The sequence below is a fragment of the Bifidobacterium oedipodis genome, assembly GCF_012932425.1.
In the GTDB taxonomy this organism is placed as follows: domain Bacteria; phylum Actinomycetota; class Actinomycetes; order Actinomycetales; family Bifidobacteriaceae; genus Bifidobacterium; species Bifidobacterium oedipodis.
In genome coordinates, this window is record NZ_JAAIII010000003.1 from 341813 (window position 1) to 430648 (window position 88836).

An 88836-nucleotide genomic window follows, 5' to 3' on the forward strand; every position below is an offset into this window, starting at 1 on the left:
CGTGGTGCCCTGGTTCGGCTCGATGGCGATTGGATTGAGGCTGACAGCCTTGGCGACAGGGGCTTGAGCACCGTCGATATCCTTGCCGTTGTTGTTGGCCTGAGCAGAACCAGCCGGGCAAGCTAGATGCAGCGAGGCACCGGCTGCACCATTGTGCTGATTGGCATCGCGGCGTGCGCAAGCGCCGCCGACAGAAGCATCGTGCCATCCTGCCGGAGCATTGTCCGCGGCGGCAGTTGCGTCCGCAGCAGCACCGGCACTAACGGCACCATCCGCATCCGACTGACCGGGATCATCGAAGCCAGCGTTGACAATAGGCCAATCGCCACCGGTTCCAGCGAATACGCGCAGATCGTCAACCCACAGTTCAAGGCGCTCCATGTCGCTGCCCGCGTTCGCGGCGGCATCAAGCTTCAGTTCGACACGTGCGGCCACAGCATCAGCCGGAGTGACGAAGTTGAACGTTGTTTCACTGCTTGACCACATCGGGAACCGAGCGTTCAGCGCAGCATAGTCAAGCTGATCGCGCTGCAGCTGGTCGGCCGCGAACGCCACATCGTCGGCCGTCCACTGGTCAGCGACGGCTTTGATTTGCTGATACTGATCGGCGAGGAACGGATCTGCATTGATGCGCGCGGCAAGCGAGTCGCTGTCGGCACCGTTGAGGAACAGGTTCGCCTTCGGATCAATGTCGAACACCAGCACCGTCGAGGCCAAAGCATCGCGAATTGCATTGGCTAGACGAGCCGAGGCACCAGCCAAAGCAGATATATCAACCGTATCGGCTTTCTTCACGTCTGCTTGTGCATCTGCAACTTCACTGTTCAGTGCCTCAACAGCGGCGAGCGCAGACTGCAGTTCCTCACAGGCAGCGGGAGCGATATTGCCCAGCTCGCGGCCAGGCACAGCATCCTTCAGCACCTGATGCGCACGGTCGGTAAGTTCGTGCGCTTTGGCGCGCAGCACTGCTGGGGTCATGGCGGCAAGGTTCTGTGTGCCAATCCATGCGGCGGCATCGGCCATGCCGTAGGTGCGTTCCATATCGTAGGGCACTTGCCAGCCGGTGATCATCGTGTTGAATCGGTTGACGAATGCAGCGTTATCAATCTGCGGCAGATAATGCCGGCTATGGCTGAACGGTCGCTGATACTCGCCCGCAAGCACCCGCTTACCGAGCGCAATCATATCGTTCACACCGTCAACGGCACCCTGCGGGTATACCGCTCCTGTTGCCGCGATGGCGGCTTTTGCACGTCGTATGGATGCTTCCAGTGCTTTGCTTCCTAGTGTGGAATTCTGCATCTTCTCGCCTTTCCTGTGTGTGTCCGCCGCCAATCTATGGCAAGCGGAACGTTTGCGTGGGCCGACCGTCGATGTCAGCCCACAATGGTGTCGGTTATATCTGTTGTAGCTGTTGGTTGTAGCCGTTGCGGCTGCTCGTTCAGCAAATCCGTAATCGCCGGAGCCAGCAGCAATAGGCCGCAATCAGCCCAACCTATTCTTCGCTCAAGGTGATCACCGGCTTGTCCAAGGTCGGGTCGCTGATGGTGATGCGTTGGGTGCGTCCATCGGCAAGACGAACTACGGTATCGTTGCCTTCCTGGCTCACTGCGCGCACCATCGGTGTGCCTTCGTGCTGTTCCATCACGGTTACGAAGCGCGCCTCGCGACCTGCTGTTCTGAAGTCGAGCGTGCGGCGGCGGTCATGTTCGGAGCCGATCGGCGTATCCGCACCAATCGATGCCACGAATCGCACGGCATCCACACCGCTCAAATCCACATGTACCACTGCGGGCGAGCTAATATCTTCGGGCGAGGCCGGCACGCTGGTTGCCATGCGCTTGCCTTCGATTTTCACCGGTCCGCCTTCGTAGTCCCGGTTCGCTTCGCGCACAGGGCGCACGTTTTCGAACGAGCAGGGCAGGTCGGCCAGTGCGATACGTTCGCCACTGGCGGTTTCCACACATGCGTCGCCCCAGAACAAGGCGGGAACCGGGTTGAAAGGCTTGGGTTCGATCATGCCGGTCTGCCAGACATAGGGCCCGCTGACGGTTTCCAACATCAGTTCGTTGGCACCGTTCAAGGCCACATCGATGTCATCGCGGCCGAAGATCCATGCGCCGAACTGGCCATCAGCCTGCTGCGTGCCATCGGTGATCACACGATAGTGCAGCTGCTGCTGGGTCTGGTAATACTCCGGATCGCAACCGACCACCACTTCACGTGCGTCGGGTGCCACGGACCAGATATCCATATGCATGATGCCGGGAGTGTTACCGGTGGTGCGCTGGCGTGCGAACCAGCCGAGGTCGTTCAGCGCAGCCATATCCGCGGCGAAGCTGGCTTTTACCGCGCCCACGTTGTGTGCGTCGAATCGGTGGCAGTCGGTGATGAACTGTCCGGAGCTAAGAGGCGAGGGGTCAAGCATCGGCTCATGGCCGAGATAGGTAAGCTCCGGTGAGACGGCGAAATGATCGGAATCCGCCAAGTCGTCGCACAGGTAGGTGGGCTGATGGGCCACAGCGGCACCATCTGCAGCAGCAACATCCGCAACACCATCAACAGGCACCACAGTCAGCGACTGCAACCCATCGGCATGGAACAGGCAGTCATACTGGTGATCGGCATCACCATGCAGATAATCGACCAGCAGCACATAATCGTCGGTCACCACAACGGCGCGACGCTGAGTGATAGGCTCGGTGAAGTCGGAGCGGCGCGCGTATGGTGGCACCGGCTCCCCAGCGGCGGGCAGCGGCACCTTGCGCCCCTCTCGCCAAGCCTGCTCGGCATAATCCACGCCGGGCGTCACCACCCAGCCGCCACCTGTGCGCCAGGAATCCGGGGACTTTCTTCACCGACTCCATTGATTCTCCTCCTTAAGAATCAAGCGCTCCACCTATGAAAGCGCTTCCGGCGGGGCCATCACTGCAACCTCAACCGTTTTGAACTGATGTACATAGAATATGTGAAAGCGATTTCAAAGTCAAGTTCGCGCGTGTTACGAAGTCGCGGATTGTCGCCGAAACGCCCTGAACTATTGAAATTTCAGGGATAATTGCCCTTGAAGCACCTTATCGCAGCCTTGTTTTTGGCGACCTGAAACAGGTATAGAAACCGGTTTCTTGATTCTTGATATCAATGCCTCCCCTATTCAACACTCACGCTTCACTCGCCTTGATTTGCAAGCATTGAGACCTTCCACAAACCCAAACAAAAAAACGGTGCCGTCGGCAGTGGACGAACCACCACCGACGGCACCGCCGGAAGGAAAGGAGGAAAGGCAAGAATAGTAATCGCTACCAGATGCGCATGGCTTTGCCAGCCAGATGCAGCACGGCTTCGACGAAGTAGTAGTCGCCGTACATCATCGGCACTTCGCGATCGTTCTCGTTGTGGTAGCAGCCGGTGCACATCTGCACCAGACCATCGCGCTCCGGCGCCCAATCGCACCATTCGGCTTCGACGGCCTTCAGAATGCGCACCGCCCAATCAAGATACAGGTGGCGTTCCAGCTCAGGCACCTGTTCGGCAATGTCGATCAGGCCGCAGGCCACAATCACGTCGGCCAGAGCATCCCAGTAGACGGGCTCGGCAGGAGCGCGGAAGTCCACCAGCGACTTGGCATCGGTGAGCGCGATATTGGCGATGAAATAATGCGCTACGCGCTTGGCGGTGTCAAGATAGCGCTGCTCCCCCGTGTTGCGCGCGGCAAGCGCGAAGCCAAGAATAGCCCAGCCTTGGCCGCGTGACCACGAGGATCCGGATTCGTATCCCTGACCACCGGGGGTGGCACGCACCTCGCCGGTGATGGGATCGAAGTCCGTGATGTGGTTGCAGGAGCCGTCTGGGCGCACGGCATTGTTCATCAGCGTATCGCAGTGCATTTTGCCGGCTTCGGTGAATCGCACGTCGCCGGTTTCTCTGCCGGCCCAGAACAGGGTCTGCACGTTAATCATCGAGTCGATGATGGACCAGCCTTCACTACCAGGCAGATTCCAGGAGCGAATGTATTTGGCGACCGGATTGAAGCGGCCGAGCAGTAGTTCGGCGGCATGCATGCCGCGCGCCTTGGAGCGTTCGCCGCCGGTGAGCTTGTAATTGGCGACGGCGCTGGGCTGCCACATGAAGCCGACGTCGTGGTGCAGCCCGATGAATTCATCAAACGCGCGGTCGAGCAGAGCTTCGCTGTGTTCGGCAGTGGTTTTGTAAGTCTCGTTGCCGGTGGCGTGGAACATCTGCCACATGATGCCCGGCCAGAAACCATTGGTCCACCAGGCAATGCCGTCGGCATCCTCGGCCTTGCCGGTTTCGTCTTTGAACGTCTGGTACACGCCATCGTTGGCAATGTACGGAATATGCCCGTTCACACGCGTGATTTCGGCCTGAAATTTGGCGTCCAGCTTGGGCAGCAATGACTCAACCCACTGGCGGTCGGAGTCGGACAGTGCTGCGGACACTTCGAATGTCATAATCATCCCTTCGTCGGGAAACGGCTATTGCTGTTCAATTTCTGCGGCCTTCGTATTGAAACCGCTTTCATATCTTGATTATGAACATAAAACCCTACGCTGTCAAACCAACACGCCAAAAACGCAGGATTGCGTAATGCTGCTATGAAATCAACAATGGCAATCTTGAAAGCCTCATATCCATAATCAACCGTCGTTATTCACTACAGCAATGAAAGCAATTTCATATACTGTGCACAGATAGCGATGCCACCAGACCACCATCACGCGGATTCGTTCAGCGTGCCAATTCGCGCAGCCCAATTCTCAACGCACTGCACAAAGCGCTGTGGATCTTCCATATGAAGAAAATGGCCATGCCCGCCATTCCACACGGACAGCGATACATCCAAATCCTGCGGATCAACTTCGCGCTCCATCGCGCCGCGAGCTTCACTGCCATAGATGCCCAGCACCGGCCTAGTCCGCCGCATGGCAACCGTGGGCGTATCCTTGCGCAGACCGAACGCGCCAGGAACCAAATACTCCGATTCGAAATAATCACCAAATGCCGTTGGATTGGTCGCGGCAATATCCTGCCGAATAATGTCGCGCGCAGATTGCGGCAAGTATGGAGAGAATGCCCCCTCAACAAATTGAAGCAGCGTGCCGAAAATTGAAGCAGCGTGCCGAGCGGATCGGATCGCATCGCTTCCAGCTGCGACATCATCTGCGCCACGGCAGCAGGCGAATCATCCCCACCATACGCAGGATCAATCACCACTTCGCCAAGCACCAATTCAGGATGCTGAGCCTGCACCATAGCAGTCAACTGGCCTCCCATGGAGTGACCGATCAGCAATACACGCTCCCCTGCCGGCACAGATTGCCGAATGAAACCAACCAAATCCTCACTGGCAGACGGAATCGTCCAAGATCCTTCATCACGACGGTTGCCGTGGCCTGGCAGTGTATACGGAAGGATTCGCCAACCTTCAGGCCACACGATTCCCTCCCAGGTACGGGGCGAACTGCCCCAGCCATGTACCAACACCACTGTGAGGTTAGGAACTATGCGGTTATCAGAAGCTGTGGGATTATCAGGACAATGCATCGACGGTCATCCTTCGCAACGCCAAGCGAGACACCAAACTTTCGGCAGTGTGTCATCGCTGGATATTTTTGAAACTGATTTCAAAATACTATACCACAGTAATCAACCTCAAATTTATTGACGTTCGGCACTGCCTCGCTGGATTAGTTGGAAACCGATATCAATGCACTGTGTGTCAGTATCGTTGAGCGATGCCGCGCTATCGCCTCGCTCAATGCGCTGAATCAGCAGATTCAGGCAGACGCGGGCCACTTCGTTGGGGTCGATGACCACGCTGGTCAGGCCGGGCGACAGGTAGCGGCCGTCGGCCACGCCGTCGAATCCGGTGATGGCCACGTCATCCGGAATACGCACACCGGCGTCCTGCAGCGCCTTGTATGCGCCGATGGCTACAGGATCGTTCAGGCAGCACACGCCATCGAAATCGCGCCCTTGGGCAAGCAGCCGCGTCATTGCGGCATAACCGGCTTCGCGCGTCCACGCGCAGGGCACAACATAGTGGCGTTCATACGGCAGTCCGGCGTCTCGCAACCCTTGCGCCGCACCACGCACTCGTTGCCGGCAGGAACTTGTCTGCGCTCCAGCGTCGGTTTCAAGGGGCTCATAGTCCCCACCGAGAATGAGCACACGACGGCAGCCTTGATCGGCCAAATGTTTGGCAGCGGCGGCCATACCATCAGCACAAGGTGTGAACGCGCAGTCGCAGCGGCCTTCCAGACCGAACCCGTCAAGCACCACCAGCGGATGTGCACGGCCGAAAGCCATAAGTTCGGCCGATGCGGAGCTGGGCCAGCACACAATGGTGCCATCGCAGATTTGCGTAACCGGGCTTTCCGCCATGGCCCGCTCGAAATCGCTGGAGAATCTGGTCTGCTGCACAATCACCTGGTAGCCGCGCGCCTGCGCTTGATCCGAGACGCAGGCTGCGAGATCCGCGGGGAAGATCAAGTCGAAGTCGGCGATGGTCAATCCGATGATGTGCGTGCGGCCGGAGCTGAGCTGGCGAGCCGCAAGATTCGGCCGATAGCCGAGCTGAGCCGCGGCGTCAAGCACACGCTGCGCTGTGGCCGGCTTGACGATGGGCTTGTTGTTCAGCGCATTCGACGCCGTCATGCGCGATACGCCGGCGAGCGCCGCAACATCATCCAACGTGACCATGGCGTGACCTCTCCTTAGCTCCGGCGGCACCGTGCCGCATCCCTACCATTATCATCATGACGCCAGTATCGCAACGAAACTAGCGGGTGCCGTCGATGGATATGACGGCACCCGCTCGCTGTTGACTTGTTGGCTTGTTGGTATCAGATCATGCCGTCAAGCCCATGGGCCTTGCCGTCACGTGCGAACAGGGGAAGCACATCGAGCGAGGCTTCGACCGTAACGCACTGCCCGCCTGCAAAGGTTTCGCCGGTATGCAGGTTGGTCCATGAGGTTGCGGCATCGCCAGGCAGGTAGACGTCGCGCGAGCGTGCGCCGAGTTCGGTGACGGGTGCCACGAGCAGGTCGGGGCCGAAGAGGTATTCGTCGGCTATGTTCGCGGCGCGCTCGTCGCTCGGGAACTCGTAGAACAGACCGCGCACCAGCGGCTGACCGTCCGTGTGGGCGGCGTCGAACAGTTCGCGGGTGTAGGGGCGCATCGCTTCGCGGATGGCAATGTATTTGCGCATAATCGCTTCGATCTGCTCCCCGTAGCTCCACGGTTCGTTGTCGCCGCCGGTGTGGATGTGGTCGATCGGATTGCCCTTGCGGTCAACGGTGGGTTTGCCCGGCACCTTGTAGCCGCCCAAGCGGTCGCCGTGGTTACGCATCACCGGTGAGAAGGCGGAGAACTGGCACCAGCGTGCGTACAGTTCCTTGAAGTCCTCGGACTGCGGGTCGCCGCCAGCGAAACCGCCCATATCGGTGGTGAACCAAGGGATGCCGGCGAGTCCCATATGCACCGCGCAGGTGATCTGGGCTTTAAGATCGGCGAAGGTGGAGTGCACATCGCCGCTCCACACCAAGGAGCCGTATCGCTGGGAGCCGGCCCATGCGGCGCGCGTGAGGTTCACGATCTCACCTTCGCGCCCAATGGCCAGCTGCCCATCGTAGAAGGTTTTGTTGTACAGCGCCGGATACACGTTACCGACCTTATTCACCGGTCCGATATGGTACAGGTAGTGGTCGTAGTCGTAATCGCCGCCCCATTCGGGTTCGGCCTCGTCCAGCCAGAAAGCATCCACACCGAGATCGGTGTAGTTGTGCTTGACCTTGGACCATACAAAGTCGCGGGTAGCGGGGTTGGTGGCGTCGAGGAACTGATTGTCGCGCGGCCACCACATGCCCACGTCCTTGCCGTTCACCGTTTTGGCCAGCAGGTTGCGGCGGCGCATCTCATCATAGTTCTCCGATTCGAGGTCGATCTGCGGCCAGATGGAGACCATGAGTTTGACGCCCATATCATGCAATTCGTCGCACATGGCCTTCGGGTCCGGCCAGAATTCCTCATCGAAGCGGAAGTCGCCCATCAGCGGCCAGTGGAAGAAGTCGATGACGATCAGATCCAGCGGAATGTTACGGCGCTTGAATTCGCGCGCGGTTTCCAAAAGCTGTTCCTGGTTCCAGTAGCGCAGCTTGCACTGCCAGAATCCCAAGCCCCATTCTGGCATCACCGGAGCATGGCCCGTGGCGTCGGCGTATTGGGCCATAATCTGCGCCGGAGTTGCGCCGGCGGTGACCCAGTAGTCGATCTGGTCGCAGGCGGCAGACTGCCACTGGGTGCTGTTGACGGCGAAGGTGGCGCGACCAACGGACGGGTTGTGCCACAGGAATCCGTAGCCGCGGCTGGATACCGTAAACGGCACGGATACCTGGGAGTTGCGATGCGCCAATTCCAGCGTGGTGCCTTTCAAATCCATAACCGGCTGCTGGTATTCGCCCATGCCGTACAAGTGCTCGTTCGCTTCAGCGTCGAAGGTGACGGTGGCACGCACGCCGCCGCCCGGCAGCGATTCATATTTGCGTGCACGCAGGCGCAGCGCTCCCCCGTCGCCGGACTCGCGCAGTAGTTCTTTGCCGTCCGTGTCGCGGAAGTAGAGGCGGCACCTGTCGCCATAGCCGTTGGCTTCGGCGACGACGACGATGCGACCGTTGGTCAGGGTGGCGGTGGTTGATCCGTTGGGATTATCGACAATGGTGATGCTGACGTCGGCGTTTGTCGTTTCCGAAGTGTTGGCAGGCAGTAGTGCCCAGTCGGCGTCGGCGATGGGTTGCATCAGGCGGGCGCGCACGCGGACGCTGTTGGTACCCCACGCCTCGATGCGCAGGTTTTCGCCGTCCCCGGTCCAGATCAGGGCATTGGGTTCGGCGATGAATGTTGACGTGGTCATCATGCTCCTTTGGATGGCTTGCTACGGCCGTTTAATTAGCGCTGAAACCGGACTGCCCCTGGACGGAAGGAAGCCTGTTTCAGCTGCATTAGTGATTGTAGCGCTAAAATTGTAGCGCTACAATCACCGCGCGTCGTAATAATCATGTCCTTTCTGTCCTAACACCCGATGAAAGTATCAAAAAACAGACGAGCGCGATACGTCTTCCATGTCTCGCCCGACCTACGATAAATATCGATTACGAAAGGACGATGAACATGAACAACGAAGAAATCCTCAACAAGCTGATGTCTATGAACGTGCCCATGAACGACGGCCTCGGCAATCTGGCTCTGTCCGTCGAAGCTAGCAAGCTCGTGAAGCGCATTTTCTCCAAGTAAGACTTGACTAAGCGCGGCCACATATTGAGGCCGGCACCTCACCGACCAAACGCCGCGCGAATTATTACGTTACCAACAGCAAGGCCGTTTGCAATCCCACCGAATAGGCGGAATCGCAAACGGCCTTGTTGCATACCAACGCCAAACAACCAAGCACCAACTGTTCACCAGCGCTTGCCTCTCATCGCTCAAAGGCGCAATACAACCATCAAATACGGCGTTTTGCACTTTTACGAACCTTGAAGGCGTTGTTTTTACATTTTCGTGAACCCTGGAAGCTGCGTTTCCCGCACATTTATGAGCCTTGGCACCTAAAACGAACAAAAACGTGTTCCCTATTGTCCGCAATCTTCTTCTGATGCGGTTCTGACGCCATATGCACTTGGTCGCCAACCGACAACGGCTCAGCGTGGCTCTAAATCTACACGTGGATTGAAAGCATCGCTGACGCCGATCCCAGCGTGGCATTGAATCCATCTGGTGGTGTGGAAGCTTCACTGGGCCGCTCAGCGTGGTCTTAAGTCCACATGTGGATTGGTTGCCACGCTGACAGTGCTCTCAGCGTGGTATCGAATCCACATGTGGATTGAAAGCATCGCTGAGCGCGTCAGCGTGGCTCTGTCGCCACGACATGGAGCGATTGCCACGCCTATGGAGGGCTCAGCGTGGTCTTAAGTCCACACGTGGATTGGAAACCACGCTGAGAGAGCAAAGCCCTGCCTAATCGACCTCAGAAAGAGCAACCAAGGCAACTGGAGTCGTCTACGGCAAACTGAATCTCCTCCAAAATGGCATTCCCATAAAACGCAAAGAGCCGGGGATGGCCCCGGCTTTTGGGAAAGAATCAGATCACTGTGGATCGTTGGCACCTTCGGCTACGGGCTCGAATGGCTCGATCTGAACTGGATGCGCGGCATCAGTGTTGAGGTACACGCTGTATTCCTCGTCGCCGCCGATTGCAGCGAGCGGGCGCATCTTCAGAACAGTCACTGCTTCTTCGAGCGCTGCTCCCCCATCGGGCAGGTTGTCGATGTCCACGGCATGCCCGGGCATGGCCATCAACACGTCACCTTCCAGCACTGCCTTGCGCGCCGGAGCGCCCTGCAGTGTTTCAGTGTGCCAATTCGATGCAATGGAGAACGTCACCACGTCGCCGTCATGCCAATCACGTTCGATAACTGCGTAGCCGTCCTCGCGGTGCGACATCGGCACGGAAGCGTCAGCCACAGTATCGCCACGCAGCAGCAGAGCGAAGCGGGAGGACTCAGAGCAGGCCCCTGACTGCGGGAGCAAACGAACCGTCAACGTAGCGGTCAGGCTTGCGGGATAATCCGTCGTAAGTTCGAGACGCACACCCTGTTCCCGCCAATCCACTGCAGATGCAATAAACGAACCAAGCAACACAGTCGACACGGCTGCTCCGTTATCGGCCGCGGATGCAGCCGCCGGTGAGTCAGCACTGTTCTTTGCCGACGACAATCCATCAGCACTGCCAACACCAGCATTATCAGCACCGGCAACGCCACGGAACCAAATATCCTTCTGCAGGTCAGATGCGCCTTCCACTCCGGTGCCGGTGCAGCACCAGAAGGTGTTCATCGGCGTAGAGAAGATCTTGCGAGCACCCACACCCATCGGCTGATGGTATTGGCTTAAGCCCGTGCGCGGATTGAGGCAGTTGAGAATGGCATTGAACTTCAAACGGGCGACCCAGTCGGCATAACGCTTATCGCCAGTCCAACGCAGCAGCGTGGAGACGACACGCTCGGTGTTGTGACCGTTGCAGCTTTCGCTTTCGCCGAAGGTCAACGCGTCGTGCAGGTCGCCGGCGGTGCCCCAGTGTTCTGCCTTGTCGGATACGCCGTATTCCAGCGTGTAATGCTTGGCCTTGGAACTGTTGGATCCGTTGGCAAAGGTGCGCGTGGCCAGCATGTTCGCGAAGTTCACAGCAGCATCGCGATATTTGACCTCGCCGGTGATCTCATAACGGTGTTCGGCGGCGATGATCTGCGGCAGATGCGTGTTGCCATGTAGATCCTCAAGCACGTCCTCTCCTTGGGAGACCGGGCCAAGGAAGTAGTCACGGTCGAAGATTTTGGCGGTGGCGAGCACCTTGTCGTCGCCGGTCAAGTCGTATAGGTTATAGAGCGCCTCGCCGATGCCGCCGAATTCGTTAATCGGGTTCAGCCGTGTGGGGCGCAGCATGTTGTCGATCTTCCAATGACCGAGCGGCGCAAAACGTCCCGCGATATAGTGCGCCAGATTGACGGCCAGCTTGAGCGCGGTCTCGTTGCCGACGTAACGATAGGCGTCGTTCAGCCCCTGCATAATCTTGTGCAACGTGTAGTAGGGTGCCCAGATTTTGCGATATTCCTTGGATTCCAAGGTGTCCAGCTGGCTTTCCGGGAATGCGGAGAGGTAGCCGCTCGGCTGTGCGCAGTCAGCCATCACACTCACAATCGTGTCCACGATGGTGTGCAGTTGTGTTTTGATTTGTGGCTCTAATTCAGCGTCGCAGCCGGCATAGAAGCGAGATGCAGCGGACAGGAAATGGCCGACGAAATGGCCGCGCAGTCCGCAGTCCGGCGCTTCCCATCCGCCTAACGGCTCGACGCCAGCTGGCTCGCTAACGCCCGCGTTCACACGGAATGTATGCATCAGTCGATCGAGGTCGAAGCTCAGCACATAGTCACGCACCAACAACTGGCGACGGCGAAACTCACCATCCGCCAACGTAACGTCGGTTAGGGGGAATGAAGCAAATCGGTTTTCCATAACCATTCCTTTCAAAGTTCAAGATTGTGATCCCGTTTGAACGATGGTCGTAGGGCATGTAAATGCAGCCTTGCGATTGACGCCACAGCACTCAAAACCATCGGAGAAACAATTGGCTACGGTGTTACAGCAATACTGCCAATCCGTCGAAGTCTTCGAGGCCTTCGATGGCGAGCGCACCTGCGTCGGTTCGGTTTACTTGGATACCCAGCCGTGCCCATACCTTGGCGATATTGGTGGTATCGCTGGCGATTCCAGGTAGCGTGATACTGGCGGGAGCTTCATGGAAGGTATGCAGCACCACCAAAGTGTGCCCTTCTGCTGGCGTACCAATCTCGCCGCAACGCACGATCGCTTGCCAACCGCGCGGATGACGGTAGCTGGCGATGTGCGGCCCGAACCATGAGCTGACGCCGTGGTCGATCACCGGCGCGGCTTCGGCATACCAATCAATGCCCTTGCGAATCGTCTCAACCTGCTCGGGGCGCAACGTTTCAGTGTCACCGGAGAAGCACAGACGGCCCAGTAGACCGGAAGCGACCTGATAATACAGTTTTTTCAGCGGCTGATCGCGTTTGACCACGGCCCAAATCTGGCTTTGTCTCGGCAGAATCATGCGATGCATGTTTGCGGCAATCACCGGAATTTCGTCTTGTTCGTGTGCATCGGAGAAGCTGGCCATCGAGCCGATCTCCATAAAGGACTGCACCAGACGATGCCCACCGGAGGCGCAGATCTCCACAATCAGCCCCGGCACTTCGCACTTCATCTCACGGAAGAATTCCTGAGAAGCGAGGATCTGCTCATACAACCCATCACCAAGAGAATTCGGGTTGCCGTTCTCGCCGGCCGGTGTCTGGCAACCGATGCCGATGGTGTCGTTGTAGTCGACCTTGATGTAGTCGAAGCCGTTGTCGGCAAGGAAATCAATGACCTTGGTCTTGAGGTACGCGCGCACTTCGGGATTGCGCATATCCCACCAACGGCGGTTGCCCGACGTAATGGACATGCCGTCGCGCGATAGCAGCCAGGCGTGATGGTTAAAGCAGTCCGGATCCTCGCGGCCGGCGATTTCGAATTCAAACCAGATGCCGGCTTTCATGCCCGCCGCATGCACCTTGTCAACCACGGGCTTGAGGCCGTTCGGAAAGTGTGCCTTACTCACCTGCCATGAGCCGAAATGGCTGGCAGCTTCGAAGGCCTTGTCGTCGAACCAGCCGGCGTCGATGACGAAATAATCCACGCCCTTGCCACCGTCGGCTTTGAGTTTGCCGAGGAATTCGATTTGCTCGTCCACGCTCTGCTCCGTGGGCACGCCCCAGGTGGTGCAGAATTCGTTGAAAATCACCGGCATTCGGGTTTCGGATTCCGGCAGATCGAGATGATGGCGCACATTGCCGGCCACGCGCTGCGCTGCGTCATCCACGCCACCAGCGACCACGGAAGCCACGGCGTACGGCGCTTCGAACGTCTCCCCCGGCGCGATGGTACGAGTCCACTGGCCGAATTCACGATCGGCCAGGCCGCCGGAAAGTGACAGTCCATAGTCGCGACGATAGGCTTCAATCTGCCAGCTGGAGGCCTGCGTGGTGGCTACAGCCCACGTCACGCCGTGCGCGGTGTCTTCGACTGCAGCGAACGGCACGTATCCGCGCACCGGGAAGCTGCCGATCGAACCAAAGCGGATGGAATTGGCGGAATACTGCTGCCAGCTGGGTTCCAGCTGCTCGTCTTCAACCGGTTCACTAACCAGACGCCCCTCGGCGCTCCACGTGGAACGGAGACGATGCAGTTGCAGCGTTTCCGGGGCCAGGCCGGTGGAGAACGGCGAGAGCGATCCCAAAGTGAAGCTAGAGAGCATTTCCAACGTCACCGGCGCGTCAGATTCGTTGGTGAAGGCAGTGGAGATTTCCACAGCCTGAGAGTCAGCGCCCATACGCAGGGTATGCGTATATCGGTAGCCACGTTCGTCCTTCAGCGTGGTTTCGACGAGAATCCGTCCAGTAACGTCTACGATATGCTTGATACCCGCCGTATGCGAGATATTCGCGATCTTCTCATCACTGGCGTCCACCCCGGCTATTCCAGTCAGCGCATCAACATTTGAATGCCCGTCGGCAGATTCTGCAGCTGTTACGGACGCAACATGATGCCATTGGCCGTCGTCCACACGAATACGCTGGCCGACGCAACGCATAGCCGCCACAGTTGCCGAATTGCGCATGGTGCGGCCTTGCGAAAAGCCGAAGGGATAGTCGTCTCCAACGATTTTGGCTTGGACGAGCGGCTCGGCGGCGCAATCGTCGCGCACCACCTGGCTGACCGTAGCGGTCGGCACAAGCAACAGTTCGACAACATGCTGCTCGGATTCACGATAGATGGCGGTGATGTCATTGCAGGTGTAAGTGGCGAGCGTGGTACGCATCGGCGTGGATCTCCTTAACAGATCAGCGGATTGTACGGAATCAGCGGATTTGAATCAGTGGATTTCGCGGTAATCGAAGTAGCGGAAATCAGCGTGAGAAGTGTGGGCGTCCATATCCTGGGAGCAAATGCCCACCATGGCACCGGTGAAGGCACAGTAGCCCTTGTGCGTCTCTTCCACATAGTCATCGCTGATGTGGTCGGCTGGCTGGTCACCGCCAAGGGGCTGCCAATCGAGCGCAGTATCGACGGCATCAGAGCCATCAACAGCGTCAGCACTATTGGCAGGCGCAGCAGCCCAGAAGAAGCGCGCCTTATCACGGCGAACCTCGACCTTCAACCGCACCGGCGTATCAGCATCCAGCGCAACCGGATCGGAGCCGTACACCGTACCGGTCCTGTCATGCCTGACAACGCGCAGGATGCGCTGGTCGCTTTGCTCATCATCAAAAGTCACGTAGGCGTAAATCCAGTCATCGGTGTCGTAGAACAGGATCAGACCGGCCAGCTGCTGGAAGTTCTTCGGCGTGAAGTCAAGCAACGTTTCGGCGTCGAAATCGAACGCTTCCCAGCGGCGCGCGAACAGCGTCTGCTTGTCAAGACTCGCCAGCGACTGCTTGCCGTACAACCGCAACCAGCCTGGGCGGGCAACCAGCGAATAATCGGGCGTTTCGCACGGATAGTTAGCGCTGATTGTCTGCGATTGCGACGAGGAAGCCACCACATCGCCCAAGCGAGGAGCAACAGCCGCACAAGACGCGTCGGATGCCACAGCAGCGTCAGTTTGTGCGGAAGAATCAGCAGCAGCTTCGGCAATCAGCGGAGCACGCAGGGTCTTCAAGCTGGGCGGCAGCGGCTTGCCGGCTGCAAAGTCAATGTGCTCGCTGCGATCCGTAAGCTGCACGACGCTTTGGCTTGCGGCAGGTGCAGGCACCGTCAGATCAGGGCAAATGGTGCCGTTGGCCAGGTGCGGCCAGCCGTCTTCGCTCCATTCGATGCGTTGGATGGCGGTTTCACGGCCGAGTGTGCAGTAGCCGCGTTCGGTGAGCGGACGCGCGCAGATCTGAGTGACGTACCATTCGTCGCCGCTCCTCAAGAAGCAGCAGTGTCCGGATTTCTGCAGCGGCGCGGTGGGGTTATCGCGTGTGGTCATCAGCGGGAAGTACGGCGAATCCTCCCACGGGCCGTCAAGGCTGCGCGAGCGAGCCACGGTGGCAGCGTGCATCCAGCCGGTGCCGCCGGCGGCGCATAGCAGGTAGTAGTAACCGTCCTTCTTCAAGATCTGCGGGCCTTCACACACGCCCAGCGACGTGCCCTGATAGAAGTGCTTGCGTTCGCCGACCAAGCTCATGGAATCGGTATCAAACTCCTGGATCACGGTGCCGGCGAATCCGGGGCGCTCAAGACGCCAGTCGAACAGCATGTTGAGGAAGTAGCTGCGGCCATCGTCGTCATGGAACAGCGCCGGATCGAATCCGGAGGCGGTTACCAGCACCGGATCGCCCCACGGGCCTTCGATGCTGGGGGCGGTGATCACATAGTTGAGCGTGTCTTTGAAGGGATACCAGCTTTTCACATCGGTGTAAACGAGGTAGAACAGGCCGTTTTTATAGCTCAGGTGCGGCGCCCAAATAGAGCCCGAATTGTAGTTGCCGCGCAAGTTAACCTGGGTGGTGCGGTTCAGAGGTGCGGCAACCCACTGCCAGTTGACCAGATCCGTAGAGTGGTAGATATCGACGCACGGCCACCATTCGAAGGTAGATGTAGCGATGTAATAGTCGCCTCCGACCTGCAGAGCGCTGGAGTCGGGGTGGAATCCCGACAGAATCGGGTTAGTGATGCGCCCAGGTGCTGCCGGCATGGTTGAGGCTTGGGTGGAATCGCCGTATGCGGTCATTATGGTCTCCTTCGCGACGATGCGGAAACGTTCGATGACCTCACTATATTATGAAACCGCTTTCAAAACAACGCGGCGTGTTTTATAGCACGGCGACCACTACAGACAAAAACCCATATACAACGGTAGATACACACGACCATCCTTGACATCCATTTGCTTGGGATGAATCACATATTGTGTACCAACACGCTTGCCGAATTTCGCGCCAAAACGATCCAACGATGTGGTGCTGTACTGGCGCGGGGATCTGACTTCGATCGGGCTGACGCGCGGCTTCATCGCAGCATCTGCATACGGACGAATAATCAGGAAGTCAATTTCCATGCGTTCTTCATTTCCATTGCTCCCCGATTGCGTGTAGAAAAACAACTTATGGCCATTGCCGCGCAGCATCTGAGCCACAATATTCTCCGTAAGCATGCCCTCATTCAGCCCTATGTCACCACGAAGCACAGCGCGATACACGCTTTCGTCAGTTGTGGTGCCGTCGGCGAACGCCAAGGACACCAATAATCCAGTATCCGCCATATAGCATTTGAGCGACGTCTGCTCCATACTGAGCGACAACCCCACGGAAGGATCCGCACAAGCAAAACACAGGTTAGCGATACGGGCATCGGCCAACCAGAAGAAGGATTTTTCGTAATCGCGCATACGCGCGCTTTTGCCCAAAGAACTTAATGTGAACCGCTTCTCGTGTTTGGATAATTGACCCGGGATTCCATCGAGCACGGAAGCAACCTTGAACTCATATCCATGGGCGAATCGCGCCACATCATTGCGATACAGTTCGAGAATACGGCGCTTGCTGGCGTCTACGGGAGCAAACTTGCGTTGCTCGACATAGATGCTTACCGGTTCCGGCATACCCCCCACCAGCATGTATTCGCGCAGCAATCCCATGGCACGTCGATGCAGCCCATCCGGCAGCGGCTTCAACGTCTCAAACTGATGGCGAATGAGGTCGGCGAGCTGCTTCTGACCCATCGCCCACAGGAATTCTTCAAAGTCCATCGGGTTCAAGTCCATGGACTCCTCTTCCGAGGGGATGACAATATCCTGGATATTCTGCCTGATGGATAGCAATGATCCCGTTTCGATGTAATCGAAGCGACCATCGGCAACCAAATACTTGATCAGCCCGCGCGCTTCAGGGAACATCTGCACCTCGTCGAATACCACCAATGTGTCCCGCTCATGCAGTTCGACACCGTAGTAGGTCGACAGGTACAGGAACAACGTGTCCAGATCCGTACGATAGTCACGAAAATACTGGCGCACTTCCTCAGTGGCTTGGAAGAAATCGATGAACAGACATGACTGGTATTCCTGCTTGCCGAATTGTGCGACCAACGTACTCTTGCCCACACGTCGTGCACCTTCAACCATCAAAGCGGTTTTGCCTTGGCTAGTGTTCTTCCACTCCAACAGCCGTTGATACGCCTTACGTTCCAGCATATTTCACCTTAGGTATGCACGAAATGACGAACTTTATAGTGCAGATTATACACGAAATGACGAAGTTTGAAGTAGGGTTTTCGCACGAAATGCAGAACTTCGAAGGTCGAAATCTACACGAAATCCCGAACTTTGGAGGACAGGATACGCACGAAATGAGGATTAATGACCAAAATGTGCGCCCGGAGTGGCCCGCCAGCTGTTGTGCCGTCTGATGTGTCGGGTTTTGAATGTGGGTGGCGTGGCTTTCGGGGGCGTTGCCGCAGTAGGCGTGGAGCAGGTTTGAATGTGATTGCCTTGTGACGTGTGTTTTGATGCAAATTCAAACGCAGAAAACCAACATACAACCATTAACGGTTTTATACTTAGAGATGGTGAATCCAACGAGGGCTTTGCCGTCACAGAAAGGGTGATTCCAATGGAACCGCGACGACGACGTATCGCCACAATGTTAACTGGTTTACTCGCAGCGCTTCTTATGTCTTTCTCGTACGTAACGACTGCATCCGCATCTTCTGCATATCTTTCTGTGCCAATTTACGTACAAGAACAGAGTAACTGGTGCTGGGCCGCAACATCGAAAAGTATATCCGTATATCTAGGAGGCAGCAGCTCTTCCCAATGTCAGTATGTGAAGTGGGGGAAGAACTCGTTTTCTTGTGCCAATGTAACTGGAAGCTTATCAACTGACGTGAATCGTGCTTTGTCAGGTGCGGGCATCCGCAACACAGGAACGATGATAGACAGTGCCGCAAGCAGTGCAATCGTCAGCGGGCAAATTAACAATAGCAAACCGCTGATGGTGCGTTGGGGCTGGAACAGCGGAGGTGGGCATATGCTCGTGATAAGGGGATATACCTCTGATCCGGGATATCTTGTCGTCTCTTACATCGATCCGTTGCAATCGTACTACAGCAGTGGGACTTACGACTGGATGAAAAGCGGAAGCGGCCATACATGGACGCACACACGATATGGCTTTAGCCGACAGGGGGGGGGGATAAATGAGCACATTCCATAAAATCTGTAGATCCCTGATCCAGGTGTTCAGTATATTATTCACGGCGATATTATTCATCGTTGCTATAGAATCTGCCTGCCCGAATATCGCTCGAGCGGAGAACCTGCCCGAAAGCACGCGAATCAATGAGTTTGCTCAAAGCGAAGAAGCGAGGACTCAAACGCTGGCGCTTATGGAAGCTGTTCAAAATAACGGAAGCCACAAAGCGTCCACGCAGATTGCGATAGGTTACGTCGATAAAGTGCATTATCTACGCTATGACGATTCAGGTGCTATAACAAATACAATCACAGACCCGCAGGATTATGACTGGGTGGCACCCGTTGAAGTTGCAGGCCGATTAGCGGGAAGGATTACAATCTGGGACAACAAGGGAAATCTGGAGGTGGGGAATTTTTCTCCCGATATAGAAGAAGCGTCCCTGCTCGACGCTGATGACAGTACCACTCTCGTCAGCGATGGATTTTCCCGTGCATACTATTCGATGGAAAACAGCAAAATTTCACCGCTCAACGAAGCTGCACGTGCTATTGTCCCTAAAACTGTACAAGTGAAGCAAGGGGACACTGCGATTCGCAAAAACACTCCAGTGGAGATTGACGAATCAGCTGGCGGCGGATTCATCAGCATCGCATCTTCCGACACGCTAACGACTACAGATTCTTCGACGAATGCTTTCATGCTAATGGTCGTGTTAATTTCCGTGGCGACAGTCCTTGCCCTTATATGCAGAATTCTGCGGCGCGGTTCAAACCGGGGGCACGATAATCAATGAGGAAAAAGCAAATATGGTTCTTATGCCTTTGTCTGGCGGCATCTGCGCTCATGTCAAGTTGTGCCGGATCGTCAGGTCAAAACGATGACGTCGGGGCTTATCTCGAATTTCGCGCCTATGTGGAATCGGGAACCGTCAGAATCGAGTCGCAGGACGAGACGGTTCTCGAAACCCAAGTCAAGGGGGACTGGCTAAAAGTCGCGCCGGACGATTGGCTCGAAACCGACAGGCCCTTCACCCTGACCGTTGAACGTAATTCCAAGGGAACGGAAAACGATGTCTCCTGCAAAATCGTATTCAGCGGCCACACGATTGACGAACAACGAGTCACCGGATCCGAAGCATCGGTCACATGCCAGTATGACACATGGCGGGATGCAATTCACTGACTTACAGGATAACTTAATGGCTTACCTGGCAACGCGACCGTAAGCTTCGATCTGTACCAGGGCCGCCCACGGCGAAGGATCGTCGGCTTTGACCAGGTCGGAAAGCTTAACCCATTCAACGCCGCGCTCGGCAACCGCGAAACGGTGCGGCTGATCGCTTTTCTCCATCGGCAGCTGCATGGTGTGCCCGTTGGAGAAAGTGAGCTTGCCGTTCACCCACCAATTGTCATGCGGGAAATCAGCACGAGTGACCAACGCGACTTCCTCCAGGTCAACCGGACGACCGAATTCTACGGTGATTTCGGCATCGTCGCGACCATCGTTGCCCCACGTGGCGAACGGCCAGACACCGTGTGAAGTGTTGGCGGTCACGCCGTCGATGGCGTTGCGGGCGAAGAACACGGCCTCGCCGCGGGTTTCGGCGTTGGCGTGGGCGTGCGGGAAGCAATCGGTAGCATCATGCTGATCAATGGGATTGGCGGCGAGATTGCGCACTGCTTCCATCTCCCCTGCCGTTGCGGCGCGCAGCGTCAGCAGATGGCGGCCGGATCCGAAGGCGTTGGGGTTATAAGGCAGCGCAGCGTCACCGCAAGGCACCTCGTAGACGAGCTCGGTACCGGTGAGCAGCACCTGTGCCTCTTCAACGGCATCATCAACGCGAATGCGCCATTCCTTGCCCGCTTCGGGCACCGTGAACCGGATGCGATCGCCAGGTGTGTAGAACCCATCCCATACCAGAATCGCACGGTCTTCTGCCTGAGTTGAAGCCTTCACCGCTCCAGCCGGATTCTCCACCGTAATGCGCAACACCATCGTTCAGTCCTTTCGTCAGCGATTCATGTAACCGCCTTCATACAAGCACGCAAACCGCTCACCCCGATAGTTTGTTGCCAGCATCGGTCATTGCCTATCGAGTGCGGCATTGTTGCGATTCAGCGCTTCGACAATCAGACAACAAAAATGGGGAACCCTTTCGGATTCCCCATTCGGCACAAGTCACCACATCAACAAACAGCCAATGCAGCGAACTGTATGGACATTAATCGGATTACTCCACAGTGAAGCCTTGGTCAGTACCGAAGGTCTTCAGCGCATCTTGCCAAGCGGCAACACCATCAGCAAGCTTCTGATCGCCGGTGTAGGACTTACCAATGTAATCGCCGAAGATGGAGCGGGCCTTGACCTCGAAGGGCAGGAACTGGTAGTCAGAGGAGACATTCTTCGCGGATTGAGCCAACACTTCATTGAACTTCTGTCCACCGAAGTAGTCGATATCCTCACCATCACCATTCTTGACGGTAGTCTTGTTCAGCCAATCAGAGTCTTCCATGGACTTGGTATCAGCCGGGAATGCGCCACCATCAACACGGGTCTTGACACCGTCGCCATGGTTCGCATACTCAATGAACTTATAGGCAGCGTCAGCCTTCTTGGAAGAGGAGAGCACGGCCAGCGAAGAACCACCGTTCTCAGAATTGGTAGCAGAGCCATCAGCGGTCGGGGTCAACGCAACCTTCCACTTGCCGGCACCGTCGGCCGCGGAACCGACAAGATTGCCCGGCATCCAAGCACCAGTAATCAGCGACGCAATGGTGCCATCAACCATGCCCTTGAACCAATCCTCAGACCAGCCAGCGGTCTTAGTATCGATCAGGCCTTCGTCCAGCATCTTCTGCCAGAACTCGTTGAACTTGGCCACGTTCTCGTCACCAGTCAGGTTGATGGTGACCTCGGAGCCATCATCGGAAGTCTTGAACGGAGTGGCACCAGCCAGCCAGGTCATCGAATCATAGAAGCCGGCATCACCGGTATCGGAGGTGATGTAATAGTTGTCGCCCAGAGCATGAATCTTCTTGGCGGCCTCATAGTATTCGTCCCAGGTCGTCGGCACTTCGGTCACACCGGCCTTATCGAAAACTTCCTTGTTGTAGAACAAAGCCATGGGGCCGGAATCCATGGGCAGACCGTACACCTTGCCACCCCACTGCACCGAAGCCCAGGTACCCGGCGTATAGAAGCTGTCATAGCCGGAGGTTTTGTCAGTGATATCAAGCAGATTGCCCTTGATGGCATACTGCGGAAGTGCATAGTATTCAACCTGTGCCACATCCGGAGCACCGGAGCCAGCTTCAATAGCGTTATCGAGCTGGGTGTATTCCTTGGTGTTCTGGCCAACATTTTGCAGGTCGACCTTGATACCAGTTTCCTTTTCGAAGTCCGCAGCCACATTCTTCAGCGTGGGCTCCCAAGCCCATACGGTGATTTCAGTGACATCGGACTGCTGATCGCCAGACGCGTTGCCGTTGCTGGCATTGTCCGACCCACAGGCCGCGAGCGGAACCAACATGGCAATGGCACCGCCAAAAGCGATGGCCTTCTTGGCATTATTGAACTTCATCGTTCTGATCTCCTTCCTGCGACCGCCCGATGATTGACGACCGCATCCGTTTGCTCCGCGAGCCACACCTTTGAATCCCGCTTCCTACAGGAATGCTATCGAGCATCAAGATAAACGACTCTCAGCAGTGAAGAATCGGCAGAACCTCAACGTTCTTTAGCGTATGGTTGCGATAACATGATTTATTATACACAGATATGACGCTTTGCCAACTCTGATGAATGTCGCACGGCATGTCGCAGCCATACACAACGAAAAATCACGATGCCACACATGCTTGTCTTTCAGCAAACAATGTCTCTCAATGTCAATACTTCCTCATTGCATAAGCAAAACGGGGCACCCGAAGGCACCCCGCACGTCTGCAGTCCGGCCCCGGAAGGAGATCAGGGGAGGAAGGGGACCGCAAATCTTGAAATCATGAATCAGTGCCGGCCATGGGCAGGAGCGCGAGTATTCACATCACGCACCCATCCTTGCACCCGGCCGATTCGTTGTTACTTCACTGTGTAGCCCTGCTGCTCGGCGAAGTCCTTGAGGTTCTTCTCCCAAGCTGCAATGCCGTCCTTCAGCGTGATGGACTTGTCGGTGTAGGCAGCGCCAGCGTCATCGGCATACACACCGCGGGCGTAGACCTCGAAGGGCAGGAACTTGTAGCCGGTGGACACATTGGCAGCAGCCTCAGCGAGAGCCTCGTTGAACTTCTGTCCGCCGAAGTACTCATGCGCATTGCCATCGGAATCGGTCAGAGCGGTCATGTTCAGGAACTCATCGGAAGACAGGGTGTCGTTGTCGGCCGGGAAGGCACCACCGTCAACGCGGGTCTTGATGCCTTCAGCGTTGTGGCAGGCATATTCGGCGAACTTGTAAGCTGCTTCAGCCTTGGCCTTGTCGTCGGTCTTGACGAGGGCGAGCGAGGAACCACCGTTCTCGGAGTTGGTGGTGGAGCCATCAGCGGTCGGCATCTGGGCGATACGCCACTTGCCTTCACCGTCGGGGGCACCGGAAAGCAGGTTGTAAGGCATCCAAGCACCGGTGAGCAGGGAGGCGATCGAGCCATCGTTGAGGCCCTTGTTCCAATCGTCGGACCAGCCGACGGTCTTGGTGTCGATCAGATCCTCGTCGATAAGCTTCTGCCAGAAGTCCACGAAGGTGGCAACCTTGTCGTCGGAAGCAAGATTGATGCTGACTTCGGTGCCATCCTTGGAGGTTTCGAACGGCTGAGCGCCGGCCAGCCAGGTCATCGAATCGAAGAAGCCAGCGTCGCCAGAATCGGAGGTGATGTAGGAGCCGGTTGCCCTGATCTTCTTAGCCGCCTCATAGAACTGATCCCAAGTCTTGATTTCGTCGGCATTCACGCCAGCCTTGTCGAAGACTTCCTTGTTATAGAACCAAGCCATCGGGCCGGAATCCATCGGCAGGGCATACACGCCACCGTTCAAGTTCACGGAGGACCAAGTGCCCGGAGTGTAGAAGTCAGAGAATTTATCCGCGCCAAATTCGCTCATATCCATAATCTGCTCGCGAATCTGATACTCAGGCAATGCATAGTATTCGATCTGCACCAAGTCAGGGGCACCGCTACCAGCCTCGATAGCATTGGTCAGAGCGGTGTATTCGTCCTTGTTGGTGCCGGCATTGGTCACCGTGACCTTAATATCAGGATTTTCCGCCTCGAATCCCTCGACTGTACGCGGCAGAGTGGAGTCCCAAGACCAAACGAGAATCTCAGTCTTCCCACCATCATTGGAGGAGCCGGCATTATCGTTGCTGGAGGTGTTACCACACGCAGCCATACCAACCAGCATCGCCATAGCACCGGTCAGAGCCACAGCCTTCTTCATCGCAGTGAACTTCATCGTTCTTCCTTCCTTATTACTTTTTCTTAAAACGATATAACACCTATTAAGCATGTCTTGTATCGTTTTAAGATACAATAACACCAAGGAAATGATTGCGCAACCATTCGGCGTGGCGAATAGCCTTTCCGCCGGATTCGCCATGTATAGGCAATCAGTGCCAATCACTTGGAATGAAAGGACACCGCCGACCATGAACACCACTGAGCACAGCAACACAGCTAACGTCACTACCAACACCAGCATCAACGACAACGAGACCATTAATGGCACCGCTACCATTCGAGCAACCCGAGCCAAGGCCGTGGCAGATGTGCCGCCGCGCCTGTTTGGCTCGTTTGTGGAGCATTTGGGCCGATGCGTATATGGCGGCATTTACGAGCCATCGCATCCCACCGCCGACGAAGACGGTTTCCGCGGCGATGTGCTCGATATGGTCAAGGAACTTGGCGTAACCTGCGTGCGTTACCCCGGTGGCAACTTCGTCTCCAACTACAACTGGGAGGACGGCACCGGCCCGCGCGACCAGCGCCCGGTGCGCCGTGACTTAGCTTGGCACACCACCGAAACCAACGAAGTGGGTATTGACGATTTCTACCGTTGGAGCCAAAAGGCCGGCACCGAAATCATGCTGGCGGTCAATATGGGCACCCGAGGCCTGCACGCGGCGTTGGAAGAATTGGAATACGTCAACGGTGCCCCTGGCACTGCACTGGCCGACCGTCGTGTGGCCAATGGTATTCCCGAACCGATGGGTATCCGCATGTGGTGCATCGGCAACGAAATGGACGGCCCTTGGCAGGTGGGTCACATGGACCCCCAAACCTACGCCACCGAAGTCGAACGTGTGGCTCATGCCATGAAACTGGCGGAATCCGGCCTTGAACTTGTGGCCTGTGGCTCATCCAGCGCACATATGCCCACGTTCGGCACTTGGGAGCGCACCGTGCTCACCCGCGCCTGGGAGCATCTTGATTTTGTTTCGGCCCACGCCTATTACTACGATCGCGGCGCAAAAAGCTTCCAAGACTTCCTGTGCTCGGCAGAAGACATGACCGGCTTCATCAACACGGTGGCGGCATGTGCCGACGAAGCCAAAGCCGCCAATCATGGTTCAAAGGATATTGCCATCAGCTTCGATGAGTGGGGCGTGTGGTATTCCGATGTCTGGAACAAGCAGGAGGCTGACTGGAAGGCCGCCGCTGGCGAGGGGCTGCACCCGGAGCCTTGGCCCAAGGCGCCGCACCTGCTGGAAGATATCTATACCGCTGCCGACGCGGTGGTCGAAGGTTCCCTGATGATTACGCTGCTGAAGCACTGCGATCGCGTGCGTTCGGCTTCCCGCGCTCAGCTGGTTAACGTCATTGCCCCGATTATGGCCGAGCCGAACGGTGGCCCGGCTTGGCGGCAGACCGTGTTTTATCCGTTTGCCGAAGCAGCGCACCATGCGCGCGGCACAGCATTCGCACCCATTATCGACTCCCCCACCGTGCACACCGAATCATATGGCGACGTGCCGGCCATCGACGCGGTAGTCACCTGGGACGAACAGACTCGCACTGGCCTGCTGCTTGCCGTCAATCGCGACGAAACCAACGCGCATGATGTGACTATCGACATCAGTGACATCGTGCGCAGCATCGACGGCTCTCCCGCCGCTGCAACAACAGGCGACACCATCACCGTGACCCGCACTCAGCTGCTGCATGATGACGACCCCTACCGCACCAATACGACTAAGGCCCCTCAAACCGTGGTGCCGCAAGAGTTCACAGTGACCGCAGATGCGCAGGGCCACCTGTCATGCACTCTGCCCTTTATTTCTTGGGCGGCGATTGAATTTACTGCCTGAAGCAGGCTACCACAAAACTAAAGGAAACAGTCCAAACAAACGCAACCGTTCAAACTGAACCGAAGCCAATTCAAGCCGATTCAAGCCAAATCCGAACCGAACTGGCTTCGGCTCAGACAACGTCAGTGCGTTCAGCACGGACTGGATTCTCGATACACCAGCTCAATGGGTGCCTCAATCATTGAGGCACCCGCACGTGTACCTGATTCGATTTGTTGAATCACTGATTCCACAGCCAAGCGTGCAATCTCCCGTTTGCTCGGATCTACCGTGGTTAGCGATGGAATCATGAATTCGGATTCTTCCACATTATCAAATCCGACTACGCGCACTTTTGCCGGCACATCCACACCACATGCGCGCAATTGGCGCAATACACCCCACGCCAAGCAGTCATTCAAAGCGAAAACCGCATCAAACTCCAACTGATCCGCCAACATGCGTCTCACGGCATCGGCACCATCCCGACTGCCCCATCCGTCGGTTTCCACAATTAATTGTGGATCATAGGCAACGCCCGCCTGTGCTAAAGCGTCACGGTACCCTTGCGTTCGAATCACACCGGATGATTGCTCACTGCGTGTGCCGCGGACGCCACCGACCACGGCAATTCTGCGACATCCAGCATCCAGTAAATGCTGGGTCATCATCGCCGCGCCACGAGCATTGGCAATCACCACATGAGGAGCAGACACATCAAACAAACGTTCACCAAGCACCACCAGAGGAATGTCATTATCCAGCAGATGTACATCGGCCTGCCGCATCATCAGCGGGCTGAGAATCAAGCCATCAGTGGTATGGCTGCCCATGGAATTTACGCTGTCAAGCTCGCGCTCACGATTATTAGTCGTGGATTCCACAATCACGCCGTATCCGCGCAACCGCGCTTCTGCCAGCACATCCTCTGCAAGTTCGGAGAAATACACCTGCTTTAGATCGGGAATCGACAGCTTAATCAGATGAGTACGCCCCGAACGCAGGTTACGGGCTGAGGAATTGACCTGATAGCCGAGGCGTTCAATGGCCGAGGCGATACGCTCGCGCATATCATCAGTCATGTATGGCCGATTATTGAGGTAATTCGACACCGAGGCCACGGATACACCGGCAGCGTGAGCCACATCTGCCATAGTGATTCGCGACGAACGCCGTGCCATAACACCTCCTTGAAATGCTGATAACCATACCAATGCCACGACTATTCTATGCGCACACGCATAATAATGTGCTCTGTCAATAAAACGCGAGAAGGGCCCTAACCGGGACCCTTCTCACTAGTGTTACCGACCTATTTTTGCAGGTTCAGCAGCTCACTGTCACAGCTTGACAACAAGCGCGCCGTTCGGGTTGATGGTTGCGGTGTTGCCGCCCTCATCAACTTGGGCTAGGGATGCGACCAGCGCAGTACCGCCATCCACATCAACCTTGACGTCCTTATGCGTACGGTTGAAGTAGAAGGCGAAACGGTTCTCACCGGTTTCGTCCGCACGCTCGACGCGCAGCACGTCGCCGTTGCCCTTGGGAGCTTCGATCTGCATTTCTTCAAGCAGTTCAGGCATGGTCTTAGCCAAGCCTTCGCGGCCCAGACGAGCACCGACATACACGGCCTTACCGTCACCGTATTCGTTCACAGTGATGGCGGGTGCGCCGTCGAAACCGGTCCACTTGTCGGCCTTGAAGGTCTCCAGCACGCGAGCAGTGTCGGCCACGGAACCGATTACGTCAGCGAAGTCGTGCGCCACGGTACCGTTGCTCAGATCAAGATGATCCATAGCACCCGGGAAGTCGTTGCCCATCGGGGCGAATTCCTCGATGCGCACACCCAGCACGTCGCGAATGGAGCCGGGGTATCCACCCAGCCACACATGGTCGCGCTCGTCGGTCAGGCCGGTGTAATAGGTAACGAACAGCTTGCCGCCGTTGGCGACATAGTTGCGCACGCGCTCGGAGTTCTCCTTGGACAGGATGTACATGCTCGGCAGCACAGCGGCCTCGTAGGTGTCCCACGGCCCACGCACCGGCATCATGTCGGCGGTGATGCCGTTATCGGCAAGGGCACGGAACCATGCGAGCGGCTCGTAAGTGTGGCGCACCTGCTGGGTGGGGGTTGCGGTGTGCTCGGTGGCCCACTGCGACTCGTAATCGAACACGATGGCGACCTTGGACTTGACCAGTTTGGTGTCGAGCAGTCCTTCGTCGGCCAGCTTATTCAGGTCAGCGCCGAGTTCGCAGACATCGCGGAATACCTGCGAATCGGGGCCCGCGTGGGGCACCATCGAGGAGTGCCACTTCTCAGCACCGGCAGCGGACTGACGCCACTGGAAGTAGCAGATGGCGTCGGCACCGAGCGAAAGGTGCGCCAGGGAGTCACGAACCAGTTCGCCGGGCTCGCAACGGTAGTTGATCGGGCGCCAGTTGACGGCGGAGGTGGAGTGCTCCATCAGGCACCACGGGTTCTTGCGGGCGATGCCGCTCATCAGGGAGCCGGCGTACGCCAGCTCGTCGAGGTGCTCTTCGCCAGGCGTGAAGTACGGATCGTCGGAGACGAAGTCGGCGTCATAACCCCACTTGTCGTAGTCCAACAGCGTGCCGCCGCCGGAGACCATGAAGTTGGTGGTCTGCGGACGCGGAGCGATCTCGAGCACCGCGTCACGCTCTGCCTTGTACAGGTCGAGCAGTGCATCGGAGCTGAAGCGCTTCCAGTCGAGCAGCTTGCCGGGGTTCATGAAGTTGCCGTCGCCGATGTAGCGTGGCGGGATGATCTCCGAGAAATCATTGAGATGCTGCGCCCAGAACGCGGTGTTCCACGCGTCGTTGACAGCATCGATGGTGCCGTAGCGCTCTTCGCACCACTTGCGGAAGGCGCGCTCGGCGTCTTCCGAGTAGTCGAAGCGGTTGTGGCAGCCATATTCGTTGTTGATATGCCAAGCCACCACATAGGGGTTGTCCTTGTAGTGTTCGGCCATCTTGCGGCACAGGTTCAGTGCGTACTCGCGGTACACCGGGCTGGTCGGACGATAATGCTGGCGGGCACCGGGCTGGCACACTTCGCCACGGTCGTTAACCCACAGCACTTCCGGGTGAGCCTGGGTGAGCCACATCGGCGGGGAGGCGGTGCCGGTGGCCAGATCCACGGCGATACCGTTGGATCCCAGCTTGTTGATGACGCGGTCAAGCCAGTCGAAGTCGAAAACGCCTTCGCGCGGCTCAAGCTTCGCCCAGCTGAAGATGGCCACAGAAACGAAGTTCACGCCGGCCTGCTTCATCAGCTCAACGTCTTCGTCCCACACCTCTTCGGGCCACTGGTCCGGGTTGTAGTCACCGCCATACCACACGCGCGGCTTGTTGCCCGCGAGCGGCTGCGGCCATTGGAATGGTTTGCGTTCCATAATGTTCTTTCCTTGTTTCCTTTATCAAATGCGTATGTTGCGTTTGTTGTTGCTACCGAGCGATAACAGCCTGACACGGCGGCACTTGCACAATATGCAGCAAAGCAAACACCTGCATGACGCTTCCTTTCCTCATAGACTGCGAATTTCAATCATTCCTTGACTGCGCCGGCGGCAAGGCCGGACTGCCAATACTTCTGCAGCAGCAGGAACGCTATTACCAGCGGGATAATCGTGATCAGCGAACCCGTGATCACAAGGTTCTGGATCGCAGTGCCGCCGGCGGTGGAGGCCTGATCCTTCCACTGGTTCAGACCGATGGTCAGCGGGTACCAGTTCTGGTCCTTGAGCATGATCAACGGCAGGAAGTAGTTATTCCACGTCGCCACAATCGTGAACAACGCAGTCGTCACGATACCGGGCGCGAGCAGCGGCAGACTGATCTGCCAGAACGTGCGGAATTCGCTGGCACCGTCCACGCGCGCGGCCTCCAGCAGTTCCTGGGGCACGGCCTGCTCACTGAAGATCCACATCAGGTACAGGCCGAACGGGCTGATCAGGCTCGGGATGATCATAGCCGCGGGTGTGTTCGTGAGCCCCAGCTTGGCGAACAGCAAGAACTGCGGCACAGCCAGAGCGATACCAGGCACAGAGATCGCGCCGATGATCACCGCGAACACGGCCTTGCGGCCCGGGAAGCGGAACTTGGCCAGCGCGTAGCCGCCCATGATGGCCAGCAGGGTCGCGCCGCCGGCGCCCACCACCACGTACATCAGTGTGTTCACCAGCCAGCGGCCGAAGATACCATCGTTGTAAGTGAATACCGTGACGATATTGTCCCACAGAGCGAAGGTTTTGCCGAAGCCCAGGCCAAATGTCGATGTGAAGTCAGACTGTGTCTTAGTGGCGTTGATCAGCAGATATACAAATGGAAACAGGCAGTAGATGGCGAACAACGCGGTCACAACCGTCAGCAGCCAGCTGCGGCGCGGATTGTTCACGTTTGCGAAACCGCTCTTCTCGCTGCGCTTGCGCTCCGCGGCCTCATCGCGCGCGACTCTCTTCTGACGTTCCTTTTCGGCCTTCCTAGCGGCCTTTTCCTGTTCCTTCAGGCTCATAGCAGTAGTAGCGCTCATCTTACTTCATCTGCTCCTTCATGCTCTTGAGCTGCACAATATAAGCGATCGTCATCGTGATGACAGCCATCACGATTGCCAACGCCGCCGCATAATTGCTCTGATTGCCGGTGAAGCTCAGGTTGTACGCGTACATGTTCGGCGTGTAATACGTCGTGATCGCGTTACCTGGCACCATGTTCTGCATGATGCTTGGTTCGTTAAACAGCTGGAACGAACCGATGATCGAGAAGATCGTCGTGATGGCCAGCGAACCCTTGAGTTCGGGCAGCTTAATCGACTTGATGATCTGCCATTCCGAGGCACCATCGATGGACGCGGCCTCATACAGGGAGTGCGGGATGGTGGACAGCGAACTGTAGAAGATCAGCATGTTGTATCCGGTAAACTCCCATGTCACGATGTTGCCAATGGAGGCCAGCAGCACGCTCGGAGCCAGCACGTCGATGTTGGTGCCCAGCAGATCGTTCAAGGAACCCACCAGACCATACTTCGCGCCATACATGAAACCCCAGATCAGGGTGGAGACCACGGCCGGCACCGCGTACGGCAGGAACGTGGAGATACGGAAGAACTTGGTGCCGTGCAGCTTCATCGAATCCAAAGCCAAAGCCAGCAAAGCCGACAGGCACAGCATGATAGGCACCTGCACCACCGTGAACAGGGCCACACGACCCACCGACTGCCAGAAATTCGCGTCCTGGAACAGACGCGCGTAATTCTCCAGCCCAACGAACCGGGTGCCGCCGATCATCTGCTTCTTGAAGAAGCTGATGTAGATTGCGTACACGATCGGGATGATGAACACGAACACGAACACCACCGCAAACGGCCACATGAATTTCCAACCACGCCAATCAGCCCTATGCCGATTGACACGCGCCTCGCTTGTGTGCTTCGGCACTGGTGCCGCGCTCACTTCAGCTGCTGCCATTGCAATCCCTCTCCTTCGAAGGTTGATTGTCTGCCAGATGAATATGCGGGCGACCTTCCTCTTCGCCGAATCACATCCACCAAAAAATGTTTGCGTTATCATCATAACATTGTTTTCTTTATTGTCCACCCGCGTGTTTTTCGCGCCTTTTCTGTTAGACCGTTATAATGATTACGAAAACAACGATGTTATCGTTACCGCAGACTGTAACGTGTGTTACGCACAATATAATGTTTTTTCATGCAGCAACCGTAAGGTCGCACCACAGTCGCACGGTCGCTACGATATATCGATACCATTCACCGCCAATCAGGGAGTTCAGAGATATGGCACGCAGTACTCAGATTTCCATGCAGGATGTCGCCCGTGAAGCAGGCGTCTCACCGCAGACGGTTTCGCGCGTGGCCAACGGTTCCGATGCCGTGCGCCCTGAAACACGCATCCGCGTCGAAGCGGCCATGGAAAAACTGGGCTATCGCCCGAACTATGCCGCGCGTGCGCTTAAGCACGGCGAGTTCCGCAACATTGGCGTTGTGCTGTTCAATATGACCACTTTCGGCAATGCCCGCATTCTCAATGGCATCACCGCAGCTGCCAGAGACGTCGACTATTCCGTCACCATCCAAACCATGCGATCGGGCGCGGAACGCACACTGAAAGCCGCAGTCGAACGCATGAAGCAGCAACCTGTGGACGGTGTGATTGTAGTGCTTGAGGAACGTATCACTGACTTTGCCGAATACAAACCCCCGCGCGACCTGCCGGTGGTGCTGGTCACCGAAGGAGCGGCCGACCACTGCCCCACCATCGACGGCGACCAGTATGGATGCTCCACAGCCATTGTGGATTATCTGATGAGCAAGGGGCACCACACTGTCTACCACATTTCCGGCCCGGTAAGCTCACGTGCCGCAGAAAGTCGCGCCAAGGGATGGCGAGAGGCACTGGAGCAACTTGGTGCCGAAGTGCCTCCCATCACCATCGGCGACTGGTGCGCCGATTCAGGCTATCAAGCAGGAATCGCCCTCGCTCATGACCCCAACTGCACAGCCATCTACGCTGCCAACGATCAGATGGCATACGGCGCAATGCTTGGGCTCCAGGCCGCAGGCAAACGCGTGCCGCAGGATGTTAGCATCGTCGGTGTGGATGATTCGCTGGTCGATATGGTGCCGCGCCTGAACCTGACCACCATGCGCATGAAATTCGACGAGATTGGTGCCGCGGCGTTCTCCATGGTGCGTCAGCAATGCGAGGGCGAATATGTGCCATCCGGCGTCAAAACCGTAATCCCCACCGAACTGGTGGAGCGCGGATCAGTACGCGATATCAGCGCATAGGCAATGCAATTAGCGCGTGGATTTGCGGGTGATCAGGCGGGAGTCGGCCAGATACGTGTGCGGCTGGCCGGCTTTGCCGTTGATACGAGCAAGCAACAAATCAACGGCCTGAGCGCTAATCCAATCAAGACGTGAGTCCATGGTGGTCAGCGATGGCAGCAGGTAGGCGGATTCTTCGTTATTATCGAACCCCACCACCTGCACCTCGTCGGGTATGGCGATGCCGGCGACGGCGAGCGCGTTCATCACGCCGATGGCCACCTGATCGTTCATTGCCAGCACGCCGTCGAATGGTTTGCCGGAATCGATAAGCCGCTGCATGGTGCGCTGTGAGTTGCCGATGGACCAATCGTATCCGGTCACGCCAATGAGTTCCGGATCAAGCGGCTTTCCACGACGTTCGCATTCGCGTATCGCTCCTTTAAGACGCATTTCAGCGTTGCCTTCAACTGCCTCGCGCAGCTGGGCCAGGTCAGGGGTGCGATGCGCACCCACTACGGCAAGCGAGGTCATGCCGCGTTCGAACATGTGCGCCACTGCGGTGGCGGCGTCCGCCTCATCGTCGGTGGCCACTCGATCGGCCACTTCCCATGTGGTGCGTGCACCCAAGCACATAAGCGGGTAATGGACGTCAAGCATGTCGGGGGTGAATCTGTCCAGCTCCGTCATCGAGAGAATCAGCCCATCAGATACGGTGGTATTGAACGCTTTAAGCAGGGCTGCGGCGTCATATTCGCCGCCATCCTCCTGATAGGTGGTGATATACACCGAATAGCCGCGTTCGCGGGCTGCGCGGATAATATGGTCGGCCAAGTCGGCCATATAGGGGGCGGCCAGCATCGGCACCGCCAGGGTGACGAAACCGGTGGTGCCAACGTTCAACGTGCGTGCGGCGGCATTAACCTGGTAGCCGAGCCGTTCGATGACTTCTTGCACGCGGGCGCGAGTGGAAGAGGCCATGCGCCCGTTGTGATTGATCACGTTGGAGGCGGTTTTCAGCGATACCCCGGCCTCGTGCGCCACATCGCGTAACGTTACGCGTTTTTTATCAGGCTGGGGGTTGTCAAAGGACACGCTTTCGTCCCTCCAATTGCGGTGGCATGAAACATGCCTGATGGATACAACGGATACCCAGCCATTGTACCCGCACTCAGACGGCATTTGTTGTGTGCTATGCCGCCGTGCGGGTGACTGTGCGGGTGACCAGTAATCCGTTGCGTTGCAGGATGTACCGGCCACCGACATTAGGATTGCCGCTTGTGCGGTATGCAAGCACCACGTCACCGCTCAGTTCAGGCACGACGCTTGGCGTTGCGTCACGGTTGAGATAGAAGTCAAATACAGTATGACCGCTGCGCCGACGGGTGTGAATTAGATGATTCGACTCCCGCTGAGATTCCTGCTGTGATTCTCCCTGAGATTCCTGCTGACCGCCGAAAAGCGCCGGATCGGCAAGCAGCGCAGCAACACCCTCGCGGCTGAGATCGCAGCCGACATATACGGCTTTGCCTTGCCCATACGGATGAATGGTGATGGCCGGCACGCCGCCTATCTCCCAGGCTTCGGCTTCATCGCCCTCATAGGTGGCGACGACCTTCGCGTCATCGGCCACAGCAGTTACGACGTTCTGCCACAGCTGGCTGATGCTGCCGTTGGACAGGCACACATACGCGGGGTCAATGTCAGGTGCCGCTTCATCCGCGTCTGCTATCGGGCATATTGCATCGGCCGGCGACAGAGTGGATGTGATATTGAACTCTTCCGAACGCACGCCGAACATGTCACGCAGCAGTCCGTCGCCGGCACCGGGGTATCCGCCCAATCCCACGCGGAAGGATTCATCAATCAGCCCGGTGGCATAGTTCACGATCACACGACCGCCAGCCTTGGCAAAATCAGCGACGCGTTGAGTATCGTCACGGCTCAACGACAAGACCGTGGGCAGCACGATAGTGCTGTAGTCACTCCAGTCATCACGCAACGGCACCACGTCAGCACGCTGACCGGCGTCGAGGAATGCACGATACCAGTCGCGCACATCATGCCAGTGGCTGAGTTGCATGCTCGGCAGCGTCTGGCAGCGCGTGGCCCATTCGGATTCGGCGTGGAACAGAATGGCCGTACTGCTGCGTTCCACTTCCGCCCCCTGCAATCCTGCGGCGGCCAGCGTTTCCAGCGTTTCGCCCAGTTCGCACACCTCGCGGTATACCGTGCTGTCGGCACCGGCGTGTGGCAACATCGCGGAATGAAATGCCTCCGCGCCGGAGCGCGACTGACGCCATTGGAAGAAGTTGATGGCATCCGCACCGAACGCCACGTGGGCTATGGCGTCACGCATAAGTTCGCCGCCGCGCTTGCGCGCGTTCAATGGTTTCCATTGCACGGCCGAGGTGCTGTGCTCCATCACATACCATGGTTTGCCTTGTGCTAGGCCATTCATCAGTGCGTCCGAGCAAGCGAGCTCATCCAGATGCGATTCGCCTTCATGGAAGTAATGGTCGTTGGAGACGAAATCAACCTCGTCGCTCCAGCGAGCGTAATCCATGCAGCACTGGTCGGTGGAGACCATGAAGTTCGTAGTGAACGGTTTGTCAGGGCAGATTTCGGCGATGGCATCACGTTCGGCTTTATAGAAGTCGAGCAGCATATCGTTGCCGAAACGCTCGAAATCAAGCTGCTGGGCAGGATTGGCCATAGCGTCGCCGCCCATATGCCGCGGCACGATCACCTCGCCAAAAGAGGTGACGCGCTGCGACCAAAAGGCGGTGCCCCACGCGTCGTTCAACGCGTCGATATCGCCGTACTTGCGTTGGCACCATGCGCGGAAGGCGTTTTGCGCGTTATCCGAATAGTCACAGCGGTTGTTCCAGCCGTACTCGTTGCCCATATGCCAGGCAGTGACGGTGGAATTGTTGCCGTAACGCTCAGCGAGCTTGCGGCACATGGCCAGTGCGTATTCCTTGAACACCGGGCTGGTCGGGCTCCAAGATTGACGGCTGCCCGGATTGATGACATGCCCATAGCGGTCAATCGGCAGCACTTCAGGATGCTGCTCGTAGAGCCACAATGGCGCTGCGGCCGTGGCAGAGGCAAGATCCACGGCGATGCCGGCCGCCCCGAGCTTGGCGATGATGCGATCCAGCCAACCGAAGTCCCAGGTGTGCTCGCTGGGCTGGATTTTGGACCAGCTGAAAATGGCGAGCGCCACGGTGTTGACGTGCGCGCGCTTCATCAGCTCGATGTCTTCATCCCACACCTCTTCGGGCCACTGGTCGGGGTTGTAGTCGCCGCCGAAAGCCAATCCGCGACCGGATTCGGTCAGCAGCTTCGGCCAGGAGAATTCGCGTCGCATCAGCATTCCTTTCGCCATGCTCGGGGTTCGTTCGTTAAACGGGGAGGAGATCTATTCCTTGACTGCGCCGGCGGCAAGGCCGGACTGCCAATACTTCTGCAGCATCAGAAACGCAATCACCAGAGGAACGATGGTAATCAGCGAGCCCGTAATCACCAAATTCTGAATGGCCTGGCCGCCGGCGGTGCTCGCCTGGTCCTTCCACTGGTTCAAGCCAATGGTCAGTGGGTACCAGTCCTGGTCCTTCAACATGATCAACGGCAGGAAGTAGTTGTTCCACGTCGCCACAATCGTGAACAACGCGGTCGTCACGATGCCCGGGGCGAGCAGCGGCAGACTGATCTGCCAGAACGTGCGCCATTCACCGGCACCGTCCACACGGGCCGCTTCCAAGAGCTCATCCGGCACGGCTTGGTCGGAGAAAATCCACATCAAGTACAGGCCGAAGGTGGAGACGAGGCTCGGGATGATCATTGCGGCGGGTGTATTGGTCAGGTTCAGCTTGGCGAACAGCAGGAACTGCGGCACGGCCAGCGCGATGCCCGGCACCGAAATCGCACCGATGATGATAGCGAAGCAAGCTTTGCGGCCGGGGAAGCGGAACTTGGCCAACGCGTAGCCACCCATAATGGAAAGCAGGGTCGCGCCGCCCGCGCCCACCACCACATAGAGGATGGTGTTGATGAACCAGCGGCCGAAAATGCCATCCTGATAGGTGAACACCGTGACGATATTGTCCCACAAAGCGAACGTCTTGCCGAAGCCCAAGCCGAAGGTCGAAGTGAAGTCCGCCTGTGTTTTGGTGGCGTTGATCAGCAAATACAGGAACGGGAACAGGCAGTAGATTGCCATAATCGAGCAGACAAGCGTCAGCGCGATCGAGCGCGTGGGATTCGCGGGGTTGGAGAAGCCGTTCTTGGCGCTGCGCTTGCGCTCGGCCTTTTCGTCGGCCGCAACTCGCTTGGCGCGTTCCTTTTCGGCCTTTTTCGCGGCCTTTTCCTGTTCTTTCAGGCTCATGGCAGTAGTGGTGCTCATGTTACTTCATCTGCTCCTTCATGCTCTTGAGCTGCACGATATAGGCGATTGTCATCGTGATAATGGCCATCACGATTGCCAGCGCCGCCGCGTAATTCGACTGGTTGCCGGTGAAGCTCAGGTTGTACGCATACATATTCGGCGTGTAATACGTCGTGATCGCATTGCCCGGAACCATGTTCTGCAACACGGAAGGCTCGTTGAACAGCTGGAACGAGCCGATAATCGAGAAAATCACCGTAATCGCCAGCGAACCCTTAAGCTCAGGCAGCTTGATTTTCTTAACGATGTCCCATTCGGTGGCACCGTCGATGGACGCGGCCTCATACAGGGAGTGAGGGATGGTGGACAATGCGCTGTAGAAGATCAGCATGTTGTAGCCGGTGAATTCCCACGTGTTGATGTTGGCAATAGAGGCCAGCAGCACGTTGGGCTCCAGCACGTCGATGTTGGTGCCCAATAGGTCGTTGAGCGAGCCGACCAAACCATATTTCGCGCCGTATACGAAACCCCACACCATAGTGGAAACCACAGCAGGCACCGCGTAGGGCAGGAAGGTGGCGATACGGAAGAACTTGGTGCCATGCAGCTTCATCGAGTCCAGCGCCAAGGCCATGGCCGCCGACAGGAACAGCATAATCGGCACTTGGAAGCAGGTGAAGATGGCCACACGACCCACGGCCTGCCAGAAGTTCGTATCCGTAAGTAGTCGCGCATAGTTTTCCACTCCGACGAATTTCGTGCCGCCAATCATCTGGCGTTTGAAGAAACTGATGTAAATCGCGTACACGATCGGGATGATGAACACGAACACGAACACCACAGCGAAGGGGCCCATGAATTTCCAACCGCGCCAGTCGCGCTTGTGCTTGTTGACGGGAATGCGAGACGCCGTCGTCGCCTGAACCTGTGCTGTCATAATCTCTCCGAAAATCTGCCGGCGTCAGGATCCGTCTCCCTCATCCCCCTATCGAAAACGAAGGAGACGAATCCAAGCCGATATTGCACTGTGCTGAACCGTTGCACCTGATTATTCGACGGTGACGGTGTAGCCCTGCTGGGTGCCGTGGTCGCCGAGCGCCTGGGCGTAGTTGGCCATGGCCTCCTCCAGCGTGATTTCGCCGGTGTAGGCCTTGGAGATCTGGTCACCGTAGGAGGACTGGGCGAACGGGTTGTACGGCAGGTACTGGAATTCGGTGACGGGCAGTTGGGCTGCGGCCGCCAGGACTTCGTTCACATTCTGGCCGCCGAAGAACTCGTTGACCTCCTTGTTGGCTTCCGCATCCGGATCGGTGAAGCTGTCGGAGCTCAGGATGCGCTTGAGGGAGGGGAAGGTGCCGGTGGCGGCCATGGTGTCCGCGCCATCGCCGTGGGTCAGGTATTCGATGAACTTGTAGGCGGCCGCCTGCTGCTTGGACTGGGAAACGACGGCGAGCGCGGAACCGCCATCTTCTGCGGAGACCTCATCGCCCGCGTTCCACTGCGGCAGAGTGCGCACGCGCCAGTTGCCGGCCTGGTCGGGAGCGCCGTTCATCAGGTTGATCGGCATCCAAGCGCCGATGGTCAGGGAGGCGAGGGTGCCGTCGTTGAGCTCGCGGTTCCAATCGTCGGACCAGTTCGGCGTCTTGGTGTCCACCAGATCCTCGTCGATCAGCTTTTGCACGAATTCAACATACTTGGTCATGCCTTCGTCATGCATGTTGATGGTGATGTTCTCGCCGTCAACCTTCCACGGCTGGGCGCCGGCCTGCCATGCCTGCGCGGTGAAGGGCTGGTAGTCGTTTTCCGTGCCGGCCATATTGGTGATATACGAACCGGTGACGCGAATCTTCTTGGCGGCCTCGTAGTAGTCGTCCCAGGTTTCGATCGATTCGGCGTCCACACCGGCCTTGTCGAACACGGCCTTGTTATAGAAGAACATTTCCGGGCCGGAATCGATGGGCAGGGCGTAGGGTTCGCCGTTGTATTGCAGCTTGTTCCACGGGCCGGCCGCGTAATCATCCTTGAGATCGGCCGCACCGAACTCCTTCAAACTCACCAGGCCACCAGTCACTGCGAACTGGGTGACCGTGGGGTCTTCGAGCATCACTACATCGGGCGCGCCGTTGCCGGCTTCGATGGCGTTGGACAGTGCGGTGGACGTATCTGCTGCGGTGCCGGTGTTGTTGAATTTGACGGTGATGCCCGGGTTCGCCTCTTCGAAGTCGGCGATAAGATCCTTCATGGTGTTGCCGGAGTCCCAACCCCAGAACACCAGTTCGGCCTTGTCGGCATCGCCCAGGTTGGCTTCGGCGTTGTTCGCGTCATTGCCACAGGCTGCCATGCCGACCAGCGTGGCCGCGGCGGCCGTCGCCGCAATGAACTTCTTACCGTTACGCATATGCGTTCTCCTTCGCATCTTCCCCTCCTGCCCTCGTTGGCCAGGCTTGGGACGTTATGTGTGGTTATTCCGCTGGAATCGGCCACGCTCGCTCCTGTTCGGAGTGATACACCCGTGTACCAGTGGTTACGATGATACACCCGTGTACCACAGATGCAAAATTCAGGCAGACACGCCTCAAATATCAACGTTTCCAGCTGGTCTACGGCTGTACCACCGCTGTCCAAGTATCAGTCCAGCAACCAGTCAGGAATGAAACGCTAGGAATTATGCGTCAGAAAACTTCGCGCACAACACAATTGTGGCGTTGGACAACATAATCCAACGCCACAATGCAACAGACTAAAAAAACCGAACGGTTTCCGCTCAGAACAATCAGGCCGTACGGAATACCTTGGTATAGGAGCCTTCGGCTCGCGGACGCACCACAATCGAATCGATATCCACGGTATCGGGCTGAGCCAGCGCCCATCGCACGCATTCGGCGATATCCTCGGCCTTAAGCGGATTCGGCACGCCTGCATACACGGAGGCGGCACGATCCGCGTCTCCCCCAAAGCGCTTCAGCGAGAATTCCTCGGTTTGCACCATGCCCGGCGAAATATCCACGATACGCACCGGCTCGCCAACCTGCTCCAAGCGCAGCACGCGCGCCATCACACGCTCGGCGAACTTCGAGGCACAATACCCTGCACCGCCTTCATAGGGTTCAATGCCGGCGGTGGACGAAATTACCAGCACCGTGCCTTCGGTACGTTTCAACGCCGGCAGCAGCTTCTGTGTGATGCGCAACGTACCGATTACATTGAGCTCGTACATGCCGCGCCAATCATCCAGATTCGCAGTGGCCACCGGATCCTTGCCAAATGCCGCCCCAGCACAATTGACCAACGCCTTGACTTCGCCTGCGGCAAGCACCTGATCAACGGCCGCCTGTGTGGAGGCTTCATCGGTGATGTCGGCGACCGCATAGGTCACCACGTCACTGCCCTGTTCAGCATTCACTTCGTCAGCGAGCGCACGCAACTTCTCTTCGCGACGAGCCAGCGCCACTACCTGCCAGCCATCAGCGGCCAAGGTACGCACCGTCGCCGCACCAATGCCACTGGATGCGCCCGTCACCACTGCGCGATGACAGTTCTTTACATTAGATTCAGTATTGCAATTGTTTTCCATATGACATCCTTACTTTGCATTACGACCGAATGCGTATGCTTGGGTTAGTCCCTCAAGCGTTGACCCAATTCCTTCCTCAGTATCAGTGATAAGCTTCTCATTAGATTGAGAAGCATTGGACACAAATGAAAGATAATCTGATTCATTCAGCAAATCATCTGGCACATCTTGCTTTGTTCCCTCACGAATCACATCAATAAGTTCAGGCCAATAAGTTACGATTTCGCCCTTTATTCGTTTTGCATTCATTCGATACCATACACGCGCATCATGATCTTGTCTATATCCTTTTCCTGAAGAATTCTCTGTGTTTGATTTATTTTTAATTTGAATAAAACAGCTGCAATCAGTATTACAAAAGTCAACTGCAGTCAGCACTTCTCCACGGCACCATATCCAGCCATAATCTTTAGCTTTGAAAGCAATATACTCTTCCAACAAGTTTCCGCCGACATTCTCCGCCGACATAAACAAGTTATGATGCCACGCATATTCTCCTGCCAAAGCGCCATTGTCACCCATATGCGCAGCAACAATAGCAATAAGAGCAGGATCTGTCGCAGCTTGTTTTGGTTTTGCCACTTGCTGCGACGGCAATCCACGATCCCATGCTGTTTTAAACTTTCTGACCCATTTCGAAAACCATAAATCCAGAAAAGCTGAAGGAGCTAAAGCCAAATCTTCTTTATTCATAGCAATGTTGGGACGATAACCACGCAACTCATCCTGCAGCAAGACTGGGAAAAGCGCTTTCATCTGCTTGTTCAGATCCATAGGGAAATCTGCATTCAAATCTCGTGGAAGCTGAATATCTACCACAGCAGAAAAACGTTTTTGTGCATAATCATCGTGTGAATTACACCAGTTTAGCGAATCAGATAACTTGTCGTAAACTTTTTCCTTACTGGCTCGCTCCTTGGGCATGAAAACCTCCTTGAATCATGCATCTGCTTCGACGGAGAAATCCGCGGACAAAGCCCTTCATAGGTATACTACGCCTTATCTGCGTATATTCAAACCAGCAATATCATCAAGCAAAATTCCAAGTCATATCCGACGTATGCAAATACCTCGAATACGGAAAGTCCTTCCAACATGGATCAATGGTCTCACCCCGCATATCAGCAAGAATGGTTCTGCCTATGGCTTCGCCTAATCTGATTGGAACAGCATTACCGATTTGTCGATATTGATCGGCAATGTCACCGGCGATCCACCATTCCTTCGGGAAACCCTGCACCGCTTTGTACTCTTCAACCGACAAAGGACGCTGCTCAACAGGGTGGCAAAGATCAGTTGCGGGCATGGTCGGGGAGGTAACCAGTGTCGGCGATGGTTTATTCATAGATAGACGTCGGTAGAACCCTGTTTTACCGCCTCCTAAGTAATAAGCCTTTCCCATCGCCTCGGGCTGAATCTCAGGAGGAAGATTGCGCCAATATTGTCCTTCCGAGAGCATCGCAAAGTATTTGAGTCTCTTTTGCGGAAACTGAGCATAATGTTGATTATCTGATTCAATCCCACGCACGGCTTCGCCAAAAGTTCTCCACTTCGGCAATCCCCAACGCGAATCATCACTATGCGTCGGGGTAAGCCAACAACAACGGCTCCCATCTTCTTTGGCAATGAGCACTACTCGTTCCCTGATCTGCGGAGCACCGAAATTCGCCGCGTTGTACAGATTAAAGGAGACTCCATATCCCATCCGCTTTAACCGATTGAGAATGATGCGTAACGCTCCCCCTCGTATCGGCTCTTCACCTTGTGCAACTGGATATGATGTTGATAGCAGTCCTCGAACGTTTTCAATGACCAGATACCTAGGCCTCAGCTGTTCGGCCAATTCAAGATAGCGAAGAAAAACATTGCCACGTGGATCTGCGAACGCTCGTCGGGCACCCGCTGTGGAAAACGCCTGGCATGGCGGGCCTCCAAACATCACATCTATTTTCCTATTCTCCGGCAAACCCGCCATCTGAAGGACTTCTTCAGCAGAGATTTTGGAAATATCACCCAATAACGCAGCATTCGGTCGATTGCGGGTAATGGTCATTCTGCATTCACGATTGTTCTCGCAATACAGCAGAGGCACTATTCCGGCTTGTTCCATTCCCAAATCAAGTCCGCCGGCACCAGAAAAGAACGACAAACCAACGATATCAGGAACATCCGTTGATATTCGTTGATGATCCTTCGCGGCAGGTATGAGATTATTAGCCTTCATATATGTTTCCAACGCTGAACGTTGGAACACACGCCTAGAACCGGCCATGACATACGGTAAATCTCCAACATTGACCGCTCTGGTAACAACCGACGATGATACGCCCAATGCATCAGCTACTTCTTTCGCCGTAAGCAGTTTCTCCTGCTTCGTACCCATGAACGCACACCAACCAATCCAATAAAATCTATTGCAGTCTCCTCACTGTATCAAGAGGACTATAAAAAATAAACTAAACATGTTTTCGCAGTCCCCTGTCTGTAGCTGCGTCGCGGAAGTCCTGTACATGCCATCTACGACACGTTCTCGCCGATTCCGATGCCCAGCAGCACACGGGAGATGAATACACGCTGCTCGCCGGTGATGGGATCGGTGAATTCCAGACGGCGGGCGACCAGTTCCAGCGGCTGAGTGAAGTCATCGTAGGGACGTTCAGTGATGCGCGGGTAGAAATCGTCGCCGACGATTGGCAGACCCAACGAGTTCATATGCACACGCAACTGATGAGTTTTGCCAGTGTGCGGATGCAAGGTATATCGGGCAATGCCAGGAGCATACAATCCATCGCGCTCAATCACCGTCTCCGCATTAACAACGCCCGGCTCCTCATAAGCAGCCAAAATGCCACGCTGCTTAGTAATATGCGAGCGCCGCACAAGCGGAAACGGCCGCGGCGGCTCCAACAACGTCACCGTGCCATACCGCATACCGCCACGAAGATTCTTCGCCGCCTCACGCGGCGCACCCCCAACACGAATCGGCGCAAGCGGCGCCAAACATTCATACACCTTAGTAGCACGCCGCTCCTGAAACAGCATCTGATAGGCACCACGACAAGCCGGATCCCGCACAAACACCAAAACACCCGCAGTAAGCCGATCCAACCGATGCGCCGGAACAATATCCGGTTCACCATACCGCTCACGAAGCCGCATCAAAGCCGTCTCGCGATACCACATCCCCCGCGGCATTGTAGCCAAAAAATGCGGCTTATCCACCACAACAATCCGCTCATCCTCATACAACACCTCGCATTCAAACGGAATCCGAGGCTCCTCAACCACATACCGATGCCGCCGCCCACCCATAACCGCAACCAAACCCTTCCAACAAAAAACGTCCCGCAGCATTCCCACGAAACAAGCAAGCAGACCGCAAGTTTCCCACGAAACGAGCAGACGTCTCGCAACGTTTCCTACGAAACGAGCAGGTGTCCGGCATGTCCTGTTCACGGGCGTAAAGCTTGGCCTGCTGAGCCGTCGTGGAACAGTCCAGTGGACTGTTCCACAGGCGAAGTGAGCAGCTCTGCTGCGAAGACTGCGCAGCAGTTGCCTGGAGCGGTCCCGAGAATAGGACATGCCGGACACCTGCGGACACAAAACATAACAAATACTAAACGTTTACGACGAAACGAGCAGGCGTCCGGCATATTCTGTTCACGGGCGTAAAGCTTGGCCTGAGCGGCCTAGAGCGATCCCGAGAATAGAATATGCCGGACGCCTGCGGACACCTGCGAAAAACAACCTATTCAACAGTAACGGACTTAGCAAGATTGCGAGGCTTGTCCACGTCGTAGCCCTTGAGCTTAGCCATATCCATGGCAAACAGCTGCAGCGGCACCACATCCACCAGCGGACTCATCAACGTAGGGCACTGCGGCCGCCAAAAGACCACGTCGGCATAACGCTCCACATCCGGATCCCCCTGCTCAGCCACCGCAATAATGGTGGCACCACGCGCCTTGACCTCTTCGATGCCGGAGATCACTTTGGCATGCAGCACATTGCGTCCGCGTTCAGGCGGCACAATGAAGACCACAGGCTCACCTTCGTCGACCAAGGCGATCGGTCCATGCTTGAGTTCGCCGGCTGCGAAGCCTTCGGTGAAGGTGTAGGCGATTTCCTTGAGTTTGAGCGCGCCTTCGAGTGCCACAGGGTAGCCGACGTGGCGGCCGAGGAACAGGAAGGAGTTGGCGTTAACCGTGTGTTCGGCGGCGGATTGAATGGTGGATGCCTGAGTGTCGAGTACCCATTGGATTTTGCGGGGCATGTCTTTGAGGGAGTCGAGCACCTGGTGGATTTCGTCGCGGAACATTGCGCCCTTGACCTGTGCCAGATATAGGCCGAGCAGGTAGGCGGCGGTGATTTGCGCCACGAAGGCCTTGGTGGAGGCCACGGCCACTTCTGGGCCGGCGTGGGTGTAGAGCACGGCGTCCGATTCGCGAGGGATAGAGGCACCCTGCGTATTGCAGATGGCCAGCACTTTGGAGCCTTGTTCACGCGCGTGACGCAGGGCCATCAGCGTATCCATGGTTTCGCCGGACTGTGAGATGGCGACTACCAGCGTGCGTGGGGTCAGGATCGGGTCGCGGTAGCGGAATTCGTGTGCCAATTCGATTTCCACGGGGATGCGCACCCAGTGTTCGATGGCATACTTGGCCACTTGTCCGGCGTAGGAGGCGGTGCCGCAGGCTACGACGATGATTTTGTCGATTGCTTTGAAATCATGTTCGTCGATGCGTACTTCGTCGAGCATGATGTCGCCGTTGGCGTCGAAACGGCCGAGCAGGGTGCGCTGCACGGCGGCAGGATCCTCATGGATTTCCTTATCCATGAACGAATCCCAACCGCCTTTTTCGGCGGCCGAGGCATCCCAATCCACGGTGTAGGTTTTCGGGTTGGCGATTACGTTGCCGTCGAAATCGGTGACGGTTACGGTATCGGCGGAAACGCATACGGCCTGATCCTGGTCGATTTCCATGGCGCGCTTGGTGTAGGCCACGAATGCGGCCACATCGGAGCCGAGGAAGTTCTCCCCATCGCCTAGGCCAACCACGAGCGGCGAATCGTGGCGAGCGCCTACGACGATGTCGGGCTGACGGCAGTCGGTGGCGAGGATGGTGAAGGCACCTTCGAGCATGCGGGCCATGCGGCGCATGGCTTCGAAGAGATCAGGCTTCCCGCCGTTTTCGGCGATGACCTTGTCTACGATTTTGCCGAGCAGTTTGGCGGCCACTTCAGTGTCGGTGGCGGAGGCGAAACGATAGCCTTCGGCTTGCAGATCAAGGCGCAGTTGCGAGGCATTTTCGATGATGCCGTTATGGATGATCGCCACTTTGCCGTCGCGGCTGGTGTGCGGGTGCGCGTTCACGTCGCTAGGCTCACCATTGGTGGCCCAACGCGTGTGGCCGATGGCCACGGTTGCATCCGGCAATGGTCTGCGTTCGATGTCGTCGATCAGGTTCTTGAGTCTGCCGGCTTTCTTGCGCACGACCACCTGATCCATACCGGGAGCGCTGAGGGCCACACCGGCTGAATCATAGCCGCGATATTCCAAACGATTGAGGCCCTGCAGGCAAACTTCTAGCGGTTTGCCGCAGGCCGTGTCGATATTTCCAGCGTATCCAACGATTCCACACATGGCTCACTAGCCTAACTGAAGCCGTTGTCGATGCAAACGGCATCCGGCTTCCCTTGCATATTCATTACGCCGTTTCTGTCGCGGTAACGGCTCTGCTCTACAGCACGTGCTGCAGGAAGTCTTTGAAACGCGGTTCGCTGGGGTGGTCGATAATATCGGGGCCGCCCTTTTCGACGACCACGCCACCGTCCATGAACACGATCTGATCGGCGACTTCTCGGGCGAAGCCGATTTCGTGCGTGACGCACACCATGGTCATGCCATCATTGGCCAGCGAGCGCATCACGTTCAGCACTTCACCCACCAGTTCGGGATCCAGCGCGGAGGTCGGCTCGTCGAACAGCATGATTTCCGGCTTCATGGCCAGTGCGCGGGCGATGGCCACGCGCTGCTGCTGGCCGCCAGAAAGCTGCGCCGGGTAATAGTCCAGGCGATCGCCCAGGCCTACGCGCTGCAGTTCGGCCACGGCCAGATCACGGGCCTCTTTCTTAGGCTTGCGCTGCACGTGCACGGGTGCTTCCATCACGTTTTCGAGCGCGGTCATGTGCGGGAACAGGTTGAAGCGCTGGAACACCATGCCCAGCTTTTCGCGCTGCTTGGCCACTTCCTTATCGTTCAGGGTTTGCAGTACCTGGCCGGAACCTTTGTTGACATACTTGTAGCCGATGAGTTCGCCGTCGACTTCGATGGTGCCGCCGGTGATGGTTTCCAGCTGGTTGATCAGACGCAGGAACGTGGATTTTCCGGAGCCGGAGGGTCCCAGAATCACAGTGACGGTGCCGGGCATCACGGTTAAATCGACACCCTTCAGCACATGCAGGGATCCGAATGCCTTATGCACCTGGGTAGCTTTGATAGCTGGCTGCGCTGCATCCGTGGAAATTCGCGCGTTGGTAACTTCGCTGATGGTCATTTCCGCTCCCTTACGCATTCAACCCGGTGAAGGTGGTTTGGTTGATTTTGTTCACGTCGTCCTGCGGCTCGCCGCTTGATTTGCCCGGATATGGCGGATCATACGGCGGCTGCTTGCCTTTGGTGCCCACCGGGCGGGCGTTGAAGCCCTTGCCGAAGTGCGCTTCGAGACGCGACTGGATAATCATAAGGATCGAAGTGATCAGCAGGTACCAGATGCAGGCAACGATAAGCAGCGGAATCGGCTTATAAATACGATTGGCGATAGCGTTGGTGGCGAACTGCAAATCCAGCGTGTAGGGCACGGCCAATACCAGCGAAGTGGTTTTGAGCATGCCGATGGTTTCGTTGCCGGTGGGCGGGATGATGATGCGCATGGCCTGAGGCAGCACGATACGGCGCATGATCAGTGTGCGTCCCATGCCCAGCGCCTTGGCGGCCTCGGTTTGGCCGGGGTCGACGGCTTCGAGGCCGGCGCGCACAATTTCGGACAGATAGGCAGCTTCGTTCAATGCCAAACCAATCCAGGCGGCATTGAACGCGGTGATCACATCCTGCGAGTCGATGCTCCAGAATTCTACGGAGGTGAACGGAATGCCTACACCGATGCGCGGAACCAGCACGGCGAACAGGCCCCAGAACACCAGCTGCGTGTACACAGGCGTGCCACGGAAGAACCAGATGAAGAACCAGCTGACGCCCCTGAGCACCGGATTGATGGATTTGCGCATGACCGCCAATATCACTGACAGTATGATGGCCACCACCATCGAGATCACCGTCAGCTGCAGCGTATGCCAGATGCCGGCGAGCACATTTTCGTTGAACAGGTACTTCCAGACTGTGGGCCAGTCAAGACGCGGGTTGGTGATCAATCCTTGAATCAGCATCAACGCCAGCAGCGCCACGATGACGCCGGCCACGATCGGGCCGGTGCGCTTTACCGGCAGCGCGTTGATGCGATTGGGGATGTTCAGACCTTCCCCGTCAGCTTCTTTCTTCGCCATGGTTCTTCCTTCTTGCGAACGGTTCTACTGTCAGGCACAGTAGAAGAACTGTGCTACGAGTTGGTAAAAAACCGCTTATTCGAGACGTTTAGTCGAGATCAACGGGATTGATTTCGGCCGTGTCGAGCGCGCCGGATTCCACGCCCCAATGTTCGAGGATCTTCATATAGTCACCATCGTCCATCAGCTTCTGCATGGCCTTCTGCACGGCTTTAGCCATAGCGGAGTCACCCTTCTTGATGGCAATGCCCTGCTTGATGGCACCCTCGTTCTCGTCCAGCGCTTCCAGAGCACCGTCGGTCTGGGAGATGGCGTAGCCGGCCACAGGCGAATCGGCATAGAAGGCATCGGCCTTGCCGGTCACCACATTGGTGGCGGCATCGGTTTGCAGATCGTAGGACAGCACTTCAATCTTGTCCTTGCCGTCCGCCTCGCACTGTTCGGCGGCGGCGTTGGCCTCCTCCTCCTGCACGGTGCCGGTCTGCACGGCGATCTTCAGGCCGCACAGGTCGGCGGTGTCCACCTTGTTCGGATTGCCTTTGGTCACGGCCCATGTGGAGCCGGCCTTGTAATAGCTGACGAAGTCCACGGCTTCCATACGTTCCTCGTTGATGGTCATGGCGGTGATGCCGAGATCATACTTGGCGCCGACGGAGGGCACGATGGTATCGAAGCTGGATGAGACGATCTTGGTCTCCAAACCCATGACGCGGCCCAGCGCCTTGGCCAGATCCACATCGTAGCCGACCGGAGTCTTGCCGTCCTCGGCCAGGAACTCGGCCGGAGCATAGCTCAGCTCCATGCCCACCGACAGGTCGCCACCTTCGGCGACGTCTTCGGGCACCAGCGCGGCGATGGCGTCGTCCTTGGTAATGGAGCTCACGTCATAGGCGGTTATGGATTCCTCTGGCGAAGTTGCCTTATCGGAGGTGCCGCAGGCGGCGACGGCAAACAGCATGGCAGCGCCGGCCACCATGGCAACGGCGGATTTCAGTGTTTTGAACGGAGTGGTTGACATCATTGTTCCTCGCTTCTTCTTCTCAAGGTTGAAAGGATAGACAGCCATTGTATCGGCACCACGTAACCCGTAGGTTTTGGCGACCGTCTGCTGGCCAAGGCTACTGTACGAAGCTACTGCATGGAGGCTACGGCGCGCAAGGGCCGTCAATAGGGCCGCCCGACAACAAAAGGGGCGGTTCGTAACAACAACAACGAACCGCCCCTTAAGCACCGGCGCAGGCCGGCATATGGCAATGCTATGCAGTTATTGCGTTATGGATGTGCTTATCAGTCGACATCGGTCGGGTTGATTTCCGCCTTGTCGATGGCACCGGAGCTCACACCCCAGTGGTCAAGCAGCTTGGAGTAGGTGCCGTCATCCATCAGCTTCTGGATGGCCTTCTGCACGGCTTCAGCAGTAGCGGAATCGCCCTTCTTAATGGCCACGCCCTGCTTGGTGACGCCCACATCCTCACCGTAGGCCTCAATGGAGCCGTCGGTCTGGCTGATGGCGTAACCGGCCACAGGCGAATCAGCGTAGAAGGCGACGGCCTTGCCGGTCACCAAATTGGTGGTCACATCGGTTTGCAGCTTGGAGGAAAGCACTTCGATCTTCTTGTCGGCCGGGCACTTTTCATTGGCCGCGTTGACTTCCTCTTCCTGCGTGGTGCCGGTCTGCACGGCGATCTTCTGACCGCACAGGTTGGAGGAATCGAAGTTCTTGGGGTTGCCCTTGGCCACGGCCCACGTGGAACCGGCCTTGTAATAGCTCACGAAGTCCACGGCCTCGGAACGCTCCGGGGTGATGGTGAAGGAGCTGATGCCAAGATCGTACTTGGCGCCAACCGACGGGATGATCGAGTCGAAGGTGGAGGTGGTGGGTTCGAACTCCAGGCCGAAGATCTTGGCCAGCGCGGCGCCCAGATCCACGTCGTAGCCGACCGGCGTCTTGCCGTCCTCTGCTAGGAATTCAGCTGGGGCATAGGAGGTATCCATGCCGATGGTGAGCTTGCCGTCCTTGGTGACGGAGTCGGGCAACAGTGAGGCGATGGCGTCGTCTTTCTTGATGCCGGAAACGTCGAATCCCTCGGTGGAGCTGTTGGTGCTGCTGCTGGACTTGTCACCGGTGTCGGAGCCGGCGGTCGAATCAGCGGAATCGGAGGTGCCGCAGGCTGCAACCGACACCAGCATGGCCACGCCGCACAGGGCGGCGGCCATGGCTTTGAAGTTCTTGAACGCCATAATGGATCCTCTCTCTAAGACCTATGATTCATGGCTTACGAGAGGCACACTAAGCACGCTTTGCTACGAAAACGTTAATCTCGCCGATATTGTCCGCAACGTGGTCAGTGGCGCATGTTGGCGTAGCGCATGGCGCGCTGGGCTTCGCGCTTGTCCTGTTCCTCGCGCAGGGCCTGGCGCTTGTCGAATTCGCGCTTGCCTCGAGCCAGTGCGATTTCGGCTTTGACGCGGCCATCCTTAAGATACAGGCGAATCGGCACGATGGTATAGCCCTTGGCTTCGATCCGGCGGGCGAGTTTGGTGATTTCAAGCCGATGCAGCAGCAGCTTACGCTTGCGCTTGGGCGCATGGTTATTCCACGTGCCGTTAAGGTATTCGGGAATATTCGCGCCTTCCAGCCAGATTTCGCCACGACGGTCGATGGACACAAACGCCTCAGCCAGTGAAGCGCGTCCTTCGCGCAGCGATTTGACTTCGGTGCCGGTCAGTGCGATGCCGGCTTCGTAGGTGTCTTCAATAATGTAGTCGTGTCGCGCCTTCTTGTTCTGCGCGATCAAACGATTCTTTTGATCAGGTTCCTTGTTTGCCATAGGTTATGTCGTTGTCTTTCATGCGAATGCCGCACCACCTGCATGGTCGCGTGATGGTCGCGTGCGATCAGTGCACGAACCAGTACTGACCCTGATTGGTCAGGGTGCGGGTGTTGGTGTTATAGGGGCCTGCCAAGGCATTCATTTCGGAGATCAGGAACGTACCGTTGCTGTATACGGCTTCGACTACGGCCACATGGCCGTAGTAGCCATCCGCTCCGTCTTGCCCGGGCAGGAAGGAGAGTGCCGCGCCCACTTCGGGATTATGGTCTACACGCAGACCATAGGATGGTGCGCTTTGCCACCAGTATCCGCCGTTGCCCAGATAGGAGGGAGTGCCGATGCCCAGCTGGCGGCGGCGCTCATAGGCCCACCACGTGCACTGGCCGGCCACATACATATTGCCAACATCACCATTCGAGGTGCCCTGGCCGCCGGAGGTGCCGGGAGACACCGACGGTGTCGACGTGCCCGCATTGCCCGATGTACCCGGGTTGCTTGGCGTGGAAGGATTGGTCTGGGTGGTGCCACCGGTGTTCGGGTTGCTTTGGGTACCCGGATCCACCTTGTTCGCGGCTTCGGCCTGTTCCTTCTGCCACTGACGGTTGTAGGAGTCGACCTGCGATTGAATAAGCACGGTTTGTGCGGCCTGCTTGGCGGCCTGGGAATCCAGCGAATCCACCTGGGATTCCAGTTCGGCGCGCTTGGCCTCGCCTTCCACACGCAGCTTATCAAGCGCGTCACGTTCGCTTTGCGCGGTGTCGGCGGCGCTTTGTGCGGCAGCGGCCTTTTCGTCGGCCTTGGTTTTCAGCGTGGCGATCTGCTTTTCGATGGCTGCAAGTCGTTCACTGCGATTCATCGACGTGTTAAGCGTCGTGGCCGCAGAGGATGCCGCATTGGCTTCAATACGAGACAACGCATCACGCGACTGCATCGAATTGACGAAGTCTTCGGTGCTGGTGGCACCGGTGACCACACTCATCACGTCGGAGGCGTTGGATCCGTGCATTTCTTCGCGCGCCAGCTGGGCTACGGCGGCGTGAGCGTCGTCGTAATCCTTGCCGGTCTGCTCAATCTGCTTCTCAAGATTGGCTTTGTCCTGCTGTGCGGCGGTCAGACGGTCGGCTGCCGCATCGGCTTCATCCTGAGCGGTGGCGGCAGCTTCATTGGCTTCGGTGACCTTAACCTGCGCTGCGGCGATCTTGTTGTTGGTCAGATCGTCCAGTTCCAATATCTTTTGAGCAAGCTCATCACTGACACCCGCCAGTTGTGCCTTGAGCTCGGATTCACGCTGCGCGGAAGCCGCATGCTGGTTCTGCGCGTTGACCAGGTCGGAATAGGTGTCCGCTTGGGCGGGTTGCACATTGCCCGTCATCAGGCAGGCCAAGCAGGCCGCACCGGCCGTAATTACCGTCAACGCGGGCTTGATCGCCTTCGCGAACCTCATAGGAATCCTTTCCGTCCGTCCATCACTAGGCACATACCATAACATGTGAAACTGATTGCAGCGCCACGCCGCTGTTGCCAGGCCGTACGTGGCCTGCTGACGCCTTACCAAGCCATCCGAATTACGCCGAGAGCAGACGAACAGGCCTCGACATAATTGCAGCTTATTTGCAGCTTATTAAGCCTGCAGGTACCGGCGCAGGGAGATAGTCGAGGCGATTACGGAGAGCAACATCGCGCCCAACACCAGCAGAGGCGAGATGGCAAGCACCGTCATCTGATTGACATAGGGAATCCATGTCACCGATTTAGCCAGCCATCCAGTGATGAATACGCGCACAATCACCGACAGCATCAGGCACGAGAGCAGGGAGCCAATCAGCGAAGCAATCGCACCTTCCAGAATGAACGGCAATCGAATCGTCCAGTTGGAGGCACCAACATATCGCATGATTTCCGTTTCGGTACGTCGGGATGCCGCGGACATACGAATTGTGGTGCCGGTGAGCAGTATGGCGACCAGTACCATGACGCCGGCGAGCACGGCCGTCACCGCTGTGGCGCGGTTGAGCACGGCGAACACCGGATCGAAGATCTGCCTCTGGTCGGTTACCGTTTCCACACCCTCTTTGCTAGAGAGCACTTCGGCGACCACCTGATACTTGGTGGGATCCTTAAGTTTGAGCCACAGCGAATCCTGCATATCATCGGCGGTTAGCGTGCGGCCTTGGAATTCACCGTTGGGATACTGCTTGGTGAAGGTGTTATCGAAGTAGTCCTGCTTGCTGACGTAATTGATGTTGGACACCACGTCGGCGAGTTCGTCGCGAATAGTTTTCTGCAGGTCGGTAATTTCCGAGGGGGTGGGTGAGGTACCGGCCGCGCAGTTCGCGGAGGTTGACGTGCCGTCCGGGCACAGCCACACCACAACTTCCACCTTGTCGTACCAATCGCCCTTGGCCTTGGTGATCTGCGCCTGAGTGAGCACCGAGGCACCGATGAACAGGAAGGAGATGAAGGTGACCAGCATCAGCGACAGCAGCATGGACACGTTACGGGTCAGATTGGCCCAAGTTTCGGACAGGATGAATCGCGCACGCATGATTTAGTCCTCCTTATCCTCGTTCGAATGCTCATTCTGATTGCGATCGTGTTCGGTCGCAGCGTCGCTCGCACTTCCGCTCGGCGGTAGCGGCGGCACCGGTGGCGTCGGGGGTGCTGGAGGCGCAGCGATGTCCTCCTGCGCTGATGCCGAGGCATCCGCAGGAGTTTGCGTTTGTACCGGCTTGTCATCGTCCTGCGGCACAGAGGCTGGCGCAGGAACCGGCACCGGGGCTGATGCCGGCGTCGATGCTGCATCTGTGGCAAGCGGATCGAACGCCTGTGTCTCTTCCATCGCCTGGGCCTGCTCGTCAAGTGGCAGTCCTTTGCCCCAAGTCAGGGTGGTTTCCAGCGGCGCGAAGGTCTCCCCGTAGCGGCCGGTGCGACCGGAGTGCACTGAATTAGCCAGTCGTGCGATGCCTTCGGACGGATCGTCACCGATGGTCACCATGGCGTGGCGCGTGTCATACTGCTCATTGACCTTGTCGGCGACCGTCGGCAGGGCCTGGGTGGCTTTGTCGGATTTGGCTTCCACTTCGGCATCCGGGAAGTACAGCGCGGAATCGTAGGAGCCGTGGGCTTCGTCGCGCACGATTTTGCCATTGTGCAATTCGATAACGCGCTTGCGCATCGAATTGACGATTTCCTCATTGTGCGTGGCCATAACAACGGTGGTGCCGGTGCGGTTGATCGCATCCAGCACCTCCATAATGCCCAGTGATGTGGTCGGGTCAAGGTTGCCGGTGGGCTCGTCGGCCAACAGAATCTGCGGATGGTTCACATAGGCGCGGGCGATGGCCACACGCTGCTGTTCACCGCCCGAAAGCTCGTGCGGATAATTCTTTTCCTTACCCGTCAATCCCACGGTTTCCAACACCTTGGGCACCAGCGAGCGCACGGTGGAGCGGCGGGTGCCAATCACTTCCAGAGCAAAAGCGACGTTCTCCCACACGGTTTTGTTGTTCAGCAGCTTGTAATCCTGGAACACGAAGCCCAGCGTGCGGCGGTAGTGCGGCACCTGACGGTTGGCAATGCGTCTCAGATCGTTGCCGGCTACACGAATCTCGCCGCTGGTGGCTTCCTCTTCGCGCAGCAGCAGGCTGAGCAGCGTGGTTTTGCCCGAGCCGGAAGCGCCCACAAGGAACACGAAGTCGCCGCGCTCGATATCAAGGTTGATGCTGTCGAGCGCGGGACGCGTGCCCCTCGGGTAGATCTTCGACACATTGTCCAACGAGATCAGTGCCATGACCGTCCTTTGTATTTGTTGGTTTTACTCGTTTTCGGCTGCACGGCGCTGTTCATGGCGCCAACGGATGCCGGCTTCGATGAAGGCGTTGATATCGCCGTCGAACACCGCCTGCGTCTGGCTGGTTTCGTAGCCGGTGCGCAGATCCTTGACCATCTGGTAGGGGTGCAGCACGTAGGAGCGCATCTGGTCGCCCCAGCTGGCCTTGATATCGCCGGCCAGTTCCTTCTTCTTCTTGGCTTCTTCTTCGTGGCGCAGCACCAGCAGTCGGGACTGGAGCACTGCCATGGCGGAGGCGCGGTTCTGGATCTGCGAGCGCTCATCCTGCATGGTCACCACGATGCCGGTGGGAAGGTGGGTGATGCGCACGGCCGAATAGGTGGTGTTCACACCCTGGCCGCCGGGGCCGGAGGAGCAGTAGGTGTCCACGCGGATGTCGGTGTCGGGGATGTCGATGTGATCGGTGGCCTCGACCAGCGGCACGACTTCCACAGCCGCGAAGCTGGTCTGGCGGCGGCCCTGGTTGTCGAACGGAGAGATGCGCACCAAGCGGTGGGTGCCGCCTTCAACGGACAGACGACCATAGGCGTAGGGTGCGTCCACCTGGAAGGTGGCGGACTTGATGCCGGCCTCTTCGGCGTAGGAGGTGTCCATCACCTTGGCCTTGAAGCCGTTGCGTTCGCAGTAACGCAGGTACATGCGCAGCAGCATCTGCGCGAAATCGGCCGCATCCACGCCGCCGGCACCGGAGCGGATGGTCACCACGGCGCTACGTTCGTCATATTCGCCGTCGAGCAGGGTTTGGATCTCCATTGAATCGAGATCCTCCTGAATGGCGCCGATTTCGCTCTGGGCTTCGTCCAGCGATTCCTGATCGCCTTCTTCGCGACCGAGTTCGACGAGGGTTTCCACGTCGTCGATGCGGCTGGCTGCGGAGTCCAAGCGCTTGAGCTGCGATTCGGCGGCGGAAAGCTTGGAGGTGATTTTCTGGGCGTTGTCCGGATCATCCCACAGGCCGGGGGCTGCCGCCTGGGTTTCAAGATCCTTGATATCCGCCTTCAGACGGTCGATATCCACCGCTTTGGCGATGGATTCGTATTTGGCGCGCGCGTCGCCGATTGCTTGGGAAAAATCAAATTCTGCCATCGGAAGTTACCTTACTGTTCAATACCGTGTTTGTTTGGTCAGTCGCGTCCTCGTTGACAGCCTTCGCACATTCCGCCGGCGTACCTGGGTTTTTCAAGGATGCCTTGCTCCCCCGCAGCCCTGTAATGCCGTGGTTTCCCGTTGCAACGTTTTTTGAGCTTTTGGGAATCGCCTCACAGCATCGGACGCGCATTGCACGGGGCACGATGTGCGAAGGCGGCGTCAAAGCCCCGCGATGGCGGGGACGATCAGGGAGCCGAGCATGGCAACGGCTACGACGAAGCACACCACACGCACCATAGTGCGGCGGCGCGCTTCACGCTGCTGACGGCTGTCCTGATAGTTACTCACGGGCACTCAGCCTAGCGTTACCGCCCGACGCCGCTTGTTCGTATTGCCGTCTTGTCCGTCACCTGCCGGCGCCTGCCTGTGAAGTGCATCCTTCTGCCTATTTGTGGTGCCACTTTCCGACTGCCGGCCCGGTTGCTGGATTCGTTTACCTACGACGCCCGCAGCATTTGCCACCGACGCCGCCTTTGCCGCCCGCACCCCAAGGGCCACGACCTTCGGCTTTCAGTGAGGCAAGATGATGCTTCATCGCTACCAGCATAATGTGCGCGTCTTCGAGACCAAGATGACGCTCTTTGCGACTTAAGTCCAACGCTCCTTGGCGCTTGGCGTAGGAGTCAAGCGTATTGTCGCCATATGGATGGCCTTCGCTGGGAGCAGAACCGGGATCCCACTGCCGGCTCATCGGCATGGTATCGATGATGGTGATATGCCCGGCCCGGTAGCTTTCCGCATATCCGGCAACGTTGAGCATGAACCAGCCGTGTTCGAAGGTGGCGTTGTGAGCCACGTACGGTTGTTGGCTCAGGCGAGACAGCAGTCCGGTCTGCGCTTGGGGCCATTCGTCGAACATACGCATGCCGGTTTGTGGACCGCGAGCGCGCACGTCGATGCCAGTGAGCTGCAGGATGAAGGGATTGCCCAGTTGTGCGCAGCGCTCAGTGACGCCGAACGACAGACGGGCCTGCCCGTAGGCGTCGCCGGCCTCATAGTAGCGCTGTTCGTAGCCGTAGGCGTTATTGTGACCGGCTGGCTTAGGGCTGATCATATTCATGAATTCGAAGCCGACGTCGATGATGTAGTCGCGGGCGGGATCGGTGCCGGTGGTTTCGATGTCGATGCCCATCACCGTGTCCACGTCACGGCCGGGCAGATAGGCGTCGCGCCAGTCGGGCTGTGGGTAGGGTTTGCCGTTGGCGTCAAGCGGACGGCTGATGCCGCTGCCAGTGCTACTGCCCAAGCCGCCATTCAGGCCATTGCCGCCGCTCTCCTGCACACGACTGCCTCCGGGGCTGGTCACCTGCGACAGATTCGCGCGCGACATGGAAGTATTGCTGGCATGCTTCTGGAAGCGCTGGTTTTTGCGGCGTTCGGCACGTTCGTTGAGAATCACAGCCGTACGATCCTGAATATCATCCAGTTCGATGGCTACCGGTTGTGCGGCGAGACCTGCGGCATCATCTGCTTGCGCACCATCGTCGGTTGCCAGCAACGGCAGTGAACCTTGATTCGAATTGTGCAGATGGGAAGCATCGGCATAAGGCCTGAGCACTACCGCGGTGGTCCTGCCCTGCTTTTCGCGGCTGGCCTTCCACAAGCGCATCCGCTCGCCAAGACTGATCAGTGTATTGATTTCATCGTTGAGCCGGCGGTTGGCGTAAGCGAGCGCACGTGGCAAACGATAGGAGGCGATAAGTCGGTCGAAATCGGTCATGAATGTGCTGTTGCACTGGGCGATGATCGCTTCCAAGCGATCGCGCGTGGCATAGTCGGCTTTGAGCGCATCGTGCACGGATTGCGCGTCGCAATCCGGTGCCGCTGGCGCACCTGCATTCGGCACACCGGCGCCAACGCCACCAGCCAAATCCAGCGAGGCGACCCACTGCCAATCGATAGCGTTGCCATCAGCATCCTTGGGCATTGATGTGGCCCATTGGCCAATATCCTGCTTAGCTACGGTCTGCCAAGCCTGCTCGTCGACAGACTGCTGCTCCCCCACTGCGCTTGGTGCCATACCATCTGTCAGCTCATCCGCCATGTCTGCCGCACCCCCATTCTCTGAATTTCAGCCTGCTAGTTTCAGCTTACGCACGTTGTGCGGCAGTCACACGCGCCTGCCGCACGTCCTTCCACGCACATTGCCTTTCTTCCGCACATTTCGTGCTGCCGGCAACGCACACAGCAGATGTGTGCAAGTGGCTTACGCTTTGGCGTAGGTGAAGTCGTGGATCACGCGGCCGGCGGTCAAGCCCTTGTTTTCGAAATTGGTGAGCACACGACCGGCGAAACGCTCCGATTCCTGGAAATCGGCGTGCGGCATGCTTTCGGCCAAATCGGCATTGCCTTTGCCCACATGCTCGGTCGGCAGGCTTACGGTTATGCCGCCTGCGTTGCGCCAGTCCGGCAACGCATCCATCACCTCGTGCACATGCAACGCATAATCCTCGATATCAGTGGCGATGCGCCACACGCCACCATCGGCCAGCGCACGATGGATGTCGGCGGCCAGCGCCTCCTGCACAATGCGACGCTTATGATGCTTTTTCTTGGGCCACGGGTCGGGGAAGAAGGTCCATACTTCTTCCACAACGCCCGGCGCCGCCACCTTGAACAGTTCGGGTGCGTTCACCTGTGCCACGCGAATATTGTCAAGCCCCTGCTTGCCGGCGAGCAGCAGCGTATGTGCCACGCCGGGATCATAGACCTCCAACGCCAGGAAGTTGCGTTCCGGATGTGACGCGGCCGCGGCGACTACGTTCTCGCCCTGTCCGGTGCCGATTTCCACAATCAACGGGTTATCGTTGCCCCAGGTGCGTTCGATGAATGCACGATCGAATACGAATCCCTCACGCACGTCCAATGTGTTGCCGCCAGCGCTGATATCCAGCAGATACTTGTCGGCGTAATTGTCCCACGCGCGCTGCAAACGGGCGTCCAGTCGGCCCGAGCGGCGCACAAACGACAGCACCTTGTGCAGCGGGTGCCCCTCGGGGGTGCGTTCGGCAGCCTCTACCGGCTCATCAGCGCTCGCGTTCACCGCTGTTTGCTGCACATCATCCTGGGTCATGTCACATCCTTATCGTCGCCTTATCCATTGCCCTGCGCACGGTCGCATACATATGCTGCCAGCGCGGGCACGGGCGGCCCGTTCAACGTAGTCGCCGACGGCAGCCCAGCATTCGCCTCCACCTTAGCATCAGGGTTATTGCAAACGCCTCGCATCCACTGTTCGCCTATGGCCGCATTCGTGATAGTGCAATACAATGGTGTTATGAATGAACCTCATAGTGCGCCTCAGCACAATTCCCCTTACGATCAGCAATCCTACGATCAGCAGTCTGGGCAAACTCCCTACGATCAGCCCACGTCGCCTACGACGCCTACGGCAAACGTCAATCCTAACGCCGAGTCCTATGGCCCGACGCCCACATACGGAGCCTACACTCCGCAAGCGGCACCCGAATACGGCCAACAAGGGCAGGCCGGCGATCCGAACGCTCAAGCATCGCAAACATACGGGCAGCCGGGTCAAGCTGGGCAGCCCGGGCAGCCTGGCGGCTATGGTGCCAACCCTTATGCACAGCCGTATGGCTACCCGCCGCAAGGGCCAGGCTATTACGCGCCTATGCCCCCTGCCTATGCACGCTGGAATGTGCTGTGCATCGTCGGCTTCGTGTTGGCATTCGTTCTGCCTCCCGTCGGCTTGGTTATTTCCATCATCTCGCTGGTGCAGATCAACAAATCCGGTGAGAAAAGCAAGGGACTGGCCATCGCCGGCATCGTGCTCAACGCCATATTCACGCTGCTGCTCATCGCAGTGATCGCCTTCGCATTCTGGGTTATCGGCGAAGTCGCCACACACTACGGCGATTCTGGATCGTATCCAGAATGGTGCGAGTACGGCTTGGATAACGGCATGGAGTGCCGCGGCTATAACGATTCCGACTACTCCGACTATTCCGACACGCCGGATTACGGCGATATTGACCTTGATGAGGTCCAACGACTGCTGGAACAGTACTCACGCACTGGCGATATCGCCTGAACGGGAAAAGTGCTGAAAACGGCTTAATTGCAACGTTTTCAGCACTTTTTCATAAGCGCGACACGCCGAAGACACGCCTCGATTTGCGTTAGTCTCAGCTTCGAGTAATATATCTACTCGTTGCCTCACGGAAACGCGAGAAACACGGCCCCGTAGCTCAGTTGGTTAGAGCGCCGCCCTGTCACGGCGGAGGTCACCGGTTCAAGTCCGGCCGGGGTCGCTGGAATAGATGATTAACCCGGTTCGCCGGGTTTTTTCAACTGTTCATGGCTCTGTAGCTCAGTTGGTAGAGCGAACGACTGAAAATCGTTAGGTCAGCGGATCGATCCCGCTCGGAGCCACCACCAAGCCTCGCAGTAGTGCGAGGCTTTTTGTTTTTCTCCCCTACCGCGATGATGTGCTATTGGCCGACATCAGCATGGCACTGATACCGACCGATAGCACAAGAGGCAGTTCTTTTAGTCCTCCCAACAATCGATGGCTATCGCAATAGCCGAAACAGCCACGACGATAAGTACACCGACCAGCACATGCATATGGAGTACCGGCTCACGCAGCCATATGGCAATGACAACGCCAGCAACCACACCTATCCCATAACCGATCCAGACGACGATTTTGTGAACAGAGGCATGTTGACTGCCAAATATGTCAAAGGCATGACGCGTTAACTGCCAGACCAGCAAGATCGCTATCGCACCAAATATTGCGTATTGGATGATGGCGCCCAGAGGGAGCACTATTATCGGCAGCGTCGCATCAGCATACCCATTTGCAATTCCCACCGACAGCAGGCAGACGCACGCAACTGCCAGAGCAGCGGACAGCATGCCTGCAATCCGCAAGATGCGCTGTGTAAGCGACATATGCGGCACTGCGGCGATAATCTCATCGCAGAATGCGCGATAATCTTTCCCCAATATGCTTGCGGCGGTCTGCCCGCGACCCTCGCCATCAATCAGCATGGTAATGATGTCGCGGCGCACAAGTTCCTGTTGCGTGGTCGTCAAATTCGACGAACGCAAATACACCGTGATATTGGTCAGCGCATCCTCATCGACGGATTTGACCCGATGTTCAAGTTCGTTGTTGGCCTTACGAAGCGCACGACTGTTCCTGCTCATGATTCAGTCTCCTTAATGTCCTTATTGGTTGCGCCCTGAGTGGTTGAGGAATTTAGTATCGGCGCTGTGTCTTCGAATAGGGAATGCACTGCGCCGGCAAGCGTGCTGAATTGCAGCTGGAATTCCTGCAGCGCACGTTCCCCCTGCTCGGTGAGGGTGTAATACTTACGTTTGGGCCCTAGTGCCGATTGCCGATACTGTGAGGCGATATGGCCGTTGCGCTCCAGTCGCAACAACACCGGATAGATCGTTCCCTCGGCGATTGCGCCAAAGCCGTAGTCCGACAGCTGTTGGGAAATGGCGTACCCATAGGTTTCCTCGCGTGCGATTACCGCGAGCACGCAGCCTTCGATTACGCCTTTGAGCATTTGCGTTGGCACAGTGGTTTCGCTCGTTTCGCCCATGAACCCTCCTTTCCTATGTTGGTTACTGCATCCGCATGATTCAGTATCTTGCAAAACATGATACCACTGTATTGTATAACAAGCTAGTATGCGGCACTTATTGAGGAACGTTCCGCGATAAGTGCCACAACATACCGACTAGGAGTATCGTATGCGGCACTTTCTTTCGGAATTCTACGAAAAGTGCCTCCTACGGAGCGGATAAGGCCAGTAGGAGGCACTTCTTGCGGAAGAAAAACGATAAGTGCCCCTAACACGGCGTTGCGAGGTCCTAGGAGGCACTTATTGAGGGAACACATACCGAAAGTGCCTCTAGAACGGCATTGAGCGGCTGCTAGAGGCACTTTTTGTGGGTGGAGTTGGGAATGTTGGCGGGATTGTGCGGTGGCCGTGTTTCTGCAGGACATGCGGCTGGCCAGTTTTAAAAAGGCTGGCTCCGCCGGGCGAAAGCCCACCGGGCTTTCGCTGATCCGGCTCGCGTGGCCAGCTTATGCATTTCCTTCGGAAATGCGGCTGGCCAATTTTGGAAACGGCTGGCTCCGCCGGGCGAAAGCCCACCGGGCTTTCGCTGATCCGGCTCGCGTGGCCAGCTTATGCATTTCCTTCGGAAATGCGGCTGGCCACCCATTCAACCACGTATGGCGCTACGGATTCGATTTGATCGATGGCGATTTCGAATTCTCGATTGCCGCCGTACCACGGATCTACCAAATCGATCGAATCCTCATGCCCAGGCGCGGGAGTGGGCAGATCCGGATCAAAACTGCGATACATATGCACTTCGCTGCGCTTGCCCGGAGGCAGCATACGCTTCAGCGCACGCATATGCGAAGCAGTCATCGGCAGGAACAAATCGGTGCGTTCAATCTCCTCACGGGAAATACGGTGAGCGAAATGATCACGCGGAATCTCATCGCCATAACCACGCTGCTTCAGCACGCGCACAGCACGCGGGTCAATCGGATGACTCCACTCCTCATCAGACACGCCGCTGGATTCCACCACGACCTGCTGCCCCAAGCCACGCTCGTTAAAGAAGTGGCGCAGAATAATTTCTCCCATGGGCGAACGGCAGATGTTGCCAGTGCACACGGTCATAACGGTATATGGTGTATTGGCCTTGTTGGTCATGCATCTCCCCTTGGCAACGTCACTTGGTCTTGGCGAAGGTGATGAAACGATACGCTTCAACACCCTCCTGCTTGGCCGGCGTCATCCATTCGCTGACAGACACCTCATGCCACAGCCCTGACTCCACCAAAGCGGCGATATCGGGAGCATAGGCATCGGCATCCACCGTGCAAGCCAGCTGCGTCACATACGCCTTATTGGCAAAAGGCAGAGCTTCACCGAACAATTGCGCACCGCCGATAACCCAGATTTCAGAACGATCCAAACCATCGTCCGGAATGGCTTCCTGACGGGCCAAATCAAGCGCATCATCAAGGCTGGTAACCACCGTGGCACCCGGAGCTCGATACATCGGATCATGCGAGATGACGATATTGTCACGGTTGGGCAACGGACGATATTTGGGCTGGAACGACTCCCAAGTCTTCCGTCCCATAATCACCGGATGGGAAACGGTCAGCTCCTTGAAATGCTTCATATCCTCAGCGCAATGCCACGGCATGCCGCCATTGAGCCCGATGGCACCAGCGCGACCTTCCTTGTCGCGAGCCTCGGCCCAGATAAGGTTCACCGAAAACGTTTTGGGGTAATCATCACCCCAATCCTCTTCGGTGGCAGGCAGCCCGGCAAATCCGGGCTCGGGTTCGTGATAGCCACTGCGGCTACTGTCATGCTCCATTTCACTCACTCCTTGGGTTTGGTCAAGCTGGCTCACAGTGTATCGGGCGGCTCAGACGGCTACGGGTGCCTTAATGGTGGGATGATGCTGGTAGCCGACGATATGGAAGTTCTCATAGTCGTAGTCGAACAACGAGGCGGCCTTGTCCATCGCGATGCGCGGATACGGGTAAGGCTCGCGGCTCAACTGCTCAAGCACCTGGTCGATGTGGTTGTCGTACACATGGCAGTCGCCACCCGTCCACACGAACTCCCCCGGCTCCAGGCCGGCCTGCTGCGCCATCATCAAGGTGAGCAGCGCATAGGAGGCGATATTGAACGGCACGCCGAGGAACATGTCGCACGAACGCTGGTACAGCTGGCAGCTGAGACGGCCGTCGGCCACATAGAACTGGAACAGCGCGTGGCATGGCGGCAGCGCCATCTGCTCGACCTCGGCGGGATTCCACGCGGAGACGACCATGCGGCGCGAATCGGGATGGTTGCGGATCAGGTCAAGCACGTTCGCGATCTGGTCGATGGTGTGGTTCGGATCGTCCGGCGTGGGCGCGGGCCAGGAACGCCACTGCACGCCGTACACCGGGCCGAGGTCGCCGTTCTCGTCGGCCCATTCGTCCCAGATGTGCACGTTGCGTTCCAGAAGATACTTGATGTTGCCGCCGTCGGAGCCGCGCAGGAACCACAGCAGCTCGGTGGCGAGCCCGCGGAAGAACACCGTTTTGGTGGTCAGCAGCGGGAAGCCCTCGCCGTGGGGCGATTCGCCCGAGGATGCGAAGGCGTGGCTTAAATCGAAGCGCATCTGCTGTCCGAACAGGGAGATCGTGCCGGTGCCGGTGCGATCGGACTTCAACGTGCCCTCGGTGAGGATCTTTCGGACCAGATCCTCGTAGGGCATCGGAATATCGGTGTCTGGGCGCGCGGGAATACGAGCGCGAATATCATCGAGCTGTTCTTGAGTCAAAGCCATAGCATCCCAGTGTAGCGGGCGATCGGCGCAATCGTGTGTACCAAAGCAGTCGACATTGATGATGCGATAATGCTCACACTGTGCCACACTGTGCGCAACGATGGTATGCCATGGGTTGTTCTCAAGGCATAATAGTGGGGTTACTGCAAGCCTGATCAAGCCACAAGGAGGCATTATGGGCAAGCGACTGTGGGTCGAGCGCAACAAGGACGGCAGCTGGGATGCGTTCAGCGAAGACGGCGCTCACATCAAGTTCGGCAAGGATCGTGGCCAGTTCACGCCGGGTGACCTGATGAAGATCGCTCTGGCCGGCTGCGCGGCGCTGTCCAGCCAGTTCGCCATCGAGCACACACTGGGCGAAGGCAAGGGCGCGAAAATCGTGGTGGACGGCACGTATGATGCCGACAACGACGCCTATATCAACTTCAACGAACAGCTGGTGGTTGACGCCGTGGACGCCGGCCTTTCGGACGAGGATGCCGACAAGCTCAAAGAGCGCATCACCCGCCACGTGGACAAGGGCTGCACGGTCAAGCACACCTATGTGCAGGAAACGCCCGTACGCATGGACGTGACGATTCGTCGCTAACGATTCAAGACACGCGAAGGGGGCATCCGGACGAATGGTTCGGATGCCCCCCTTCGCATCTATCGAAAGAGCAGAGACTCAGCCCTGACGCTCGGGATCAATGGTGCTTTCGATCTGCTCGACCACTGCGGCCGGTGCGGGCTCCACTGGAATCTCCTCGACGCCAGCGATATCCTCCAGCGACTTGGTGGGCACTTCGGCGGGTGAGCTCGGCACGGTGTCGAGACGGGACTCCGCAGCCTCCACATACTTGCGCGGCACCACATACACCGGGCCAACCGCGTGCTGCAGCAGGCCCTGGCTGGTCGAGCCAAGCAGCAGGCCGGTGAAACCGCCACGGCCACGAGAGCCCACAACCACCACATCATGGTCATAGCTGGCCTTGGTCAGCGCGCTGACGGCCGGGCCGGAGACGATCTGCTTGTTGATGGTCAGATTCGGATGCGACTCCTGCAGCGGCTTGATACGCACCTCCAGATCATCCTTGTAGGATTCCATCACGGCGTCCTCGCCATCCACACCCTTCAGGTTCGGCACGGCGGAGATCACATCAAGCTCGGCGTTCCAGCAGGAGGCGAAGTCAGCGGCGATATCCAGAGCCTTCAGACCCCACTTGGATTCGTCGGAACCAACCGCCACCTTGGTGATCGTATTGTTCAAATGCATCAGATTGCCGTCGTCATCGGTATAAGGCACCACAACGATCGGGCAATAGGCGTAAGCAGGCAGCGACGAGGACGTGGTGCCCAGCAGGCGCTCGGCCAGGCCTCCCTTGCCGCGGTTGCCGATAACGATGAGGTTGTAGTTGCGCGACAGTTCCACAAATACCGAGGCCGGATCGCCCGTAACAATCAGCGTGGCGGCCTCAACGCCCTGCTCATCCGCAATGGCCTTGGCCTTGGACAGAATCTCCTGCGCGTCGGAGTGCGCGGCGTTATCATCCCCCATCGCCGTGTATGTGGCATCAAATGATACGGCAGCATAACTGGGCAGTGAATACGCGCAGACAATCTGCAGCGTCAGTCCAGCATGCTTGGCATAGTTCGCGGCCCACCATGTTGCCTTATAGCTGGCATGCGACCCGTCAACACCGACGAGAATAGCCTTGTCGTTAATCATCACGACCTCCTTGACGTTATTGTTGCGCAACGTGCGTGAACGCCTTGCGCGTATCTCCAACAATACCCCGCAACACGCGCTTTGGCGCGTAGGCAAGGCCAAAGACTTTGCTGAAATACGCTGTGGGCGCACCCCCTAAAGGATGCGCCCACAACATCAGATGCTTACCGTGTGTCTGTTATTTGCCTTGCAAGCTACTGCACGCGAATGTAGTAATAGCTGCTCGGCACCACGCTGGCAACGGCAGAAATCTGCGTGCCGGTACTAGGGTTCATGGCATGAATCATCAGGCCGTTGCCCAGATAGATGCCGGCATGGCTCACATCAGTGGAAATCATAAGATCGCCGGGCTGCGGATCAGTCACATGCACACCGGCGTTCACCTGCTGGTAGGTGGTGCGCCCGATGTTCTTGCCGAATTGGGCGAACACCCACTGGGTAAAGCCCGAGCAATCCCAGCCGGCCGGAGTGTTGCCGCCGTATACATAGGGATAGCCGACAAATTGCGCGGCGTAGGCACCAATACTGCTATTGGCCGCAGGAGCTTCGACGCTGCCAGCGGTGGAGTCGGTGCCGGTTCCATCAGCAGTTCCCGCAGCATCGGAATTGCCCAAGGCCTCACGCTGCGAGGATCGGTTTGCAGCTTCTGCCTGCTGCTGAGCGGCCTGTTCATCGGCCTGCTGCTGGGCTGCGGCCTCTTTTTCGGCCTGCGATTCGGTTTCGGGAACGTTCAGATTTTCGATGCCGCCCCAGTTGGACGCATCATCAACCGCAGTGGAGGAGGCTTCGGCCAGCAGGTTCTTCTTAACCGACACCACTTTGGGGAAGGAACGAGATGAGACAACAGCGCTCTCTTCGGCGCTGTTGGCTGCGGGTGCAACGCCCGCGCACAAGATACCGGTCGCAGCAACAGCCGCGACAACAGACACAATTTGCTTAATCTTCATCATCACTGCACTAACTTAGCAGCACCGTTACCCTCAGCCTAAGGCATAACCGGCAATCTCAGCTTCTCTGTGCAACACGCCACATACAAAACCCGGCTGGATGGCGAACCATGCAGCCGGGTGATTCATAAGCGTATCTGTTCAGACCATCAGCTCAACGTCAGATGGTCGCAGAAAGTATTGTCACAACAAAGCATCAGGGAATACGCACCACAGTGCTCGGATATCCGGAATATTCAGAAGTGGTCACGTCCAGTCCGGCGAGGGCCACGGTACCACCGGACCAACCGCCGTGAATGGCTTGGCCGTTACCGACATACAGTGCCACATGGGCATTGCCCCAAATCAGAATGTCGCCGGCCTGCATCGTGCCGTCGGTGACTACCTGGGCTCCCGGAATATTCGCGTATTGCGCAGGCCAGCCGTGGAAATCAATGCCGCGTGCGGCCAGTGCCAACGTCACCAGCATCGTGCAATCCATGGATTGGCCGATCAGACCATATGCGGCGTCCACCGAGGCACCGGCACCAGCGGACACGGTGGTGACGGTATCGCGATAGGTATTGCGGCTAGCGGCGACGGATTGCTCGGCAGGGGCAGCGGTCTGGGTTGCCTCTTCGGCCTCTTGCTGGGCCTGAGCCTCTTCTTCGGCCTTCTTCTGAGCCGCAGCTTCCTTTTCGGCCTGTGATTCGGTCTGGGGAACGTTCAGGCTTTCAATGCCACCCCAGTTCGAGCCATCTTCAACGCTGGTGGATGTGGCTTCAGCCATCAGATTCTGACGCACCTGCGCATATGCGGGGAACGATTTAGTAGAGGTGATGGTGCCCTCGGCCGCGTTTGCCGCCGGAGCGAAGGCGCACAGGCAGGCCGCCGCCATGCAAGCGGCGATTGCGGCAGATGCAACAGAAGTAATCTTCATAAACCCTCACCATACACGCTGCCGTCCGGCAAGCCTCAAAACCGGCTAGGCAAAGATGGTGTGAGCACTTATAATCATCGGCGTGTCGCGATGCACTAACAGCGACACATATCTCAGTGATGATCAGTAGTGAATGTACTGCAGCTTGGATGCGGATTCGGCGGAGAAAGTACGCTGGGAAATCTCGCCAAGCCCCTTGACGTTCGATTCGGAAACCTCAATCGAACCATCCTGATTGATTTTTTCGACGATGGCCACATGCCCGTAAAGCAGGCTGGCACCTTCCTGACCACCGGTGAACACCACGATATCGCCGACGTGGCGTGCGGTGTTATCCACCCAATAGCCCAAGCTCCTGGCGGAATCGGCCCACATGCCGCCGTTACCGAAGTTGCCGCTGACGGGCAGTCCCAGTTCAGCGCGACGCTGGTAGGCATACCACGTGCACTGACCCCACGGGTAGTTGTTGGTTTCGGTGCCAACTTCATGGTTGGGGTTGAATCCGGCGGGAAGAACGGCTTCATCCTGATCGACCAGCTGGGAGACCACCGGATTGTTCGCGGTGTTGCGGTTCATCAGCTTGGTGTCCAGAGAGTTGTCTGAATTGCTCAGCGCCCATTCGCCACCATCGGCGGTGGACTGCTGGGCGACGGACGACTCCAGCGGAGTACGGGCTTCGTCACGAGAAACGGTGTCGGAGACGTTGACACGCTTAATCTGCGTGGTCGTGGTCGCCGGATCAGCAAGCAGGGGGTTCAAGTTCTCATCGTTGCCGGTAAAGGCCACAGCGGTGGCTGCAGTACCCACCAAGGCCGCCAGAGAGGCGGAGGCAAGAATATGGCTGCGACGCTCGGCTGCGCGGGCAGCCTCACGAATGGCACGACGCGACTGAGGCGCGATTTCGTTGATCTTTTCCGCCACTGCGGGATCAAGTCCCAGCGTCACAGCATCGCCGCCTGCCGCCTGAACGGCGCGCACGCAGCGGGTGGAATGCGAACCCTTGCCGGAGGCGAAAAGCGCCTTCGCTAAGCTGAACTTCTGGCCCGAGGCCTTGGTTGCTTTATGCGAGGCATGCTTCATATCAAAAACTCCTTGGATGGGTTCGGGACGCCCCTCGTGCGGGCGTCACATTACCGTCACAGGTATGTACTGTACAACGGGTACGGGTCAAACCTCAACCACATATCGTGCGGTTCGGGCGTGTCAAACGATTGATGTTTGGACTACCCGTCAACTACCTGTCAGCGTTATGCCCGCCAATCGGGCATATCCGCCCCTCTTCGCGCACGGCAACTACCCTAGGGATTATGAGTGTGATTATTCCTGATTCCCTGAAGCCCAACGACGGTCGCTTCGGCTCCGGCCCCAGCAAGATTCGCCCCGAACAAGTCGCCGCGCTTGACGCCGCGGCACTCGGCCCGCTCGGCACCTCGCATCGCCAGACGCCCGTCAAGCAGATCGTCGCCTCGATCCGCGAAGGGCTGACTCAATTCTTCAACCTGCCCGACGGCTACGAAATCGCGCTGGGCAACGGCGGCGCCAGCGCATTCTGGGAGGTCGCCTGCGCCTGCCTGATCGAACGTCGTGCTGCTTTCGGCACCTATGGCTCCTTCAGCTCGAAGTTCGCCGCTTCCGCCAAGAACGCGCCCTTCCTTGAGGATCCGGCTGTGTTCGAAGGCGAGCCCGGCACCTACCGACTGCCGGAACTCACCGAAGGTGTGGATACATACTGCTGGGCGCATAACGAAACCTCCACCGGTGTCGCCGCTCCGATCCGTCGCGTGCCGGGCAGCGCCGAGGCCGGTGCGTTAACCGTTATCGACGGCACCAGCGCGGCCGGCGCACTGCCGATCGATATCAGCCAAACCGATGCCTATTACTTCTCCCCGCAGAAGGCTTTCGGTTCCGACGGCGGCCTGTGGGTGGCCGTACTCTCCCCCGCCGCAATCGAGCGCGCGGCCAAAGTGGAGGCGAGTGCCACGGCTGATGGCGCACGTCGCTGGGTGCCGCCGTTCCTTTCGCTTACCCAGGCGCTGAACAATTCGCGCAAGGATCAGACGTTGAACACTCCGGCTGTGGCCACTCTGATCATGATGGAGAACCAGATTCGCTGGCTGAACGCCAATGGTGGTTTGGCTTGGCCCACCGCACGCTGCGCCGAATCGGCCTCCATCCTGTATTCCTGGGCTGAGAAGAGCGAGTATGCGCATCCGTTCGTCACCGATCCTGCGGCGCGTTCCACCGCTGTGGTCACCATTGATTTGGATGATGCGCTTCCGGCCTCCCAGGTGCTTGCCGAGCTGCGTGCCAACGGCATTGTGGATGCCTCTGGCTATCGCAAGCTTGGTCGCAACCAGCTGCGTGTCGGCGTGTTCCCTTCGGTGGATCCGGCCGATGTCGAAGCCTTCACCAAGTGCGTTGATTACGTGGCAGAACGTTTGTAGTCGAGGTAATCGCCAGAGGCTGCCGGTGATTTTCTGCAGCTGCTGGCGATGGTTTTCCTCACGCATCGTACTTCACTAGCGATTGAACGCCCCTGTTGTATGCCGATACTATATCGGTCGCAGCAGGGGCGTTTGCTTATCGTAAAGCCCCCGCACGCACAAAACCAGCGGAAATCTGGCGCAAAGACTGCCACATCATCCGCTGCAACCGACAAATGACCGTGGCACTGGCTAGTGTCAGGCAGTATGAAATTCGCGCCCCTCATCGATCCCGCGGTTCGCAAGCCCGCGCCCAAACCCGTTCGTGTCGACCTGCGTAAAGCGTTCGGCATAGGAACAGGCCTGTGGGCTATTGCGTTGGTCGTGTCGTTGGTATTGCTGGCGTTCGATCGTGACACGATGCCGTTGGTGACGATGTGCGTCTGCGGCGTGGTGATCGGCGTGCTGCTGTTGATTTGGGAATACTTCGACCGCTGGGATTATCGCCGTCTCGGCGAATAGGAGACGTTTCCTGCGCTACCGGGCCAGCGGCAGGCTCAGGGTAAATGTGCTGCCCTGCCCCGGGGTGCTCCATACCGACACATCGCCATGGTGCGTCAACGCCACATGCTTGACGATGGCTAGGCCCAAACCCACGCCGTCCGCCGTGCGCTCACTCTGCTCGGCACCACGATAGAATCGCTCAAAGATGCGTGACTGATCCTTTTTGGCAATACCCACGCCCTGATCGATTACGCGGATTACCGCATGCTGGCCATCCTCGGCCTTGGCAACGGTGATACTCACCATGCCGCCCGGATTCGAATACCCGATGGCGTTCTCGATGAGCTTGGTCACCGCACTATCGATCTGATTGGTGTCGCCGTTAATCACCACATCGTCTGCTCCCCCAACGTTCAATGTGACGTCAGCAGCCTCAGCTTGCGGCGTTACGTGCGCGACAATAGCCTGCAGCTGTTCCATTACGTTCAGTCGGTTGGCCGACGATGGCGTCACCGGCTCCTGCGCACGAATCAGCAGCAGCAAATCGGAAACCATATGGTTGAGTTTGGTGCAGCTGGAACGCACCTGACGCGCGTCGGCGGCAATCTGCGCAGGATCGCGCACCTCACACTCCAATGAGTCGGCCAACTTGGCCAACGCTTCGGTGGGCCCCAGCAACTGTTCGGACACGTTAGTAATAAAGGAGTCGCGCACCTGGTTGAACCGCACCGCCTCACTGACATCGGTGAGCAGCACAATAACGAAACGATCGTTGATACGCCCCACTGTAACTTTGAGCCAGTTAGGACGCTGCACCGACTTCGTCGCCGCAGCCTGTTTCCGATCGCCTTGCGCGATGAAGCGTTCCGGCGTGGCGGTGGTCAAATCGAACTGTCGCTTGCCGCCGGAGCGCCGGGCTTTGTGCACGGCATCCAGCACCTGCGAATCGACGATGGCATCATCGGACACCACACCCAGACGGTAGGCGTCGGGGCTGGACCGCACTACTTCATCGTGCTCATCGACCACAATCGATGCTCCCGGCAGCAGGGACAGCAGCGTGGCGGTGTCGTCGGATAGATCGTCACCATCGGTGTCATCGCTTTGCGCCGAATCAACGCGGAAACGGTGTGTGGCAACCCCCACCGCCACAACAACAGCCCCAACCACCAGCATGGCAAGCACGAGGCAGAGAGCAACAAACGCGGCAATCGGCATCTCAATCATGGTTCCATTCTTTCACACCTAGGGCTGGGCAGCTGCGCGACCCGCACACAGCAACCGCCACGAAGATGAATTCAAAATGAACTATTCAATGAACTTTGGAACAACGTAAGGTTGCGATTGCCTACGTTGCCGTGAGCCGGGAGTGCTGGGATAATACACTGGTACAGGTTGTAATACCAGAAGCATGAATGCTCATGAAAGGCTAGAGAAATGCGCGTTATTTTCAACGAGGAGCTGAAGCAGGTAGCTGATGACCTCGATCGCATGGCGCAGGCCGTTCGTAAGGCGATCAACGGCGCCGGGGAAGCGCTGCTGAAGCAGGACGTTGAGGCCGCACAGACCGTCATCGACGGCGATATCGAAATCGATGCTCTGGAATCCTCAGTGATTGACCAGTGCGTCAAGCTACTCGCCAAGCAGAACCCGGTGGCCACCGATTTGCGCGTGGTGGTGTCCACTATGCGTCTCGCCTCCACCTTCGAGCGTATGGGCGATCTGGCACGTCACGTTGCCGAGGCTGCCCGTCGCACCTATCCGGCGTCGCCGCTGCCTGAAGTCGCCCAGCCGGTGTTCACCGAGATGATCGACTTCCTGAACACCACGGCCGACGAGCTGGTCAATATGCTCTCCGTGCGTGACACCAAAACCGCTGAGAACATCATCCTCAACGACGACAAGCTGGACGACCTGCACCACAAGACCTTCGAGCTGGCCTTGTCTGACGATATCACCCGTCAGCAGACCGTCGATATCGTGCTGCTTGGTCGCTTCCTTGAGCGCCTCGGCGATCACGCCGTGTCCGCCGCACGCCGCGTGGTGTTCATCGTCTCCGGTTTCGACCCGAGCAAGGAGCCGACTCGCGACGAAGGCACTGACATCGACTGAGTTTCCCAACTTATCCCCACGGGGATGCCAGAAACGGCAACCGGCTGCGGCTGGTTGCCGTTTTTTCGTAGCGGATTCGAAAGCATTCCGAAGGTACGAAAAAGGGGAACCACGCGTACACGTGGTTCCCCTTTCACCGTTTTACAGGGTCAATAGCCCTTTAATCACTTCTGACCCTTGAGCTGCCCGCTTGGCAGGCAGCCCACGCGAGCCGGCCAAAGAGGAAGCCCAGTGGGCTTCCGTGCCGGCGGAGCCATCCGTTGTCACAGGGTCAATAGACCTTTGATCACTTCTGGCCCTGAGCGGCGACGGCTGCGGCACCGGCGGCGGCAGCCTCCGGGTCGAGGTATTCGCCGCGCGGCTTGATCGGCTTGAAGTTCTCATCCAGCTCATACAGCAGCGGCATGGCGGTCGGGATGTTGACCTTGGCGATTTCTTCCTCGGTCAGGCCATCAAGCATCTTGACGATGGCACGCAGGCTGTTGCCGTGAGCGGCGATCAGCACAGTCTTGCCAGCCTTGAGTTCCGGGATGATGTCGGACTCCCAGTAGGGCTTCACGCGCTCGACCACATCGGCCAAGCACTCAGCTTCCGGCACCGGATCGCCCGCGTAACGCGGATCGTTGTTCTGAGCGTACTGATCGTTCGGATCGATTTCGGGCGGCGGGGTCGCGTAGGAACGACGCCACAGCATGAACTTCTCGTCGCCGTACTCTTCGCGGATCTCGGTCTTGTTCTTGCCCTGCAGAGCGCCATAGTGACGCTCGTTGAGACGCCAGTTGCGCTTGACCGGAATCCAGAGGCGATCGGCCTCATCCAGCGCGACGTTGGCGGTGTTGATGGCGCGGCGCAGCATCGAGGTGAAGACGATGTCGGGAAGGACGTTCTTTTCCTTGAGCAGGCGGCCGCCGTTCTTGGCTTCCTCGACACCCTGCTCGGTCAGCGGGACGTCGACCCAGCCGGTGAACTGATTGGTTTTATTCCATGCGCTCTGACCATGTCGGAGCAGTACTAGTTTGTAAGACATGCGTCCAGTTTAGGTGAGGAACGAGACCTGACGTCATCCGACATGCGGTCGCTGCCCACGAATTGGTACGGGGATATGGATTCATACACGAAGCATCAAGCCACGCACAACATCAGCATCATGGTCAACGGCACGATAAGGGTGTTCATTCCCGCAAGACGCAGGGCACTTCCCCACCGCATCAACAAGACCCTGCGAATCAAACAATAGCCGGAAACTGCGCTTGCCAACATCCCCACGAACATCACCGTCTTGACGGCGATTGAACCACCACCGAAGGCAGCGATTGCCGGTTCCAACACCGCCGATAATCCATTTCCCGGTATATTAACGGCCAACAACAACGTCACCACAGACAACACCACCGCGGCAATCGCCAACACGACGAATAGCATGTTCGCCATCGGTTCGCCCAATCGTGCCGCCACAGTATGTTTGCCGTGTGCCAGATCGGATACTCGATCACGCAAGTTGTTCACCATGAGGATCAGCACGGCGTTCAGTCCGCCCAGCACGGCGAACAGCCAACCCAAAGCTGTGATTTCGCCAGCGAGGGCGAACTGAGTGCCTAGCGTGGCAACAAGACCGAAGAACACGAACACTGCGAGTTCACCGAATCCGGCATACCCGTATGGATGGGAGCCGCCGGTGTAGAACCATCCGGCAACGACGCACAACGCCCCCACGAGCACCAACCACCAGTATCCGGTCATGACGACGATGGCAAGTCCCGCGAGGCAGGCCAACGACGCGGATATGCCGGCGGCGGCCAACACACGGTTCGCGGGCACTCCGGAAGCGACCAAACGCGTCGGTGCCCGCCCTATGCCGTTCTCCGACCTGTCTTCGGAACGCCCCTCATCCGTGCCGCGCACGCCGTCGGCATAGTCGTTGGCATAATTCACTGCGATCTGCATCAGCAGGGCAACCAGCGCGCATAATACGGCAACCGCCCAGAATCGCGCCTCCAATATGTGCAGCCGCGCAGCATTCATTTTGCAGGATTCCGGTTCGGGATATATCAGGATGCACATTCCCAAATGGCTCATCGACTCCCATGCCGCACAGGCACCCAGAACAACCGGCGCAATCGACGCGGGCAACGTACGCGGCCGCATTCCCCGTATCCACATCCCCATATTCATAACAGCCAAGTATAGACGCCAGCGTCTTGTCGAAAGAATAATCACAACTCTGAAAATATCGGCATATTACTGGGGTTGTGATTTTCGCGATTATCACTACCCCGACAATATCGGGCTATTGTGCGGGCTGTGATACCAGGCAGATGTCACAACCCAGCACATATCGTCATATTCCTTAGGTTGTGATTTGTCGGTTGAATCACCACCCCAATATATAGCAGTATCTCAAGGGTAGTGACACAAGACAACCGTCACTACCCCACAAATATCGACATATTTCAGGGGTAGTGACACGTCCATAAATCACTACCCCCAAAATACCGTTGCATTTTGGGGGTAGTGATGTTGCAATGATCCACTTACGTGGCGCCAAAGGCAAATGGGGCGCTAGTTCAGCGGCTTCTTTTTATAAGGATTGCTCCGGCGGCGCGGAAGCCCACTGGGCTTCCTCTACGACCGCCTCGCGCGAAGCCGATATGAACTAAGCTCCGCTTAGTTCAGCGGCTTCACCAGGGGGAAGGTGATGGTCTCACGAATAGTGGCACCGGTGAGGGCGATGAGCAGGCGGTCGATGCCCATGCCCATGCCACCTGCCGGGGGCATGCCCACGCCGAGGGCTTCGAGGAAGTCCTCATCGATATCGCAGGCCTCTTCGTCGCCGGCGAGCGCATCCTTGGCTTGGGCCACGAAACGTTCGCGCTGGATGATCGGGTCGTTGAGCTCGGAGTAACCGGTGGCCAGCTCGAAGCCGCGCACGTAGAGATCCCACTTTTCCACTACGCCGGGCTTGGTGCGGTGGCCCTTGACCAGAGGGGAGGTTTCAACCGGGAAGTCGCGCACGAAGGTCGGCTCGTAGAGCTTGTCTTCGTAGAAGTGCTCCCAGAGGTGTTCGACGAGTTTGCCGTGGTTCTCCACGTCGTCACGATCCACGCCAAGCTTGTCGGCGATGGCGCCCAGATGTTCCACGGACGTGCCGTTGGGCTCGGGGTTTTCGGGATCGTGGGGGATGATTTCCTCACCCAGGGCTTCGGAGAGGGAGTCGTACATGGAAATCGACTTCCATTCGCCGCCGAAGTCGTACTCGGTGCCGTCAAGCAGGGTGACCTTGTGCGAACCGAACACGTCCATGGCGGTCTTCTGCACGAGTTCCTTAACCAATGCGCCGATGGTGTCGTAGGTGCCGTAGGCCTGATAGGCCTCAACCATCGTGAATTCGGGGGCGTGGGTGGCGTCGACGCCTTCGTTGCGGAAGTCGCGGTTGATTTCGAACACGCGGTCGATGCCGCCGACCAGGCAACGCTTCAAGAACAGTTCCGGCGCGATGCGCAGGTAGAGGTCAAGGTCGAAGGCGTTCATATGCGTGGTGAACGGGCGGGCGGCCGCGCCACCGTGCAGGGTTTGCAGCATCGGGGTTTCCACCTCGATAAAATCGTGGCTGTCGAAGGTGCGGCGCAACGAGGAGACGGCCTTGGAACGGTTGCGCACCATGTTGCGGATCTTTTCGTCCGCGATCATGCCGATGTACGGCTTGCGGGTGCGGGTGTCTTCGTTGAGGTCCTTGTGCAGGGCGGGCAGCGGCTGCAGCGCCTTGGACGCGATGGCCCATTCGGTGGCGAACACCGACAGTTCGCCGGTCTTGGAGGAGATCACGCGACCCTTGACATACAGGTGATCGCCCAGGTCCACCAGCTGCTTGAACTGCTTAAGGGAGTCGGCACCGACCTCCTTCTTGGAGATCATGGCCTGGATCTTGGTGCCGCCACCGGCGGAAAGCTGCACGAAGTTCAGGCCGCCAGCGTTACGAATAAACAGCACGCGCCCGGCGATGCCCACCATGTCTTCGGTTTCCTGACCGGCTTCGAGCTTGCCGTCATAACGTTCACGTACAGCTTCGATGGTGTCGGTCACATCAAGATGCACCGGGTAGGGAGCAATACCGGATTCCAGCATCATGGCGCGCTTGGCCACACGCATCTGCACCTGCTCGGGGTGGGCCTGCGGGCCGAACTCCTTATTGCTGGGATCCACGGCTTCGTCCAGCGTGGCACCGTTGCGGATCTTCTCGCGGATGGTGGCATCCTGTGCGAGCAGCATTTCGGCGCGTTCGACGGTGGTCATCGGGGCGGGCGTGGCTTCGCCCTCGTTTTCTTCGATATTTTCAGTGATTTCAACAGCTTCAGTCATGGTTTCACAGTGTACGCAAGGCGCGCGATTTATGGCAAAACGCCGAAGGACACACTTGATTTGCATTTGTCGGCAGAACCGTTGTAATATGCCAGACGTTGCCAAAACGGGCTGTAGCGCAGCTTGGTAGCGCGCTTCGTTCGGGACGAAGAGGCCGCGGGTTCAAATCCCGCCAGCCCGACGACTGAAAGGGAATCACTGAAGAAATTCAGTGATTCCCTTTCTTATTTCCCAATTCCCATAACTACTTGTTCAGGACACGATATGAAGAAGAGCCTGCTCGCGCTGGCCGCCGGCGCGTTCATCCTCGGTGCCGCAGAATTCGCCATGATGGGTATTCTGCCGCAAGCCGCCGAGGCCATGCATGTTTCGATTCCGTTCGCCGGCAATTACATCTCCTCCTATGCCATCGGCGTGTGCGTGGGTACGTTGATTCTGGTGTTTGGCCGCCGCATTCCCCCGCGCACTCTGGTGATTATTTTCATGGTGCTGGCCGCACTGGGCAACGCCATGAGCACTGTTTCCGTCAATTCGCCGATGCTGATCGTTGCCCGTTTCATCTCCGGCCTGCCGCACGGCGCATTCTTCGGCACGGCCACGTTGATCGCCAAAACCGTGGCCGATAAGGGCAAGGAGGCGCAGGCCATCTCCGCCATGGTCACTGGCCAAACCGTGGCCAATATGATTGGCGTGCCCGTCGGCACCTTGCTGGCCGAATTCCTGTCGTGGCGACTTACCTTCGGTCTGCTGGCCGCCTGGGCTGTGATGACCATTGTGCTGGTGCTGGCTTGGGTGCCGCGCATCCCCGCTGTCAAGGATGTGGGTCTGATGGGCCAGTTCAAGTTCCTGACCAAGCCCGGCCCCTGGCTAGTGCTCGGCGCAGTGTTCACCGGCAACGCCGGCGTCTTCTGCTGGTGGAGCTACGTTTCCCCATGGCTGCAGAACGTTGGCGGCTGGAACAGCAATCTGGTGCCAATGCTGATGATGCTGGCCGGCTTCGGCATGGTGGTCGGCGGCCTTGTGGGCGGCAAAATCACCGATAACTGGCGTCATGCCGGCACTGCCGCGATTGGACAGCTCATCTCCTGCCTCGGTCTGCTCATGGTGTTCCTTGTGCCCGGCAATCTGGTCACCACCGCCATACTTACGTTCTGGATCGCGTTCGGCCTGTTCTTTATTTCGGCTCCGCAGCAGTTGCTGATGACCGAAGCCGGCAAGGGCGGCGGCGAGCTGATCGGTGGTGCCAGCGTGCAGGTGGCCTTCAACGGTGGCAACGCCGTGGGATCCGCCGTCGGTGGCGCGATGCTCACCATGTCGGGCATGAATTATCACTTCACCGGCCTGGGCGGTGTGCCGTTGGCGATTATCGCCGTGGCTCTGCTGGTGCTGTTCTCGCTGCGTTACGAAACGCATACCGATGCCATTGAGCGCATGCGCGAGATCAAGGTGGACTGAGCCGGTCGGCTAGTAGGCGCGGCAGCCACAGTGGCCACGGCAGCCAAAACAGCCAATCAGTGAGAGCAAGCTCACAACCATACGAACCTCCTCATCCTCGACCTTCGGCCTACACTGGTAGGCAGATCGATGGATGAGGAGGTTTCGTCATGGTAGACGAAGAAGCGCTGCTCGAGCAGTTTGCCGCCCAGTTCGCGCATGGACCAGGCGATTTGGATGATACGAATGCTTTTGCTGATAGTGATGCTGATGAAGGTGCCGACGAGGGCGCAGCTACCAGCACAGATACAAACACAGATACAAATAGCGCGCGCTCATTCGATGTCAACGATTTTCTGACCGGACTTGACGCCATTTTCGACCGTCATGCCGCCTCCCGCGAGGCCGGTCCGTACTTGGAACAGGCGATGGTGGACGCGGAGAACGCCGGCGACGAGGCCGGTCTGCTCACTGTGCTCAACGAAACGATGGGGTTCTATCGCTCGCAGGGCTGGCATGAGAAGAACCAGTGGATTGTGCAGCGGGCGCTGGAACTCGCCGCCCGCATGGGCCTGACCACCACCACCGACGAGGCATGGGCCACCACGCTGATTAATTGCGCCACGGCCATGCGCGCGGCCAAACAATATGACCAGGCCGAGGATCTGTATGCGCAGGCCCTGTCGGTCAGCGAGCGGGCTATGGCACCGACCGACCGCAGGCTGGCTGCTTTGCACAATAATCTGTCGATGCTGTATAGCGAAACCAACCGGCTGGATAAGGCGGAAAGCGAACTGCGCGAGGCCCTGCGCATTATCGAAACGTCCAGCGTGAATCCGCAGGCCGATATCGACGTGGCCAGTTCGAACACGAATCTGGCGCTTACGCTGCTCGCCGAAGGCAAGCTTGGCGAGGCCCACGATCACGCGGCACGCGCTTTGGATATCTACAAAACCGGACACTTGGAGCATTCTGCGCACTATGCGTCCGCATTGGCCGGCTTTGCGCAGGTGTGTTTCGCCGAGCAACGCTATGCAGAAGCCGTTGAGGGCTACCGCAAGGCCCTCGCCGTGATTGAGGAATGCTACGGCACGGATACCGATTACTGGCGTATTACCGCAGACAACCTCAAGCAGGCTGAGGAGGCTGCCCGCCGCAACGGTGATAATACGGCAGCGCAGGCGGACGGAACTGCCGGAGCGACGAGCGCTGCGACCGCGAACAGCACAAGCTCGAACGACGCGAAAACCGCTGATACGGCGCATATGTCCATCAACCCGGCAAGTGTCGGGAATTCAGCCGACGCACAGGCAACTTGCGACGTGAAAACCGCTGACGACCAATCTACCGATGTGAAAGCAGCTGCCGCACGCCAAACACTCCACGTCCCTGGGCTAAAGCTAGCCAAGGCATTCTGGACGCAGGTTGGCAAGCCGATGATCGCCGAACGATACCCCGAATACGCCGGCCATATCGCCGCCGGTCTGGTGGGGCATGGTTCGGAATGCTACGGTTTTGACGACGCATACTCGCAGGATCACGATTTCGGCCCACGCTTCTGCCTATGGCTGGACGATGACACCTATGCCGCCATCGGCGAACAATTGCAGGCCGATTACGAAGCGCTCCCCCGCAGCTATACGGTAGATGAACAGGGACGCCCGCAGTTCCTAGCCGCAGCACAATCTTCGGCAGCGTCGCCATTCGATAGCACGGCAAACGCCACGCTCTCCCCCACCACTCCGCGCGCGCAGGGTGCGAACCGGCGCGATGGCGTATTCCGCATCGGCGACTTCTTCGAGTCGATTACCGGGTATCGCAAGGCCCCCGCAGCCGACAAACCACACGAATGGCTGATGCTGGATGAAGCAACATTGGCTGCGGCCACCAATGGCGAGGTATTCGCCGACCCCACGGGATCGTTCTCCAAAACACGTCAGGGATTCAAGGATATGCCCGACGATGTGCGCTTGGCACTGATTTCCAAGCGTCTGGGCATGATCGCGCAGGCAGGTCAATATAATCTGCCGCGTTCGCTCAAGCGCGGCGATGGCGCTGCGGCTTGGCTGTCGATCAGCGAGTTCATTGAGGCTTCAGCATCATTGGTATTCCTGATTAATGTGCCGATGGTGGCCGGCTATCTGCCGTATTACAAGTGGCGGTTCGCGGCGCTGCGCAAGCTGTCTGGCTCGATGTTCGCGCTGCTGCCCGATGTGAGCGAACAGTTGGAGACGGTGATGCAGCTGGCTTCCGCCGCCTGCTATGGCGGTGCCGGCTTTGGTGAGGGAGGCAAGGGTTCCGCCCCTGCCGCCGAACGCATCAACGCGATTGTTGAACGCGTCGCCGCCGCAATCGTCAAGGAATTGCAACGTGAGCAGCTGACCACATCCAACGAGACCTTCCTTGAATGGCAGCGCCCGTATGTCGAGGAACATATCACTTCCGACGACCCTGTGCTGCACAGCCTATAGTTCGAAAATACCGCCGGTGGGCACGGCTTCCGCGTTAGCCCCAACGTTCGACCGCGCAGGAATCGCACCTCTTCCGGCAAAGAGCCATTCCAAGGCCACAGAAACACCCAAGGAGCAATATGTCTGATATCGACGCGTTACGCGAAACCATCGTGCGCCACGAATGGAATCAGTTCCAAAACACCAACAACGAAGGCGGACGCGCCTCCTGCCAAGGCAATTGGCCGACCTTCCACCAGATGCGACTTGCGCAGTTCCTCACCTGGCCTGAGAATCTGTTGGAAAGCTACGAGCATGACCTCACCAAGGCCGATGAGAGCGGACGCAATCTCATTACGGAAAAATACGGCCGTATGATGGCCTCCACTTGGCCTGAGGAATTCGCTGCGAATATCAAGCCGTACATCCCGCAATTGTCTGATGAGCGCGTGGCACGTCAGGAACAGATTATCGCGCAGCAGGTGGCATGGGCGGCTGATTTCCGCGCCCGCTACCTGAAGCTCGGTGAGGCGATGCGTGCGCTCACCACCGCCGAAGACACTCCCACCGCCACATCGTTCGAAACCTATCTGCGCGGCGAACTTGGTACGTATTCAGACCGTACCTTTGACTTATATGAGGCAATGATCAGTGAGCGCGCCGCCGCTAATCCACAGCGCAATATCACCGAAGAAACGTTGCTTCACACGGTTGCGCTGGGCGGCTTCGATTCATTGGATGAGGCGGAAGCCGCCCAGGCATAGTGCTGATTTTGGAGCGTGAATTGGAACGCTGATTTGTGCTGATACGTTCCGATTCGCACCGATTCGTAATAAGCGCTATTCCTGTTTTGCCTCACGCTTATTACGCAGAGCACCGGAGATACCCCAGACGATGGCGATGATGATAAGCAGCAGACCGAGCGCCGCGCAGACGATGGCCGTCATCACCTGTGGATCGGCAACGAACTGCGGAACCGGCAAATCGGGGAATATCATGCCGAAGAGCAGTCCGGGGATTCCGATTGCCAGGCCGATCACACCAAATACGATGGTGAGTTTGCTGACCCCCTGCGGCCGCTGAGTATGTGGCTCGGCAGCGCTGGGTTGCTGGCTGTTCGCCGGTTGGGCTGGTGCGGCGTCCGACGGCCGCGACTCCATCGATTGCCACGATGCCGACTGTGGTTGCGCCGGTTGTGGCGTTGGTTGCGGCGACGATAGCGGCTGCGAAGCTGCTACTGCATACAACGGCACATCATTGGCCGGAGGAATGGCCTCGGTCTCGCCAATCGGCTGATTCAGCAGCGAAGTCGACGCTTCGGATGCGGCGTCTTCCGGCTGTTCGGCTTCCGACAGACTGTCTTCCGGCGCGGAAGCCTCCGACGTATCAGCCTCCAATACATCAGCCTTCCCCGGTTCGGAGACGACAGGCTCAGCAGTATTCATCACAGTGGTCATCGGCTCAGACGCTTCTTCTGCGACCGGCAGCACCGCGGTTGCCGATTCGTTCGGCCCGCTGGGCCCGTCAGTAACCGGCATCACTGAAGTAGATTCAGACGCTTTTTCTGCGACCGGCAGAATCGTGGTCGATTCGTTGGTTTCGCTTGCGAGCGGCAGTATCGTGGTTGACGTTTCGCCGTCCGCTTGCGTTGGCATGGCTGTGGTGTCGGTTACGTCATCGATTGACTTGAATTGCTTGGTATCGGCGATGTTCTCGTTCATTGTTCCGTCTCCTTATCGGTTGCGTCGGTGTCCTCACGCTTGTTGGTGGATACGTGAGATGAGTCGGCGTAATCCTGATAGTTTCGCTCGTTGCCTTCGTCGGGGTACCGCACGCGAACCGAGCCCTCCAGCGCATATGGCACGCTGATGTACAGTTCCGGCCCATCCGCCGGTGCCTTTTCGTAATCGACCCAGTCATAGGCACCGTCATCATTGCCTTCTCTAAATGGGGACAAGTAGTCCATGTCATCGGCATCATCGAATCCCAGCGGCGAAGACATCCACACGCCAAAGGTGTTTCTGACGCCCCAATTCTCGCCACCAACTTGGGAAGTGAAGCTGTACTGATAGGTGTCGCCGAACACGTAGGAGCAGCCTTTCGGCAGCGTGATCAGCACCTGTGCCTGATAGGCGGACACATAGATCTGACCAGCCGGGCAGCTGCTCATGGTGCTGGTGCCGTCGCTCAGTTTCAGTTCGTGCGCCTTATGGGTTGATCCCCAGTCAGACCAATCAATATGCGCTTTGGATTGGTTGTAATCGTCACCTTTGAAGAGAATCCCCGATTCCAGCGCCGAGAATGTTCCATCACTGGAGCCGGCGATCCAGTAATGACGGTTCACTCGAATCGAGTCCGTGCCATAATCATTGGTCGGAGTATTGGCATCGATATTAACTTGGTAACCAAGACCAATCACTTGTTCAACGTGACTGCCCTTGACGTGCGGCACGTATGTAAGGTCGTGGTAGAGCGCTGCATATGATCCCGACATGAACAGCATGATCACCGCCAAAGCACCGGCGCACAGACTCACTGGAATCAAACCGCCGCTGCGGCGGCCGCGGATGCCGAGGCCCACCAGCAGCAGGCCGAGCCCCACGCATATCGCACAAATCCATAGGGTGAACACCCGCAGCTGCGATTCGATACCCATTCCGTACCACTGGAGCAGTCCCAGTACGATGGCGAAGGTGACGAAGATCAGGCCGAGCACGCACAGCACCACGATTGGGCCGGCCGGCTTGCGACGCATGGGTTTTGCCGTCACGACATGCGGTGTCACAGAGCGTGAAACATGTTGTGAAACATTATTGGGCTGTCGTGAAACAGGTTGTGAAACATTTACACCGTATGGCCCGCCGGACGGAGGCGGAGTCTGAGCAGTATTCGGCGCAGACCAAGCCGGTGCAGCACCGTTCGAAGGCTGCGTCTGGAAGGTGCCAGGCGCAGCCCACGACGCAGAGGAACCAGACTGTCGCGGCTGGTCAGACTGACTTGTCTGGTTGGATTGATTTGGCTGGGTGGGCTGATCAGACTGGCCGCCGAAAGACTGGCCAGGCCGACTACCGAACTGCTGATCGCCCGGCTGGCCGGAGAAAGTTTGCCCGTCAAATGACTGACCGGGTTGGCCGCCGAAAGGCTGGCTTCCGTACGACTGTCCGCCAAAGGTCTGCCCACCGAACGGTTGTCCATTAGGCTGACCATTGAAAGGCTTCCCGCCAAATGGTTGGCCACTGGACTGGCCACCGGGCTGACCACCAAACGGCTGCCCAGAACCATTAGGACCAGGCTGCCCGCCACGGTAGCCAAATCCGTAACCCTCCTGCTGTCGGATGCCGCTTTGTGCCAGCATCCACAATGCTAGCAGGGCGAGCGCAATAGCCACCCATCCTGCGCCAGGAATGACGATGGCAATCGCTAGGAACATAATGCATCCCAGGCAATTCCAATCCCATTCGCCAGCGATCAGATCCTCGCACAGGATGCGCCCGGTGCGCCAGTCAGGCATCAGGAACCAGCCGAAGGCATAGAGGGCCGCGCCAAAGCCAAAGAACAGCGTGCTGACAAGTACCAGCGCGCGTACCAGCGTGGGGCTCCACCCCAAGCGATGGGCCAGGCCTGAGCACACGCCGCCGATCCATCGATCGTCGCCGCGCATCAGGCCACTGGAACGAATCCACGCAAAGAAGCGCGGTTCGGGTTTGCCGGCCTTGGGCGGCTGCCCGGGCCGACCGGAAAAATCATTCGGATTCGACGTATACATATTCGGATTGCTCATGGTTCTATTACAGCAATCCGGCCCGTTCCCAACCGTGGGGGAACACCCTGATTGTTCCCTGAACCCGGCTGGAAACCACGGTTATTTGGCCCTGAACGCGGCACAATAGTAACCATGACTTTCCCTTGGAATCCGACGCCGCGCCCCGGGCCATACACAAGCCCACGCACAGGCCCACAGACAGGACCATATGCAGATCCGCATGCGGGTCCATCGTATGCATGGCCTGCGAACACGCCTTACGATTCCCGCCCATACGCCTACCCAAGTTCGATGCCGTATGGCACACCCGATAATCGTTTCAGAGGCACCCCAGCTCCGCTGCTGCCAGCACGCTTACCATTGATGCGCCCAAAACGAGGGCGATGGCTCGCCGGTGTATGCAAAGGTATCGCCCTGCACCTAGGGATTTCGGTGGCATGGGTGCGATTGGCAGTTATCGTGCTCACCTGCCTATATGGGGTAGGCGCAATCGGCTATATATTTCTGTGGGTTTTTCTGCCAGCCGGCGATCCCGTAGCCGCTGCGCGCGCGCAGGCAGCCTCACTTTCCGTAGCTCAGGCACCATTATCGCGCGGCAATGCCACCGTGCCACTGACGACACCTCTGTCTCCTCTGTCGCCATCAACAGATCCAGCAACCGCAGCCGATGCAGGACCAACGGATGCAGCGGACTTCCCCAGTCAATCTGCGAATAGTTATGAATCGTTGGCGGAAACGCTGAAACGTGCACCCAAACCAGCGCTCATCGCACTGGCTGGCATAGCGCTGATAGCCATCGCCCTGCTGCTAGTCAGCTCGGGCGTGGGTAGTGAAGTAGTGACGCCCCTTCTGCTGGCATTGGCCGGCGTGGGCGTGGCGTGGATGTATTTCAGCGATCCGCGCGCGCAACTGCCCGCCATGCTGGGCGGTATCGCGCTCATCATCGCCGCATGGATGCTGTATGTCAGCAATGCCATCATTCCTGGCCTGGGATCCTCACCGCGGCGCATTATGCTTAGCGGACTGATCATGCTGCTGTGTGTGGTGGCGGCCGTGCTGCCCTCAGCCAATGCGCTGGTACAGAAACTCACGCACGAACAGGCGTTGAAGGAGCGTGAAGAGGAACGCGCCGATATGACCGCGCATCTGCACGATGGTGTGCTGCAAACCTTGGCGCTGATTCAGCTGCATGCCGAAGATCCCACAACCGTGTTCACGCTGGCCCGCGGCCAGGAGCGAGAACTGCGCGAATGGTTGTATCAGGAGCGTTCCACATCGGATCGTTCGGTGAATGCCGGATTGAAGCAGATTGCGGCTGCCGTGGAAGACGATACGGGCAAGGCCATCGAAGTGGTGAATGTGGGCGACGCACGCCCCAGCGCCCAAACCGATGCGCTGCTGGACGCCACACGGCAGGCCTTGGTGAATGCCGCCATGCATGGTGGGGAGCCGATTTCGCTGTATTGCGAGGCCGGGCCGACCTTGGTGGAGGTGTTCGTGCGCGATCATGGCAATGGGTTTGATGTCAATCAGATACCGGCTGACCGTTTGGGCATTCGCGAGTCGATTATCGGACGTATCAAGCGACGAGGCGGTACAGTGGAAATTGTGTCGAAGCCCGGATGGGGCACCGAAGTGAGAATGCATATGCCGATTGCCGAGACCGCCGCAAACGAGCAGACAAAGGAGAGTCAATGAGCGAGAGTGAGGCCAAGCCGATTCGAGTGGCCGTGGTCGACGACCATGAAATGTTCCGCGCAGGCGTGATCGCCACGCTGCGCGACGCGTTCACCATCGTCGGGCAGGCGGCCGATGTGCCCGGCTCAGTGGCGATGATTGCGCAAACCAAACCGGACGTGGTGTTGTTGGATGTGCATGTGCCGGGCGGCGAGGGCGGCGGCGGAGCGGAAATTCTCGCCAAATCGCGCCTGTACTCCCCTACCACCGTGTTCCTAGCATTGTCTGTGTCGGACGCACCGGCCGATGTGGGTGCGGTGATTCGCGCGGGCGCGCAAGGCTATGTGACCAAAACGATTACCGGCGCGGATTTGATTTCTTCCATCAAACAGGTGCATGAGGGATATGCCGTGTTTTCACCGAAGCTGGCCGGCTTCGTGCTTTCCGCGTTCCAAGGTCAGCCCTTAGCTGGCGAGGGACAGGGCGGCAGTGGTTCGATGCCTGTGCACGACGAGGAACTGGATCGGCTGTCGGCCCGTGAGCAAGAGGTCATGCGCCTGATTGCCCGCGGCTACACCTACAAGGAAGTGGCGGCCGAACTGTTTATCTCCATCAAAACCGTTGAAACGCACGTCAGCTCAGTGCTGCGCAAGCTTCAGCTCTCCAACCGCACCGAACTGACCCGCTGGGCCGCCGACCGTCGCATTGTATAGCATCCCTCGTCATCCCAGCATGAAGCACAATTGCATCCATAAGCGGCGGTCAATTAGGATGTGATGTTGCCCCGTTGCGTTCCAGCTCTGTAAGCTGTTGGCGCAGTATGGCAACCTGTTGTTCCAGCTTCTGAATGTGTTCAGCCAACACCCGAGCCGATACGATATCGAATTCCCCGGTACCGTTGTGTTGACGGTTGGTTGTTGTGTTGTTGGTGTTGTTGTCGGTTGTCTGGCCGTCGGTTTCGCTGTCGGTGTCCTGGCCGAGGGCGCGGCGCATGATCGACTCGTCGTGCCGCCACCGGTTCACGCAACGCTCCACACGCTTGGCACCCACCAGCTTCGGATCCAAACCCACCGAACGGAAAATCGCCGACGCACGCTCACCCGCGCAATACCGGCGCATGCACTCCACCTTGAACCCGTCCGCATACACGATCCGCTCACGCGACACCGAGGCCACCACCGGCAAGGACGCCAAGTACGCCACCACACCATCACTGAACACACCACGCCCAGACGACGACACCATCACACCATCCTTCCCGCATGGGCCGCACCCTCCACAGGACGCGACGAACCCACGCAACGCCAAACCAGAACGCCGGCAACCCCCACGACCAGCACCACAACCCCAACAAGCACACCCCACCACACGCGCCCGGACCCCTCATAATCCGTATCATCCGCGGTACTCGGGTTGGGGATGCGGTGGCCGCGCACGAGCAAACGGTGCGAGTTCACCCCGTACGGCGTGCACGTCACCAACGTCGCATAATCCCTGTCCGGAACGATATCCAAGTCGTCCAATTCGTCGGGCAGCACCACGCTGATACGGTCCACCTCATACGTGTACGTCCCATCCAGCACATGGAACGCGAACGTGTCACCCTCCGCCAGCTCGTCCAAGCCGGTCAGCAGCCTTGCGCTCGGCAGGCCGGTGTGCCCGGACACCACCGCATGCGTGCCCACTCCGCCCACCGGCAATGAGCTGCCCGGCAAGTGGCCCACCGCGATCTGCAAAACCGCGTCATCCGTACCGTTGTCTTTCGTCAAATTGATGTGAACATCGTCGGCACTTTTTCTGAACACCGTCGGCGTTCAAATTGAACATGGTCGGCGGTTGGTTCCTTTGTTTTGTTGTGTTTGGTTATTTCATGAGCGAGTGTC

At 57.8% G+C, this 88836-nt stretch carries 72 protein-coding genes, 3 tRNA genes and 1 pseudogene (1 of these 76 running past the window's edge); 19 read left to right on the forward strand and 57 right to left on the reverse strand.

Annotated elements, in window-relative coordinates; translation table 11 throughout:
- From G1C95_RS06515 to G1C95_RS06540, 7 genes and pseudogenes are all read right to left on the reverse strand, one after another.
- Positions 1-1302, reverse strand: the 5' end (the start) of a protein-coding gene (locus G1C95_RS06515) for a heparinase II/III domain-containing protein (RefSeq protein ID WP_169172142.1). 2058 nt of this gene lie to the left of the window's left edge; 1302 of the gene's 3360 nt are visible here — the first part of the coding sequence; its start codon is at positions 1300-1302; the stop codon falls past the left edge of the window.
- Between the two features lie 193 nt (positions 1303-1495).
- Positions 1496-2815 carry a hypothetical protein gene (locus G1C95_RS06520; RefSeq protein ID WP_169172143.1) on the reverse strand — a complete coding sequence of 440 codons (1320 nt, stop codon included), beginning with the start codon at positions 2813-2815 and terminating at the stop codon, positions 1496-1498.
- Between the two features lie 484 nt (positions 2816-3299).
- On the reverse strand, positions 3300-4472 hold the full coding sequence (locus G1C95_RS06525) for a glycoside hydrolase family protein (protein WP_169172144.1): 1173 nt from the start codon (positions 4470-4472) through the stop codon (positions 3300-3302).
- 263 nt (positions 4473-4735) lie between these two features.
- Entirely contained in the window at positions 4736-5080 is a 345-nt protein-coding gene (locus tag G1C95_RS12555) for a hypothetical protein (RefSeq protein WP_240947463.1), read from the reverse strand.
- An 83-nt stretch (positions 5081-5163) separates the two neighbouring features.
- Positions 5164-5565, reverse strand: a pseudogene (locus G1C95_RS12780) (alpha/beta fold hydrolase); the annotation flags it as partial.
- Between the two features lie 114 nt (positions 5566-5679).
- Entirely contained in the window at positions 5680-6723 is a 1044-nt protein-coding gene (locus G1C95_RS06535) for a LacI family DNA-binding transcriptional regulator (protein ID WP_169172146.1), read from the reverse strand.
- 143 nt (positions 6724-6866) lie between these two features.
- Positions 6867-8933 (reverse strand): glycoside hydrolase family 31 protein, encoded by a 2067-nt coding sequence (locus G1C95_RS06540; protein ID WP_169172147.1) that lies wholly within the window; start codon positions 8931-8933, stop codon positions 6867-6869.
- Positions 8934-9190: 257 nt separating this feature from the next.
- On the opposite strand from G1C95_RS06540, the gene G1C95_RS12635 reads away from it, so the two are divergent.
- Positions 9191-9313, forward strand: a complete 123-nt coding sequence (locus tag G1C95_RS12635; protein ID WP_277348187.1) for a hypothetical protein — start codon at positions 9191-9193, stop codon at positions 9311-9313.
- 849 nt (positions 9314-10162) lie between these two features.
- Here G1C95_RS12635 and G1C95_RS06545 read toward each other — a convergent pair.
- From G1C95_RS06545 to G1C95_RS06560, 4 genes are all read right to left on the reverse strand, one after another.
- Positions 10163-12088, reverse strand: coding sequence for a beta-L-arabinofuranosidase domain-containing protein (locus G1C95_RS06545; protein ID WP_169172148.1), 1926 nt, complete (start codon positions 12086-12088; stop codon positions 10163-10165).
- Positions 12089-12212: 124 nt separating this feature from the next.
- A complete protein-coding gene (locus G1C95_RS06550; protein ID WP_169172149.1) occupies positions 12213-14513 on the reverse strand; it encodes a glycoside hydrolase family 36 protein in 2301 nt (766 codons plus the stop codon).
- A gap of 54 nt (positions 14514-14567) precedes the next feature.
- A complete protein-coding gene (locus G1C95_RS06555; protein ID WP_169172150.1) occupies positions 14568-16409 on the reverse strand; it encodes a glycoside hydrolase family 43 protein in 1842 nt (613 codons plus the stop codon).
- 99 nt (positions 16410-16508) lie between these two features.
- The gene (locus G1C95_RS06560) at positions 16509-17870 is read right to left on the reverse strand and encodes an ATP-binding protein (protein WP_169172151.1); all 1362 of its coding nucleotides are present in this window, start codon (positions 17868-17870) and stop codon (positions 16509-16511) included.
- A 478-nt stretch (positions 17871-18348) separates the two neighbouring features.
- On the opposite strand from G1C95_RS06560, the gene G1C95_RS12785 reads away from it, so the two are divergent.
- Genes G1C95_RS12785 through G1C95_RS06575 form a run of 3 tightly spaced genes read left to right on the forward strand, consistent with a single transcriptional unit; the run spans position 18349 to position 20055 of the window.
- Positions 18349-18891 (forward strand): papain-like cysteine protease family protein, encoded by a 543-nt coding sequence (locus G1C95_RS12785; RefSeq protein ID WP_417852263.1) that lies wholly within the window; start codon positions 18349-18351, stop codon positions 18889-18891.
- On the forward strand, positions 18875-19666 hold the full coding sequence (locus G1C95_RS06570; RefSeq protein ID WP_169172153.1) for a hypothetical protein: 792 nt from the start codon (positions 18875-18877) through the stop codon (positions 19664-19666). Before G1C95_RS12785 ends, G1C95_RS06570 begins: the two co-directional genes overlap by 17 nt.
- A complete protein-coding gene (locus tag G1C95_RS06575; protein ID WP_169172154.1) occupies positions 19663-20055 on the forward strand; it encodes a hypothetical protein in 393 nt (130 codons plus the stop codon). Before G1C95_RS06570 ends, G1C95_RS06575 begins: the two co-directional genes overlap by 4 nt.
- A 21-nt stretch (positions 20056-20076) precedes the next feature.
- Here the strand turns inward: G1C95_RS06575 and G1C95_RS06580 are convergent, their stop codons facing one another.
- The 3 genes from G1C95_RS06580 to G1C95_RS06590 form a co-directional block, all read right to left on the reverse strand.
- Positions 20077-20868, reverse strand: coding sequence for a carbohydrate-binding protein (locus G1C95_RS06580; protein WP_169172155.1), 792 nt, complete (start codon positions 20866-20868; stop codon positions 20077-20079).
- Positions 20869-21103: 235 nt separating this feature from the next.
- The gene (locus tag G1C95_RS06585; protein WP_169172156.1) at positions 21104-22453 is read right to left on the reverse strand and encodes an ABC transporter substrate-binding protein; all 1350 of its coding nucleotides are present in this window, start codon (positions 22451-22453) and stop codon (positions 21104-21106) included.
- Positions 22454-22950: 497 nt separating this feature from the next.
- On the reverse strand, positions 22951-24312 hold the full coding sequence (locus tag G1C95_RS06590; protein WP_169172157.1) for an ABC transporter substrate-binding protein: 1362 nt from the start codon (positions 24310-24312) through the stop codon (positions 22951-22953).
- Positions 24313-24505: 193 nt separating this feature from the next.
- On the opposite strand from G1C95_RS06590, the gene G1C95_RS06595 reads away from it, so the two are divergent.
- Complete coding sequence (locus G1C95_RS06595; protein ID WP_169172158.1) at positions 24506-26164, forward strand: alpha-N-arabinofuranosidase; 1659 nt, start codon at positions 24506-24508, stop codon at positions 26162-26164.
- 131 nt (positions 26165-26295) lie between these two features.
- Here G1C95_RS06595 and G1C95_RS06600 read toward each other — a convergent pair whose 3' ends face one another.
- From G1C95_RS06600 to G1C95_RS06615, 4 genes are all read right to left on the reverse strand, one after another.
- Positions 26296-27324, reverse strand: coding sequence for a LacI family DNA-binding transcriptional regulator (locus tag G1C95_RS06600; protein WP_240947465.1), 1029 nt, complete (start codon positions 27322-27324; stop codon positions 26296-26298).
- A 159-nt stretch (positions 27325-27483) separates the two neighbouring features.
- Positions 27484-29556, reverse strand: a complete 2073-nt coding sequence (locus G1C95_RS06605; RefSeq protein WP_169172159.1) for a beta-galactosidase — start codon at positions 29554-29556, stop codon at positions 27484-27486.
- A 152-nt stretch (positions 29557-29708) separates the two neighbouring features.
- Positions 29709-30692 carry a carbohydrate ABC transporter permease gene (locus G1C95_RS06610; RefSeq protein ID WP_169172160.1) on the reverse strand — a complete coding sequence of 328 codons (984 nt, stop codon included), beginning with the start codon at positions 30690-30692 and terminating at the stop codon, positions 29709-29711.
- Position 30693: 1 nt separating this feature from the next.
- Positions 30694-31626, reverse strand: a complete 933-nt coding sequence (locus G1C95_RS06615) for a carbohydrate ABC transporter permease (RefSeq protein ID WP_169172161.1) — start codon at positions 31624-31626, stop codon at positions 30694-30696.
- Between the two features lie 350 nt (positions 31627-31976).
- On the opposite strand from G1C95_RS06615, the gene G1C95_RS06620 reads away from it, so the two are divergent.
- Positions 31977-32966, forward strand: coding sequence for a LacI family DNA-binding transcriptional regulator (locus G1C95_RS06620; protein ID WP_169172228.1), 990 nt, complete (start codon positions 31977-31979; stop codon positions 32964-32966).
- Between the two features lie 9 nt (positions 32967-32975).
- On the opposite strand, the gene G1C95_RS06625 is transcribed toward G1C95_RS06620, so the two are convergent.
- The 22 genes from G1C95_RS06625 to trmB form a co-directional block, all read right to left on the reverse strand.
- Positions 32976-34040 carry a LacI family DNA-binding transcriptional regulator gene (locus G1C95_RS06625; RefSeq protein ID WP_335341411.1) on the reverse strand — a complete coding sequence of 355 codons (1065 nt, stop codon included), beginning with the start codon at positions 34038-34040 and terminating at the stop codon, positions 32976-32978.
- Between the two features lie 97 nt (positions 34041-34137).
- Positions 34138-36324, reverse strand: coding sequence for a beta-galactosidase (locus G1C95_RS06630; protein WP_169172229.1), 2187 nt, complete (start codon positions 36322-36324; stop codon positions 34138-34140).
- Between the two features lie 45 nt (positions 36325-36369).
- Positions 36370-37353, reverse strand: a complete 984-nt coding sequence (locus tag G1C95_RS06635; protein ID WP_169172163.1) for a carbohydrate ABC transporter permease — start codon at positions 37351-37353, stop codon at positions 36370-36372.
- A 1-nt stretch (position 37354) separates the two neighbouring features.
- Positions 37355-38272, reverse strand: coding sequence for a carbohydrate ABC transporter permease (locus G1C95_RS06640; RefSeq protein ID WP_169172164.1), 918 nt, complete (start codon positions 38270-38272; stop codon positions 37355-37357).
- 111 nt (positions 38273-38383) lie between these two features.
- Positions 38384-39733, reverse strand: coding sequence for an ABC transporter substrate-binding protein (locus G1C95_RS06645; RefSeq protein WP_169172165.1), 1350 nt, complete (start codon positions 39731-39733; stop codon positions 38384-38386).
- A gap of 375 nt (positions 39734-40108) precedes the next feature.
- Complete coding sequence (locus G1C95_RS06650; protein ID WP_169172166.1) at positions 40109-40909, reverse strand: SDR family oxidoreductase; 801 nt, start codon at positions 40907-40909, stop codon at positions 40109-40111.
- 9 nt (positions 40910-40918) lie between these two features.
- Positions 40919-41833: a SinI family restriction endonuclease gene (locus tag G1C95_RS06655; protein ID WP_169172167.1), complete on the reverse strand. Its 915-nt coding sequence runs from the start codon at positions 41831-41833 to the stop codon at positions 40919-40921.
- A gap of 106 nt (positions 41834-41939) precedes the next feature.
- Positions 41940-43292, reverse strand: a complete 1353-nt coding sequence (locus G1C95_RS06660; protein WP_169172168.1) for a DNA cytosine methyltransferase — start codon at positions 43290-43292, stop codon at positions 41940-41942.
- 134 nt (positions 43293-43426) lie between these two features.
- Positions 43427-44221, reverse strand: coding sequence for a pseudouridine synthase (locus tag G1C95_RS06665; protein ID WP_169172169.1), 795 nt, complete (start codon positions 44219-44221; stop codon positions 43427-43429).
- 436 nt (positions 44222-44657) lie between these two features.
- Entirely contained in the window at positions 44658-46553 is a 1896-nt protein-coding gene (gene glmS / locus G1C95_RS06670; RefSeq protein WP_169172170.1) for a glutamine--fructose-6-phosphate transaminase (isomerizing), read from the reverse strand.
- Positions 46554-46650: 97 nt separating this feature from the next.
- Positions 46651-47466, reverse strand: a complete 816-nt coding sequence (locus G1C95_RS06675) for an amino acid ABC transporter ATP-binding protein (RefSeq protein WP_169172171.1) — start codon at positions 47464-47466, stop codon at positions 46651-46653.
- Between the two features lie 10 nt (positions 47467-47476).
- A complete protein-coding gene (locus tag G1C95_RS06680) occupies positions 47477-48472 on the reverse strand; it encodes an amino acid ABC transporter permease (RefSeq protein ID WP_169172172.1) in 996 nt (331 codons plus the stop codon).
- An 88-nt stretch (positions 48473-48560) separates the two neighbouring features.
- Positions 48561-49490 carry an ABC transporter substrate-binding protein gene (locus G1C95_RS06685; RefSeq protein ID WP_169172230.1) on the reverse strand — a complete coding sequence of 310 codons (930 nt, stop codon included), beginning with the start codon at positions 49488-49490 and terminating at the stop codon, positions 48561-48563.
- 269 nt (positions 49491-49759) lie between these two features.
- A complete protein-coding gene (locus tag G1C95_RS06690; RefSeq protein ID WP_169172173.1) occupies positions 49760-50713 on the reverse strand; it encodes an ABC transporter substrate-binding protein in 954 nt (317 codons plus the stop codon).
- 104 nt (positions 50714-50817) lie between these two features.
- A complete protein-coding gene (smpB, locus tag G1C95_RS06695) occupies positions 50818-51303 on the reverse strand; it encodes an SsrA-binding protein SmpB (RefSeq protein ID WP_169172174.1) in 486 nt (161 codons plus the stop codon).
- Positions 51304-51370: 67 nt separating this feature from the next.
- A complete protein-coding gene (locus G1C95_RS06700; RefSeq protein ID WP_169172175.1) occupies positions 51371-52750 on the reverse strand; it encodes a CHAP domain-containing protein in 1380 nt (459 codons plus the stop codon).
- Between the two features lie 177 nt (positions 52751-52927).
- Complete coding sequence (ftsX, locus tag G1C95_RS06705) at positions 52928-53851, reverse strand: permease-like cell division protein FtsX (RefSeq protein WP_169172176.1); 924 nt, start codon at positions 53849-53851, stop codon at positions 52928-52930.
- A 3-nt stretch (positions 53852-53854) separates the two neighbouring features.
- The gene (gene ftsE, locus G1C95_RS06710; protein WP_240947466.1) at positions 53855-55096 is read right to left on the reverse strand and encodes a cell division ATP-binding protein FtsE; all 1242 of its coding nucleotides are present in this window, start codon (positions 55094-55096) and stop codon (positions 53855-53857) included.
- 24 nt (positions 55097-55120) lie between these two features.
- A complete protein-coding gene (gene prfB, locus G1C95_RS06715) occupies positions 55121-56242 on the reverse strand; it encodes a peptide chain release factor 2 (RefSeq protein ID WP_169172177.1) in 1122 nt (373 codons plus the stop codon).
- Positions 56243-56464: 222 nt separating this feature from the next.
- A complete protein-coding gene (locus G1C95_RS12640; RefSeq protein ID WP_335341412.1) occupies positions 56465-56593 on the reverse strand; it encodes a hypothetical protein in 129 nt (42 codons plus the stop codon).
- Positions 56594-56738: 145 nt separating this feature from the next.
- The gene (locus tag G1C95_RS06720; RefSeq protein ID WP_169172231.1) at positions 56739-58325 is read right to left on the reverse strand and encodes a PolC-type DNA polymerase III domain-containing protein; all 1587 of its coding nucleotides are present in this window, start codon (positions 58323-58325) and stop codon (positions 56739-56741) included.
- 186 nt (positions 58326-58511) lie between these two features.
- Entirely contained in the window at positions 58512-59378 is an 867-nt protein-coding gene (gene trmB / locus G1C95_RS06725; protein ID WP_169172178.1) for a tRNA (guanosine(46)-N7)-methyltransferase TrmB, read from the reverse strand.
- A 204-nt stretch (positions 59379-59582) separates the two neighbouring features.
- On the opposite strand from trmB, the gene G1C95_RS12560 reads away from it, so the two are divergent.
- From G1C95_RS12560 to G1C95_RS06740, 3 genes are all read left to right on the forward strand, one after another.
- Positions 59583-60356 carry a DUF4190 domain-containing protein gene (locus tag G1C95_RS12560; RefSeq protein ID WP_240947467.1) on the forward strand — a complete coding sequence of 258 codons (774 nt, stop codon included), beginning with the start codon at positions 59583-59585 and terminating at the stop codon, positions 60354-60356.
- 146 nt (positions 60357-60502) lie between these two features.
- A tRNA-Asp gene (locus tag G1C95_RS06735) sits at positions 60503-60576 on the forward strand.
- A 48-nt stretch (positions 60577-60624) separates the two neighbouring features.
- A tRNA-Phe gene (locus tag G1C95_RS06740) sits at positions 60625-60700 on the forward strand.
- 114 nt (positions 60701-60814) lie between these two features.
- Here G1C95_RS06740 and G1C95_RS06745 read toward each other — a convergent pair.
- The 5 genes from G1C95_RS06745 to G1C95_RS06765 form a co-directional block, all read right to left on the reverse strand.
- Positions 60815-61480: a DUF1129 domain-containing protein gene (locus tag G1C95_RS06745; protein WP_169172179.1), complete on the reverse strand. Its 666-nt coding sequence runs from the start codon at positions 61478-61480 to the stop codon at positions 60815-60817.
- Positions 61477-61884: a PadR family transcriptional regulator gene (locus G1C95_RS06750; RefSeq protein WP_205832738.1), complete on the reverse strand. Its 408-nt coding sequence runs from the start codon at positions 61882-61884 to the stop codon at positions 61477-61479. Before G1C95_RS06750 ends, G1C95_RS06745 begins: the two co-directional genes overlap by 4 nt.
- Positions 61885-62475: 591 nt before the next feature.
- Complete coding sequence (locus G1C95_RS06755) at positions 62476-63015, reverse strand: low molecular weight protein-tyrosine-phosphatase (RefSeq protein WP_169172180.1); 540 nt, start codon at positions 63013-63015, stop codon at positions 62476-62478.
- Positions 63016-63034: 19 nt separating this feature from the next.
- The gene (locus G1C95_RS06760) at positions 63035-63694 is read right to left on the reverse strand and encodes a dihydrofolate reductase (RefSeq protein ID WP_169172181.1); all 660 of its coding nucleotides are present in this window, start codon (positions 63692-63694) and stop codon (positions 63035-63037) included.
- A gap of 51 nt (positions 63695-63745) precedes the next feature.
- Complete coding sequence (locus G1C95_RS06765; protein WP_169172182.1) at positions 63746-64660, reverse strand: thymidylate synthase; 915 nt, start codon at positions 64658-64660, stop codon at positions 63746-63748.
- Positions 64661-64835: 175 nt separating this feature from the next.
- On the opposite strand from G1C95_RS06765, the gene G1C95_RS06770 reads away from it, so the two are divergent.
- Positions 64836-65249, forward strand: a complete 414-nt coding sequence (locus G1C95_RS06770) for an OsmC family protein (RefSeq protein ID WP_169172183.1) — start codon at positions 64836-64838, stop codon at positions 65247-65249.
- 78 nt (positions 65250-65327) lie between these two features.
- Here the strand turns inward: G1C95_RS06770 and G1C95_RS06775 are convergent, their stop codons facing one another.
- From G1C95_RS06775 to G1C95_RS06790, 4 genes are all read right to left on the reverse strand, one after another.
- Positions 65328-66368, reverse strand: a complete 1041-nt coding sequence (locus tag G1C95_RS06775; protein ID WP_169172184.1) for a universal stress protein — start codon at positions 66366-66368, stop codon at positions 65328-65330.
- A 194-nt stretch (positions 66369-66562) separates the two neighbouring features.
- On the reverse strand, positions 66563-67318 hold the full coding sequence (locus tag G1C95_RS06780; protein ID WP_205832739.1) for a C40 family peptidase: 756 nt from the start codon (positions 67316-67318) through the stop codon (positions 66563-66565).
- A 193-nt stretch (positions 67319-67511) separates the two neighbouring features.
- Positions 67512-68234, reverse strand: coding sequence for an NlpC/P60 family protein (locus G1C95_RS06785; protein WP_169172186.1), 723 nt, complete (start codon positions 68232-68234; stop codon positions 67512-67514).
- Positions 68235-68357: 123 nt separating this feature from the next.
- Positions 68358-69314 (reverse strand): CHAP domain-containing protein, encoded by a 957-nt coding sequence (locus tag G1C95_RS06790; RefSeq protein WP_169172187.1) that lies wholly within the window; start codon positions 69312-69314, stop codon positions 68358-68360.
- Positions 69315-69541: 227 nt separating this feature from the next.
- On the opposite strand from G1C95_RS06790, the gene serC reads away from it, so the two are divergent.
- Both serC and G1C95_RS06800 read left to right on the forward strand, forming a co-directional pair.
- A complete protein-coding gene (gene serC, locus G1C95_RS06795) occupies positions 69542-70678 on the forward strand; it encodes a phosphoserine transaminase (protein ID WP_169172188.1) in 1137 nt (378 codons plus the stop codon).
- Positions 70679-70924: 246 nt separating this feature from the next.
- Complete coding sequence (locus tag G1C95_RS06800) at positions 70925-71179, forward strand: DUF2530 domain-containing protein (protein ID WP_169172189.1); 255 nt, start codon at positions 70925-70927, stop codon at positions 71177-71179.
- A 15-nt stretch (positions 71180-71194) separates the two neighbouring features.
- On the opposite strand, the gene G1C95_RS06805 is transcribed toward G1C95_RS06800, so the two are convergent.
- Entirely contained in the window at positions 71195-72388 is a 1194-nt protein-coding gene (locus G1C95_RS06805; protein ID WP_169172190.1) for a sensor histidine kinase, read from the reverse strand.
- 210 nt (positions 72389-72598) lie between these two features.
- Between G1C95_RS06805 and phoU the strand changes: the two genes are divergently transcribed.
- Positions 72599-73273, forward strand: a complete 675-nt coding sequence (gene phoU, locus G1C95_RS06810) for a phosphate signaling complex protein PhoU (protein ID WP_169172191.1) — start codon at positions 72599-72601, stop codon at positions 73271-73273.
- Between the two features lie 286 nt (positions 73274-73559).
- Here the strand turns inward: phoU and G1C95_RS06815 are convergent, their stop codons facing one another.
- From G1C95_RS06815 to lysS, 3 genes are all read right to left on the reverse strand, one after another.
- Positions 73560-74300 carry a phosphoglyceromutase gene (locus G1C95_RS06815; RefSeq protein ID WP_169172192.1) on the reverse strand — a complete coding sequence of 247 codons (741 nt, stop codon included), beginning with the start codon at positions 74298-74300 and terminating at the stop codon, positions 73560-73562.
- Positions 74301-74395: 95 nt separating this feature from the next.
- Positions 74396-75418: a 1,4-dihydroxy-2-naphthoate octaprenyltransferase gene (menA, locus tag G1C95_RS06820; protein WP_240947468.1), complete on the reverse strand. Its 1023-nt coding sequence runs from the start codon at positions 75416-75418 to the stop codon at positions 74396-74398.
- Between the two features lie 519 nt (positions 75419-75937).
- The gene (lysS, locus tag G1C95_RS06825) at positions 75938-77629 is read right to left on the reverse strand and encodes a lysine--tRNA ligase (RefSeq protein WP_169172193.1); all 1692 of its coding nucleotides are present in this window, start codon (positions 77627-77629) and stop codon (positions 75938-75940) included.
- A 107-nt stretch (positions 77630-77736) separates the two neighbouring features.
- On the opposite strand from lysS, the gene G1C95_RS06830 reads away from it, so the two are divergent.
- The 4 genes from G1C95_RS06830 to G1C95_RS06845 all read left to right on the forward strand — a co-directional run bounded on the left by G1C95_RS06830 (position 77737) and on the right by G1C95_RS06845 (position 82277).
- Positions 77737-77810: transfer RNA gene (locus G1C95_RS06830), tRNA-Pro, on the forward strand.
- Between the two features lie 83 nt (positions 77811-77893).
- Complete coding sequence (locus tag G1C95_RS06835; RefSeq protein WP_169172194.1) at positions 77894-79084, forward strand: MFS transporter; 1191 nt, start codon at positions 77894-77896, stop codon at positions 79082-79084.
- Positions 79085-79233: 149 nt separating this feature from the next.
- Positions 79234-81534, forward strand: a complete 2301-nt coding sequence (locus G1C95_RS06840) for a DUF4037 domain-containing protein (protein ID WP_169172195.1) — start codon at positions 79234-79236, stop codon at positions 81532-81534.
- A gap of 119 nt (positions 81535-81653) precedes the next feature.
- On the forward strand, positions 81654-82277 hold the full coding sequence (locus G1C95_RS06845; protein ID WP_169172196.1) for a DUF4125 family protein: 624 nt from the start codon (positions 81654-81656) through the stop codon (positions 82275-82277).
- A gap of 75 nt (positions 82278-82352) precedes the next feature.
- On the opposite strand, the gene G1C95_RS06850 is transcribed toward G1C95_RS06845, so the two are convergent.
- Complete coding sequence (locus G1C95_RS06850) at positions 82353-83234, reverse strand: hypothetical protein (RefSeq protein WP_169172197.1); 882 nt, start codon at positions 83232-83234, stop codon at positions 82353-82355.
- A complete protein-coding gene (locus tag G1C95_RS06855; protein ID WP_417852264.1) occupies positions 83231-85279 on the reverse strand; it encodes a PspC domain-containing protein in 2049 nt (682 codons plus the stop codon). The genes G1C95_RS06850 and G1C95_RS06855 overlap by 4 nt, the downstream gene beginning before the upstream one ends.
- 288 nt (positions 85280-85567) lie before the next feature.
- On the opposite strand from G1C95_RS06855, the gene G1C95_RS06860 reads away from it, so the two are divergent.
- Positions 85568-86974 carry an ATP-binding protein gene (locus G1C95_RS06860; protein WP_240947469.1) on the forward strand — a complete coding sequence of 469 codons (1407 nt, stop codon included), beginning with the start codon at positions 85568-85570 and terminating at the stop codon, positions 86972-86974.
- Complete coding sequence (locus tag G1C95_RS06865; protein WP_169172200.1) at positions 86971-87666, forward strand: LuxR C-terminal-related transcriptional regulator; 696 nt, start codon at positions 86971-86973, stop codon at positions 87664-87666. The genes G1C95_RS06860 and G1C95_RS06865 overlap by 4 nt, the downstream gene beginning before the upstream one ends.
- Before the next feature lie 49 nt (positions 87667-87715).
- Here the strand turns inward: G1C95_RS06865 and G1C95_RS06870 are convergent, their stop codons facing one another.
- Together G1C95_RS06870 and G1C95_RS06875 are read right to left on the reverse strand one after the other, a co-directional pair.
- Positions 87716-88198 carry a hypothetical protein gene (locus G1C95_RS06870; protein ID WP_169172201.1) on the reverse strand — a complete coding sequence of 161 codons (483 nt, stop codon included), beginning with the start codon at positions 88196-88198 and terminating at the stop codon, positions 87716-87718.
- The gene (locus tag G1C95_RS06875) at positions 88198-88722 is read right to left on the reverse strand and encodes a class C sortase (protein WP_205832740.1); all 525 of its coding nucleotides are present in this window, start codon (positions 88720-88722) and stop codon (positions 88198-88200) included. The genes G1C95_RS06870 and G1C95_RS06875 overlap by 1 nt, the downstream gene beginning before the upstream one ends.
- Between the last annotated feature and the right edge of the window lie 114 nt (positions 88723-88836).

Coding starts and splice junctions, on each gene's coding strand:
- G1C95_RS06760 (WP_169172181.1), bottom strand. CDS start 63,694: ATGGAGCATGACAGTAGCCGCAGTGGCTATCACGAACCCGAGCCCGGA.
- smpB (WP_169172174.1), bottom strand. CDS start 51,303: ATGGCAAACAAGGAACCTGATCAAAAGAATCGTTTGATCGCGCAGAAC.
- G1C95_RS06650 (WP_169172166.1), bottom strand. CDS start 40,909: ATGGAAAACAATTGCAATACTGAATCTAATGTAAAGAACTGTCATCGC.
- G1C95_RS06815 (WP_169172192.1), bottom strand. CDS start 74,300: ATGTCTTACAAACTAGTACTGCTCCGACATGGTCAGAGCGCATGGAAT.
- G1C95_RS06635 (WP_169172163.1), bottom strand. CDS start 37,353: ATGAGCACCACTACTGCCATGAGCCTGAAAGAACAGGAAAAGGCCGCG.
- G1C95_RS06645 (WP_169172165.1), bottom strand. CDS start 39,733: ATGCGTAACGGTAAGAAGTTCATTGCGGCGACGGCCGCCGCGGCCACG.
- G1C95_RS06675 (WP_169172171.1), bottom strand. CDS start 47,466: ATGACCATCAGCGAAGTTACCAACGCGCGAATTTCCACGGATGCAGCG.
- G1C95_RS06835 (WP_169172194.1), top strand. CDS start 77,894: ATGAAGAAGAGCCTGCTCGCGCTGGCCGCCGGCGCGTTCATCCTCGGT.
- G1C95_RS06525 (WP_169172144.1), bottom strand. CDS start 4,472: ATGACATTCGAAGTGTCCGCAGCACTGTCCGACTCCGACCGCCAGTGG.
- G1C95_RS06640 (WP_169172164.1), bottom strand. CDS start 38,272: ATGACAGCACAGGTTCAGGCGACGACGGCGTCTCGCATTCCCGTCAAC.
- G1C95_RS06550 (WP_169172149.1), bottom strand. CDS start 14,513: ATGCGTACCACGCTCGCCACTTACACCTGCAATGACATCACCGCCATC.
- G1C95_RS06750 (WP_205832738.1), bottom strand. CDS start 61,884: ATGGGCGAAACGAGCGAAACCACTGTGCCAACGCAAATGCTCAAAGGC.
- G1C95_RS06585 (WP_169172156.1), bottom strand. CDS start 22,453: ATGAAGTTCAATAATGCCAAGAAGGCCATCGCTTTTGGCGGTGCCATT.
- G1C95_RS06545 (WP_169172148.1), bottom strand. CDS start 12,088: ATGGAAAACCGATTTGCTTCATTCCCCCTAACCGACGTTACGTTGGCG.
- G1C95_RS06630 (WP_169172229.1), bottom strand. CDS start 36,324: ATGCTGATGCGACGCGAATTCTCCTGGCCGAAGCTGCTGACCGAATCC.
- G1C95_RS06765 (WP_169172182.1), bottom strand. CDS start 64,660: ATGGCTTTGACTCAAGAACAGCTCGATGATATTCGCGCTCGTATTCCC.
- G1C95_RS06780 (WP_205832739.1), bottom strand. CDS start 67,318: ATGATGAAGATTAAGCAAATTGTGTCTGTTGTCGCGGCTGTTGCTGCG.
- G1C95_RS06700 (WP_169172175.1), bottom strand. CDS start 52,750: ATGAGGTTCGCGAAGGCGATCAAGCCCGCGTTGACGGTAATTACGGCC.
- G1C95_RS06665 (WP_169172169.1), bottom strand. CDS start 44,221: ATGGGTGGGCGGCGGCATCGGTATGTGGTTGAGGAGCCTCGGATTCCG.
- G1C95_RS06535 (WP_169172146.1), bottom strand. CDS start 6,723: ATGGTCACGTTGGATGATGTTGCGGCGCTCGCCGGCGTATCGCGCATG.
- G1C95_RS06655 (WP_169172167.1), bottom strand. CDS start 41,833: ATGCCCAAGGAGCGAGCCAGTAAGGAAAAAGTTTACGACAAGTTATCT.
- menA (WP_240947468.1), bottom strand. CDS start 75,418: ATGCGGCCGCGTACGTTGCCCGCGTCGATTGCGCCGGTTGTTCTGGGT.
- ftsE (WP_240947466.1), bottom strand. CDS start 55,096: ATGGCACTGATCTCGTTGGACAATGTGTCGAAGATCTACCCGAGGGGC.
- G1C95_RS06690 (WP_169172173.1), bottom strand. CDS start 50,713: ATGGCGTTCAAGAACTTCAAAGCCATGGCCGCCGCCCTGTGCGGCGTG.
- G1C95_RS06850 (WP_169172197.1), bottom strand. CDS start 83,234: ATGAACGAGAACATCGCCGATACCAAGCAATTCAAGTCAATCGATGAC.
- G1C95_RS06720 (WP_169172231.1), bottom strand. CDS start 58,325: ATGGCACCAAGCGCAGTGGGGGAGCAGCAGTCTGTCGACGAGCAGGCT.
- G1C95_RS06790 (WP_169172187.1), bottom strand. CDS start 69,314: ATGAAGCATGCCTCGCATAAAGCAACCAAGGCCTCGGGCCAGAAGTTC.
- G1C95_RS06575 (WP_169172154.1), top strand. CDS start 19,663: ATGAGGAAAAAGCAAATATGGTTCTTATGCCTTTGTCTGGCGGCATCT.
- trmB (WP_169172178.1), bottom strand. CDS start 59,378: ATGACCCAGGATGATGTGCAGCAAACAGCGGTGAACGCGAGCGCTGAT.
- G1C95_RS06615 (WP_169172161.1), bottom strand. CDS start 31,626: ATGGCAGCAGCTGAAGTGAGCGCGGCACCAGTGCCGAAGCACACAAGC.
- G1C95_RS12560 (WP_240947467.1), top strand. CDS start 59,583: ATGAATGAACCTCATAGTGCGCCTCAGCACAATTCCCCTTACGATCAG.
- G1C95_RS06600 (WP_240947465.1), bottom strand. CDS start 27,324: ATGGCACGGCGTTCGTCGCGAATCACTATGGCAGATGTGGCTCACGCT.
- G1C95_RS06855 (WP_417852264.1), bottom strand. CDS start 85,279: ATGTATACGTCGAATCCGAATGATTTTTCCGGTCGGCCCGGGCAGCCG.
- G1C95_RS06610 (WP_169172160.1), bottom strand. CDS start 30,692: ATGAGCGCTACTACTGCTATGAGCCTGAAGGAACAGGAAAAGGCCGCT.
- G1C95_RS06590 (WP_169172157.1), bottom strand. CDS start 24,312: ATGAAGTTCACTGCGATGAAGAAGGCTGTGGCTCTGACCGGTGCTATG.
- G1C95_RS06685 (WP_169172230.1), bottom strand. CDS start 49,490: ATGTCAACCACTCCGTTCAAAACACTGAAATCCGCCGTTGCCATGGTG.
- G1C95_RS06770 (WP_169172183.1), top strand. CDS start 64,836: ATGGGCAAGCGACTGTGGGTCGAGCGCAACAAGGACGGCAGCTGGGAT.
- serC (WP_169172188.1), top strand. CDS start 69,542: ATGAGTGTGATTATTCCTGATTCCCTGAAGCCCAACGACGGTCGCTTC.
- G1C95_RS06865 (WP_169172200.1), top strand. CDS start 86,971: ATGAGCGAGAGTGAGGCCAAGCCGATTCGAGTGGCCGTGGTCGACGAC.
- glmS (WP_169172170.1), bottom strand. CDS start 46,553: ATGTGTGGAATCGTTGGATACGCTGGAAATATCGACACGGCCTGCGGC.
- G1C95_RS06785 (WP_169172186.1), bottom strand. CDS start 68,234: ATGAAGATTACTTCTGTTGCATCTGCCGCAATCGCCGCTTGCATGGCG.
- G1C95_RS06745 (WP_169172179.1), bottom strand. CDS start 61,480: ATGAGCAGGAACAGTCGTGCGCTTCGTAAGGCCAACAACGAACTTGAA.
- G1C95_RS12635 (WP_277348187.1), top strand. CDS start 9,191: ATGAACAACGAAGAAATCCTCAACAAGCTGATGTCTATGAACGTGCCC.
- G1C95_RS06660 (WP_169172168.1), bottom strand. CDS start 43,292: ATGGGTACGAAGCAGGAGAAACTGCTTACGGCGAAAGAAGTAGCTGAT.
- prfB (WP_169172177.1), bottom strand. CDS start 56,242: ATGGCAGAATTTGATTTTTCCCAAGCAATCGGCGACGCGCGCGCCAAA.
- ftsX (WP_169172176.1), bottom strand. CDS start 53,851: ATGCGTGCGCGATTCATCCTGTCCGAAACTTGGGCCAATCTGACCCGT.
- G1C95_RS06845 (WP_169172196.1), top strand. CDS start 81,654: ATGTCTGATATCGACGCGTTACGCGAAACCATCGTGCGCCACGAATGG.
- G1C95_RS06805 (WP_169172190.1), bottom strand. CDS start 72,388: ATGATTGAGATGCCGATTGCCGCGTTTGTTGCTCTCTGCCTCGTGCTT.
- G1C95_RS06555 (WP_169172150.1), bottom strand. CDS start 16,409: ATGACCGCATACGGCGATTCCACCCAAGCCTCAACCATGCCGGCAGCA.
- G1C95_RS06860 (WP_240947469.1), top strand. CDS start 85,568: ATGCCGTATGGCACACCCGATAATCGTTTCAGAGGCACCCCAGCTCCG.
- G1C95_RS06755 (WP_169172180.1), bottom strand. CDS start 63,015: ATGACCAACAAGGCCAATACACCATATACCGTTATGACCGTGTGCACT.
- G1C95_RS06680 (WP_169172172.1), bottom strand. CDS start 48,472: ATGGCGAAGAAAGAAGCTGACGGGGAAGGTCTGAACATCCCCAATCGC.
- G1C95_RS06560 (WP_169172151.1), bottom strand. CDS start 17,870: ATGCTGGAACGTAAGGCGTATCAACGGCTGTTGGAGTGGAAGAACACT.
- G1C95_RS06870 (WP_169172201.1), bottom strand. CDS start 88,198: ATGGTGTCGTCGTCTGGGCGTGGTGTGTTCAGTGATGGTGTGGTGGCG.
- G1C95_RS06605 (WP_169172159.1), bottom strand. CDS start 29,556: ATGGAACGCAAACCATTCCAATGGCCGCAGCCGCTCGCGGGCAACAAG.
- G1C95_RS06595 (WP_169172158.1), top strand. CDS start 24,506: ATGAACACCACTGAGCACAGCAACACAGCTAACGTCACTACCAACACC.
- G1C95_RS06775 (WP_169172184.1), bottom strand. CDS start 66,368: ATGATTAACGACAAGGCTATTCTCGTCGGTGTTGACGGGTCGCATGCC.
- G1C95_RS06800 (WP_169172189.1), top strand. CDS start 70,925: ATGAAATTCGCGCCCCTCATCGATCCCGCGGTTCGCAAGCCCGCGCCC.
- phoU (WP_169172191.1), top strand. CDS start 72,599: ATGCGCGTTATTTTCAACGAGGAGCTGAAGCAGGTAGCTGATGACCTC.
- G1C95_RS06620 (WP_169172228.1), top strand. CDS start 31,977: ATGCAGGATGTCGCCCGTGAAGCAGGCGTCTCACCGCAGACGGTTTCG.
- G1C95_RS06840 (WP_169172195.1), top strand. CDS start 79,234: ATGGTAGACGAAGAAGCGCTGCTCGAGCAGTTTGCCGCCCAGTTCGCG.
- lysS (WP_169172193.1), bottom strand. CDS start 77,629: ATGACTGAAGCTGTTGAAATCACTGAAAATATCGAAGAAAACGAGGGC.
- G1C95_RS12785 (WP_417852263.1), top strand. CDS start 18,349: ATGTCTTTCTCGTACGTAACGACTGCATCCGCATCTTCTGCATATCTT.
- G1C95_RS06570 (WP_169172153.1), top strand. CDS start 18,875: ATGAGCACATTCCATAAAATCTGTAGATCCCTGATCCAGGTGTTCAGT.
- G1C95_RS06580 (WP_169172155.1), bottom strand. CDS start 20,868: ATGGTGTTGCGCATTACGGTGGAGAATCCGGCTGGAGCGGTGAAGGCT.
- G1C95_RS06540 (WP_169172147.1), bottom strand. CDS start 8,933: ATGACCACGTCAACATTCATCGCCGAACCCAATGCCCTGATCTGGACC.